Annotated in this window: 125 protein-coding genes, 1 pseudogene, 2 riboswitches and 1 other annotated feature (1 of these 129 running past the window's edge); of the genes and pseudogenes, 103 read left to right on the top strand and 23 right to left on the bottom strand. The window is 47.1% G+C overall.

Translation table 11 applies throughout. The features are described 5' to 3' along the window. The 20 genes from rocF to MTR82_RS14695 all read left to right on the top strand — a co-directional run. On the top strand, positions 1-306 hold the end of the coding sequence (rocF, locus tag MTR82_RS14790) for an arginase (protein ID WP_052654031.1). It extends 603 nt beyond the left edge of the window; the window shows 306 of its 909 coding nt (coding positions 604-909); its start codon lies off the left edge, out of view; its stop codon occupies positions 304-306. A gap of 221 nt (positions 307-527) precedes the next feature. Then, complete coding sequence (gene sigW, locus MTR82_RS14785; protein WP_052654028.1) at positions 528-1,091, top strand: RNA polymerase sigma factor SigW; 564 nt, start codon at positions 528-530, stop codon at positions 1,089-1,091. A 12-nt stretch (positions 1,092-1,103) separates the two neighbouring features. After that, positions 1,104-1,736, top strand: a complete 633-nt coding sequence (locus tag MTR82_RS14780; RefSeq protein WP_246809645.1) for an anti-sigma factor family protein — start codon at positions 1,104-1,106, stop codon at positions 1,734-1,736. A 272-nt stretch (positions 1,737-2,008) separates the two neighbouring features. Next, positions 2,009-2,845 carry a diadenylate cyclase CdaA gene (cdaA, locus tag MTR82_RS14775; protein WP_052654022.1) on the top strand — a complete coding sequence of 279 codons (837 nt, stop codon included), beginning with the start codon at positions 2,009-2,011 and terminating at the stop codon, positions 2,843-2,845. Continuing rightward, the gene (locus MTR82_RS14770; RefSeq protein ID WP_246809644.1) at positions 2,838-3,845 is read left to right on the top strand and encodes a CdaR family protein; all 1,008 of its coding nucleotides are present in this window, start codon (positions 2,838-2,840) and stop codon (positions 3,843-3,845) included. The genes cdaA and MTR82_RS14770 overlap by 8 nt, the downstream gene beginning before the upstream one ends. 72 nt (positions 3,846-3,917) lie before the next feature. Then, positions 3,918-5,267, top strand: a complete 1,350-nt coding sequence (glmM, locus tag MTR82_RS14765) for a phosphoglucosamine mutase (protein WP_052654016.1) — start codon at positions 3,918-3,920, stop codon at positions 5,265-5,267. A gap of 664 nt (positions 5,268-5,931) precedes the next feature. Beyond that, on the top strand, positions 5,932-7,734 hold the full coding sequence (gene glmS / locus MTR82_RS14760; protein ID WP_246809643.1) for a glutamine--fructose-6-phosphate transaminase (isomerizing): 1,803 nt from the start codon (positions 5,932-5,934) through the stop codon (positions 7,732-7,734). A 426-nt stretch (positions 7,735-8,160) separates the two neighbouring features. Beyond that, positions 8,161-8,655 carry an RNA polymerase sigma factor gene (locus MTR82_RS14755; protein ID WP_246809642.1) on the top strand — a complete coding sequence of 165 codons (495 nt, stop codon included), beginning with the start codon at positions 8,161-8,163 and terminating at the stop codon, positions 8,653-8,655. Further along, on the top strand, positions 8,656-9,492 hold the full coding sequence (gene rsiV / locus MTR82_RS14750; protein WP_052654007.1) for an anti-sigma-V factor RsiV: 837 nt from the start codon (positions 8,656-8,658) through the stop codon (positions 9,490-9,492). A gap of 194 nt (positions 9,493-9,686) precedes the next feature. Next, complete coding sequence (locus tag MTR82_RS14745) at positions 9,687-11,087, top strand: polysaccharide deacetylase family protein (RefSeq protein WP_246809641.1); 1,401 nt, start codon at positions 9,687-9,689, stop codon at positions 11,085-11,087. A 203-nt stretch (positions 11,088-11,290) separates the two neighbouring features. After that, positions 11,291-11,449: a hypothetical protein gene (locus MTR82_RS14740; RefSeq protein WP_246809640.1), complete on the top strand. Its 159-nt coding sequence runs from the start codon at positions 11,291-11,293 to the stop codon at positions 11,447-11,449. Between the two features lie 192 nt (positions 11,450-11,641). Then, a complete protein-coding gene (locus tag MTR82_RS14735; RefSeq protein WP_246809639.1) occupies positions 11,642-12,796 on the top strand; it encodes a GAF and HD-GYP domain-containing protein in 1,155 nt (384 codons plus the stop codon). Then, entirely contained in the window at positions 12,793-13,137 is a 345-nt protein-coding gene (locus tag MTR82_RS14730) for a DUF3307 domain-containing protein (protein ID WP_246809638.1), read from the top strand. Before MTR82_RS14735 ends, MTR82_RS14730 begins: the two co-directional genes overlap by 4 nt. A gap of 11 nt (positions 13,138-13,148) precedes the next feature. Then, a complete protein-coding gene (locus MTR82_RS14725; protein WP_246809637.1) occupies positions 13,149-14,990 on the top strand; it encodes an adenylate/guanylate cyclase domain-containing protein in 1,842 nt (613 codons plus the stop codon). A gap of 163 nt (positions 14,991-15,153) precedes the next feature. Continuing rightward, positions 15,154-16,209: an LLM class flavin-dependent oxidoreductase gene (locus tag MTR82_RS14720; protein ID WP_246809636.1), complete on the top strand. Its 1,056-nt coding sequence runs from the start codon at positions 15,154-15,156 to the stop codon at positions 16,207-16,209. 12 nt (positions 16,210-16,221) lie between these two features. After that, positions 16,222-16,788, top strand: coding sequence for an NADPH-dependent FMN reductase (locus MTR82_RS14715; protein ID WP_246809635.1), 567 nt, complete (start codon positions 16,222-16,224; stop codon positions 16,786-16,788). A gap of 274 nt (positions 16,789-17,062) precedes the next feature. Continuing rightward, a complete protein-coding gene (locus tag MTR82_RS14710; RefSeq protein WP_246809634.1) occupies positions 17,063-17,548 on the top strand; it encodes a hypothetical protein in 486 nt (161 codons plus the stop codon). Between the two features lie 128 nt (positions 17,549-17,676). After that, positions 17,677-18,132, top strand: coding sequence for a GNAT family N-acetyltransferase (locus MTR82_RS14705; protein WP_246809633.1), 456 nt, complete (start codon positions 17,677-17,679; stop codon positions 18,130-18,132). A gap of 11 nt (positions 18,133-18,143) precedes the next feature. Next, on the top strand, positions 18,144-18,941 hold the full coding sequence (locus tag MTR82_RS14700; RefSeq protein ID WP_246809632.1) for a DUF2785 domain-containing protein: 798 nt from the start codon (positions 18,144-18,146) through the stop codon (positions 18,939-18,941). A 21-nt stretch (positions 18,942-18,962) separates the two neighbouring features. Further along, the gene (locus MTR82_RS14695; protein WP_246809631.1) at positions 18,963-19,490 is read left to right on the top strand and encodes an SF0329 family protein; all 528 of its coding nucleotides are present in this window, start codon (positions 18,963-18,965) and stop codon (positions 19,488-19,490) included. Between the two features lie 47 nt (positions 19,491-19,537). Here the strand turns inward: MTR82_RS14695 and MTR82_RS14690 are convergent, their stop codons facing one another. Next, positions 19,538-21,961: a bifunctional diguanylate cyclase/phosphodiesterase gene (locus MTR82_RS14690; RefSeq protein ID WP_246809630.1), complete on the bottom strand. Its 2,424-nt coding sequence runs from the start codon at positions 21,959-21,961 to the stop codon at positions 19,538-19,540. Positions 21,962-22,269: 308 nt separating this feature from the next. Between MTR82_RS14690 and fliW the strand changes: the two genes are divergently transcribed. The 6 genes and pseudogenes from fliW (at position 22,270) to MTR82_RS14655 (ending at position 25,255) form a co-directional block, all read left to right on the top strand. Continuing rightward, positions 22,270-22,716, top strand: a complete 447-nt coding sequence (gene fliW, locus MTR82_RS14685) for a flagellar assembly protein FliW (protein ID WP_246809629.1) — start codon at positions 22,270-22,272, stop codon at positions 22,714-22,716. A 3-nt stretch (positions 22,717-22,719) separates the two neighbouring features. Beyond that, entirely contained in the window at positions 22,720-22,941 is a 222-nt protein-coding gene (gene csrA, locus MTR82_RS14680) for a carbon storage regulator CsrA (protein WP_246809628.1), read from the top strand. Positions 22,942-23,124: 183 nt separating this feature from the next. After that, positions 23,125-24,258: a flagellin N-terminal helical domain-containing protein gene (locus MTR82_RS17125; protein ID WP_279577091.1), complete on the top strand. Its 1,134-nt coding sequence runs from the start codon at positions 23,125-23,127 to the stop codon at positions 24,256-24,258. Positions 24,259-24,599: 341 nt separating this feature from the next. Further along, positions 24,600-24,713, top strand: a pseudogene (locus tag MTR82_RS14665) (flagellin); the annotation flags it as partial. Between the two features lie 58 nt (positions 24,714-24,771). Then, a complete protein-coding gene (locus tag MTR82_RS14660; protein WP_246809627.1) occupies positions 24,772-24,948 on the top strand; it encodes a YjfB family protein in 177 nt (58 codons plus the stop codon). Between the two features lie 79 nt (positions 24,949-25,027). Then, complete coding sequence (locus MTR82_RS14655) at positions 25,028-25,255, top strand: hypothetical protein (protein ID WP_246809626.1); 228 nt, start codon at positions 25,028-25,030, stop codon at positions 25,253-25,255. A 24-nt stretch (positions 25,256-25,279) separates the two neighbouring features. Here the strand turns inward: MTR82_RS14655 and MTR82_RS14650 are convergent, their stop codons facing one another. Further along, a complete protein-coding gene (locus MTR82_RS14650) occupies positions 25,280-26,158 on the bottom strand; it encodes an endonuclease (RefSeq protein ID WP_246809625.1) in 879 nt (292 codons plus the stop codon). 188 nt (positions 26,159-26,346) lie between these two features. On the opposite strand from MTR82_RS14650, the gene MTR82_RS14645 reads away from it, so the two are divergent. The 13 genes from MTR82_RS14645 to flgL all read left to right on the top strand — a co-directional run bounded on the left by MTR82_RS14645 (position 26,347) and on the right by flgL (position 35,452). Then, positions 26,347-27,090, top strand: coding sequence for a glucosaminidase domain-containing protein (locus tag MTR82_RS14645; RefSeq protein ID WP_246809624.1), 744 nt, complete (start codon positions 26,347-26,349; stop codon positions 27,088-27,090). 157 nt (positions 27,091-27,247) lie between these two features. Beyond that, positions 27,248-27,595 carry a flagellar protein FlaG gene (gene flaG, locus MTR82_RS14640; protein WP_246809623.1) on the top strand — a complete coding sequence of 116 codons (348 nt, stop codon included), beginning with the start codon at positions 27,248-27,250 and terminating at the stop codon, positions 27,593-27,595. A 12-nt stretch (positions 27,596-27,607) separates the two neighbouring features. Next, a complete protein-coding gene (fliD, locus tag MTR82_RS14635) occupies positions 27,608-29,113 on the top strand; it encodes a flagellar filament capping protein FliD (protein ID WP_246809622.1) in 1,506 nt (501 codons plus the stop codon). Further along, positions 29,114-29,503, top strand: a complete 390-nt coding sequence (gene fliT / locus MTR82_RS14630) for a flagellar protein FliT (protein WP_246809621.1) — start codon at positions 29,114-29,116, stop codon at positions 29,501-29,503. 14 nt (positions 29,504-29,517) lie between these two features. Further along, positions 29,518-29,895, top strand: a complete 378-nt coding sequence (gene fliS, locus MTR82_RS14625) for a flagellar export chaperone FliS (protein ID WP_246809620.1) — start codon at positions 29,518-29,520, stop codon at positions 29,893-29,895. Positions 29,896-30,070: 175 nt separating this feature from the next. Continuing rightward, on the top strand, positions 30,071-30,868 hold the full coding sequence (gene motA / locus MTR82_RS14620; protein ID WP_052653936.1) for a flagellar motor stator protein MotA: 798 nt from the start codon (positions 30,071-30,073) through the stop codon (positions 30,866-30,868). Next, a complete protein-coding gene (gene motB, locus MTR82_RS14615) occupies positions 30,858-31,631 on the top strand; it encodes a flagellar motor protein MotB (protein ID WP_246809619.1) in 774 nt (257 codons plus the stop codon). The genes motA and motB overlap by 11 nt, the downstream gene beginning before the upstream one ends. Positions 31,632-31,648: 17 nt before the next feature. Continuing rightward, entirely contained in the window at positions 31,649-32,074 is a 426-nt protein-coding gene (locus MTR82_RS14610) for a flagellar basal body-associated FliL family protein (protein WP_246809618.1), read from the top strand. Between the two features lie 63 nt (positions 32,075-32,137). After that, positions 32,138-32,569, top strand: a complete 432-nt coding sequence (locus tag MTR82_RS14605) for a TIGR03826 family flagellar region protein (RefSeq protein WP_246809617.1) — start codon at positions 32,138-32,140, stop codon at positions 32,567-32,569. A gap of 20 nt (positions 32,570-32,589) precedes the next feature. Next, positions 32,590-32,862, top strand: a complete 273-nt coding sequence (gene flgM / locus MTR82_RS14600) for a flagellar biosynthesis anti-sigma factor FlgM (protein ID WP_246809616.1) — start codon at positions 32,590-32,592, stop codon at positions 32,860-32,862. Positions 32,863-32,890: 28 nt separating this feature from the next. Continuing rightward, positions 32,891-33,376, top strand: a complete 486-nt coding sequence (locus MTR82_RS14595; RefSeq protein WP_246809615.1) for a flagellar protein FlgN — start codon at positions 32,891-32,893, stop codon at positions 33,374-33,376. Between the two features lie 24 nt (positions 33,377-33,400). Continuing rightward, entirely contained in the window at positions 33,401-34,606 is a 1,206-nt protein-coding gene (gene flgK / locus MTR82_RS14590) for a flagellar hook-associated protein FlgK (protein WP_246809614.1), read from the top strand. A 27-nt stretch (positions 34,607-34,633) separates the two neighbouring features. Further along, positions 34,634-35,452 (top strand): flagellar hook-associated protein FlgL, encoded by an 819-nt coding sequence (gene flgL, locus MTR82_RS14585; protein WP_246809613.1) that lies wholly within the window; start codon positions 34,634-34,636, stop codon positions 35,450-35,452. A 237-nt stretch (positions 35,453-35,689) separates the two neighbouring features. On the opposite strand, the gene MTR82_RS14580 is transcribed toward flgL, so the two are convergent. After that, a complete protein-coding gene (locus MTR82_RS14580; protein ID WP_246809612.1) occupies positions 35,690-36,532 on the bottom strand; it encodes a flagellar hook-basal body protein in 843 nt (280 codons plus the stop codon). A gap of 18 nt (positions 36,533-36,550) precedes the next feature. Further along, positions 36,551-37,405, bottom strand: a complete 855-nt coding sequence (locus MTR82_RS14575; protein WP_246809611.1) for a flagellar hook-basal body protein — start codon at positions 37,403-37,405, stop codon at positions 36,551-36,553. Positions 37,406-37,620: 215 nt separating this feature from the next. Next, positions 37,621-37,707, top strand: a riboswitch (cyclic di-GMP riboswitch). A gap of 83 nt (positions 37,708-37,790) precedes the next feature. On the opposite strand from MTR82_RS14575, the gene flgB reads away from it, so the two are divergent. The 32 genes from flgB (at position 37,791) to MTR82_RS14410 (ending at position 65,527) form a co-directional block, all read left to right on the top strand. Continuing rightward, the gene (flgB, locus tag MTR82_RS14570) at positions 37,791-38,180 is read left to right on the top strand and encodes a flagellar basal body rod protein FlgB (RefSeq protein WP_246809610.1); all 390 of its coding nucleotides are present in this window, start codon (positions 37,791-37,793) and stop codon (positions 38,178-38,180) included. Positions 38,181-38,185: 5 nt separating this feature from the next. Continuing rightward, positions 38,186-38,641 carry a flagellar basal body rod protein FlgC gene (gene flgC, locus MTR82_RS14565; protein WP_246809609.1) on the top strand — a complete coding sequence of 152 codons (456 nt, stop codon included), beginning with the start codon at positions 38,186-38,188 and terminating at the stop codon, positions 38,639-38,641. 385 nt (positions 38,642-39,026) lie between these two features. After that, a complete protein-coding gene (fliE, locus tag MTR82_RS14560) occupies positions 39,027-39,323 on the top strand; it encodes a flagellar hook-basal body complex protein FliE (RefSeq protein ID WP_052653897.1) in 297 nt (98 codons plus the stop codon). A 32-nt stretch (positions 39,324-39,355) separates the two neighbouring features. Then, positions 39,356-41,002: a flagellar basal-body MS-ring/collar protein FliF gene (gene fliF / locus MTR82_RS14555; RefSeq protein ID WP_246809608.1), complete on the top strand. Its 1,647-nt coding sequence runs from the start codon at positions 39,356-39,358 to the stop codon at positions 41,000-41,002. 11 nt (positions 41,003-41,013) lie between these two features. Further along, a complete protein-coding gene (gene fliG / locus MTR82_RS14550) occupies positions 41,014-42,027 on the top strand; it encodes a flagellar motor switch protein FliG (RefSeq protein ID WP_052653891.1) in 1,014 nt (337 codons plus the stop codon). Continuing rightward, a complete protein-coding gene (locus MTR82_RS14545; RefSeq protein ID WP_052653888.1) occupies positions 42,020-42,817 on the top strand; it encodes a FliH/SctL family protein in 798 nt (265 codons plus the stop codon). Before fliG ends, MTR82_RS14545 begins: the two co-directional genes overlap by 8 nt. Continuing rightward, positions 42,798-44,120: a flagellar protein export ATPase FliI gene (gene fliI / locus MTR82_RS14540; protein ID WP_052653885.1), complete on the top strand. Its 1,323-nt coding sequence runs from the start codon at positions 42,798-42,800 to the stop codon at positions 44,118-44,120. Before MTR82_RS14545 ends, fliI begins: the two co-directional genes overlap by 20 nt. Continuing rightward, positions 44,117-44,584 (top strand): flagellar export protein FliJ, encoded by a 468-nt coding sequence (gene fliJ, locus MTR82_RS14535; protein ID WP_052653882.1) that lies wholly within the window; start codon positions 44,117-44,119, stop codon positions 44,582-44,584. The genes fliI and fliJ overlap by 4 nt, the downstream gene beginning before the upstream one ends. Continuing rightward, entirely contained in the window at positions 44,581-45,909 is a 1,329-nt protein-coding gene (locus MTR82_RS17170; protein ID WP_246809607.1) for a flagellar hook-length control protein FliK, read from the top strand. Before fliJ ends, MTR82_RS17170 begins: the two co-directional genes overlap by 4 nt. A 20-nt stretch (positions 45,910-45,929) precedes the next feature. Further along, on the top strand, positions 45,930-46,397 hold the full coding sequence (gene flgD, locus MTR82_RS14525) for a flagellar hook assembly protein FlgD (RefSeq protein WP_246809606.1): 468 nt from the start codon (positions 45,930-45,932) through the stop codon (positions 46,395-46,397). Between the two features lie 30 nt (positions 46,398-46,427). Next, entirely contained in the window at positions 46,428-47,204 is a 777-nt protein-coding gene (locus MTR82_RS14520) for a flagellar hook-basal body complex protein (RefSeq protein WP_246809605.1), read from the top strand. 49 nt (positions 47,205-47,253) lie between these two features. Then, complete coding sequence (locus MTR82_RS14515; RefSeq protein WP_052653870.1) at positions 47,254-47,469, top strand: flagellar FlbD family protein; 216 nt, start codon at positions 47,254-47,256, stop codon at positions 47,467-47,469. A 14-nt stretch (positions 47,470-47,483) separates the two neighbouring features. Continuing rightward, positions 47,484-48,473 carry a flagellar motor switch protein FliM gene (gene fliM, locus MTR82_RS14510; RefSeq protein WP_052653867.1) on the top strand — a complete coding sequence of 330 codons (990 nt, stop codon included), beginning with the start codon at positions 47,484-47,486 and terminating at the stop codon, positions 48,471-48,473. Then, on the top strand, positions 48,463-49,527 hold the full coding sequence (gene fliY / locus MTR82_RS14505; RefSeq protein WP_246809604.1) for a flagellar motor switch phosphatase FliY: 1,065 nt from the start codon (positions 48,463-48,465) through the stop codon (positions 49,525-49,527). Before fliM ends, fliY begins: the two co-directional genes overlap by 11 nt. A 26-nt stretch (positions 49,528-49,553) precedes the next feature. After that, entirely contained in the window at positions 49,554-50,219 is a 666-nt protein-coding gene (locus tag MTR82_RS14500; protein ID WP_052653861.1) for a flagellar biosynthetic protein FliO, read from the top strand. Further along, positions 50,216-50,908 carry a flagellar type III secretion system pore protein FliP gene (gene fliP / locus MTR82_RS14495; RefSeq protein ID WP_052653858.1) on the top strand — a complete coding sequence of 231 codons (693 nt, stop codon included), beginning with the start codon at positions 50,216-50,218 and terminating at the stop codon, positions 50,906-50,908. The genes MTR82_RS14500 and fliP overlap by 4 nt, the downstream gene beginning before the upstream one ends. A 16-nt stretch (positions 50,909-50,924) precedes the next feature. After that, the gene (gene fliQ / locus MTR82_RS14490) at positions 50,925-51,194 is read left to right on the top strand and encodes a flagellar biosynthesis protein FliQ (protein ID WP_052653855.1); all 270 of its coding nucleotides are present in this window, start codon (positions 50,925-50,927) and stop codon (positions 51,192-51,194) included. 9 nt (positions 51,195-51,203) lie between these two features. Beyond that, the gene (gene fliR / locus MTR82_RS14485) at positions 51,204-51,983 is read left to right on the top strand and encodes a flagellar biosynthetic protein FliR (protein ID WP_246809603.1); all 780 of its coding nucleotides are present in this window, start codon (positions 51,204-51,206) and stop codon (positions 51,981-51,983) included. Continuing rightward, the gene (flhB, locus tag MTR82_RS14480; RefSeq protein WP_052653849.1) at positions 51,984-53,072 is read left to right on the top strand and encodes a flagellar biosynthesis protein FlhB; all 1,089 of its coding nucleotides are present in this window, start codon (positions 51,984-51,986) and stop codon (positions 53,070-53,072) included. Positions 53,073-53,195: 123 nt separating this feature from the next. Next, positions 53,196-55,256, top strand: a complete 2,061-nt coding sequence (gene flhA / locus MTR82_RS14475; RefSeq protein ID WP_246809602.1) for a flagellar biosynthesis protein FlhA — start codon at positions 53,196-53,198, stop codon at positions 55,254-55,256. Continuing rightward, on the top strand, positions 55,253-56,419 hold the full coding sequence (flhF, locus tag MTR82_RS14470) for a flagellar biosynthesis GTPase FlhF (RefSeq protein ID WP_246809601.1): 1,167 nt from the start codon (positions 55,253-55,255) through the stop codon (positions 56,417-56,419). Before flhA ends, flhF begins: the two co-directional genes overlap by 4 nt. Then, positions 56,412-57,269: a MinD/ParA family protein gene (locus MTR82_RS14465; protein WP_246809600.1), complete on the top strand. Its 858-nt coding sequence runs from the start codon at positions 56,412-56,414 to the stop codon at positions 57,267-57,269. Before flhF ends, MTR82_RS14465 begins: the two co-directional genes overlap by 8 nt. Positions 57,270-57,462: 193 nt before the next feature. After that, a complete protein-coding gene (locus MTR82_RS14460) occupies positions 57,463-58,254 on the top strand; it encodes a FliA/WhiG family RNA polymerase sigma factor (RefSeq protein WP_052653837.1) in 792 nt (263 codons plus the stop codon). A gap of 29 nt (positions 58,255-58,283) precedes the next feature. Next, positions 58,284-58,754, top strand: coding sequence for a DUF6115 domain-containing protein (locus MTR82_RS14455; RefSeq protein WP_246809599.1), 471 nt, complete (start codon positions 58,284-58,286; stop codon positions 58,752-58,754). 14 nt (positions 58,755-58,768) lie between these two features. After that, positions 58,769-59,206 carry a YaaR family protein gene (locus tag MTR82_RS14450; protein WP_246809598.1) on the top strand — a complete coding sequence of 146 codons (438 nt, stop codon included), beginning with the start codon at positions 58,769-58,771 and terminating at the stop codon, positions 59,204-59,206. 33 nt (positions 59,207-59,239) lie between these two features. Continuing rightward, entirely contained in the window at positions 59,240-59,596 is a 357-nt protein-coding gene (locus MTR82_RS14445; protein WP_246809597.1) for a PilZ domain-containing protein, read from the top strand. A gap of 285 nt (positions 59,597-59,881) precedes the next feature. Then, entirely contained in the window at positions 59,882-61,315 is a 1,434-nt protein-coding gene (locus MTR82_RS14440; protein WP_246809596.1) for a purine-cytosine permease family protein, read from the top strand. Positions 61,316-61,395: 80 nt separating this feature from the next. Further along, a complete protein-coding gene (locus MTR82_RS14435) occupies positions 61,396-61,890 on the top strand; it encodes an SRPBCC family protein (protein ID WP_052653825.1) in 495 nt (164 codons plus the stop codon). 111 nt (positions 61,891-62,001) lie between these two features. Beyond that, positions 62,002-62,775, top strand: coding sequence for a hypothetical protein (locus MTR82_RS14430; protein ID WP_052654703.1), 774 nt, complete (start codon positions 62,002-62,004; stop codon positions 62,773-62,775). Between the two features lies 1 nt (position 62,776). Beyond that, on the top strand, positions 62,777-63,829 hold the full coding sequence (locus tag MTR82_RS17165) for a GNAT family N-acetyltransferase (protein WP_341801989.1): 1,053 nt from the start codon (positions 62,777-62,779) through the stop codon (positions 63,827-63,829). 25 nt (positions 63,830-63,854) lie between these two features. Next, complete coding sequence (locus MTR82_RS14415) at positions 63,855-64,310, top strand: hypothetical protein (RefSeq protein ID WP_246809595.1); 456 nt, start codon at positions 63,855-63,857, stop codon at positions 64,308-64,310. Positions 64,311-64,408: 98 nt separating this feature from the next. Next, a complete protein-coding gene (locus MTR82_RS14410; protein WP_246809594.1) occupies positions 64,409-65,527 on the top strand; it encodes a GGDEF domain-containing protein in 1,119 nt (372 codons plus the stop codon). 282 nt (positions 65,528-65,809) lie between these two features. On the opposite strand, the gene MTR82_RS14405 is transcribed toward MTR82_RS14410, so the two are convergent. Beyond that, on the bottom strand, positions 65,810-66,184 hold the full coding sequence (locus tag MTR82_RS14405) for a DUF3899 domain-containing protein (RefSeq protein ID WP_246809593.1): 375 nt from the start codon (positions 66,182-66,184) through the stop codon (positions 65,810-65,812). A gap of 138 nt (positions 66,185-66,322) precedes the next feature. On the opposite strand from MTR82_RS14405, the gene MTR82_RS14400 reads away from it, so the two are divergent. From MTR82_RS14400 to MTR82_RS14375, 6 genes are all read left to right on the top strand, one after another. Next, positions 66,323-67,975 (top strand): peptide ABC transporter substrate-binding protein, encoded by a 1,653-nt coding sequence (locus MTR82_RS14400; protein ID WP_246809592.1) that lies wholly within the window; start codon positions 66,323-66,325, stop codon positions 67,973-67,975. Between the two features lie 105 nt (positions 67,976-68,080). Further along, positions 68,081-69,010: an ABC transporter permease gene (locus MTR82_RS14395; RefSeq protein WP_246809591.1), complete on the top strand. Its 930-nt coding sequence runs from the start codon at positions 68,081-68,083 to the stop codon at positions 69,008-69,010. Between the two features lie 26 nt (positions 69,011-69,036). Next, entirely contained in the window at positions 69,037-70,056 is a 1,020-nt protein-coding gene (gene opp3C, locus MTR82_RS14390) for an oligopeptide ABC transporter permease (protein ID WP_052654701.1), read from the top strand. Positions 70,057-70,071: 15 nt separating this feature from the next. Next, on the top strand, positions 70,072-71,106 hold the full coding sequence (locus MTR82_RS14385) for an ABC transporter ATP-binding protein (RefSeq protein ID WP_246809590.1): 1,035 nt from the start codon (positions 70,072-70,074) through the stop codon (positions 71,104-71,106). A 59-nt stretch (positions 71,107-71,165) separates the two neighbouring features. Further along, a complete protein-coding gene (locus tag MTR82_RS14380) occupies positions 71,166-71,819 on the top strand; it encodes an NUDIX hydrolase (protein WP_246809589.1) in 654 nt (217 codons plus the stop codon). Between the two features lie 23 nt (positions 71,820-71,842). Then, a complete protein-coding gene (locus MTR82_RS14375; protein WP_246809588.1) occupies positions 71,843-72,076 on the top strand; it encodes a hypothetical protein in 234 nt (77 codons plus the stop codon). Positions 72,077-72,117: 41 nt separating this feature from the next. On the opposite strand, the gene MTR82_RS14370 is transcribed toward MTR82_RS14375, so the two are convergent. The 5 genes from MTR82_RS14370 to MTR82_RS14350 all read right to left on the bottom strand — a co-directional run bounded on the left by MTR82_RS14370 (position 72,118) and on the right by MTR82_RS14350 (position 76,773). Further along, the gene (locus MTR82_RS14370) at positions 72,118-73,305 is read right to left on the bottom strand and encodes an NRAMP family divalent metal transporter (RefSeq protein ID WP_246809587.1); all 1,188 of its coding nucleotides are present in this window, start codon (positions 73,303-73,305) and stop codon (positions 72,118-72,120) included. 15 nt (positions 73,306-73,320) lie between these two features. Beyond that, positions 73,321-74,091, bottom strand: a complete 771-nt coding sequence (locus tag MTR82_RS14365; RefSeq protein ID WP_246809586.1) for a LamB/YcsF family protein — start codon at positions 74,089-74,091, stop codon at positions 73,321-73,323. A gap of 2 nt (positions 74,092-74,093) precedes the next feature. After that, complete coding sequence (locus MTR82_RS14360) at positions 74,094-75,068, bottom strand: 5-oxoprolinase subunit C family protein (RefSeq protein WP_279577090.1); 975 nt, start codon at positions 75,066-75,068, stop codon at positions 74,094-74,096. Continuing rightward, positions 75,052-75,750, bottom strand: a complete 699-nt coding sequence (gene pxpB / locus MTR82_RS14355) for a 5-oxoprolinase subunit PxpB (RefSeq protein ID WP_246809585.1) — start codon at positions 75,748-75,750, stop codon at positions 75,052-75,054. Before pxpB ends, MTR82_RS14360 begins: the two co-directional genes overlap by 17 nt. 177 nt (positions 75,751-75,927) lie before the next feature. Beyond that, positions 75,928-76,773, bottom strand: a complete 846-nt coding sequence (locus MTR82_RS14350) for a transporter substrate-binding domain-containing protein (protein ID WP_246809584.1) — start codon at positions 76,771-76,773, stop codon at positions 75,928-75,930. Positions 76,774-76,933: 160 nt separating this feature from the next. Here MTR82_RS14350 and MTR82_RS14345 point away from each other — a divergent pair, with 160 nt between their 5' ends. Genes MTR82_RS14345 through MTR82_RS14335 form a run of 3 tightly spaced genes read left to right on the top strand, consistent with a single transcriptional unit; the run spans position 76,934 to position 80,087 of the window. Then, complete coding sequence (locus MTR82_RS14345) at positions 76,934-77,554, top strand: TetR/AcrR family transcriptional regulator (protein ID WP_246809583.1); 621 nt, start codon at positions 76,934-76,936, stop codon at positions 77,552-77,554. Positions 77,555-77,566: 12 nt separating this feature from the next. Continuing rightward, complete coding sequence (locus tag MTR82_RS14340) at positions 77,567-78,490, top strand: ABC transporter ATP-binding protein (RefSeq protein ID WP_246809582.1); 924 nt, start codon at positions 77,567-77,569, stop codon at positions 78,488-78,490. Further along, on the top strand, positions 78,483-80,087 hold the full coding sequence (locus tag MTR82_RS14335) for an ABC transporter permease (RefSeq protein ID WP_246809581.1): 1,605 nt from the start codon (positions 78,483-78,485) through the stop codon (positions 80,085-80,087). Before MTR82_RS14340 ends, MTR82_RS14335 begins: the two co-directional genes overlap by 8 nt. A gap of 165 nt (positions 80,088-80,252) precedes the next feature. On the opposite strand, the gene MTR82_RS14330 is transcribed toward MTR82_RS14335, so the two are convergent. Both MTR82_RS14330 and MTR82_RS14325 read right to left on the bottom strand, forming a co-directional pair. Next, positions 80,253-80,942 (bottom strand): LrgB family protein, encoded by a 690-nt coding sequence (locus MTR82_RS14330; protein ID WP_246809580.1) that lies wholly within the window; start codon positions 80,940-80,942, stop codon positions 80,253-80,255. 2 nt (positions 80,943-80,944) lie between these two features. After that, the gene (locus tag MTR82_RS14325) at positions 80,945-81,316 is read right to left on the bottom strand and encodes a CidA/LrgA family protein (protein WP_246809579.1); all 372 of its coding nucleotides are present in this window, start codon (positions 81,314-81,316) and stop codon (positions 80,945-80,947) included. A gap of 220 nt (positions 81,317-81,536) precedes the next feature. Here MTR82_RS14325 and MTR82_RS14320 point away from each other — a divergent pair, with 220 nt between their 5' ends. From MTR82_RS14320 to brnQ, 4 genes are all read left to right on the top strand, one after another. Beyond that, entirely contained in the window at positions 81,537-82,151 is a 615-nt protein-coding gene (locus MTR82_RS14320; RefSeq protein WP_246809659.1) for a LysE family translocator, read from the top strand. Positions 82,152-82,208: 57 nt separating this feature from the next. Next, entirely contained in the window at positions 82,209-82,907 is a 699-nt protein-coding gene (locus MTR82_RS14315) for an AIM24 family protein (RefSeq protein WP_246809578.1), read from the top strand. An 84-nt stretch (positions 82,908-82,991) separates the two neighbouring features. Further along, the gene (locus tag MTR82_RS14310) at positions 82,992-83,909 is read left to right on the top strand and encodes a DUF2971 domain-containing protein (RefSeq protein WP_246809577.1); all 918 of its coding nucleotides are present in this window, start codon (positions 82,992-82,994) and stop codon (positions 83,907-83,909) included. Between the two features lie 275 nt (positions 83,910-84,184). Then, positions 84,185-85,564, top strand: coding sequence for a branched-chain amino acid transport system II carrier protein (gene brnQ, locus MTR82_RS14305; RefSeq protein WP_052653747.1), 1,380 nt, complete (start codon positions 84,185-84,187; stop codon positions 85,562-85,564). Positions 85,565-85,618: 54 nt separating this feature from the next. On the opposite strand, the gene MTR82_RS14300 is transcribed toward brnQ, so the two are convergent. Beyond that, on the bottom strand, positions 85,619-86,269 hold the full coding sequence (locus MTR82_RS14300) for a GntR family transcriptional regulator (protein WP_246809576.1): 651 nt from the start codon (positions 86,267-86,269) through the stop codon (positions 85,619-85,621). A gap of 196 nt (positions 86,270-86,465) precedes the next feature. Next, a complete protein-coding gene (locus MTR82_RS14295; RefSeq protein WP_246809575.1) occupies positions 86,466-86,669 on the bottom strand; it encodes a hypothetical protein in 204 nt (67 codons plus the stop codon). A 135-nt stretch (positions 86,670-86,804) separates the two neighbouring features. On the opposite strand from MTR82_RS14295, the gene MTR82_RS14290 reads away from it, so the two are divergent. From MTR82_RS14290 to MTR82_RS14260, 7 genes are all read left to right on the top strand, one after another. Beyond that, positions 86,805-87,998: a class I SAM-dependent rRNA methyltransferase gene (locus tag MTR82_RS14290; RefSeq protein ID WP_246809574.1), complete on the top strand. Its 1,194-nt coding sequence runs from the start codon at positions 86,805-86,807 to the stop codon at positions 87,996-87,998. A gap of 123 nt (positions 87,999-88,121) precedes the next feature. Further along, a complete protein-coding gene (locus tag MTR82_RS14285) occupies positions 88,122-88,439 on the top strand; it encodes a DUF3817 domain-containing protein (protein ID WP_246809573.1) in 318 nt (105 codons plus the stop codon). Positions 88,440-88,604: 165 nt separating this feature from the next. Then, positions 88,605-89,816, top strand: coding sequence for an MFS transporter (locus MTR82_RS14280; RefSeq protein ID WP_246809572.1), 1,212 nt, complete (start codon positions 88,605-88,607; stop codon positions 89,814-89,816). 24 nt (positions 89,817-89,840) lie between these two features. Further along, positions 89,841-90,401, top strand: a complete 561-nt coding sequence (locus MTR82_RS14275; protein WP_052653734.1) for a GNAT family N-acetyltransferase — start codon at positions 89,841-89,843, stop codon at positions 90,399-90,401. A 24-nt stretch (positions 90,402-90,425) separates the two neighbouring features. Then, positions 90,426-92,186 carry an ABC transporter ATP-binding protein gene (locus tag MTR82_RS14270; RefSeq protein ID WP_425024025.1) on the top strand — a complete coding sequence of 587 codons (1,761 nt, stop codon included), beginning with the start codon at positions 90,426-90,428 and terminating at the stop codon, positions 92,184-92,186. 47 nt (positions 92,187-92,233) lie between these two features. Continuing rightward, positions 92,234-92,998, top strand: coding sequence for a MerR family transcriptional regulator (locus MTR82_RS14265; RefSeq protein ID WP_246809571.1), 765 nt, complete (start codon positions 92,234-92,236; stop codon positions 92,996-92,998). A gap of 254 nt (positions 92,999-93,252) precedes the next feature. Continuing rightward, positions 93,253-94,083, top strand: a complete 831-nt coding sequence (locus MTR82_RS14260; protein WP_246809570.1) for an endonuclease/exonuclease/phosphatase family protein — start codon at positions 93,253-93,255, stop codon at positions 94,081-94,083. 39 nt (positions 94,084-94,122) lie between these two features. Here MTR82_RS14260 and MTR82_RS14255 read toward each other — a convergent pair whose 3' ends face one another. From MTR82_RS14255 to MTR82_RS14245, 3 genes are all read right to left on the bottom strand, one after another. Beyond that, positions 94,123-94,758, bottom strand: coding sequence for a queuosine precursor transporter (locus MTR82_RS14255; RefSeq protein WP_246809569.1), 636 nt, complete (start codon positions 94,756-94,758; stop codon positions 94,123-94,125). Positions 94,759-94,771: 13 nt separating this feature from the next. Further along, entirely contained in the window at positions 94,772-95,266 is a 495-nt protein-coding gene (gene queF / locus MTR82_RS14250; RefSeq protein WP_246809568.1) for a preQ(1) synthase, read from the bottom strand. Positions 95,267-95,361: 95 nt separating this feature from the next. Next, positions 95,362-95,409: riboswitch (PreQ1 riboswitch) on the bottom strand. Between the two features lie 56 nt (positions 95,410-95,465). After that, positions 95,466-96,791, bottom strand: coding sequence for a cytochrome P450 (locus MTR82_RS14245; protein WP_246809567.1), 1,326 nt, complete (start codon positions 96,789-96,791; stop codon positions 95,466-95,468). Between the two features lie 118 nt (positions 96,792-96,909). Between MTR82_RS14245 and MTR82_RS14240 the strand changes: the two genes are divergently transcribed. From MTR82_RS14240 to MTR82_RS14225, 4 genes are all read left to right on the top strand, one after another. Beyond that, entirely contained in the window at positions 96,910-97,836 is a 927-nt protein-coding gene (locus tag MTR82_RS14240) for a phosphotransferase family protein (protein WP_246809566.1), read from the top strand. Positions 97,837-97,930: 94 nt separating this feature from the next. Beyond that, a complete protein-coding gene (locus MTR82_RS14235; RefSeq protein ID WP_052653713.1) occupies positions 97,931-98,464 on the top strand; it encodes a TraR/DksA C4-type zinc finger protein in 534 nt (177 codons plus the stop codon). Positions 98,465-98,566: 102 nt separating this feature from the next. After that, on the top strand, positions 98,567-98,914 hold the full coding sequence (locus MTR82_RS14230; protein ID WP_246809565.1) for a nuclear transport factor 2 family protein: 348 nt from the start codon (positions 98,567-98,569) through the stop codon (positions 98,912-98,914). A 68-nt stretch (positions 98,915-98,982) separates the two neighbouring features. Next, positions 98,983-99,381, top strand: a complete 399-nt coding sequence (locus tag MTR82_RS14225; protein ID WP_246809564.1) for a thiol-disulfide oxidoreductase DCC family protein — start codon at positions 98,983-98,985, stop codon at positions 99,379-99,381. 325 nt (positions 99,382-99,706) lie between these two features. Here the strand turns inward: MTR82_RS14225 and MTR82_RS14220 are convergent, their stop codons facing one another. After that, positions 99,707-100,918: a DUF3238 domain-containing protein gene (locus MTR82_RS14220; RefSeq protein WP_246809563.1), complete on the bottom strand. Its 1,212-nt coding sequence runs from the start codon at positions 100,916-100,918 to the stop codon at positions 99,707-99,709. Positions 100,919-101,094: 176 nt separating this feature from the next. Here MTR82_RS14220 and MTR82_RS14215 point away from each other — a divergent pair, with 176 nt between their 5' ends. After that, a complete protein-coding gene (locus tag MTR82_RS14215; protein WP_246809562.1) occupies positions 101,095-101,946 on the top strand; it encodes a GAF domain-containing protein in 852 nt (283 codons plus the stop codon). Between the two features lie 40 nt (positions 101,947-101,986). Here the strand turns inward: MTR82_RS14215 and MTR82_RS14210 are convergent, their stop codons facing one another. After that, positions 101,987-102,487, bottom strand: coding sequence for a metallophosphoesterase family protein (locus tag MTR82_RS14210; RefSeq protein ID WP_052653698.1), 501 nt, complete (start codon positions 102,485-102,487; stop codon positions 101,987-101,989). Between the two features lie 155 nt (positions 102,488-102,642). On the opposite strand from MTR82_RS14210, the gene MTR82_RS14205 reads away from it, so the two are divergent. The 4 genes from MTR82_RS14205 to MTR82_RS14190 all read left to right on the top strand — a co-directional run bounded on the left by MTR82_RS14205 (position 102,643) and on the right by MTR82_RS14190 (position 105,017). After that, on the top strand, positions 102,643-102,918 hold the full coding sequence (locus tag MTR82_RS14205) for a hypothetical protein (RefSeq protein ID WP_246809561.1): 276 nt from the start codon (positions 102,643-102,645) through the stop codon (positions 102,916-102,918). 124 nt (positions 102,919-103,042) lie between these two features. Beyond that, on the top strand, positions 103,043-103,582 hold the full coding sequence (locus MTR82_RS14200; protein WP_246809560.1) for a dihydrofolate reductase family protein: 540 nt from the start codon (positions 103,043-103,045) through the stop codon (positions 103,580-103,582). Positions 103,583-103,855: 273 nt separating this feature from the next. Continuing rightward, positions 103,856-104,479, top strand: a complete 624-nt coding sequence (locus MTR82_RS14195) for a cell wall hydrolase (protein WP_246809559.1) — start codon at positions 103,856-103,858, stop codon at positions 104,477-104,479. A 103-nt stretch (positions 104,480-104,582) separates the two neighbouring features. Next, entirely contained in the window at positions 104,583-105,017 is a 435-nt protein-coding gene (locus MTR82_RS14190; RefSeq protein WP_246809558.1) for a DUF2269 family protein, read from the top strand. Positions 105,018-105,064: 47 nt separating this feature from the next. On the opposite strand, the gene MTR82_RS14185 is transcribed toward MTR82_RS14190, so the two are convergent. From MTR82_RS14185 to MTR82_RS14175, 3 genes are read right to left on the bottom strand one after another with little or no spacing between them, the layout of a single operon-like run. Then, on the bottom strand, positions 105,065-105,874 hold the full coding sequence (locus MTR82_RS14185) for a carbohydrate ABC transporter permease (RefSeq protein WP_052653684.1): 810 nt from the start codon (positions 105,872-105,874) through the stop codon (positions 105,065-105,067). A gap of 18 nt (positions 105,875-105,892) precedes the next feature. Then, positions 105,893-106,768 (bottom strand): carbohydrate ABC transporter permease, encoded by an 876-nt coding sequence (locus MTR82_RS14180; RefSeq protein WP_246809557.1) that lies wholly within the window; start codon positions 106,766-106,768, stop codon positions 105,893-105,895. A gap of 4 nt (positions 106,769-106,772) precedes the next feature. Then, entirely contained in the window at positions 106,773-108,032 is a 1,260-nt protein-coding gene (locus MTR82_RS14175; RefSeq protein WP_246809556.1) for an ABC transporter substrate-binding protein, read from the bottom strand. Positions 108,033-108,243: 211 nt separating this feature from the next. Continuing rightward, positions 108,244-108,454, top strand: a binding site (T-box leader). 75 nt (positions 108,455-108,529) lie between these two features. Here MTR82_RS14175 and trpE point away from each other — a divergent pair. Further along, entirely contained in the window at positions 108,530-109,870 is a 1,341-nt protein-coding gene (gene trpE, locus MTR82_RS14170) for an anthranilate synthase component I (RefSeq protein ID WP_246809555.1), read from the top strand. Then, positions 109,867-110,457 (top strand): anthranilate synthase component II, encoded by a 591-nt coding sequence (locus MTR82_RS14165; protein ID WP_246809554.1) that lies wholly within the window; start codon positions 109,867-109,869, stop codon positions 110,455-110,457. Before trpE ends, MTR82_RS14165 begins: the two co-directional genes overlap by 4 nt. Positions 110,458-110,516: 59 nt before the next feature. Here the strand turns inward: MTR82_RS14165 and MTR82_RS14160 are convergent, their stop codons facing one another. Further along, positions 110,517-111,371 (bottom strand): dimethylarginine dimethylaminohydrolase family protein, encoded by an 855-nt coding sequence (locus tag MTR82_RS14160; protein ID WP_246809553.1) that lies wholly within the window; start codon positions 111,369-111,371, stop codon positions 110,517-110,519. Positions 111,372-111,516: 145 nt separating this feature from the next. Between MTR82_RS14160 and MTR82_RS14155 the strand changes: the two genes are divergently transcribed. Further along, complete coding sequence (locus MTR82_RS14155) at positions 111,517-111,933, top strand: GNAT family N-acetyltransferase (RefSeq protein WP_246809552.1); 417 nt, start codon at positions 111,517-111,519, stop codon at positions 111,931-111,933. Positions 111,934-111,947 lie beyond the last annotated feature (14 nt).

The raw sequence follows: 111,947 nt of genomic DNA, 5'->3' as shown, positions 1-111,947 counted from the left end.
ATGGGCATGAATGCAGTCATTGCAGATGCCATTCAATATTTGAAAGAAGAGCGCCGGACAGATGCCGTGCATTTATCGCTGGACCTTGACGGCATTGATCCGCTTTACACGCCTGGTGTCGGTACGCCGGTTCCGGGCGGGATCACTTACCGCGAAAGCCATTTGGCAATGGAATTATTATTTGACGCCGGCATCATTACTTCTGCCGAGTTTGTAGAAGTGAATCCGATTTTGGATGAAAAGAACCGGACGGCGGATGTAGCGGTCGCATTGATTGGTTCGCTGTTTGGTGAAAAATTAGTATAAACGCACGAAAAGCAGGCGAAAGCCTGTTTTTTTATGGGCAAAACTTCGTCTTTTATTGGGAAAAGCTTTTATATCGGAAAGAGCTTCAGAATTTCATGGATTTAAATGGGTAAACTTTGATACGATAGAAAGAGATTTGTAAAAAGAAAATTTAATTTGAAACCTTTTGAAATCTAGTCCGTATATAAAAGACAGCCGCATAGGCGGAGGGAAATGAGATTATGGATGCGTTAGTCAATAAACGAATAAAAAAAGTGTTAAAAGGCGATCAGAACGCATTCGCCGAAATCGTTGAGCTGTATCAGCACCAGCTTTATCAAATCTGCTACCGCATGCTGAACAATAAGCATGAAGCGGAAGATATTGCGCAGGAAGCGTTTATGCGTGCTTACGTCAATCTTCATACGTTCGATCAGCAGCGTAAATTTTCGACATGGCTTTACCGCATTGCGACGAATTTATGCATTGACCGGATCCGCAAGAAAAAGCCGGATTACCATCTGGATGCGGAAGTGCGCGGAACGGAAGGCTTGGATATGTACTCCTCTATTGCCAATGATGATCAGCTCCCGGAAGAAGAGCTGATGCGGATGGAAGTCCAGGAACGCGTGCAATATGAGATCAGCCGCTTGCCAGATAAGTACCGTGCCGCTATTGTATTAAAGTACATTGAAGAATTGCCGCTGGCGGAAATCAGCGAAATTTTGGATTTGCCGCTTGGGACCGTGAAAACGCGGATACACCGGGGACGAGAAGCTCTTCGGAAGCAATTGAGCAATTTGTAGGAGGCGAGCACGATGAATACGTGTCCGGAGAACATCATTCAGTATATGGATGATTATTTAGATGGGGATATAAATGCTGCCGATGAAGCGGTTTTGAAGGCGCATTTAGAAAGCTGCATCGATTGTCGAAAGCAATACCACGAACTGACCAAAACGATTGCATTTGTGCAAAGTGCATCTCATATACAGGCACCTGCCGATTTTGTCCAAAAGACGATGCAGCGGCTGCCGAAACAAAGCCAGCGAGGCGGCGTCCAGCGCTGGCTCCGCAAAAATCCGATTCTGACAGCGGCCGCGCTGTTTTGCATCTTGATGAGTGCGGCTTTGTTCACGAACTTCAACAACGACCAGCAATTCGCCTTCACGAAACAGGAAAACCTGGTAGTGGAAGGCGAGACAGTGGTTGTGCCGGAAGGGGAAGTCGTGACGGGAGACATTACGGTCCGAAACGGCGACATCCGGGTAGAGGGTGAACTGCGCGGTGATGTCACTATCGTCAACGGAAAGTACATGGCATCAAGCGGTGTCATCACTGGAGAAATCGAAGAAATCGACCGGGCTTTCGAATGGCTCTGGTACCAGATTAAGTCAGGCGTAAAAGAAGCGGCTTCCATTTTTGGCGGCAGCGAAGATACGGAAGAATAACGAGGCAACTCTGTAAGCCAGCACCACCGGCTTATGGAGTTGTTTTTTTATAAAAAATTTTTTTGTGGGACAGGCCTAGGGAAGAAAGTTCGTCTGTTTGGCAATGGAACGGAAATCGCGTGGGCCAAATGAGTTGGAAATGGGTTCTATCGAACCCGTTGTAAAAATTTTGAAGAGAGTTTATGCCTTTTAGACCCCCTCCAGGCGAGGCAGGCGCGATTTGATTATGCTATACTGTTAGATATGCAGATGTTGAAAAGTGAGGGTTGCAGATGCCGTTTTTGGAGAATTTAACCGACCAAACACCACTCGAACTTTTAGTGAATGTCATTGATATTTTATTGGTATGGTTCGTTGTATATAAATTGATCACCATTATTAAAGGGACGAAAGCCGTCCAATTGTTAAAAGGAATCTTTTTTATCATTATTGCGTATCTGATTACCCAGGCACTCAATTTGGAAACGCTTGGATGGATTATGCAGCAAGTATTGAACTGGGGATTCTTGGCCATTATCATCATTTTCCAGCCCGAAATGCGCCGTGCTTTGGAGCAGTTGGGGCGAGGAAAGCTGTTTTCGAGCAGCCAATTGAATGAGGAATCGGAGCGGGGCCGCCTAATTGATGCGATGTCGAAATCGGTCAGTTATATGGCGAAACGCCGCATCGGTGCGCTTATTTCGATTGAACGCGAAACGGGATTGAGCGAGTATATTGAAACTGGCATCCCGATGAACTCAGACATTACGTCAGAGTTGCTCATTAACTTATTTATCCCGAATACGCCTTTGCATGACGGCGCCGTGATCATCCAGAAAAACCGGATCGCCGCCGCCGCTTGCTACTTGCCGTTGTCGGAAAGTCCGTTCATCTCAAAAGAACTGGGAACGCGGCACCGTGCAGCACTCGGAATCAGTGAAGTGACGGATGCGATTACGGTCATTGTGTCGGAGGAAACCGGCGCCATCAGTTTGACGGCAAACGGCGATTTGCACCGCAATCTGTCTTTGGAAGACTTTGAAGTGAAACTGCGCCGCATCTGGTTTGGTGCAGAACAGCAGACTGCCGACTCTTCCCGTTGGAATTGGAGGGGGAAAAAGAATGGATAAAATGATGGATAACCCTTGGTTTTTGCGGATTATGGCCCTTCTTTTAGCGTTTCTTCTGTTTTTCACTGTGAAATCGGGAGACGAGGCGGTCGATTCGGCTGGCAGCGGCACCGTGACAGAAGAGCTGAAAGACGTGGCACTCGAAGTATTCTATGATGATACAAACTTGATGGTCAGCGGGTTGCCGGAAACCGTCGATTTGACCATTTCAGGTCCTACGAGCATTGTGCAGACCACTCGGCAGCTGAAGGATTTCACGCTGTTTGTGGATTTGCGCAATTTGACGCTTGGCGAACACCAAGTGCCGATCCAAACGGAGAATTTATCGGAAGAGCTGCGCGTGCAGATCTCCCCGGCTTTTATTGATATTAAGATTGAAGAACGGGTTACGCAGGAATTCCGGATTGATCCGGAAATCAACGAGCGCTTGCTGGCAGAAGGATTTGTGCTGAAAGGCATAAGTGCGGAGCCGAAGACGGTGGCAGTTACCGGTCCAAAGAGCGTCATTGATGCCATCAGTTTTGTGAAAGCGACCGTTACGGGGGAAGCCGGACTGGACGATTCTTTTACAACGGAAGCGCGTGTCCGGGTTCTGGCGAATGATTTGACGAAGCTTGAAAACGTTACGATTGAACCGGAAGCGGTCGAAGTGGCCGTGGATATTGAAGAATACAGCAAAGAAATTCCTGTTTCGATTGAAGAAAACGGCGAGCCACCGACTGGCGTCACGATCGAGTCGCTGACGCCGTCCAGTGAAACCGTGAAGATTTCAGGTCCACCGACAGTGGTGGATGCCTTGACGGAATTTGTCGTCGAAGTCAACGCCGGAGTCATTACACCGACCGATACGACGGTGGAAGCGGAGCTGAAAAAACCGAAAGGCACGAGCGGCGTGTCGCCCGGTGAACTGAAGATTGAAGCGGAAATTACTGTGGACGAATCGGTCCAGTTGCCAAAAGACGTGGAAAACCCGGAATTGGCTAATGACAATCCGTCATAATGGTTTTAAAGGGCAACCTTGGCTGAAGCAGGATAAAACAATTCAAGCATAGGAATTGAAGGAGAGAAAATAATGGGAAAATATTTTGGAACTGATGGTGTGCGTGGTGTAGCAAATACCGAACTGACACCGGAATTGGCATTTAAATTAGGCCGCTTCGGCGGATACATCTTAACAAAAAGCTCGAAAGGCAAACCGAAAGTCTTGATCGGTCGCGATACGCGTATTTCCGGGGAAATGTTGGAAGGCGCACTGGCAGCCGGCCTATTATCCGTCGGTGCAGAAGTGATGCGCCTCGGCGTTATCAGCACACCAGGCGTTGCTTATTTGACTCGCGTCATGAGCGCAGAAGCCGGCGTCATGATTTCTGCTTCACACAATCCGGTGGCAGACAACGGCATCAAATTCTTCGGTTCGGATGGCTTTAAATTGTCAGATGACCAGGAATTTGAAATCGAAGCATTGCTTGATGCGGAAGAAGATACATTGCCGCGCCCGACTGGCGGAGATCTTGGAAGCATCACGGATTATTTTGAAGGCGGACAGAAATACATCCAGTATTTAAAACAGACCGTAGACGAAGAATTTGCCGGCATCCACGTGGCGCTTGATTGCGCACATGGTGCCACTTCTAGTTTGGCTACGCACGTATTTGCTGATTTGGATGCAGACATTTCAACGATGGGTGCTTCACCAAACGGCTTGAACATCAACGACCATGTGGGATCGACGCATCCTGAAAAATTGGCTGAGTTGGTCGTAGCGAAAAAAGCGGATATCGGCCTCGCGTTTGATGGCGACGGCGACCGGTTGATCGCAGTGGATGAAAAAGGAACCATTGTAGATGGCGACCAGATTATGTACATCATCGCGAAGCATCTGCATTCCGAAGGGCGATTGAAGAAAAACACGGTCGTTTCTACTGTGATGAGCAATATGGGTTTCTATAAAGCATTGGAAGCGCATGATATGGAAAGCAAGCAGACGGCTGTCGGCGACCGCTACGTTGTAGAAGAAATGAAGAACAACGATTATAACTTGGGCGGCGAACAATCCGGCCACATCATTTTCCTTGATTACAATACAACCGGCGATGGTTTATTGACAGGCTTGCAGTTGGTCAACATCATGAAAATCACCGGCAAGAAATTGTCTGAGCTGGCAGAGGAAATGACGATCTTCCCGCAGAAGCTCGTCAATATCCGCGTAACGGACAAACACGCCGTGACGGATAATGCGAAAGTGGCAGAGAAAATTGCCGAAGTGGAAAGCGAAATGAACGGCAACGGCCGCGTCCTTGTGCGCCCGTCCGGAACTGAACCGCTTGTCCGAGTGATGGTGGAAGCAGCTTCAGTGGAAGACTGTGAAAGCTACGTGGAGCGCATTGCTGAAGTAGTGCGAGCAGAAATGGGCATGAACTAAGTTTAATATAGGAGATGGACCGGAGGCGAATGCTTCCGGCCTTTTTTTATGGGGAGCGGATGGTGAGTGTGAAGGCGGCTAGCGTGCAAATTTGGTTGAACGCGCGCAAATCTCTGCGAGCGCGCGCATTTTTCGCTGAACGCGCACAAATTCTTTTGAACGCGCGTATTTCCCAATGAACGCACGCAAATTTAGCCCAACGCGCGCATTTTTTATTTCATATCCATCAGTCTTAAAAAATTTCCAATTATTCGTGTGAAGAATACCCGATTTTATATCCGAATTCTTTCCAGTCTTTCGCACCATCGGGTTCTCGCCTTAAGCCCTATTTCAATGGTGTATCGTTGACGCGGCGCAGGTTAGAGGTTATGATAAAGTTGCCTGTTTAGGGCCGCAGAAAAAGGGGGATAGTAATGCGTACGTGGAAAATAGTTAAAGCGCCTGTACTGGAAAAATTGGACGGACAAGTCAGTTTCCAGTAGACGAGGAGGAGGAGTATCGAGATTTCGGCGGATACCTCCCGGCCGCGAAGCCCGGTCGTCATATCCAATACTTAAAGCAGCGGAGCAATCGGCTGTACAACGGTATGGATGGGCTTACTAAGGTGTTTGCGAACGCATGCAAATGCTTATTTTAACTTGCAGAAAACTGGAGGAATTGGATTATGTGTGGAATTGTTGGATATATTGGGGAAAACGACTCGAAAGAAATTTTGTTAAAAGGGCTTGAGCGCCTGGAATACCGCGGCTACGATTCAGCGGGTATCGCTGTACGCAACGGAAAAGGCATCACAGTCTTTAAAGAAAAAGGACGCATCGCTGATTTGCGTGCTGTCGTAGAAGACGAAGTGGTTGGAACAACAGGGATCGGACATACGCGTTGGGCAACTCACGGGAAGCCGAACCGCGTCAATGCCCACCCTCACCAGAACGAAAATGACCGTTTCACATTGGTGCATAACGGCGTCATCGAAAACTACCACCACATTCAGCGCGATTACTTGGCTGGCGTGGAAATGGAGTCTGACACAGATACGGAAATCGTCGTGCAATTGATCGGCAAATTTGTCGAAGAAGGCATGACGACGCAAGAAGCGTTCAGCAAAACATTGACGCTATTAAAAGGTTCTTACGCAATCGCTTTGCTTGATGCAGAAGAAGAACAGACGATTTTTGTTGCGAAAAACAAGAGCCCATTGCTTGTCGGCCTTGGCGACGGCTTTAACGTTGTAGCAAGTGACGCAATGGCGATGCTTCAAATCACGGATCAATTCGTGGAATTGATGGATAAGGAAATCGTCATCGTTCGCAAAGACAGCGTAGAAATCCTAACATTGGACGGGGAAGCGGTAAGCCGCCAGCCATTCAAAGCGGAAATCGACATGAGCGACATCGAAAAAGGGACTTACCCTCATTATATGTTAAAAGAAATCGATGAGCAGCCAGCTGTAATGCGCAAAATCATCCAAGCTTACCAAGGCGCGGACGACAAATTGACAATCCAGCCTGAAATCATCGAAGCGGTGAAACAAGCGGACCGCATCCACATCATTGCTGCAGGTACAAGCTACCACGCAGGATTGATCGGAAAAGAGTATTTGGAGAAAATGGCTGGCATTCCAGTAGAAGTGCACGTAGCAAGTGAATTCGGCTACAACATGCCGCTTCTTTCTGAAAAACCGCTATTCGTCTTTATTTCACAATCAGGCGAAACAGCAGACAGCCGCCAAGTATTGGTGAAAATCAAGAAACTCGGCCATCCGTCACTAACGATCACAAACGTAGCGGGCTCAACGCTTTCACGTGAAGCTGACCATACGTTATTGTTGTATGCAGGACCTGAAATTGCTGTAGCTTCAACAAAAGCCTACACAGCGCAAATCGCTGTCCTTTCAATCTTGGCTGCTGTTACTGCGCAGTCTAAAGGAATCGACATCGGCTTTGATCTTGTGCAGGAACTTGGAATCGTTGCGAACGCGATCCAGTCGCAAGTCGACATGAAAGAAGAAATGGAACAAATCGCACGCGATTTCCTTTCAACAACACGCAATTGCTTCTTCATCGGCCGCGTGATGGATTACTTCGTAGGTTTAGAAGGCGCATTGAAATTGAAAGAGATTTCGTACATCCAAGCGGAAGGCTTTGCCGGCGGCGAATTGAAGCACGGTACGATTGCCTTGATCGAAGAAGGCACACCAGTAATCGCCCTTGCAACGCAAGAAGCGGTTAACTTGAGCATCCGCGGCAACGTGAAAGAAGTAGCGGCGCGCGGCGCACACCCTTGCATCATTTCAATGGAAGGCTTGCAGGAAGACGGCGACAGCCTTGTGCTTCCAAAAGTCCATGAATTGTTGTCACCATTAGTATCGGTCATCCCGATGCAATTGATTTCTTACTACGCAGCGCTTCACCGCGACTGCGACGTGGACAAGCCTCGCAACTTGGCGAAATCCGTAACGGTTGAATAAAATAATTCAAACTAATAATATAGTTTGTTAAGCAACAATAAAGCTGGGAAATTTGAACGGGTTGCCGTTCCATAAATGTATCCATAAATAAGAAGACGTTCGTAAAGTGGCTGCACACTTTTATGAACGTCTTTTTTATAGTTTCGGGTCTTTTTTGAAACGTTCATTGTTGTAATTATAAAGGGGCAGAATGTTTTAAAGGTAACTGCTTGAATAAGAATTATCCAATAAAAAGGTGCATTTTCAGCGGATGAATCTGCGTTTTCTATAGTTAGTGATTGCAAAAAAACATTTCTTTAAGTGACGGATTATTTTTAAGGATGAATCTATCCACTTTAAGCAAACTTTTTTGTTAAGCTACAACGTCTATATTATGTAACTAGTTATGAAATGTATTTTTTTTTAAAAAGGAGCTCTTGAAATGAAATGAAGACATATGATGTACATCAATTATTTATCGCCTGTATTACCGACCACAAGGAAGACTTTTATCGATTGGCCTACAGCTATGTAAAAAATCAGGAAGATGCATTAGACATTGTTCAGGAATCGATAAAAAAAGCATTGACTTCTTTGGACAAAATAAAAGACCCGAATGCAATGAAAAGCTGGTTTTATAAAATCGTAGTAAGGACTGCCATTGACCTTGTAAGAAAGCAAAAGAAAGTATCTCTGGCTGATGACGGCATGATAAATTTTTTAAGCGCTGGAAAGGAAGATACCTATAAAGACATGGATCTCCATAAGGCCTTAGATGAATTGCCGATACAGTATAAAACGGTCATTGCCCTTCGCTTCTTTGAGGATTTGAAACTGGAGGAAATCGCAGAAATTCTTGATGAAAATATTAATACAATAAAAACTCGGCTATACAAAGGATTAAAGATCTTACATATCACCATTGTTGAGGAGGATTATTAAATGGATAAAAAATTAAAAGACTTGAGGGAAGCGTATAAGAATGTACCCATTCCAAAGGAATTGGATGAAATCATCTTAAAGACGATACCGCAAAAGAAAAGGAAAAAACATTTGTTTATGTGGCCAGTAGCAGCCGCTTTATTGCTCACTGCAACCGTCAACTTCAGTCCGGATGTAGCAAATGCCATGTCGAAAGTGCCTATTATGAAAGGAATTGTGGAAGTACTAACTTTCAATGAACTCAATGAAGCAGCAAATAACACAAGTATTACTATAAAAACACCTGCCATCTCTGGCCTTGATAATAAGGCATTAGAAAACAGCGTAAACGAAAAGTACTTAGAAGAAAGTAAAAAGCTCTATAAAGAGTTTGCTGCGGCCGATAAAAATGAACATTTAGCAATTAATAGTGATTTTGAAATTATCACAGATACTCCAGAGCTGCTATCCATCAGCCGAAGTACCGAAATCACACAAGCTTCCGGATATGTGCAAAACCATTATGTGGTGATTGATAAAGAGAATGAGTTGTTAATTACTTTGAAAAGCTTATTTAAAAACGATCAATATATACCTGTGATTAGCGAAAACATCAAAGAACAAATGAGGCAACAGATGGAAGCAGATCCGAATAAGGTTTATTTTATTTCAGAAGACGAAATGGAGCCTTTTACACAAATTAATCCAGACCAGCAATTTTATATCAGCCCCGACCATAAGTTAACTATCGCATTCGACGAATATGAAGTCGCGCCTGGATATATGGGAGCAGTAGCGTTTGAAATTCCAACGGATATTATTTCCGATATCCTCGTCGGGGATAAATATCTTCATTAAGTTGAAAACATGGCAAGTGTCTTTCGCTTCTGTTGAAGAAGAAAAAGGTGCTTGCCTTTTTATTATTAAAAAATCAGGATGACCTTCGTTTCAGGAAGTTATTTCTATTAAAAATGTTTATTCTCGAAAACAAAATGGGCAGGTTCCTGCGTCTATTTAGTAAACAGAACGAAACTTCAAGAAGGAGAAATAGGATGAGGCCAACAAAGTTAACGAAGAATATTCTACTATTCTTTAGTATTACAGCTGTTCTTCTAGCAGTAAATTCTCTTGTAGAACAGGACAATGTTTACTCTTCACACAACAAAACCAGCAAGAAAACGGAACACTCCGCATACACCGGAATCGACATACATACTGCAGTAACCGAAGAAACAACATATAATATCTCCATCCATTATCCGGAATTTAAAGTTAGCTCTTTAAATGAGGATATTCATAAGTACATAAATAAGTCTATGCAGGAATTCCTCGCCGAGGTAAACAGAAACAAGGACGATCTTAAAGGCAATTCCGCGTCATTGCATATTTCTTTCGACCTCCATCCATTTGCTGAAAATATGTACGCCATTGTCTTTACTCAGGAAAGTTACGTTACAGGAGCAAACGGATTTCAAAATTCAAAAGTGTTTCTAGCTGATATTCAAAAGGAACGGTTTATCCAGCAAACGGAAATTTTAAATGATAATGAAGAGACCCGGGATACAATTCATCAGTTATTGCTTAGCCGCATCGAAAGTTCCGAGAAGTACAGCTCCTATGTATTGAATGAATTACTTGAGGAATGGATTGAAGATGAACGTAATATGTTTGCCAATATGTACCTGACGACTAACTCCGTTTTCTTTAAGTTCAATAAATACGAGATTGCGGCTGGGGCAGCAGGTTCGCCGGAGATCTCCATCCCACTTGATAAAATGAGCGATTTGTTGACAGATGAGTGGAGAAAAACAATGGATCTTGAGAATGAAGGCGAAGAAAAATCAAAATCAAGTAAGGAAAGCGAATGGGAGAAGATAGAGGACCGTACATTCGATACGAAGCAGGTTGCTCTTACGTTTGATGATGGCCCGCATCCCATTAATACGGCAGCGATTCTTCAGCTCTTGGATGAATATAATGCCAAAGCGACCTTTTTTATGCTAGGGAATAGAGTGGATTTCTATCCGGAAGCAGCTCAAGAAATTGCTGAAAAAGGCCACGAAATGGGAAATCATACCTGGTCCCATAAAGATCTAACTTCCCTTGGCGAAACAGAGACTATACAGGAAATTGAAATGACTAATGAAGTAATTCTCAATGCAACGGGCGAACAGCCTACAGTTTTCCGGCCTCCATATGGTGCTGTAAATGATCAAGTGCGAGAAATAATCGGGTTGCCGGCGGTATTATGGACAATTGATACATTGGATTGGAAATCACATAATCCAAATGAAGTGCTAAGCATAGTCAAGGAGAATATCTCAGACGGGTCTGTCATTCTGATGCATGATATTCATAAGTCTACTGTTGAAGCAGTCGAATTAGTATTAGCGTTCTTAAAAGAGGAAGGATATGAACTTGTTACTGTTTCTGAGTTGTATTCAGCCGATTGAGACTTGCGGATAAAGGCGGACTGCATCAAAAATTAAAAACGCTATTTTTAACGCTGAAAAATTTGCTTCTCCGGAGTTAGCCATCCGAAGAGGCATTTTTTATAAAGAAAAAGGAATAAAACTGGAAAAAATCTATTTTACTAATTTTTGAAATGGTATGATAAAGCAAAAAAGCGAGGGATTCGATGAAAGGGGTGCGCTGGATGCTGAGCTTTATCGACGATTTGGCTGGAGCTATTGATGATGTGATGAAGATGCTGCTGAAAGGCTTAGGCTATATTTTTGCCGGGATGCTGATTGTGGGAGTACCGCTTTATCTCTTGGCCATGATTTTTGAGTGGATTGGAAATATGATTGCATGATGAAACTTTTCAGCTGAGCTGGTGACAAAAGGTGCCAGCTTTTTTATTAAGAGCTTTTTTGAGGGAAACTCACCATCATTTGCGAGCAATTCATTCAGATAAGGAATTCATGGCAGAAAGTTCCCCGTTAAAAGAAAGGTGAAAATGGCCGATAGAGTAAATAAAGACGTTAATTAAAAATGGGGGAATCATGTGGAGCGGATAGCGGAGTTAGAAGGGAAAGTGCAGGAGCTTTTAACCTTATTAGATGCATCGAAGCAATTGAATGCTAATTTGGCGATCGAAGAGGTGTTTCAGAACATTCTTTTGCAGATGGTGGAAGTAGTCGGCGCGGAAGCGGGGACGCTTTGGGTAACGGATGATGATGAGAAAGAAGAAATCAAGGCGGTGGCGGCTTTCGGCCCCTCGTCTTCGACCATTTTAAATATCAAATTGAAAAAAGATGAAGGTATTGTGGGGAAAGTCATTACGGAAGGCCAGGCACAGCTGATTGAAAACGCAGCGACTGATCCGAACTGGACGAACCGGGTCGACCATTCAAGCGGCTTTGTAACGAAATCGATGATCACCGTGCCGTTGATCGTGAAAGATACGGTACTTGGAGCTTTGCAATTGCTGAATAAAAAACACACCGCTTTCTTCACGGAACAAGACATGAGACTTGCCCAAGCGCTCGCGAACCAATCCGCACTTGCGCTGCAGAACAGCCAAATGTACGATACCCTCTACAAAATGTTCGTCAGCATGATCAAAACGCTCGCGAAAGTTTTGGATGCACGGGATCCGTATACAGCGGGGCATTCGGAACGGGTAGCGAAATATTCCGTCTGGATCGGGGAACGCCTCGGCTTGGGATTGACGATGCGGGAAGAACTTTATAAAGCGGCGCTGCTCCACGACATCGGCAAAATCGGCATTACGGATGAAGTGCTCCGAAAGCCGGAGCGTTTGACGTTCGATGAATATGAATTGATCAAACAGCATACCATCATCGGAGCGGACATCTTATCGAATATGGAACCGAAGTCTTCGATGGTCTATGCGATTGAGACGGCACGTTCGCATCATGAACGGTTGGACGGCTCCGGCTATCCGGATGCTTTAAAAGAAGGGGACATTCCGCTATTTGCAAGAATCGTCGGCGTCGCGGATACCTTTGATGCGATGACGACAACCCGCTCTTATAGCGTTGGTTTATCGTACCGGGAAAGTGCAGCGGAACTTCTCCGCTGCCGCGGCACGCTGTTCGATGCGGAAATTGTCGATGCGTTCATCAGCATCCTCGAAGAATGCAATTATGACTTCGATGACTGCGATATTGAACATGAAGATGAGTATAAACTATGAGCCAGTTTGATTGGCTGTTAATCGGGCATTTAATTGGTGATTTTCTATTGCAGACTTCCTGGATGGCGAAATACAAGGCAACGAAATGGCTGCCTCTATTGACCCATGTTACGGTCTATACAATCGTAGTGGCAAGTGTCGGCTGGTTATCCGGCGGCTTATCGCTAGAAGGAATTGCCATCATCTTCATCGGACATGTCATTTTAGACCGCAAAACTTTTGTCGCTTTCTGGGTACGCCGTGTCCAAACAGCTAAAGGGCCTGAAAAGGTCTGGCTGTCCATCATGGCTGACCAGATCTTCCATGTGATTTTATTAGCTGTAGCGATTGCGATATCTTAGGAGCGAAGCAGATGAATTATGCAGTAAAGAATTATACGATGGAGCGGGAATTTCCGCTTCGTAAAGAAACGATCTGGAAATTGTTGAGCGACAACAATCGCTTGAATTTATACATCGGCCTTTTTCCGGTCGCCTTCAGTGAAGCGAAAAAAGAAGGCAACGGTGTTTTTTTCCGGGAAGGCCGGGCGAAAATCGCCAACACGGTTCCGCTGCACTGGCGGGAATATCCGTTCCAGTGGGAAGAGAACCGTGCGTATTCCGTGGAGCGCCGCTATATCGGCGGCCCGCTTCACTATTACCTGTGGGGGGTTGAACTATTCGAAGCAAAAGACGGTTCGCCGAATAAAACCGGCGTGCGCATCAAGGCTTCGTTCAAAGCGCGCAACGCTTTAGGTGCTGCCGCGATTCCACTCATCGGTTTGCAGTCGATGAAAAACAGCATGAAATACTTGGAAGAGTATTTGGCATCGGGAGCGGATGATCCGTTCAACGCTCCGCAGAAATCGTCCAGCCATAAAGTGCAGCTCGATGAACTCGAGCGGCTGGAAACGGCATTGCGGAAGCGGCCGGTGAAAGAGGAGTATGTGGCACTGCTTCATGATTATTTGATCGAAAAAAGCAGCCAAGACGTCGCCCATATCGAACCCGCGCTGCTTGCGAACTTATGGCATGCGGACTTGGACGAAGTGCTCCGACTCTTATTGTATGCAACGAAAGAAGGCATGCTGAACTTGAGCTGGAATCTGATCTGCCCGAATTGCCGCATATCGAAGTCGGAACAGAATTCGTTGTCGGACATCACCGAACAATTCCACTGCGACTTGTGCGGCATCAATTACGACGCGAATTTCGACCAATACGTTGAATTGCAGTTTTCGGTGCATCCGTCTGTACGAAAAGCGTATGCGGAAGTGTATTGCGTCGGCGGGCCGATGATTACGCCGCACGTAAAGATGCAGAAAATCGTTGGGATGGGGGAAACCGTTTTACTCAACATTCCCGAAAGCTTGGAATCGTTGCGGGTACGGGTAGTCCAGGCGAATGATCAAGTGCGGTTTGAGACAGGCGAGATGCAAAAAGGGCGCGATTCCTTGGTTTATTCCGATGGAGGGTGGTCGTTTGCATCGATTGGAAATCCGTCAGAAGTCGAAATCACGAATTCCAGTTCGAACGATATTGTCATCGTGCTGGAGCAGGATTCATGGAATGCCGAAAAAGTCACGGCGGCGAAAGTCACGGCGATGCAGGAATTCCATGATCTGTTTTCGTCGGAAGTGCTGTCGCCCGGCAAGAAAATCGGCATCGACCGGGTGACGATCCTGTTCACCGATTTGAAAGGCTCGACGTCGTTATACGAAACGGTCGGTGATGCCGCAGCTTACGGCCAGGTGCGACGGCATTTTGAATTCTTGACGCAGCACATCGCGAAAAACTCCGGCAGTGTCGTGAAAACCATCGGCGATGCGGTGATGGCGGTGTTCCATTTGCCGGAAGACGGCTTGAAAGCGGCACTTGAAATCCAACAGAATTTGGCTGCGTTCAATGACGGGACGAATGAAGACATCGTTTTGAAAATCGGTTTATACAGCGGACCGGCAATTGCCGTGAATTCAAATGACCGGCTCGATTATTTTGGCCGCACCGTCAATATTGCAGCACGCATTGAAGGGCAAGCGGAAGGCGGCGACATCGTCTTTAGCAGCGATTATATGGAACAGGCGAATTTGCGGAAACTACTGGATGCAGACGGCATGCAGCTCGAAGCCTTCACGGCGAACTTGAAAGGCATCGAAGGCAGTGTGGAATTGATGCGCTTGAAGACGGCTGCGCCAGCCATCAAAACAGTCGGATAAAAAATGGAGACAGTCCAGAGAGAGCTATCGAGATTCTTTCTGGACTGTTTTATTTTTTCCTTCAGACCTTTGGCTGAAATGCATTGAATTCGAGACATTCTTCTAGATAGTTGCGGGAAAGACTGTTTATACTAGTACTATAGATGGAAAGGCGGAGGAATAGATGGAGAAGTATCGCATTGATAAAAGCAAAGGGATGGAATTTGGAATTTATACATTGGGGGATCATTTGCCGAATCCGCTGACAGGTGAACGGATTTCCGCAAAAGAACGGGTCCATGAAATTATTGAATACGCGAAGCTCGCGGAACAGGCAGGCGTCGACTTTTTCAGCGTCGGCGAAAGCCATCAGGACTATTTCGCAACACAAGCACATACGGTCGTGCTGTCGGCGATTGCACAAGCGACAGAAAAGATTAAAATCGCGAGTTCATCGACAATCATCAGCACATCCGATCCGGTACGGGTCTACGAAGACTTTTCAACGATCGATTTGATTTCAGGCGGACGTGCAGAAATCGTTGCCGGGCGTGCGTCCCGTGTCGGTTTGTTTGATTTGCTGGGCTACGATGTCCGCAACTACGAGGAATTATTCGAAGAGAAATTCGAATTGCTGTTGAAGTTAAATGAAGAAGAAGTAGTCAATTGGAACGGCGAGTTCCGTGCCCCACTAAGAGATGCGCGCGTGCTGCCGCGCCCTGTGACCGGTTCGATGCCAATTTGGCGCGCAGTTGGCGGAACACCTGCCAGTGCGATGAAAGCAGGATACGCCGGTGTGCCGATGTTTATGGCGCATCTTGGCGGCTCCACAGCTGTTTTCAAACGCACGATTGATGCTTACCGGCAAGCGGCAAGAGCAGGCGGACACGACCCAGCCAAGCTGCCGGTCGCAACAGCAGGCTTTTTCTATGCAGCCGATTCGATGCAGCAGGCCTTGAAAGACCTGTACCCGCATATCAACGAAGGCATGAAGCTGACAAACGGGCAAGGCTTTCCGAAACAGCTATTCGCACAAGGCGCCGATCCGCAAAACATCATGAATGTCGGCAGCCCGCAGCAGATCATCGAAAAGATCCTGCACCAGCACGAAGTGTTCGGTCACCAGCGCTATATCGCACAAATCGATTTCGGCGGCATGCCATTTGACAATATCCGCAAAAACCTGGAATTGATCGGCACGGAAATCCTGCCGGCCATCAAAAAATACACGGCGAAATAGGAGGCCACGAATATGAAAATTGTCGGATTATCCGGCTCCAGAGTCGGCTCCAAAACCCGGACCGCAATGGATTACACGCTCGGCATTCTCGCCGCGAAATATCCGGAAGCAGAAACTGTCTTGCTCGACCTTGCGGATTACGACGTCCAGTTCAGCGACGGCCGCAACTACCTGGAATATGAAGGCGACACTGGCTATGTCACGCGCACCCTTATGGAAGCAGACGCCATCATCATCGGCACGCCGATTTTCCAGGCGTCGATTCCGGCGACGTTGAAGAATATTTTTGATTTGATTCCGGTGAATGCGTTCCGCGACAAAGTCGTCAGCCTGTTCATCACTGCAGGATCGTCGAAGCATTATCTGATTCCGGAACTGCAGCTGAAGCCGATTCTCGCTTATATGAAAGCGCAGCTCGTCCAGACCTTCGTCTTTATTGAAGAGCAGGATTTCTACCGGAAAGAAATCGTCAACGACGATGTCCGCCTTCGCCTCGAGCGGCTGGTGGAAGATACGGTAGTGCTGACGGAGACGTTTACACAGATCCGGGAAGCGAAAGAAGCGGAGTATGATTTTTAAGAAGTGATGAAATTTCAGAATAGATTGCCAATAAATGCCTTTTGAGATATGTTTATCTTAGAAGGTGTTTTTTATTTGGAAAAGAAAAGGGGATTGGGGGCAGAAAAGAGTGTTCGGGATTTTCCAGAAGAAATGTGAAATCTGTAAGAAGAAAGCCAAAGAGCCAAGAAAGTATTATAGTGACCAGAAAAAGCCGATTCTTATTTGCTATAACTGTGTACCATATGCGGAACGAAGAGCTTTCCGCAAACGAGTTTCTTAAGGAGAGGTCGATATGCTGCAAACTCCATTCGGCATCGTCAACGTGAAGGTAGAACCGAAAGATTTAGTGAAAGCAAACTTTCGGGTAGTGAAACTCAAAACAGATGGACGCTATTTGATTGAAGCTGAGGTCAGAACGGAATACGTGCAGGAGATTCACTTTAGTTGCAGTTTTGTTCCGGTAATCACGATTGTTGATACAGATGTTGAAACCGGTGAATGGCTAGAGTTGAAAAGTTGGATGAGCGGCGAGCTGAAAATGTGCATCGGAACAGTCGACGACAGCTGGCTGCAACAAAGCCGAAACGTAAAGATGTCAGCGGTGGAGTATTTGGAAAATGGGTTATCTTTGACCATTGAGGGAATTCGGCCAAACGAGCCGTTTACTTTGCCTTTCGGAGTGGCTTGGAAGCAGATTGTCGAAATAGAACAGGACAATTTTGATGTATGGGTGGAAGCCCAGCCGGTATCGATTTATGAGGATTTAAAGAATACATAAGAAAAATCATTAAAGGAGACGGTCATTATGTCAAATAATTACATGCACATTCATACGATCAACAAGGGGATTGCGAAGGACTAACGAACAGATCTACGTTTTCCCCGCAAATTGGAAGGGGAACCCAGATGAACGCAAGAAATGTCACGATTACAGAAATAAACGAAGAAAATTGGTATGCCTGCTGCGGGCTTGAAGTAGCTGAGCAGCAAGCAGCCCATATCGAACCGAATGCGGTGTCGATCGCGCAGCTGCATTTTGAGCCGACTTTAAAAGCCTATGCGATTTACGCAGATGAAATTTTAGCCGGTTTCCTCATGTTCAACTCGGTGCCGGAAGAACTGGACGGCTACTGGATTTACCGCATCATGATTGATAAGAGATTTCAAGGCTCAGGAATCGGAAAAGCGGCAACGCAGTTAATGATGAACGAAATGAAAACGAAATGGAATGCCGAGAAAATCGTTGTCGGCTACCGTCCGGAAAATACTGGGGCCCATCAGCTGTATAAAAGCTTAGGGTTTATTGATGAAGGCAATCGGTTCGACAAGGAAATGGCAGTTATCCATTATTTGAACAAGTGAGGAAATTAACTATGACAGAGGAAGAGTTAAAGCAAGAACTGCAAGGGGAACACGCGATAGAAGATGCACTCATCCAATCGATGGCCGACCATATCGGTTCTGTGGACAGTGAACTCCGGGACGGACTGATTTATGGCACCTTTTCGACGTGGATCATGGAAGACCGGCTGAAGGGCGATCAATTGGCCGAGCTGCTCGACATTTCATTGGAGCTGCTGTTTAAAGGGATCGGCGAAAACGAAACCGATACAGTGTTCACGCGTTCTTTTGCTTCGCTGCTGATCGCACTGATTTTATACAGCGACAACAAAAACGATTTTTTGCCGGAAGCGGCGATTCACCAGGTGAAGCATGGGCTGGTCACGTATTTGGCGACGGAGCGCGATATCCGCGGCTACGTCCCGGTGAAAGGCTGGGCGCATAGCGTCGCCCATGCAGCGGATGCGTTCGACGAGCTCGTGCAAAATCCGAAGCTGGATTCTGCGGCCTATCCCGAACTGGCGGAAACGCTATGGAATAAAATCTTTGTCTCTGACAGTGTCTACGTTCACGGAGAAGACGAGCGGCTGCTCGTTCCGCTGATGGAACTGCTGAACCGCGGAATGAGTGATGGCGTGATTGTGGAGTTGCTAAAGGAAATGCCGACACAATTGGAGCTGCACAAACAGCAGGTGGCGGAAGAGAACTATTGGTTTTTGGCAGCGAACTGCAAAGGGTTCTTGAAGAGCTTCTATATGAAGCTGGCGCCGTATCCGTCTTACCACCGGCTTCAAGAAACGATTGGAAAAAGTTTAAGTCAGGTCTATTAAGCTGGGATAAGGAGAGAACAAATGTACAGCCCAAAATGGAGCAAGGCAAAAAAGAAGTTGAAGAGCCTGACCTGTGAATCGCTCGCTGGACGAGTGGATTTCCAAGTCATCAACTACCGGAAAGCGCATGACGGGCTTGGGCGCGCCGTTATCACGGTGGACGGAAAAGAACTGCTCAGCATGTGCACCATCACGGCGGAGCGGGAAGAGTACGAAAAGGAATGGGCGCTGCGGCATTCGCAGGAATTCTATGAGTTTGATGATGTCGATGAGAATATCCGGATCCAGGACATCGCCCATCAATTGCTCAAACAAGAAAGGATTTACGGACAATACGATTTTTTTGATGCGCTGGAATCTTATTTCAACGCGCCAATTTCCGAATCGCTGGCGTCAAAAAATCATATCATTCAAACCCTTTGCTTAATGGACCGGCGCGTCGGCAAGCGGACGCTTTTGAAGATGGAAAAGAGAATTGTTCACGAACATGAATGGATCCGGAACGTTTACAAGCTCCGATGCGAAACGGAAGGAATTTTGACAGTATAAAACACAAAAGGCTCTCGAGACAATCGTCTCAAGAGCCTTTTCTCATGTTACACCCCGGCAGGCGCCGGGTCTCCGTACAATTTTAAAATGTCTTCTGCGGGCAACGGACGGTTGAAGTAATAGCCCTGTGCCTGGTCGCACTGGCGTTCTTTCAGGAAATCCAATTGCTCGTTCGTCTCAACGCCTTCCGCAATCACGTTCAACTCGAGGTTATGCGCCATGCGGATAATCGTATCGACAAGCGCCGCGTCTTTCACATCGACATGGATGTTGCGCGTGAAATACTGGTCGATCTTCAAAGTGTTGATCGGGAACAGCTTCAAATAGCTGAGTGACGAATAGCCGGTTCCGAAATCATCGATCGACAAATGGATGCCCATCGCTTTCAGTTCCATCATCGTCGCAACCGCGCTCGTCGATCCTTGAATGATGCTTTCGGTCAGTTCGAGTTCCAAATACTTCGGCTCAAGGCCGGAGTCGGTAAGGGCGCTGTGGACCAAATCGCTAAGATTCGTCTGCGAGAACTGGCGCGATGAAATGTTAATGGCCACCCGGAACTTCGGCAGCCCCGCATCTTGCCAGGCTTTATTCTGCAGGCAGGCGTTTCGCATGACGAATTCGCCGAGTTGGATAATCGTGCCGGTTTCTTCCGCAATCGGGATGAATTCGCCCGGGGAAATCGGCCCCATGTGCGGATGCACCCAGCGGACGAGCGCTTCCACGCCGATGATCTTACCGGTTTTGATGTCGATCTGCGGCTGGTAGTTGATCGTAAACTCGCCGCGATCCAAGCCTTTCCGGAGGCCGATGGCGATTTTCGAACGCCGTGACACTTCTTCGTTCATGTCTTTTGTGAAGAACTGGTAATTGTTCTTGCCTTCCTCTTTTACCCGGTACAAGGCAAGATCGGCGTTTTTGATCAAAGTTTCGGCGTCTTCCCCGTCTGTCGGGTAAAGGCTGATGCCGATTGACGGCGTGATGAACACTTCCTCCCCGTTAAACTGGAACGGCTCGTTAAAGCAGTCGAGGACTTGCTGGGCAAATTCCGCGGCTGTGCTGGAATCGGTCTGCGGCAATAAAAGAATGAATTCGTCGCCGCCAAGTCGGGAAATGGTATCCCGTTCCGCGGCGTGCTTTTGCAGGCGCTCCGTCACTTCGATCAACAATTGATCGCCGGTCGCGTGCCCAAACGTATCATTGACCAATTTGAAATGGTCGATATCCAAATACAACAAGGAAAACAGCTGCTGGTTTTCCGCAGCGCGCGACAAAGTGGAGGCGAGCCGGTCGTTGAATAGGCGGCGGTTCGGCAAGCCGGTCAACGGATCCAAGTAGACAAGGCTGCTGATTTTTTCATCGGCCAGTTTGCGTTCCGTGATGTCGCGGATGATGCTGCTGAAAAACACGCCGTCTTCCGTTTCCCATGTGCCAAGCGAAATCTCGATCGGGAACACGCTGCCGTCTTTTCGCAAGCCTTCGAGCTCCAGCGTTTTGCCGATGACGTGCGGCGTCCGGGACTGGTAGAAGCGGTCCATGCCGGCTTGATGCTTTTTGCGGTAATGCGGCGGGATGATCAGATCCAGCTTTTCGCCGATCACGTCTTTCGCCGCATGGCCGAAAATGCGCTCAGCGCCTTGATTCCATTGGCTGATGCTGCCGGTATGGTCGGCGACGATGATCGCATCATTGGCCGATTCGATGACGGACTGGAATTTCAGCTCCGATTCATCCGACTGCGCAGCGATGCGCCGGTCCATGCGGACGCTGTTATAAGCAAGACTTAAAATCAGCATCGCACCAAACCCGACCGCGTAGCCGAGCAGCGTGCCGTTCATCGAAGAAGCGCCGCCGTGCACATGGCCTTCTGTCGGCGTAAACGTTGCCGCTGCCATGCCGGTATAATGCATGCCGGCAACCGCAAAGCCCATGAGCACCGCACTGCCGAATTTGCCCCAGTGGAAATTCGGCAACTCACGCAAACGGAATAAAAGATAAAGCGCCGCAAGCGAAGTGGCGAATGCGATCACAGCGGACAAGGCGAAAAGAAACGGGTCGTACTGGATATCGGCGCCCATCTGCATCGCTTCCATGCCGATATAGTGCATTGAAATAATGCCGAGTCCGATAAAGAAGGCCCCGACCAACAGTCGCTTCCATGAATTCGCCGGACGGCTGATGATGCGGAACGCGACCCAGCACGAAGCAAGCGCCGGAAGAATCGATAAAATAACGATCGGCACGCTGTACGTCACTTCCATCGACATATGGAATGCGAGCATCGCGATAAAATGCATCGCCCAAATGCCGAGCCCCATGACGATGGCGCCTGACAAGACCCAGCGCCTCTTCAAGCCTTGCTTTGAAATCGCGAGGCGGCTGCTGATATCGAGTGCGACGAATGCCGCGAACATCGCGACGACTATGGAAAGAATAACAAGCGGCCAGTTATACGTGAATGAAATAGGGTCCATTAGTAAACAACTCTTTCTAGATGTAGGATAGAAAATGTAAAATAAAGGATTCATGATACAATTAAGAGAATAAACGGGATACTGTTCATTTAGGTAAAGCGAATTTCCTATCCTCTAGGTGCATCGTTTCCTTAAGATAGCACATGACTAGTCTTTTTTCACTAGTTTTGAGCAGAAAAATGTAAAGGTTTTATTAAGATGTAACAGTTTAGGTCTTAAGGTATGTCTTGAAGCTTCCAAAATATCGGTTAAGCTAATAAGAGAAACTTTTTATAGTAGAGAAGTGAACAGGCGGAAAGGGGCCCATCATGAAAATCCAGACAAGCCAATTCGGCGAAATTGAACTTCCGGACGACCGCGTCCTGACATTTGCAAAAGGAATTCCCGGCTTTGAAGAAATGAAAAAATACGTGTTGCTGCCGGCCGACGAAAGCAGCGAATCGCCATTCTTTTTCCTTCAGTCGATCGACTCGGCAGAACTCAGCTTTTTCCTCGTCGATCCGTTTTCGTTTTTCCCCGACTACGACATCAAGCTCGCGGAGCAATTGGTGGAGCGACTGGAACTGGAAGAACCGGCAGACGCCATCGTCCTTGCGACCGTTTCCGTTACTGGCGACATGAAAGACGCGACGACGAACTTGAAAGCGCCGATCGTCATCAACAATCGGAAAAAACTCGGCATGCAAATCGTCTTGGACAACAAAACCTACGAGATCAAACAGCGTTTATTCCAGACGGAACAAGGGCAGGTGTAGGCGATGCTCGTACTCGGCAGAAAAAAAGGCGAAACGATTGTCGTCGACGACAACATCGAAATCACGGTCACGGCCATTGAAGGGGACATGGTCCGGCTCGGCATTAACGCGCCGAAGCACATCACCATCCACCGGAAAGAAGTGTATTTGGAGATTCAGGAAGAAAACAAGCAAGCGGCATCGAAAGTGATCAACATCAGTGATTTTTTGAAGTTGAAGAAGTGAGAGAGAGCCTGCAGAGATGCAGGCTTTTTCTATGGAAGAAAAGAAATTGGAAAAACTTTATAAAAAACTTTTAAAAAACGCTAAACATTTCAAAACGCCCTCCGATATAAATACTGTAAGGCAGTCCAAACGGATTTGGACGCTTATAAAAAAACAAAAAACATTACACGGAGGTAATACAAAATGATTATTAATCACAATATCACAGCTTTAAACACGCACCGTCAAATGGGTGCAGCAAGTAATGCACAAGCAAGCAGCATGGAGAAACTATCTTCAGGCATGCGCATTAACCATGCGAGTGATGATGCTGGCGGTTTAGCAATCTCTGAAAAAATGCGTGCACAAATTCGTGGTCTGGACCAGGCATCACGGAATGCGCAAGACGGTATTTCATTAATTCAAACAGCTGAAGGTGCTTTGAACGAAACAACTGAAATTCTTCAAAGAATGAAAGAACTTGCAACTCAATCTGCCAATGGTACATTAGATGACAATGTTGACAGAAAAGCTATTCAAGCAGAAGTAGACAAATTAAATGAAGAATTAGATCGAATTTCTTCTACTACTAACTTCAATGGCAAAAAGCTTTTAGATGGTTCTATTGGTGCTGGAGCAACAAGCATTGTAGGATTTGATAAAACTTTAGACATTGCATCTACTGCGAAAGCTGCGGTCACTTCTATAACTGGAGTTGATGCGAAAGCTACGGATATAATTACATCAGCAGTTGTTAGTGGTTCTGAAATGAAATTTACATCAACGGATACAGATGGAAATGCAACAACTAAAGTTGTGGATATTTCAGATGTTTTAACAGATAAAGAAACTGGCGGAGCATTTACAGCTGCAACTGGTAAGCAAGGGGTTATTGATCTTACATCAGTTGGATTAGGAAGAATTGAATTTACAGCTACAGATGCTGATGCAACGGCAGCAAATCTAGCAACAGATCTCGGTAATTTCTTTGATGATACTACTGGAAAAACTGTTTCTGGAACAGGCGGAGCAGGTGGCTCATTACAATTACAAGTTGGTGATACAACTGATTCGCAGCAAAAGGTTTCTGTTGATATCTCGAGTATGAGTGCATCCTCTTTAGGCGTAGGCAGCCTTGATGTTTCAAGCCAAAGTGGTGCTACTGCTTCAATTGACAAGATTGCTGATGCTATCAACACTGTTTCTGCTCAAAGAGCAAAACTTGGAGCAACTCAAAACAGACTAGAACACACAATCAATAACTTAGCAACATCTAGTGAAAACCTAACAGCAGCGGAATCACGTATCCGCGACGTTGATTATGCCGAAGCCGCGTAAGCGAGCAGAGGTACAGTCGTCCTGGCCGGTAACAGCCAGAGATTACGACCGGGTGAATTGCTGGAAACCCCTTATAGCTTTTATTGCCACAACGCAGCTGGAAACGGCAAACGTGACGGTTCGAAAAAATAAAAGATTGGGCAATCAGCAGCCAAGCTCCTGTCTCGAAAGAGTGGAGAAGGTTCAACGACTAGGATAGACCATCTAAGGCGAGAGCTATGGTGATGAAATCCGTAGGTGACACAGTGTACATCAGCACTGGTAATCCGAAGTGCCCGGCCCCTACTAACTTAGAGGGTGAAGATATAGTCTAGTCATTTATGAAAGTAAATGTTCGCACGATGGCGAAAGAAATGATGAACCAAACGAAGAATTCGATTCTTGCACAAGCATCACAAGCAATGTTGGCTCAAGCCAACCAGGCTCCTCAGCAAGTATTGCAATTGCTACGTTAATTTCAAGAAAAATTGGGAGCCTAGAAATAGGCTCCTTTTTCTATAAGGAGGATTTCACATGGACATCTCAGCTCTATCAATGGCATTGAGCCAGATTAATGTAAGACAAGAAGCGAGTATTTCAGTTATGAAGAAATCAATGGACCAAGTAGAATCGAATGGCGAGAGTGTCATTAAGATGCTGGAGCAATCTGTTCAGCCACATCTTGGTGGATCGATTGATCTGAAAGGATAGATTTTAATAATATGAGCAGTTGTAGAGACTTTCATGACTGCTCATATTACTTAGATTTCACTGAAAGGAGATTTAAGTAATGAAAGAACAAAAAGAAATTTTGGAGCAGCAACTTCAATGGACAAAAGAGCAAATCAAGATTTTAGAAGAAATGGACGGAATTCTACAAGTGATGAAAAGCTTAGCGGAATATGCTGCTGGAAATGATCTTTCAATAGAAGAAGTAGAAAAGTTGAACGGCCAACTAAAAGATTTACAAATTGAATACAACGTTCTTGAAGCTCAGCGGAACATTAATTTTCATTAGGAGGGAGTATAATATCTTTTGAATTTATAAACGGAAGCAATATGCGGTTATTTGGCTAATAGTTAATCCGGTCTTACACTTTAATCTTACTAGAAAATCTTTATAATCTTCTTTAATTTTTATCTGATAGGACTTAGTAATAATTGTTTCATTTTGGACCGAAATATTCTCTTTGAAAAATTCGGTATGATTTTCAGAAAGCGCCATTAACAAGGGCAATTTTTTATACTGATTGTTTATTTCATCAGTAGGATTTTTAACAACGAAATCGGTAGGCAAGTAGATTGTGGAGCGTTCTGCAATTTCTTTAGATCCATTTAAATTTTGCCTTTTTCTGTTCATAGATTCGTGTATATAAGGACCGACTAACTTTAAGAAATAGAGAATTTGAAATTGGTCATACAAGATAAGCCGGTTTTGAGCATCGATTGAAAAGCTAAGATGATACTTCTTTTGAAGAAAGTCGATGAGAAATTGGTTCTCTAAAGATGTAAAGCTATCAGTTGAAAAGATAACTTTTTTCACAATGCCATTCTTTTGTTTTAAATGGCCGTCATCTTGATACCACCAAGCAAATGTTTTTTCATTGAAATGTTTCTCAATATAAGAGAAAGGCAGCACTTTTTTTCCGTGAGGGTACCAAATTTCGTATAACTTACTAAGTTCATCTGAAGTACGGGATTGGACAATATAACTTTCTGTGAATCCTGCCGTCATTCTTGTATCTATGATTTTTCTGTATTTAGGAAGGTTTAATGGAAGAGAGTCTGAAAGCTGTTCATAGCAATACTCGATCCAGCCTTTATCATTTTTACAATGAGTAAACTGGAATCTCGGTTTTCTTGTTCCTTGCTTTGTAAGGCAACCGTCACCAAGTAACTTTCCACAAAGTAAATCGTGCATTTCCGCCGCCTCCTAAAACACTCCGTTTTTTCTAGTATAAGAGGTTATCTTTCACTAAGTAAAATCTGGACAAGTTTAATTTCTCCTGACAATTTTTTATTATTGCCACAATTATCCTATTCTTTTTTCCTTCCATATCTGATACAATAAACCTGCATTCATTTAAGCAAAAGGTGGGAACCCTCGAAATGACCGGTCCAGTTTCTTCAAATTGGTTTTATTACATGACTATGGCTTCTATGGCGCAAGCAGCGCCTTCGATAAATCAAACAAATGCGGCAGCGCCGATGGGCGGCATGCCGAACGATAATTCGCTATTCATGATGATCTTGAATGCAGCGATGCAGAATATGCAGCCGGCTTCAGAGCAGACGATGCAAATGCCGACGAAATTGCTGTCTCAAACAACGGGCTCGTTCACGCCGATTCAGGTAACGATCAAACCACTCGAGACAGAAACCGCTCCGGCATCACAAGCAATCGACACACGAGCCGTCCCGACAAGCCCGCAGGATACGAGCGACTTTGGTTTCAAACCTGTGCAGTTCATCAAGCTCGAGAATACACTTGATGGAAAACTCAGCGGTGCGGCGAACCATTTCATTAATGCCGGGAAGAAATACGACATCAATCCAAACCTTCTTTCGGCAATTGCGATTCATGAAACCGGCAACGGATCTTCGAACGCTGTCAACCAGAAAAATAATGTTGCCGGCATGATGGGTAAGAACGGCCTTCGCAGCTACGACTCGATCGAAGACAGTATCTTCGACATGGCGCGCAACTTACGTAAGAATTACTTAAATCAAGGAAAAGACACCATCGCAGCCATTGGCGCAAAATACGCTCCAGTCGGTGCAGCAAACGATCCAACTGGACTCAACAACCACTGGACGCAAGGCGTCAGCAAGCAATTTAATAACTTAGCATGAGATAAGGCCGGTTCCTCCGTGAATCGGTTTTATTTTTTTGCGGAAATCCGTTAAAAAATGATTTCGTTTGCCGATAACTACTATAGATAGGTGACGGTTCGAGCTCGTATTTGGGACTCGACCAAACCGCTAATTGAACGGTAAGGGAGAGTTGACCATGGAAGTGAAGCAGCCGCCTGTAGTTTATATTCCGGTGAAGACGCCTGAAGCAGCAGTTGTACCCGCTGTTCATTCAAAAGAAAAAACAGTGGAATTTGAAGCCGAAAAAACGGCGAACGTTACAAAAGAAAAGCTCATCGAGAAAGTGGAAGGCATGAATGACTTCCTTGAGCCGACGAACACATCGGTTAAATTCCAATTTCATGACGAACTGGGCGAGTATTATATTCAAGTCATCGATACGATCACCGACGAAGTGATCAAAGAAATCCCGAATAAGAAATTCCTCGATATGTATGCCTCGATGGCCGAATTCGCAGGATTGCTAGTAGATGAAAAATTGTAAGGAGTGAGCCTCATGCGTATTGGCGGATTAGCATCGGGAATCGACACAGATTCCTTAGTAAAAGAAATGATGGCAGCACAAAAATTGCCGCAGGATAAATTAACGCAGCAAAAAACGTTTACGGAATGGCAGAAAGATGCTTACCGTGATGTAAACTTATCGCTATCGAATTTGCGGACGGTAGCGAGTGATATGCGCTTTCAAGGTTCATTCAATTCATATAGCTCGACAGTTTCAGGTAAAAGTGTGACTCCGGAAACTACTGCGATGTCTGTCAGCGGCTCTTATAAGGTGGATGTAGTTAGCCTTGCTGCTGGTGCAAAGATTAATTCAGCAGCGCCGATTAAAAGTTTCACAAACACAGCTGTTGCAGCAAAATCGACAGATGCTATCGGTGTTGCTGGAAGTATCACCATAAAAGGAAATGGAACGGGCGCAATTGATATTCCTATAGACATTGAAGCAACCGACACGTACGAACAAATAGCGAAAAAAGTTCAGGATGAAACGGCTGGAAAGATTCCAGAACTTCGAATGAGTTTTGATAATACAACTTCAAGCTTCTTCATCTCTACGAAAGGGATGGGAGCGAACCAGAATTTCACAATGGACTTTAGTACGCCGGAACTGGCGAGGCAAGTGATGAATGGGGACGCCAGCAGCTTTAATACAGCTGATGCAGCTCCTGATTCATTCATGAAAGCTGCAACGAACGCTTCGATTGAATTTGACGGGATAAAAGTTGAAAATCTGACATCCAATAAGACAACAATTAACGGTCTTACTCTGAATTTTACACAGACAGGTGAAACGACAATCACCGTCCAAGCAGATCCAACGAAAACCTTTGATAAAATCAAAGGCTTCATTGATAAGTACAATGAAACCATCAAAGAAATCGAGAAGCAGCTAGTCGAAAAACGCTATCCGGATTTTCAGCCGCTTTCTGCAGAACAGAAAAAAGGGATGACGGACAACGAAATCGAGTTATGGGAAGAGAAAGCGCGCAGCGGCTTGCTTCGGAATGATCCGATTTTGAGAAGTGCCATTCAGGAACTGCGGCAGTCCTTTACCAACCCGGTCGCTGGAATGCCTACAGGCGGAATCAATATGCTTTCGCAAATCGGTATTAGTACAGGTACTTGGTCTGAAGGCGGCAAGCTTTTCATCGATGAAGATAAATTGAAAAAAGTATTAACGGATAAGCCGGACCAAGTAATGGCATTATTCACAAATACCGTGAATGGTACGAATGTCGGTGTCGGCGGACGCGTTTACGAAAGCTTGAACAACGTCGTGAAAAAACTGAGCGATAAAGCGGGCAGCCCGACAAGCCTGGTGGACAACAGCCAAATTACGAAGTATATCAAGCAAATGGACGAAGAGATCAGCCGCTGGCAGACGCGCTTAGAGAAAATCGAAGACCGCTACTGGAAGCAGTTCACGGCGATGGAAAAAGCGATCAGCCAAGCGAATTCACAAAGCGCTTGGATTTCACAAAGTTTAGGATTGATGTAAATGGATAACCAGTATGAAAATTTGCAGGAGCTTCTGGAATTGACGGAAGCGATCCTCGCAAAAGCGAAAACGATCGGTTCGAAAATGGAAGATAACCAGACGGAAGACTTGGTGGAAGTCCAGATTTTATTCGACAGGCGGCAAGAAGTGATTGACCGCATGGAAGTTTCAAAAAACGGAGCGGAATTCAATTGGTCCGTTGAAGGCAAAGAAATGGTGAAGAGCTTACAGGAAGCGGAGCGCGAGTTGAATCCGCTCATGAACAGCCTGCACCAAGCATTCACAAACCAGATGAACCGCATCAACCAAACGAAACAGATGTCGAAGAAATACCGCGGCGCTTACCAAAGCACGCCAGCGGACGGGACGTTTTTAGATATACGGAAGTAAGAGGGGGAAATACGATGGCAACGATTAATCCTTATCAGGCGTATCAGCAAAACTCGGTGATGACGGCATCTCCGCAGGAATTGACCCTGATGCTTTACAACGGCAGTTTGAAGTTCATGAAGCTCGCAAAAAAGGCGATGGCGGAGAACAATTTTCAGGAAAAAAACACGAACATCATCAAAGCGCAGAACATCACGCAGGAACTGCGCGTAACCTTGGATCCGGACGCTGAGATATCGAAGAATATGGAACAATTATATGAATACATGTACACGCGCCTAATTGAAGCGAATACGAAAAACGATTTGGCGATTTTAGAAGAAGTCGAAGGCTTGATGGTGGAGCTTCGCGACACATGGAAACAAGTCATGGGGCTTGTGAAGAACGGCTAAAGTTCATGTGGAAATAGAAAAAATAGAACAACTCAAAAAGCGACGGCGCGTCCACGGGGTAACCGAAGCAATAAGACGGGTAAGCGAAGCGGCCTGGCTTATTGCGGGAGGCATCCCCAAAGCGCCGGAGCGAGTTAGAAAACAGATCCTGAAAGAGTGAAATGAGGTTTTTGGTGTGGATAAAACATCATGGATAGGCGTAATACTTGGGTTGGTCGTATTGGTCGGCGGGATGATCCTCAAAGGATCAGACCCGGTCGCTTTATATAATCCGGCAGCGCTGGTCATCATCTTCGGCGGAACGATTGCCGCGGTGATGGTCGCGTTCCCGATGGAAGAATTGAAAAACGTGCCAGGACTGTTCAAAGTACTGTTCGGCGGCCCGAAAATCATTCCGATCAAAGAAATGATTCCGACATTCACGGAATGGGCATTGCTTGCGCGAAAAGAAGGCTTGCTCGCTCTGGAAGAGCGCGCAGAAGAAGTGGAAGATCCGTTTTTGCAGCGCGGCTTGAAAATGGTCGTTGACGGCCAGCCGCAGGAATACATCCGAAGCCTGATGGAAGAGGAAATTGCGGCAATGGAAGAACGCCATGAAGTGGGCGCGAAGATTTTCTCGCAAGCCGGAACATATGCACCGACACTCGGGGTGTTGGGAGCGGTTATCGGACTGGTTTCGGCGCTAGGCCACTTGGATGATATCGCCCTTCTTGGGAAATCGATTTCAGCGGCATTTATTGCGACGCTGTTCGGGATTTTCACAGGCTACGTCTTATGGCATCCATTTGCGAATAAGCTGAAACGCAAATCCGAACAGGAAGCGAAGATGAAAATGATCATGCTGGAAGGCTTGCTTGCCGTGCAGGAAGGCTTACCGGTCCGCACCGTAGAAGAGAAATTATTGACGTACTTGCCGGCGAAAGACCGCGTGTTGAAAGAACCGGAAAAAGTGGGTGGCCAGGTTGAAGCGTAAGAAAAAGCATGAAGATCATGTCGATGAGTCGTGGTTGATCCCCTACGCCGATATTTTGACGCTGCTCCTCGCGCTGTTCATCGTGCTGTTCGCTGCGAGTGAAGTGAACTCGCAGAAGTTCCAGGAAATCTCGCAGTCATTCAATAAAGAATTGCAAGGCGGCACGGGCATCCTGGAAAACCAGGCGCCGGTGGAAACGCCGGATGCGACGTCGAAACTGGCGGATCTCGGGGAAGATGAACCGGGAGACGACGAATCGCCGAAAACGGCAGAAGAAATTTCGTTGGAACAGGATTTCAAAGAACTCGGAGAAGTGCGCGAAAAGATTGAAGCGTATATCAAAGAAAAAGGGCTGTCGAACCGGTTAGAAACGGAATTGACCGGGAAAGGCCTGCTTTTAACGATCAAAGAAGGCGTCTTATATCCTTCCGGAAGCGCTGAAATTACTGAAACCGCTGAGAAAATGGCGGCTGAAATCGCCGAACTGTTGATCACCGATTTGCCGCGGAATATTTATATTGAAGGCCATACCGACAACGTGCCGGTTCAAACGGACGATTATCCGTCCAACTGGGAGCTCAGTTCGGAACGCGCTATCAATTTCATGAAAGTTCTGCTGGAAAACGACAAGCTCGATCCGCGGACATTCAGTGCGACGGGCTACGGCGAATACCGGCCGATCACATCGAACGATACGCCGGAAGGCCGGGCAGAGAACCGCCGCGTGGAAGTATTGATTTCTCCGTACGGCGAAGAAATTTAACGAGATAGAGGTGCACCATGGGGAAGATGAAAGTGTTGGTTATTTTATTGATTGCGGTCGTGGTCCTTGGCGGAGGTGCGATGTATTATTTGAAGAGCCCGGCTGCTGAAGCAGAGAGCGAGAAAAAGCTATCGGCTGAAGAACTGGCGGAAATGAGCATCGATACGGACATCATCACAACGAACCTTGCGACTGGCGAGAACTATGCGGTAGTCCAGTTCAATATCCAGCTGAACAGCAAGAAAGCGAAAGAAGCGACGGAAAAGCGTACAGCTGAAGTGCGGGCAGCGATCATTTCAACTGTAGCCGGATTCACGAAAGAAGAATTGGTCGGCAAAGAAGGCATCGCGATGCTGGAAGAGCAATTGAAAACGAAGTTGAGCGAAACCATCACCGAAGGCAAAGTGGAGCGCGTGCTTGTGACTGAATTTAAATTGCAATAAAATTAAATTTGGACTAAACATTTTGGCAGTGATGCCGATATAAATAATAGAAAGCACCAGGTGATGGATGTGCACTCAAACCAATTGGAAAATTGTGTACTATGCGGCCGGCTTTATTTGAAATCCTACACGGATTTCTGCTTGGATTGCTATAAGGAAATCGAGGCGGATTTCAAGAAAGTCGATGCCTTTATAAAAGACGAAGCGAACCGCGAGGCGACACTCGAAGAGCTGAGCGAAGCAACGGAGGTCTCTGAAAAGCGCATTGCCGATTTTATTCGCGAAGGGCGCATTTACGGGGAGGATTTCCCGAACTTGGGTTACCCGTGTGCGCATTGTGGTACAGTGATTAAAAGGCAAGTGCTGTGTGACTCCTGCTACGACCAGTTTTCGGAGGAAGTCAATCGGACCTTGAAGCGGGACCAACTTGCAGATGAAATCCGCAAGCCGCAGCAACGGGCCGGGAAGTACTGGCAGGTCAAGCAGGACAAATAAACGAACAGGGCGGTGAAGGAATGAATATCGATAAAACAACTGGTTCTTCCTTTATTCAATCTTATCAAAAACAAATGCAGGTCTCGCCGGTGGAGCGGTCTAAGCCGATCCAGAAGGAAGACGAAGTGCAGATCTCAAACCGGGCGAAAGAAATGTTTGAGAAGAATGCAGGAGTAGACATGGACAGACAAGAAAAAATCAATGCGTTGAAACTCCAGATCCAATCAGGCGAATACGAGGTCAATAGTTCAAAAGTGGCCGAAAGCGTCTTTGATTTCTGGTATGACAAATAGAACGCTGCTTTAAAGAGGAGGGTGTCGAATGCTTACCACATTATCCGCGACGCTGGAAGAATTGATCGGCATCCAGAAGCAGCTCCTGGACTTTGCGGAACAGAAACGGGTTGTTTTGATCGAGCGCAAAGTCGATGAGCTGAATGGATTGGTAAAAGAGGAAGCGAAGCTCGTGAAACAGCTGAACCAGGCTGAAAATGAGCGGGAACAACTGGCGGCAGAACTCCGGCAAGAACATCCGGACCTGACGTTCAGCGAGTTCGTGGCACAGCTTCCCGACGAAATCATGAAAAAGCGATTGCAGACACAGATCGGCACGTTGCAGGAGTTGCTAGGCGAACTGCAAGCGAAGAATAAAATCAACGAACGATTATTGATTGATTCCATGAGCTTTGTGCAGCACATGATCGATCAAGTCACGAAAACGAAACAGCAAAACTTCAATTACCAATCGCCAATGGGCCAACCAACATCACAAACCGGCAACCGCGGCTTTTTCGATACAAAAGCGTAAACGTGCCAGAAAGCAGGGAATTACATGGTTTCAACATTTCATGGACTAGAGCTAGGAAAGCGCGGCTTAAATGTCGCCCAAACGAATATCACCACAACGGGCCACAATATCGCCAACGCCAACACAGAAGGCTATTCACGCCAAAAAGTGAACTCCAGCTCGACGCCGTCATTGGATATCTGGACAAATGGCCAAACCAGCCAGCTTGGAACCGGAGCTCAAGTTGACTCGATCATCCGTGTAAGAGACCGCTTTCTGGATGCGCAATACCGCGATCAATCATCAACGCTTGGCGAATGGACCGTGCGGCAAGAAACACTTGGCCGCCTAGAAGTCGCCATCAACGAACCGAGCACGACCGGCCTGAACGCCGCGATGGATGAGCTGAATGCCGCTTGGCAGAATGTACAGAACAACCCGAGCGACGCATCGGCTCAAGCCGTCTTGAAAGAACGTGCGGAAGCGTTTGTTGAAACGGCGCAGGCGATGAATAAATCGATCGGGAACATTACGGCGGATCTTGAATCCCAGCAAACCGCGGCTTTAGAAGAAGCGGGCAGCTTGATGAAGCAGATCGGCGAATTGAACGACAGCATCAAAAAGAACGGCAGCTTGTCGAACGACTTGCAGGACAAGCGGGATGTATTGATCGGCAAGCTTTCGGAGATTGTGCCGGTGACGGTGAAGGATCTGAAAGACGGGACCGCGGAAGTTGAGCTGCCGGATGTCTTTGATACAGACGCGGACGGCGGATTGACGCTGAAAGCGGGAGCAGATGTGCCTGGCGGGAAGTTAGCGGGGATTCAGAAATCGTTGGAGACGGTGAAAGAATACCAAACAGACCTGAACAGCACCGTGAAGAAATTTGCAGAAGGGAATGGGGATTTATTTGCATCCTCTGCAGCCGCTGATTTTATTTCCGGACTTGCGTTGAATAAGAATGCAGATTTGTCCATTACCCCAACAGCTAATTTGGGAGAAGCTCAAAAAGATTTCCGTGCCCTCGTCAGCAAGCTCGGCGCACAAAGCCAGACCGCGATGAACACGGTAGCGAACCACGAGTCGGCACTGCTCGCAACCGACAACCGCCGCCAATCGATCGTTGGCGTTTCCATCGACGAGGAAATGGCGAACTTGATCATGTTCCAGCACGCATACAGTGCAGCTGCCCGCTTTATCACAACGACGGATGAAATGCTCGACACCATCATTAACCGCATGGCGAATTAACGTTTTCAGCAACGGAGGTAGATTGTGATGAGAGTCACGCAACAAATGCTGCATCAAAATTCGGTCCGCAACATGAACCAGAATTTGAGCCGCTTCGAAAAAACGAATAGCCAAGTGGCATCCGGCAAAATGCTTGAGCGTCCATCGGACAACCCGAATGGCGTCAGCCAGGCAATGAGCCTGAAAAGCTCGCTTGCCGCAAACGGCCAATATGAAAAAAATATAAACGAAACCAACTTGTGGCTGGATGAAACCGACCAAACAATCGGCAAAATGACCGACGTGATGCAGCGTGTACGTGAATTGACGGTTAATGGCAACAACGGCACATTGGCGCCGGAAGACCGGGCCACGATTGCGGCGGAAATCAAAGAGCTGGCGAACCAGCTTGAAGAATTTTCCAAAGCGAAAGTGAACGGCCAGGATTTATTCGCGGCAGCTGCAGGTGGCGAGAGAGAATTCACCATCAGCAGCGGCATCACAATCAAAGGCAGTGTATCAAAAGAAGCGTTGTTTGGTCCTGATAATCAGCTGATCCAATCGGTGAAGGATTGGGCAGACAGCATCAGCAACGGCCAAGAAGTAAAGCTGGATGAGTTCGATGCAGGGTTCAATCAGTTATTGAGCGTCCAATCCGAAATCGGAGCCCGCGCAAACCGAGTGGAAGCATTTGAAAATCGCATGCTCGACAACAACTTGCAGCTGAAAAAAATGCTTTCGAGCATTGAAGATGTCGACTATGCAGAAGCGATGATCCGCTTGAAGAGCGAGGAAAGCGTCTACCAGGCAAGCCTTGCCTCTTCCGCTAAAATCATTCAGCCGACATTGATGGATTTCTTGAGATAATAAAAAAAGCTGGATCCCGTTCTGGGATCCAGCTTTTTTGTTTTGTAATTTTTTCGTTAAGTTTTTTATGGCATTCAGAGTTGGGTTTTCAGCGAAATCACCTGTTGGTGCTCCGAAATCACCCCTGGGCGAGCTGAAATCACCCCAATCCCGTTCGAAATCACCCCCAACACTCACGAAATCACCCCGACTTCCCATAAAAAAAGAAGCAGCTGCTGGAAACAGTTGCTTCAAAATTTATCCCCGAATCGTATTCACAAGCCCCATCATGTCATCAGCAAACGAAATTGCTTTGCCTTGCGACTGAATCAAGCGCTGTGTGGCAATGAGTTCAGTCATCTCTTCCGTCAAATCCACGTTCGACGTTTCAAGCGAGCCTTGGTTGATGCGGAAGTTTTTATTGTTCTGTTGGCGAAGGTCAACAATTTGCAACGTGCCATTCGCTAGCTGCTCCGCTTCTGTGCCCGGCAGCTGGTAGCGGTTGCCGCCGACTTTCTCCAGCAGGTTCGGGCGGTTGATGTCTGCGATGCTCAATTGGATTTGCGTCGGCTGTTTGCCAGCGTCTTTATAGGTTATTTGCAACGTACCGTTTTGATCCGCTTTGATCGATGCAAAATCGTTATCGAAGGAGATCGGGTTGTTGTTGCTGTCGAGTACGGCGTCGCCGTTTGACGTCACCAAGTTCACTTGGTTGGAGTTCAATACTGGCTGAACTTGGAAAGAGCCGTCTTTCGTGTAGAACGTTTTGCCTTCAGAAGCCACTCGGAAAAAAGCGGAATCGCCTTGGATGCTGAAATCGAGCGGGCGGTCCGTTTGCTGGATCGATCCTTGCTCATTGCGCAGGCTCGTTTGCGTCACGCGGACGCCAGAGCCGACACGCAAACCGTTCGGCGTTACCCGGCCGATTTCATTGTCAGCGCCTGCTTGCCGATTAATCGACTGGACAAGCGTATCCGAGAAATTCGCTTCTTGGCGTTTGTAGCCGTTCGTGTTGACGTTGGAAATATTATTCGCGATCACGTCGACTTTTTTCTGAAGTTCGCGCATGGAAGTAGCAGCGGAATTCATTTGAATGTTCATCGGTTAAGGACCTCCAGATTAAACGCGGCCAATTTCATTGACTGCTTTTTCCATGCTGCGGTCATAAGCCTGCAGCACTTTTTGATTTGTTTCGAAGCCGCGGTAGGTGGCCATCATCTCGGTCATCGTCTGGGTAAGGTCAACATTCGACTGCTCGATAAACCCTTGCTTGACGAACGATCCGGAATTATTCAGCAAAGCGACAGCTTCCACATTCTGCGGAGCGGCATTCGGAGCCCCTTCCCAGCGGAATAAATCATGGCCTTCTTTCACGAATTGCTTCGGATTTTCTGTGTAGCCAATCCATAAGCTGCTGGTCGCGTCTCCATTTGCCAAAGTAATCTGGCCATTGTCGGCTACGGTAAAATCTGTCGAGCCGACGGGAATCGGCTGCATGTTTTGACCAAGGACGTTATTGCCGTCTGCAGTTTTCAAGAACCCATCCGTACCAACGGAAAACTGGCCGTTTTTCGTATAGCGGACTTGTCCGTTATCGCTTTGAACCGCAAAAACGAGTGATCCTCTTTGTTGGGTTTCGGGATTCAAGGGAAGCAATTCATCCATGAGCGAAAAGTCCGTACTGTTGCCTGTATCTTTTAAAGCGCCTTGGACAAAAGAAGGGATTCCTTCTTGAGCATATACGCCTGTATTCATCTGGCCGATCGGAGTCAGGACGGATGGGCTTTTTACGCCATTCGCTGAAACTTTTCCGGCTTCCATCGCTTGGATCAACTGTTCCGGAAATGCACGTAAAACGGTTTGATCCTGTTTAAAACCCGGAGTATTGGCGTTCGCTAAATTATTTGTCAGGATTTGCTGCTGCCGATTATGGGCAAGCATCCCTGAGGTGGCTGTATACAAACCACGGAACATAAGCGATTCTTCCTTTCGCAAATAAATGATAGAATATTACCGCGTTAGCATACCACAAAAATAGGGCAAAAACATACACAAATATGGAAAAAATAGTACGAAAAAAATTTTGAGTGAAAAATATACAAAAATAAAAAAACATGATACTATAATTTGGTACAATTTTTTGAAAATGGTACTAATTATCGAGACAAAAAAGTAAAATAGTCGTATCATGTCGACAATGGCAAACTTTCTCGAAAGAAAAGGACGCAAAGCCACGGGCCTAAATATCCTCGATACAAGGTAGCCGGGTTGCCGAAAGATGGTAGGTTTTTTATAAATCCACCTTTTCTTAGAGGTGGATTTTTATATGAAAATTAATAAATAGAAAAGGAGCCGAACGATGAATATTTTTCCTCAATCGTTTCAATCACTCGAACAAGCCTTGTCTGTATCAGCTTTAAAACAAAAAGTTCATGCAGCGAATATCGCCAATGTCGATACCCCGAATTACAAAAGCAAACAAGTAGATTTTCAAGCGGCTTTGAATAACGCTGCAGCCAACCAAAAAATGATGGGCAACCGAATGAATAACCAGCCGTTTGGATTAGCCGGCATGCAGCCCATTATAAAGGAAAATAATGGCACTGCTTTTAATCCAAACGGCAATAACGTCGATATGGACTATGAAATGGCGGAATTAGCGAAAAACCAACTACACTATAATGCACTGACAGAGCGAATCAGTGGAAAACTTAGCACTTTAAGCACTGTTATTAACGGAGGTAGGTAAGTAAAATGAGCTTGTTTAACGGATTGAACATTAGTGCTTCAGGTTTAACGGCAAACCGTTTGCGGATGGATGTCGTGTCTTCGAATATTGCAAACGCAAATACGACGAGAGCGGAATTGGTGAACGGGGAATGGGTTCCTTACCGCCGCAAATCAGTTCAATTGTCCCAAAGCGGCATCTCGCCTTTTCAACAACAACTTCAATCGGCAATGAGCAAGGGGAACTCCCAAGTCTCCGGCGTCACCGTTTCCAAAATTGAAGAAGATCAAACCCCTTTTGTTCAGACTTACGATCCTACCAATGCAGATGCGGATGAAAATGGCTATGTCCAATCACCGAACGTTGACCCGATCAAAGAAATGGTCGACTTGATGTCTGCGACCCGCTCGTATGAAGCGAATGTTACGGCCATGAATGCTTCAAAAAGCATGTTCATGAAAGCATTGGAAATCGGTAAATAAACCCTTTATAAATTGAATTGAAGAATCAGCTTTTATACATCGCTTCGGTCGCTCTGGGCGGTGCAAAGATAATGCTCCTGCGCAAGCTCGTCGCAAAGGAGGCGCCAAAAGTTCTTGGCGCTCCTTAGCTCACGCAATAAGCCGAAAAGGACACTCGTCTTATTGCTCCGCTCAGCCCGGGGACGCGCCGGCGCTAAAAGACACTCTGATATGGAGCAAAACAGCGGAGACTCCTGCGGGACTAGCGAAGTGCGGAGATCCACTCGGGCTTCCAGCCCGAGTTAGCTTAGCGCGAGCCCGCGGAAAGCATAGCTGTTTGGCGGAATATCCGTTTAATATTGCTATTCAGTTCAACTTATATAATTACATCGTTATGGAGGCTATGATGGAAAAAATAAGTCAGATCCAAACCCCAATTATTCAAAACCAATCAATCGCAAAACCCCAAACTGAAAACAAAACAGAAGGCTTTAGCGAAATTTTTAAAAAGCAACTAGAAGAAGTGAATAAGCTTCAAAACACATCCGACAAATTGACGCAGCAGCTCGTAACCGGCGAAGTGGAGGATGTTTCGCAAGTCATGGTCGCTGCCCAGAAAGCCAGTCTTTCTTTGCAACTGACGGTACAGGTTCGCAACAAAGTAGTGGAAGCCTACCAAGAAGTGATGAGAATGCAATTATGATTCTTAGCGCAAAGAAGAGGGATGTATGATTCATGAAAGAAAAACTAACCGGTTATAAAAACAAGGCCCAGGAATCCTGGGGCAATTTATCTCCGACGATCAAGTGGACGGTGGCAGGATCGTTTTTTGCAACAATTGTGCTGATTTCCGTTTTTGTGTTCATGAATTCCAAGACCGACTACGCGGTGCTGTATTCGGACCTGTCGGCTTCAGAAGCAGGCGAAATCAAAGCCGCCATTGAAGGCCAGGGAATTCCCGTCGAAGTTTCGGCGGACAGCAAAACGATCAGCGTTCCGGCAGAACAAGTCGCTAACTTAAAAGTAAGTTTAGCGGCGGACGGCATTCCAGAGAGCGGAAACGTCAACTACAGTATTTTTAGTGAAAATATGGGGTTGGGAATGACGGACCGCCATTTTGACGTGGTCGAACGCGATGCCATGCAGAATGAGCTGGCGAATTTGATTAAGCAAATTGATGGTGTAACGGAAGCCAATGTCATGATTACACTGCCAAAAGAAAATATCTGGATTACGGAAGATGAGCAGGTGGCTACCGCCTCGGTTGTCATTCAAGGAGATCCGGGCTTCCAATTAGACCAGAGACAAGTCAACGGGCTGTACCATTTGATCAGCAAAAGTGTACCGAGCTTGCCGGCAGAAGAAGTAGTCATCATGAACCAGAACGGGCAAGTTTTTGAGGCCGTCGAAGAAGGCGAGATCAATACCACGTTATCGGTCTATCAGCAGCAAAGAGAAATTAAAAAAGATATTGAAAAAGACATTCAGCGTGAATTGCAGCAAATGCTTGGAATGACGCTAGGGCAGGATAAAGTGGTTGTATCAGTTATGGCGAGTGTCGATTTTACAAAAGAAAAGCGCGAAGAAAATTTGGTGGAGCCGGTCAATACCGAAACCGGTGAAGGCATCGATTTAAGCGTCGAACGAATTGTTGAATCGTATTCAAGCGAAGGTGCGGCGGTCGAAGCCACTACGGGGACCGGGGACACAGAAATTGCCAACTACCCGGCAGCGGGGGAAGGCAATACGAGCGAATCTGAAAAAACAGAGGAGCGCATCAACCGGGAAGTCAATCGCATCAACCGGCAGATCGAAGCAAGCCCTTATGTGATTGATGATTTGACCGTGAATGTGGGAGTTGAACCTCCCAATCCACAGAACGTAGCAAGTTTAACCCAGGAAAACATCGATGACATCAGCAATTTATTGAAAAACACAGTAGCGACAGCGCTTAGCATGAACGGCACGGAAGTCAGCGAAGAGGATCTGGATGACCGCATTTCCGTATTTGCTACAGAATTCCAAGGAAAGCCGGAACCGATTGTCGAAACACCGGTGGTCACTTCCTGGTGGAGCAAAATCCCGGATGGCGTTCTGTTAGGAATAGCCGGAGCGATGGGATTATTGATCATCGTCTTGATCGTCGTGTTAGTGAAACGCAGAAGAAAAGTGGATGACTATGAGGATGTGGATCTTGATTTCGATATGTTCGAACAGCCGATGAGTCTAGACGACGGTGGCGGCATCAACGAAATCGAAGAGATCGATTTGTCGGAACTGGGCTCAAAATCAAATCCGAAGCGTAAGACAATTGAGAAGCTGGCTAAAGAACGCCCGGAAGATTTCGCGAAATTGCTGCGCTCATGGATGGCAGATGAATAGGAGAATGGCGCATGTCTAAACGGACAAAAGGATTAAGCGGCGTCCAGAAAGTAGCCGTTTTACTGGTGGGATTAGGGCCGGAAGTATCTGTTGAGATATTCAAACAGTTGACGGAGGCGGAAATCGACCAATTGACGTTGGAAATTTCAAATGTGCGGCAGTTGAAAAACAGCCAGACGGAACAAGTGCTCAATGAATTTTACGGGATGATTCTAGGACAGGATTTCATGAATGAAGGCGGATTGGATTACGCGAGGGATATTCTGGAAAAAGCGCTGGGGAAAGATAAAGCGTTGGAGACCATCGGCCGTTTGACGAGCCGTTTGGAAGTGAAGCCGTTCAGCTTCGCCAGAAAAGCAGATCCGAATCAGATCTTGACGGTTTTGCAGCATGAACATGCACAGACAATCGCATTGGTCCTATCTTACTTGGATCCGAAACAGGCTTCGCAAATTCTTTCGCAATTGCCGCCTGCTAAGCAAGCAGAAGTGGCAAAACGAATTGCGATGATGGAAAGCACTTCTCCGGAAGTGATCCACCAAGTGGAGCAGATTTTAGAACGCAAGCTTTCAGCTACGGGTTCACAAGACTATACGTCGACTGGCGGCGTAGAAGCCATCGTCAAAGTATTGAGCAAAGTGGACCGTGGGACGGAAAAAGCGATTCTGACCGAACTCGAAATGGAATCTCCGGAATTGGTCGAAGAAATCAAGAAACGCATGTTTGTCTTTGAAGACATTGTGCTTCTCGATACACGCACCATTCAGCGCATTATCCGCGAAGTGCAGGATATCGATCTGGTGTATGCATTGAAAGTGGCGAACGAAGATGTCAAAGAAGGCATCTACCGCAACATCTCGACGCGCCGGGCAGACAGCATCAAAGAAGAAATCGACACGATGGGCCCGATCAAGCTGAAAGACGTAGAAAATGCCCAAACGAACATTGTTTCATTGGTTCGCAGCTTAGAAGAAAAAGGTGAAATTACAGTAGCCCGCGGAGAAGGGGAGGAAATGATTGTCTAATATCATTCGATCCTATCCGTCTTCCAAACTGGAAAAGAAAATTATCCAAACAAAAAAGATCGAAAACAAGGCATTTCAAATAGAGGTCCCAGAATTGGACCCCGTGCAACAAAAACAGAATTTATTGCAGGAAATTGAATCGCTGAAAGTGCAGCAGGAAAACTTGCGGAATCAACTCCATCTTGACCAGGAACAAGCACAGCTTGAAATGGCCAACTGGCGTGATTCGCAGCGCGAACAAGCTGAAATCGAAGCGAAACAGTTAGCTGAACAAGCGGCAGAGCAAGGTTTTCAATCGGGCTTTGATGCCGGCATGGCTCAAGCCGAAGAAGAATACCGGGAAAAACGGTTGTATATGCAGGAATTGATCGAACAAGCTTATGAAGAAAAAGCGAAAATCGTTAAGCAGGCTGAACCGTTCCTGTTATCAATGAGTGTCAGGATTGCTGAAAAAATTCTCAAAAAGGAACTTAAACAGCATGATGATCAATTGGTGAACATCGTCCAGCTTGCACTGAAGCATCTTGAAGAGTCGGAAGATGTCGTGATGCAAGTCGCTTTAGAAGACTACCCGGTACTATTACCCTTCTTCGACGAACTTAAAACCTATATTCGCGGAGATTCCGAATTAAAATTAATTCCGGTCGCCAATCTTTCAAAAGGCGGCTGCATGATCCATACAGCGAGCGGCTCTTATGACGTCACAGTCAGCGGGCAGCTCGAAGAAATCAAACGCCAATTACTCGCTTACAGTGAGGAGCAGACAAACCATGAACCAACGCACAGATGAGTACCTGGAGTTGTTAGAAGAAATCGAACCGGTGAAAAAGCACGGCAAAGTGATTCAAGTCATCGGACTTACGATTGAATCGAAAGGGCCCTATGCGAAAATCGGTGAACTTTGCCTTCTCTATCCAAACCATTACGAGCGGCCGATCGAAGCGGAAGTGGTCGGCTTTAAAGAGAATAAGATTTTATTGATGCCGCTTCAGGACCTTTCACAAGTGGGCCCGGGCTGTTTGGTCGTCGCAACGGGAGTTCCGCTGCAGATCAAAGTGGGCCCTTCCATTCTCGGGAAAATCCTGGACGGCACGGGAAAACCGCTCGATGAAAGCACATTGCCGGCAGGATTGACGAAATACTCGACGAACAATATGCCGCCGAATCCGCTAAAGCGGCCGCGCATCACAAAATCATTGGAAGTCGGTGTCCGGGCCATTGACGGTTTGCTCACAGTCGGACAAGGCCAGCGCATCGGCGTATTTGCCGGAAGCGGCGTCGGGAAAAGCACCTTGCTCGGAATGATCGCACGAAATACCGAAGCGGACATCAACGTCATTGCGTTGATCGGCGAGCGGGGACGCGAAGTCCGGGATTTTATTGAACGCGACCTCGGCCCTGAAGGCTTGAAGAAATCCGTTGTCGTCGCAGCGACGTCCGATCAGACACCGCTTCAGCGCATCAAAGGAGCGCTCACTGCGACGGCGATTGCAGAGTATTTCCGGGACCAAGGCAAAAACGTCATGCTGATGATGGACTCGGTCACGCGTTTTGCAATGGCGCAGCGCGAAGTCGGCCTTGCCGTAGGGGAGCCGCCAACGAGCAAAGGTTATACGCCTTCAGTATTTGCACTGCTGCCGAAGCTGCTGGAACGGTCCGGAACTTCAAGCAAAGGATCGATCACCGCTTTCTATACCGTCCTCGTTGACGGCGACGACATGAACGAACCGATTGCCGATGCCGTCCGCGGGATTCTCGACGGCCACATTGTGCTCGACCGGAAAATTGCACAAAAAGGGCAGTTCCCGGCGATCAATATCATGTCGAGCGTCAGCCGCGTCATGCATGAAGTGGCAACAAAAGAACACAACAAAGCTTCGGTGGAATTCAAGCGCCTGCTTGCCGCCTATGAATCTTCTGAAGACCTCATCAATATCGGCGCTTACAAAAGCGGCGCCAATAAAGAAATAGATGATGCCATCCGTTCCTATCCGCTGATCCGTGAATTCCTGCAGCAGGATATCTACGAAAAAGCCAAGCTGGAAGAAAGTGTTGAACGGTTAACCGAACAATTTGGAGGAGTTAAAACGTGACGCAATTCAACTTTCGATTTCAAAAGATCCTTGATTTAAAAGGAAATGAAAAAGGGTTTGCACAAATCCAAATGGCCGATGCCATCAAACAACAAGAAGCAGGATACGAACGCAATGCAATCATTTACCAAAAGCTTGCAGAAGCCGAGCATATGAAGAAAGAAAAGCAAGAAGACGGCGTCAACATTTCCGAACTTCGCATGCTCGTCAATTACATCCATCAGCTTCAAGAACAATTGCTTTCTTCCAACCGTGAACTGGAGCGGCTGCAGAATAATGTGTCCAGATCCCAGAATCATTTGCAGGAAAAAGCGCAAGAAGAAAAAACTTGGGACAATTTGAAACAGCATAAAGCTGATCAGTTCCATGAACAAAATAAAATCATCGAGCAGAATTTCTTCGATGAAATGGCCAGTACGCGTTTCTACCGCACATCCCAATCCAATATCGCTGAAAGAGGGTGAATCCGATCGACGCCTTGAAGGTATCTTTTCAACCACCGGTCAACCAGACCGCAAAAGCTTCTAAAACGAAAACCGAAGGAATGGCTGCAGAACTTGGCACTTTTTCTCAGCTTCTGGCTTCTGCTTCCGCCGAAACAACGGAAACAGGCTCTGAACTGACGACGGAAATCCAAGCGCAGCTGGAAGAAATCTTGAAGGTTCTTCAGGATTTGCCCGCAGAGGACTTGTCTCCTGAGCAGCAAGAAATGCTGGCTGCCATCATGCAGCTTCTATCCCTTCAAGTGAAACAGCTTGAAACCAACCTGGACGAACAGAATTTGATCCAAGCAAAACCGACAAGTCCAGAAGTTGTCTCCGCTGCACCAGCAGGAGCCCAACAAACCACATCGGTTTTGTTGCAGGAGATCCAACAAAAACTCCAGCAACTGATGAATAACGATATTACAGAGTTCGATATGCCTAGAGAATTTATGGGGGTTGAAGCTGAAAATCTATCAGCAGACCCTGAACAACTTGAACAAGCAATGAAACAGTTGACCCAAATGGTACAAGAACTCGAAGACGCAGAAGCGATGACGGGGAAAGCGACCGCTTCGCAGCAATCCGAAAAAATAGAGCAAGTGATGAAACAATTGTCTCAATTAAATCTGGAAGTTGAAGCGCGCGAAGCAGTGGCAGAAACAGCCAAGCCGCAGCTGGCTGAATCCGGGCGATCGGCTCAAACGGTCCCTATGCTCCAAGCGCTCGATGTCGAGAGCGTAGCAATGGAAGCGGCGCCGCAGCCAGAAGCCCCTGCAGCTCCAATAGAAAGTTCGAAAGCCCAGGCCGTTCAACCCGTACCGCGTGCTGAAGCGACTCCGGCAGTCCGCATGACGAATGTGGTTGAAGATTTAAGCGGACTTCTTCGCGGTTCGCTGCGTTTGAGCGGCACTGGTGAGAACGCGCAGATCAAAGTGAGCATTTTCCCGGAACATCTCGGACATTTGGATATCCGGCTGACGACTGTTGACGGCAAGGTGGCCGCCCAGATTTTCACGAGCAGTTTAGTGGCGAAAGAAGCGATTGAAATGCAGCTGAGCCAATTGCGCCATACAATGCTTCAGCAAGGCGTCAATCTCGACCGCATTGAAATCACGCAGCAAAGCTCAGAGCAATCATTCGGCCAGCAAACGGCACATCCGGAACAGCGATTCAACCAGCAGCAAAAGCAAGGAGCGCCGAACGGCAAAAACGGTTATCAGCGAATTGAAGAGGAAGTGGTAGCCGCAGCAAGCCGCAGCTTTACTCCGGACGGTTCAATGATGAAAGTCGACTACACAATCTAACCGGAGAAAGGAGCGTTTCCATGAATGTAGCTAATTCAACTTCAGTCAGCACCCAAACAACAGCGGCAACAAAAGCAAGCGAACCGAACAATGCGCTTGGCAAAGACGCCTTCCTGCGGATCCTGGTCACGCAGATGAAAAACCAGAACCCGCTGGAACCGTTGAAAGATACCGAATTTATTGGCCAGATGGCGCAGTTCAGCAGCCTCGAGCAATTGACGAACCTCAACACGACAATGACCAAATTCGTCGGGGGGCAAGGAAACTCGTCCTTAAGCGATTACGCCGACCTGATCGGCAAGAAAGTTTCTTATGAACAAACCGAAAACGGAGAAGTGAAATCAGGAGAAGGCATCATCAAAGCCGTATCGATGAAAAACGGCGAAGTGGTGTTTGAACTTCAAGATCTTGACGCCAAACTCCCAATCGGCTCCATCCAACGCATCGAACAAGCCACGGACCTAAAAAATGAAGAGGAGACCGTCTGATCCAGCCGGTACTCGAAAGGGGAAAATCACATGTTGCGTTCAATGTATTCAGGTGTTTCAGGTATGAAAGGCTTCCAGACAAAATTAGACGTGATCGGCAACAACATCGCTAACGTCAACACAATCGGCTACAAGAAAAGCACAATCAACTTCCAGGACTTGCTTAGCCAGAACTTATCAGGCAGCGGCGTGAACCCGATGCAAGTTGGGTTGGGGTCAATGACGGCTGCGATCAATACGATCCATACACCGGGCTCTTCCATGACAACGGGTGTTGGCACGGATTTATCGATTATGGGAGATGGATATTTTGTAGTTCAAGATCCAGATAATGCAGCGAACAGATTTTTGACACGTGCCGGCAACTTTGTGTTAAACAGCACGGGCCAACTTGTTAACCCGCAAGGCTATCAAGTAGTCGGAACGAACGGGCCGATTACTATCAACCCGCAAACTTACGATTCATTCACGATCAACGGCCAAGGTGAAGTGTATGCAAAAACCGCAGCTGGCGCTGAAACCTTGATCGCAAACATCGGGATTTCTAATCCGCCAAATCCTTCAGGATTGAGTAAAGTCGGCGGTTCGCTATATGAAATCACAAACGCTTCTGGCGGATCTACTGCTGTGCAGACAGTCGGAAATGCTAATACACAATTAGGCACCGGCATGCTTGAAATGTCAAACGTTGACCTTACGGAAGAGTTTACGGAAATGATCGTGGCGCAGCGCGGATTCCAGGCAAACTCACGGACCATCACCACTTCTGACGAGATTCTTCAAGAAGTCGTTAACTTGAAACGCTAATTTGGGAGGGACAGGCTGAGGGAGGGGATGCCCCTTCTCAGCTGCTGATATGATCAAATTGACAAAATTGAACCGGACGCCGTTTACGCTGAATGCGATTTACATCGAACGGGTCGAAACGATTCCGGATACCGTGGTGACGATGCTTTCGGGCAAGAAAATCCATGTGCTGGAATCCGTGGATGAAGTCATCGACAAAGTGACGGCTTACTATCAGAAGATCAACCTTCTGCCAAGTCTGCAAAATCCAAATTGGGATGAATGAAGGGAGGGACAACGGTGGAAAATCTATTGACGGATGAAAACATTGAAGCGCTGCTTGCGACCATTAAAGCAGAAGCGCCGCAGCCGAAAGTGGAGATGAAAAAACGGAAAGTGCAGACTTACGATTTCAAAAAAGCGCTGCGCTTCTCGCAAGACCAGATCCGGACATTGACGCGGATCCACGAAAACTATGCACGGCTCTTGACTTCGTATTTATCGACTTTATTGCGGAGCTACGTACAGATTTCTGTAACTTCGGTTGAACAATTCTCTTATGAGGAATTCATCCGCAATGTGCAGAAGAAATCGGTGCTGGGCGTTTTCAAAGCTGCGCCGCTCCAGGGCAGCATGCTGATGGAATTTTCTCCGGATGTCACTTATATCATGCTCGACAGAATGCTTGGCGGCCAAGGCGATATTGCCCCGGAGCCGAGTGATCTGACTGAAATTGAATTGAGCGTCATCGAACGGGTCTTCATCAATGCATTAAACAGCTTCCAGGAAGCCTGGTCTTCCGTCGTGAAATTAAATGCGGAACTGAAGGAAATTGAAGTGAATCCGCAATTTCTGACCACTTCCCCGCCAAATGAAACCGTAATTCTGGTTTCCTTGCATGCGAAAATCGGCGATGTCGACGGCATGCTCAATATTTGCCTGCCGCATGTCGTCTTGGAACAGGTCTTGCCGAAATTATCAGCGCGCCACTGGCTGGCCAATCAGAAAAAAGCAATCGAAAGCCATGAAGCAGTTGCGCTTGAAAAGAAAGTGCAGAACACCCAAATGGAAGTCCGGGCTGTTCTTGGGCAGTCGATGATTGAAGTCGGGGATTTCCTGAACTTGAAAGTCGGCGATGTGATTCGGCTGGACGAAGCTTACGACGATCCGGTTGTCGTAATGGTCGATGAAAAACAGAAATTCTTTGCGCAGCCCGGTGTTTCAAAAGGCCGGACAGCCGTACAAGTCACTGCGGTTTACGGAGAAGGAGAAGAAGTGAATGACAACTGAGAAATTGTCTCCAGATGAAATCAATGGCCTGCTTGGCCAAGGAGCGGAGGGAAAACCGATGTCCACAAATACATTAATGCAAGTTGAAAAAGAAGCCTTAACGGAACTGCTGACGGTTTCACTCGGCGGTTCATCCACAGTGCTTTCCACGCTGTTCAACGAACAAGCGAAAGTGAGCACGCCTACCATCTCCATTAAACGAAAAGACGATTTACTATCGGCGACTGCCGCTCCTTTCTTCGTTGTGCTTGGGGAATATACGGGAAGCGCTAAAGGCATCCAAATTCTTTCAGTCAATAAAAATGATGTCCACATGATGGCAAAAGCGATGGATGCAGAAACTGAATCTGTCGATATGGAAAAACAGTTTCAGATGCTCCAGGAAATGATCACAGCGATGTTTGCTTCAGTGACCCAGTCCATGGAAGCGGTGCTTGAACAGGAAATTTCCTATTCATTGTCCGGCATGGACGTTGTGGAGAAGCAAAAAGATTTTCCGGTGTCAAAATTCACCCAGGAAGAATGGTTCGTTGAAGCGGGCTTCCAAGTGAAAATCGGCACCACAGACCAAGCGGATTTCCATCTTTGCATCCCGGTGCCGCTGGCGAAGCAATTAGTGGGGATTTTAACGAACGAGGCAGAGGAAGCGTACGAAGAGGAGCCACAGCAGATGCAATATGAACCGAACAACCAAACACAGTCGACAAGCAAGCTAAGACGGACGAACGAAGAACTGACTATCCAATCGGTGCAGTTTTCAAGTTTTGACGAAACAGCCTCCGTTCAATCTGAACCGAATAATTTGAACATGCTGTTGGATATTCCGCTCCAAGTGACGGTGGAACTTGGGCGTACAAAACGGATGGTCAAAGAAATCCTGAGTGTTTCCCACGGTTCCATCATTGAACTGGATAAGCTGGCGGGAGAGCCGGTTGACATTTTGATCAATAATAAATTGATTGCGGTAGGAGAAGTGGTCGTCATCGATGAAAACTTCGGCGTCCGCGTCACTGACATTCTAAGTACAGCAGACCGCATTTCTAAATTGCGCTAATGCTTGAAGCAAGGAGAACATCGAGTTTGAACCAGAAAAAAATCTTTTATGTCTTAATGGCCGTCTTTTTCTTATCTCTTTTTGCCTGGTTTACGCCGTCGGCAGCTTATGCAGCGGCAGATACAAACGTCACGGACTGGTTGGAAGAAGATGGCGATGCAGAACAGCCGGCTGAAACTGTGGCGGCAGAACCGGTGGAAAAGCCAAGCTTTGCATCGATTATTGCCAAACTCTTTTTCTTTACGGCGTTGATCGTCGTGCTGATTTACGGATTGATTAAATTCCTGGCAGTCCGCCAGCAGAAACTGCAGCCGAACCAGGCTGTGAAATTGATGGGCGGGACACCGCTCGGAAATAACAAATCGCTGCAGCTTGTCAAAGTCGGCGGCAAAATCTACATGATCGGTGTCGGCGACGAAGTCACACTGATCAAAGAATTCACGGATGAAATGGAAGTCGGCTCGATCGAAAAAGATTTGGAGAAACAGCCGGCCCTCTTCTCGAATCCGAAATTTAAACTGTCCGGGAAACTCTTTGGCAAAACGGCGGAACCGGCCGAAATTGAAATGCAGTCCGACCGCGGCTTTGAAAACTTATTCAAACAAAGTTTGAACAAGCAAAAAGAGAAACAGCAGCAGTTCGCCCAAAGCTTTTCGGAGAGCGATGATGATAAAGAAGGTAATTCACGATGATGCTAGATATTCTTTCGTTCATAAATATTCCCGGCATTGACCTCGGCGGCAGTGATGCGCCGGAAGATGTCGGGACGACGCTCCAGCTTTTTGCGCTTTTGACAATTTTGTCGCTGGCGCCGGCAATCCTCATTTTGATGACCAGTTTTGCGCGCATCATCATCGTGTTGTCGTTTGTCCGAACAGGGCTCGGCACCCAGTCCATGCCGCCGAACCAAGTATTGGTCGGGCTCGCCTTGTTCCTAACTTTTTTCGTCATGGCTCCAGTCTTCACGGAAATAAACGAAACGGCGCTTCAGCCGTATTTATCCGGTGAAGTGAGCCAGGAAGAAGCATTAGATGGTGCATTGCTTCCGATTAAGACCTTCATGGCAGAGCATACGCGCGAGAAAGATCTTGCTTTGTTTTTTAAATATGCCAATCTTGAAAAACCCGACAGCATTTCAGAAATCCCGCTGACCTCTTTGGTTCCGGCGTTTGCCATCAGCGAATTGAAGACGGCGTTCCAAATCGGATTCGTTATTTTTATCCCATTTTTGATCATCGATATGGTCGTAGCCAGTACACTGATGGCGATGGGGATGATGATGCTTCCGCCGGTAATGATTTCATTGCCGTTTAAAATCTTATTATTTGTCTTAGTTGACGGCTGGTATTTGATCATCGAATCCTTGCTGGTCAGCTTCTAGCGAAGGGAAGAACACGATGACACCAGATGTAGTAATTAAACTTGCGGAACAATCGATTTATATGATCCTGATCATTTCTGCCCCGTTGCTTTTGATTGCGCTTGGCGTTGGCTTGCTGGTCAGCATTTTCCAGGCGATGACGCAAATCCAGGAACAGACGCTGGCATTTATTCCGAAAATTTTGGCCGTGTTCTTGTCGATCATCATCTTCGGGCCGTGGATGCTGACGCTGCTTTTGGATTTCACCAGAGATCTGTTCCAGCAGCTTCCGCAAATGATCGGGTAGGGGATGGGTATGGAAGAAATTCTTCAAGCATTGCCGTATTTCCTGTTAATTTTAGTCCGCATCAGCAGTTTCTTTATCGTAGCGCCGCTGTTTTCGCAGCGCGGCGTGCCGACGCAATTCAAATTAGGGATTGCCGCTTTTCTTTCTTTGCTGGCATTGTCTGCATTGCCGATTGAAGAGACGCTTGCGCTGGACGGCTATTATATCTTGATGGTCATCAAGGAATTCGGCATCGGCATCGCACTCGGATTTACCGCAGCACTGGTGCTGTATACCGTACAGATTGCCGGAGCTTTCATCGATTTTCAGATGGGTTTTGCGATGGCGAGCGTCATGGATCCGCAGACAGGGTCGCAAGTGCCGATTATCGGACGTTTTAAATACATTCTTGCCTTGCTGTTCCTGCTGACGGTCAACGGCCATCACTTGATGCTCGACGGCGTCATGCAAAGCCTGCAGACGGTTCCGGTTGAATCTTTGTCTTTCGATATCAAGTTCGAAGACGTTGCAAAGTTTATATCGGATCTTTTCGTCAAAATGTTTATGGTTGCCTTGCAAATTTCTTTGCCGATTGTCGGAGCCTTGTTTTTAGTGGATGTGGCACTCGGGATTTTAGCGAAAACCGTTCCGCAATTAAACATCTTTGCCGTCGGTTTTCCGGTGAAAATTTTAGTGGGCTTTGTGTTATTAATGTTTTCAATGCCCTTTTTCTTTTATTTGCTGCAGATGTTGTTTGGAGAGCTCGTGGAAAGCATGGCGGAGTTGACCCGCTTAATAGGGGGAGCATAGATGGCACGGAGATTGACCTTGGACCTGCAGTTTTTCTCAGGCGAAAAAACAGAAAAAGCAACGCCTCAGAAACGGCAGGAATCCAAGCGGAAAGGGCAGGTGGCCAAAAGCCAGGAATTGCCCGCAGCACTGATTATGATCGGCGGCATTCTGCTGCTGAGTTTTCTCGGGGGCTGGATGCTGGACCGGATCTTGGCGATCTATCGCGTCAACTTCACCCAATATATCGGCTGGGAATGGACGCCCAAAAATGTCCGCACCTTGTTTGAACAAATGACGTTTGATGCCATGCTTTTGATGGCGCCGATTATGGGAGTCGCGATCGTTTTCGGCATCCTGGGCAACTTTGTCCAAGTAGGCGCGATGTTTACGACCGAACCGCTAAAAGCCCAATTGAACCGGTTAAACCCGATCCAAGGCGCAAAAAAAATCTTTGCAGTCCGTGCGCTTGTCGAGCTGGCAAAATCGCTCGCCAAGATCGCGATTATCGGCTACGCCGCATTCAGCGTGCTGTGGGGGGAAAAAGATGAGCTGTTCCTGTTGTCGCAGAAAAGCCTCAGCTATTCGCTGAGTTTCGTCGGCAAATTAACGATTAAAATGGCGCTTGTAGCCGCCATTATTTTATTGATATTAGCTGTATTTGACTATATGTACCAAAAATACGAATTCGAAAAAGGCATCAAGATGTCGAAACAGGACATCAAAGACGAATACAAAAAATCCGATGGGGACCCTTTGATCAAACAAAAGATCAAAGAAAAGCAGCGTTCAATGAGCATGAACCGCATGATTCAGGATCTTCCATCTGCCGATGTGCTGATCGTCAACCCGACGCATTACGCCATCGCGATCAAGTACGACGCGGAAACAATGGCCGCGCCGACTGTCATTGCCATGGGGAAAGACCACTTGGCACTGAAACTCAAAGAAAAAGCGAAAGAATTTGGCGTTGTGATTATGGAAAACAAACCGCTCGCCCGCGCATTATATGCCCAAGTGGATGTAGGGGACCCGGTCCCGGAAGACTTGTTCCTCGCGGTCGCAGAAGTTTTAGCATATATATACCGGTTAAAAGGAAAGATTAGCTAAGTAGAACCAGCTTTTATATGCCGCTTCGGCGCAAGCCCATAGGAAAGCGTAGTTGTTTTGCGGTGTATCCGTGACAATAGCGAAAACAATCAATCCAATTATAAAGAGTGAGGAGGAGAACGCGTGAAAATTAAAGATTATGCCATCTTGGTTGCAGTCATCATGATTGTCGTCATGATGGTGATTCCTCTTCCGACTCTCCTGTTAGATGTATTGATCATGGTCAATATCAGTATTGCGTTGACCATCATTTTAGTAGCAATGAACACAAAGGAAGCGCTGGAATTCTCGATTTTCCCGACCTTGCTCCTGTTGACTACTTTATTCCGCCTTGGATTGAACGTATCCACAACCCGTTCGATTTTAACCAATCAAACAGGCGGAGAAATGATTGAGACATTCGGTTCATTCGTTGTTGGCGGCAGTGCCATTATCGGAATTCTGGTGTTCTTGATTCTTGTCATCATTCAGTTTTTGGTTATTACCAAAGGTTCGGAACGTGTTGCTGAAGTGGCAGCCCGTTTCACACTCGATTCGATGCCAGGGAAGCAGATGAGCATTGATGCCGATCTTGGCGCCGGAATGATTTCCGACCAGGAAGCGAAAAAGCGCCGGGAGAAAGTCAGCCAGGAAGCGGATTTCTACGGCGCCATGGACGGTGCCAGCAAATTCGTTAAAGGAGACGCCATTGCCGGCATTATCATTACGGTAATTAATATCGTGGGCGGCTTGGCGATCGGCGTAATGGTCCATGGCCTGCCGATTGGCGAAGCAGCTAATTTGTTTGCACTTCTATCCATTGGAGACGGGCTAGTCAGCCAAATTCCGGCGCTGCTGATTTCGACAGCTGCCGGTATTGTGGTCACTCGTGCCGTTTCTGATGGCAACTTGGGAACGGATATTACAAAGCAATTATTCGCGTATCCAAAATTGCTTTATATTGTAGCCGGAACTTTGACTTTGCTTGCTGTCTTCACGCCGATCAGCCCGATGCTGATCTTGCCGGTCGCAGCAGTCGTTGCTTTTGGTGCATTCCGCATGCAGAGCAATCTGAAAAAAGAAGAGAAAGTCGAGAAAGAAGCGAACATCGGCAGCCCGGAAGCGGAAGAACTGAAAAAACCGGAAAGTGTCATCGATTTATTGCATGTCGATGCCATCGAATTCGAATTCGGCTACGGCTTGATTCCGATTGCCGATAAAAATCAGGGTGGGGACTTGCTGGACCGGGTCATTATGATCCGCCGCCAATGTGCGATGGAACTTGGAATTGTCGTGCCGGTCATCCGCATTCGCGATAATATCCAGCTTCAGCCGAACGAATACGTCATTAAAATCAAAGGCAACCGCGTCGCTTCCGGGCAAATCATGCTTGACCATTATTTGGCGATGAGCCCAGGAGTAGACGATGACAGCATCATCGGCATCGAAACGGTGGAACCGGCATTCGGTATGCCGGCGCTATGGGTCAATGAAGAAATGAAAGAGGAAGCGGAAATGTCCGGTTATGCAATCGTCGATCCGCCTTCTGTCGTGTCGACCCATTTGACAGAAGTGATCAAGCGCCATGCCCACGAATTGGTCGGACGCCAGGAAGTGAAGGCGTTGATCGAAAACGTCCGTGAAAATTCACCGGCCGTGGTCGAAGAATTGATTCCGAATTTGATGGCGCTTGGCGAAGTGCAAAAAGTGCTCATGAAGCTCTTGAAAGAGAAAGTTTCGATCCGCAATATGTTAATGATTCTAGAAACTTTGGCGGACTATGCAGCCTATTCAAAAGATCCGGATGTCTTGACGGAATATGTGCGCCAAGCCTTATCGCGCCAGATTACACTGCAATACGCAACGCCAGGGCAGCCGCTGCAAGTGATTACAGCCGGCGCGAGCTTGGAGAAGAAATTTGCAGAGTCGGTGCACCGTTCAGATCAAGGGAATTATTTATCCATTGATCCGGAAACATCGCAGGTGATTTTCCAAAACATTTCTGAACAAGCGGGCCAGCTGCAGCAAACCGGCGTCCAGCCGATTCTGCTCACGTCGCCTGCAACCCGCATGTACATGCGTCAATTTATCGAGCGTTTTGCGCCGGACCTTCCCGTTCTCTCCTATAACGAACTGGAACCGGACATTGAAATTCAAAGTGTTGGAGCAGTGAATATTTCGAGTGGGGCGGTTAGTGGACTATGAGATTGAAAACATACATCGTCAATAGTGTGACGGAAGCGATTCCGATGATAAAGAAGGACCTTGGCACTGATGCCTTGATCTTGAATACGAAAAAAGTGAAAACCGGCGGCTTCCTCGGCTTTTTCAAAACCGAAAAGCTGGAAGTGATTGCGGCCGTGGAAACGAAAGCGCCGGAAAAGACGAAGGCAAAAGTTGAAGCGAAACCGAAGCAAAAACAGCCGGCAAAAACAGCAAAATCTCAGCAGGCAACGGTCATCCCTTTCCAACAGCGAGAAGCTGTCGAGAAGAATGATGTGATGGCCGAAGAGCTGATGAGCGAAATCAAAGGCATCAAACAATTCATGCTGCAGGTCATGGAAGAAGATCGGCTGCCTGTGGCCTTAAAAGGGTTGAATAAGCAATTGATGGAGCAAGGCATTTCCAAAGAGATTCAGTCTGAGCTCTATGCAAAGCTGATCACGGAACTCGAACAGGATCCGAAAATGTCCGAAAGGGAGATCCGCAGCTTCGCCCGGAAGGAAATCATTGAGTTGATCGCTTCTCATCAGCCGGCACCGGTTGATAAAAATCCGGAAATCATTTGTTTTATTGGACCGACAGGGGTTGGGAAGACGACGACGATTGCAAAAATCGCAGCCGATTTCATGCTGCGTGAAGATAAGAAAGTCGGCCTGATTACGTCGGATACTTACCGGATTGCCGCAGTGGAACAGCTGAAAACCTATGCCGGCATTTTAAATATCCCGATTGAAGTGGTGGAATCCGCTTCTGAGTTGACGCATGCGATGGAAGTGCTGAGCGACTGTGACATTGTGCTAATGGATACGGCGGGCAGAAACTATCAGCAGAAACAGTACATCGAAGAGCTGGAAGCTTTGCTGAGCGATAAAAACAAAGTCCAAATCAATCTGGTCCTGAGCCTGACTTCCAAATACGAAGATATGAAAAAGATCGTTGATAACTTCCAGACGATTGTCATGGATGAGCTGTTATTGACCAAAATGGATGAAACGAGTTCCTCCGGCGCCATTTTGAACTTGATCCATCATTATTCCATCCCGATACGCTACATTGCCAACGGACAGAGTGTTCCAGATGATATCTTCACAGTTACGCCCGAATTAATCGCAGACTTCGTATTAGGGGAAGATGAAAATGATTGATCAAGCTAAATTATTGAGAGAAAAAGTGACCCAGAAAAAAGCGAAGAAAGACAAGCGTCCAACACGTGTCATTGCCGTTACAAGCGGCAAAGGCGGAGTCGGGAAATCCAATTTCGCTTTGAATTTCGCACTCAGTCTCGTCCAGCAAAACAAAAAAGTGCTGATTTTCGATGTCGACCTTGGCTTCGCCAATATCGATGTCCTGCTCGGCCGTTCACCGCAAGAATCCATTGCGACGATGATTGAAAAAGATCTGTCCATCTGGGACATCATCGAAGAAGGGCCGAATGGCCTCCAATTCATCTCAGGCGGCACCGGCTTCGATGAAATGTTCCGGTTGGATGAAGCTAAAATGACGAAATTTTTTGATGAACTGAGCCAAATCCAAGGCCATGTGGATTACATCATTCTGGATACCGGTGCCGGGCTTTCATACGAGAACCTGCGCTTTATCTTAGCGGCCGATGACGTCATTTTGGTGACAACGCCAGAACCGACTTCAATCACCGACGCTTATTCGGTAGTGAAAATGGTCCATGCAAAAGACGAAAATGTCCATATTAAATTAGTCATCAACCAATGCACCAGCGATAAAGAAGGCACGCAAACAGCTGAAAATTTCAAAAAAGTCACAGAGCAATTCCTGAACAAACAAATTGGCACCCTTGGCTACATCCCAAGCGATGCGCAAGTGCCGAGTGCCGTCAAAAAGCAGGTCCCTTTTACGCTGGCTTATCCAAACGGCCAAGCATCAAAGGCGATGCAAACATTATCATTCAATTACCTAGAACTTCCCGTTCCTTATAAACTCGGACTCAAAGGCTTTTTACTGAAAATGCTTTTTAAATAAAATCTTTTTTAGATAAGTTGAATTAAAGATGTAGCATTAATACACCGCTTCGGCGCTGGAGAACTTTCTATAGATATGGAGCAAAACAGCGAAGACGCCTTGGGGACAAAGCTCAGCGCGAGCCTCCGGCAAGCGAGCGGTTTTGCGGAATATCGACTACAAAAACTAACAAAAACAAAACATGATCACATAGATGGTGGTGACACTCGTATTGACTACAAGATTATCAAAAAGCGAACGCAGTTACTGGGAAGGTTGGCAGCAGCATAAAGATCCGGAAGCCGGCAACTACTTAGTCGAACGCTATTTGCCGCTGGTCGATTACATTATTCAGCGCTTTGCGTTCAGTTTGCCGAAAACTGTAGATAAAGACGATATACGCAGCCTTGCATACGAAGGACTGCTGGATGCATTTGATAAGTTCAATATTGAGCGCGATTTGAAGTTTGAAACGTATGCCACTTGGCGGATCAAAGGCGCCGTGATCGATGGGCTTCGGACGCGCGACTGGCTCCCCCGGTCGATCCGCGACAAAGTCAAAAAAATCGAGAAAGCGTATATCGAACTCGAGCAGCAAAAGAATGCGTCCGTCACAGATGAAGACGTCAGCGCCTACCTCGGCATTACGAAAGCCGAGCTCAATAAAACCGTAGCGGAAGCTGCCTTGTCCTCGATGGTTTCAATCGACGAGCCGGATTACAATGAAAACGATCCGTCCGGCAAGTACAGTACACTTGAAGACAACCGTGCTGCTTCCCCTGAAAAACATTTAACGGAGCAAGCCATCAAAGAATCGTTGGCCCAGGCCATTGACCGGCTTCCGGAAAAAGAAAAATTGGTCGTTTCGCTTTGTTATTTTGAAGAGCTGAAACTGACAGAAATTGCGGAAGTGTTGAGCGTCAGCGTTTCACGCGTGTCACAATTGCATTCAAAAGCGATTTTGCGTTTGCGTGCAGCAACGCTTGCTGTGCACGATCATTATTAGAAATAGCTTAGAAGGTAAAGGTGATCCCGATGGAATGTTTATTGATTGAATTGATCGTCCTTGTGTTATTGCTAAACATCCGTGCCATAGTGGTATTGATCCAAAACAAGCAAAGACGCGAGGAATTGAGTGAAGATGCGGCCCTTATTCACCAAGGGATGGAAGAATTTGTAGAAAAAATAGAAAAAGAGAACGAAGAACTGTATCAAAAACTTGCGGATTATATTAAAGTAAAAGAAGACAAATTCGAAAAAAGAATCCGTTTGCTTGAAAAGCAGTTGGCTGCTGGAAGAACGGATGCACCAGAGCCGCCGGAAGTGTCTGAAAAACAGGAGACAGGTCCCTTATTTGCCGGAGCTGGATCGCATCAAGAACAAGTGTCGAAATTGCATAAGCAAGGCTTTGCGCCCAAACAGATTGCGAAAGTGTTGAAGATGGAGCATGGCGAAGTGGAATTGATCGTCAACATGCTAAAGAAAAAGAAAAGCTACCAAAAATGAAATGAGGGGTTCTTTTGCGGATTGAAGGTCAGGCAAAATTTCCAGGTGAATTGATGCGCAAAGGGGCTGTCGAAGGCAAGTCTGCGGATTCCTTTGCTGCAGTTATGCGGAATTCCCAGTCAAAATTAAAGTTGGATTCACTCAATCAGTTAATGGACCGCATCGATGTTCAAGGACAGCGTTTAGCAAAACAGCGCACTATTGAACATTTGATCGACTATAAGAATTCAGTCAAGCAATTTGTCAGCGAATCGTTGAGCTATGGTCTCGAATTGTCTGAGAAACAGAGTTTCCATCCGAATGGCGGCATGAAATCGCATCAGCTGGTGGAAGTGATCGATGAAAAACTGCTCGCGATCAATGATGAAGTGCTGGACAATGAAAAAGATGGCATCGAAGTGCTTCGCCTCGTCGGAGAAATGAAAGGCCTGTTGGTGAATCTCTATATGTAAGCAAAGATTTCTACAAGTAATGGGGGAGCAAAAATGAGCAAGAATCGACGTGAATTTTTTCGTGTGGATTTTGGTGGGTTGATTGATGGGGAAATCAGACGGGAAGGCTGGGAAGAGGCTTTACCGATTGAAATTGAGAATGTCAGTGCCGGCGGCCTTGTATTTTACTCACCGGAGGAATTTCCGATGGATGAAAAAGTGGAATGCAGCTTCAGTATTTTAGGGCGCCCTTTCCTGTTGGATGGATCAATTGTCCGCAAAACCAAGAAAATGGTCATGAATGAACACGGAGTCGCATTTACAGTCGACCAAGGCACGTCATCTGAATTATTCAAGCAATTGAACTATTATCAGATCCGTCAGCGAAAAGGTGGCTTGGATGAGGAATAAAGCAGATTTTAATATGCTAATATATTAAAAAGAAATGTGAAATTGGGATTTTTTATAGAGAAAAGGCGGATTTTAGCCAGTTAGAATAAAGGGATTTTCCATTCTATCACTAAAATGCGCAAAAATATGTTATAATCAAAAAACAAGTGGTTTTAACCGTTGATGCATCAAATGCTGACGGGAAAATCCGCCTGTTTTTTTTGTTTGAAGGGCGGCGTTTTTGCCCGGAAACTTTGCTGTTCCTAGACAAAAGAATATTCTAAGTATGGAAAGGAAGTCGATCAGATGAGATCTGAGATTACCGCAGATCAAGAATGGACGAAAAAAGAAATCGACCAAAAGAAAACAGCCCCGAGAAAAGAGGCGACAAACGATTATTCCTTTGACCGCGTGCCGCGCGAAGAAAGGAAAATGAGTTGGCTCAGCATTACGAATATCACATTCGGCATCGCCACCGCTATTTTTTATTTTCAGATGGGTTCGGTTATGGCCCTGCAGTTTGGAGCCGTCAATGCGCTCATTTCAGCAGGATATGCAATTGTAGTAGCCGGTATTTTAGGTTCGATCATTGTGTATCTATCCGCAAAATCAGGTATGAACGTTAACTTGCTTTCCCGCGGAGGATTCGGTTATATCGGAGCTTCTCTCACCTCATTAATCTATGCTTCGAACTTTATCATGTACTGCGCTTTTGAAGGAATGATCCTCGTTTCAGCAGTCCATGCTTATTTCCCCGCCATCCCCTTATGGCTATTAATCATATTCTTTGGCTCCATTGTCATTCCGCTCAACTGGTTTGGCATTAAACAATTGGATAAGCTCCAAAAATGGTCGCTGCCGCTTTTTGGCGCGTTTCTCATCGCAGCAATTTATATGGCTTTCAATGCCACTTCCGTGTATGAAGGCAATTTCTGGGCGTATATGCCAGAAGGCGTCCAAGTTGGAGGGACGGCTCTCTTGCTCTGCATCGGCATGCAGCATGGAATTATGGGCCTCACGGCATTAATCGCCTCGGATTACGCACGGTTCCTCAAACCGAAAGACATCAAAATCGGTTCCATCGCCATCGGTTTTATTCCGCAGATCTTCTGTTTTGGCGTAATGGGAGGCCTGGGGATCTGGTTCGGCGTCACATTAGGCGAATCGAATCCCGGCGTTTACATCGTCTTGCTTTTAGGCCTTGGCGGTGTCATCTTTACGATGCTGACGCAAGTGCGCATCAACATCACGAATATCTACAGCAGCTCGCTGTCTCTATCGAGTTTCTTTGAGAACATGTTCCGCTTTACGCCAGGAAGACGTTTCTGGATCGTCGTTTCAGGCGTCATCGCCATTATTTTGATGCTCGGCGGAATTGTCGACCATCTTGGGACGGCCATGACTTTCCAAGGCGTGGCGTTGATGACATGGGCTGCCGTTTTAGTGGCAGATGCTTTAATTGTGAAACGCCTCTTGAAAATCGGGCCGCGCTACTATGAAGCGCGCCAGGAAAAATTATATAAATGGAATCCGGTCGGCGTTATTTCACTTCTCGTGCCGAGCATTCTCGGCACGATTGCCGCGCTCGGCTATATGGGCCTCTTCCTGCAAAGCACGGCTGCGTTTTTCTCGGCGATTCTTGCTGCCATTATGACCGTGGCCTTGGCTGTTTTGACAAAAGGCCGCTACTACGGCGACCGAGAATCGGAGGATATTCCAAAAGAAGATTATGTTGCCTGAACTAGCAGCTTGAGCTAATATGGCATTAAAAGCTGGTGCTGCTTGGCACTCCATTACTGAACGCTGAAAGGATGGATCTGATGGCAACGTCAACCGTAACCTTAACCATGGCGCGAAGATTCCAAACCACGGAAGAGAAAGTGTTTGCTGCTTGGACAAAGCCGGAGCTTATGAAAAAATGGCTGTTTTCTTCAGAAGCGACCAATCAAAAAGCCGTTAACCAACCCGTGCAAGGCGGCAGTTGGGAAATCATCGACCGGCGCGGCGGCACCGATTACCGGGCAATCGGCCATTACATCGAAGTAAGCCCGCCGCATAAGCTGGTGTTCACATTTGAAATGCCGCAATTCAATAGCTTGGAAGATCGCATCACCGTTTGGATTTCTTCAGTAGAAAACAGCGTGGAAATGGCTTTTATCCAAGAGATTGTTGTGCCGCATGAAGAAGGCTGGACGGATGAAGACGTCAAACGAGCCGGTATGGAATTCACCGGCCAATCCGAAGAAGGTTGGGACCAGATGTTCCAGAACCTGCAGCAATTGGTAGAGCAGCCGGCCGGCAACGAAATGGAATAACCAATGGAAGCCCAGCGAATGCTGGGCTTTTTGTTTGCCTTTATTAAAGGAATCAATGAGTTTTGGACCGAAATACATACGTATCGACAGTTCTCGAAAGAGGTGGAGAAAATGAAGGCACCTGAAGAAATCGTGAAAGTCTGGAGGAAGTTTGATGGATTTCCAATGGAAACATTGACGAAAGCCTGGTATTACGAGAAAGCGGGGGCCAAAAAGCAGCGTTCTATTGAATTAATGAAAGCCCATCGCGAAAAATACGGGATTACCGGGAATTGCTTTGATTTGGCGCTTTGGTTATTAGAAGAATTTAAAGAAGCCGGCATAAGGGCATATCCGATTGGCAGCCATTTGGGTACAATGGAAGCACATGCGGCCCTTGCTGCTGAGGATAAGGAAGGCAATCGGTATTTATGCGATTTGGGCGACCAATGGCTGGAACCGATACTGATCGAGGCGAGCAGCAGCAAGTTTCAAAGCGGCAAGCTAGCGGGCTTTTTTCCAGGTGCTGAAGTGGAAGTATTGCCCGGGAAATGCGAAGTGGAGATTCTTTATCACCGTCCGAACGGCAAAATTTCCCGCCAAAAGTATGGACTGGAACCGGTAAGCGAAGAAGCTTTTTGGGAGGCAGCGGAGTTTTCACAGAACCATATCTATCCGAAAGTGCTTTTTGAAATGCGCCTGCCGTACAAAGGTGAAACGGCCCACTGGGAATTTGAAGACTGGCAAAGTTGTCTAAGCACCTCCCAAGGACTCATTGAAGATCCGCCGCTCGCCACTTTAGATGAATGGGTGGAGCGGCTGCATCAAAAAAGCGGATTTGACCGGAACTTTTTAAAAGAGTCGCTCGAAATCTATAAAGAAATGAATAGCGGAAAGAGTGGATAAAATGCAGACGCATTTATATTTAGTGAGGCATGCGCATTCGGTTTATTCAACAGATGAACGGAATCGGCCCTTGTCGGAACAAGGATTTTCGGATGCACAGAAAGTGGCGGAAGCATTAAAGGGAGAAGAAATCGACCATGTGCTGTCCAGTCCTTACAAGCGCGCGATCCAGACGGTCGAAGTTTTAGCAGCGGAAATTGGACAGGAAGTCAAAGTCTGCGAAGACTTCAAAGAGCGCCTATTAAGTGAGAGTGCCTTAACGGACTTTGACAGCGCGATTGCCCGTGTTTGGGAAGATGAGCAATTCGCTTTTCCAGGCGGTGAATCCAACTCTGTTGCCCAAAAACGCGGAGCAGCGCAAGTAATGGAGGTATTGAAGGGCTACGCCGGAAAGCGCGTCGCAATTGGCATGCATGGCAATCTGATGGTGCTAATTATGAATTATTTCGATGCGGGCTATCATGTGGATTTCTGGCGAAAACTTCAAATGCCGGATATCTACTGTTTGAGTTTTGAAGGGACAGAGCTTGTCGCTGTAAAACAGATTCCCTTATTGCTTAGTTCTGCTGATAGAACGAATCTTCAAGTACGTCGATATTGCTCAGAACACACAGCGAAACTGGTCGACCTGTTCTACGAAACGGTTCACTCCGTCAACGCCGCTCACTACACAGCTGAGCAGCTACATGCATGGGCGCCAATGGATGAAAAAGAAGAACGGATCAAAAAATGGCGAGTTTCACTTGCCCAAAATTTTTCTTTTGTCGCAGAACAAAAGGGAAAGGTTGTAGGGTTTAGCGACTTGCAACAAGACGGCTATTTGAACCGGCTTTATGTCCATAAAGACCATCAGCGGCAAGGGGTTGCAGCCGCTTTGTTAAATGTGGCCGAAAAAGAAGCCGGGAAACTAGGACTTTCTGAAATCACTCTAGATGCCAGTTTGACGGCCAAGCCTTTCTTTGAAAAGCGCGGCTATGAAACGATTCGGCAGCAAACGGTCGTGCGAAAAGGAATCGCTTTAACCAATTTTAAAATGAGGAAGACGATGGATTAAGAGCGATCCAGGAAGGGAGCCGTACATGAAAGAAAATCTTCATTTTGAATTAAGTGTTTTTATGGATGTTGAATTTAGCATGCGGGTGCCGGAAAATGCGGATTACGGGTACTGGCTAAAGCTGGCAGAACGTTTCTTGAAATTAGGCCAGCAGATTGAGATCCATTGCTGGAACGAAGAGCAGGAGGCGATGAGGGGGTTGGAAGATCTTTTGCAAAAGCAGCAGGAAAGCCAGTACGCCGTTTTTTCAGGAGAAGTGACTCCTGAACTAATGCATTTGCTAATGAAAGACTATTTGAATAGCGACGGCGGATTTAAGTGGTTTTCGATTTTTCTGTCTTCAGATGAAACGACGATCTCCACCTTCGAGCATTGGGCAACTGAATTCTTTGTCCCGGATATTTCCAAAGAAACCGAACTTTATATCAGAAAAATAATGCCTGCAGAAACTAACTTTCATTTATATGAAGACGAATTTTGATGCTGCCAATAAACGCCTATTAAAATGGACTTTAGACCAAATTTTGTTAAACTTAGGTCATAGTTTAATTGTAGGGAAGTGGATTGGGAGTGGGCGCAATGAATGATTTACTGTTTTTCTTCCTGGAAAATATGGCATTGATCATCGCTTTGATGTATCTCGCTTTAAAACTGAAAGAAACGCTATTGGTCGAATGGAAGAGTTCTACTCAATTCCTTTGGCTTTCTTCGGCTTTTTTTAGTTTTTTATCTTTTTCCGTGATGCATAATCCTTTTATCCACGAAGGCATGCGCCTCGACCTTCGGGAAGTGCCCATTTTTTTTATCTCCTATATCGGTGGCTGGCCATTCGGTATCCTATCCGCCATTGTTCCGGGAATTTTCCGAGCATCGTTGGGCGGGCCGACCGTCGTAGAAGGCATCCTTCAATCGCTTATCTTGCCCATCATTATTGGTGCTTTATTCCGTGAAAAAGTGCCATTTAACCATCTGTTCATTATCATTAATATCAAACGGATGCTTACGGGATTTGTGGTGTTTGAATTTATCAAATCGATCTGGATGATTGCGACGACGCCTGCCACGCTGTTTATCGTTGCAGCCATGTTCTTTTTTGCCGGAATTGCCGTTTTGGCTATGTCCCTTATTTTAAATGGAGAAAACCGAAATTTGATTTTGCGGCGGGAGCTGGAGTTTTATTCAAACCAAGATCCGATGACGCATTTGCCGAATATCCGATTCTTTAAAAATAAAGTCGGTGCTTTCGTTGACGATAAGCAGCCGCTTTCGATTGCCATGGTGGATGTGGATTATTTCAAGGTTTACAACGACACCCACGGGCATCAAAAAGGGGATCAGGTGCTGCGGACGATCGGCCAATTGCTCATCGACAGCACTTCAGACAGCGATGTGGTCGCGCGCTACGGCGGAGAAGAATTCATCATCTGCTTTACGGGCGAAGCGGATCCGGAAAAGATTTTTGCCATGGCGGATAAAGTCCGGCAGAATATTGAAAGCCACCGTTTTGAAGGGGAAGAGCTTCAGCCGGGAGGCATCGTTTCCGTGTCGGTCGGCCTAAGTTTTTCCGATGGCACGAGATCGCTCGATCAGCTGACGAAAGAAGCGGACAAAGCACTTTACCAATCCAAAAACAAAGGACGCAACTGCGTCACTCTTTATGAACAGAAAAACGAAAACCTTCAGCCGTTAAATGGCTGAAGGTTTTTCCGATTGTCGAGAAGCTAGTTGGATTCGAGCATCTGCTTCTGGAATCCGCACTGCGGCGCTATGGACTTGCTTCCCGCAATAAGCCGAGAAAACCACTCGTCTTATTGCTTCAGCCCGTCCGGAACCGCGCCGGTGCTGGAACAATTTCCAAAGACATAGAGCAAAACAGCGAAGATGAGGTTCTTGTAAAAGCATCATTTTAAACCACTTGCTCCTGCGCAAACTCGGAATATAGTGATCTTAAACGAAATTTTTCCGCTCCTATCTTTCAGATCAGGAAAGAAAATAGTATAGCGCTGACGACAGGATCAGGCTGCTTAAGCTTAATGCGATGCCGACCAGCAGCAGGTCTTTCCGGATCGGGAATATTTTTTGGTAAGCCACTGCGTCGCTTGTCCGCCTTTCGCTTTCGCGTATGTATTTTTCTTTTTGATTAACCCGTGAGAAAAAGTTTTTGAAGCTTTTGATGAACGCATTGAAAAATTCGGCTTCGATCAAAATCATGACGGATGCAGCCATGATCAAAAGCAAACCGATAAGAAATACTGCGTCCAGCCACTTGGCTAAATTCCATGGCCCACCCAGCAAAAAAGAAAAGGCAACAGAAATAAAAAGAGATCCCAGCAGAATGATGAGTTTATTAGTCATGAGGCACGGTCCTTTCAGTGGATAATTAAAGATTACCATGCTTCCATTATTTTTGAAAATTAAAATATCTTATTGCGTAATAGTAGAATAACAATTATGATTAAAAAGAATTATTAGAAAAATTAGGGGGTAGGGGAAATGGAGAGAAAGATTAGAGCACAAGCATTATTGTTATTGATGGCCTTTGTGTTGATTCTGTCCGGCTGTAATTTTAGTTCTTCTGAGAGCGGCAATTCAGAAGGCGCCAAGGCAGACGGGGGAGAAGGCGAAGCGAGCCAGGTTTTGAATATCTCGGCAACAGCGGACATTCCTACTCTGGATTCCACAAAAGCGCATGATGGTGTTGCCTTTACGGTATTGAACAACGTCAATGAAGGGCTTTACCGCCAAGATGAAAACCATCAGCCAATTGAAGCTTTAGTTACTGACCATACGGAAAATGAAGATCAAACCGTCCACACGTTCACGTTGCGCGACTCTAAATGGAGCAACGGCGAGCCTGTGACAGCACAAGATTTTGAATATGCTTGGAAACGCGTCATGAAAGATGCAAGCCCGTACAACTTCATGTTTGTTACAGCAAGCATCAAAAATGCCGAAGCGATCATGAACGGCGAAGCAGACGCTGACGAATTAGGCGTCAAAGCTATTGATGAAAAAACATTGGAAGTAACGCTGGAAAGCGCCAACCCATTATTGGAATCGTTGTTGACATTCCCGACATTCTTGCCGCAAAACCAGAAGTTTGTTGAAGAACAAGGCGATCAATACGCACTAGAAGCTGAAAACATCCTGTTCAACGGGCCGTTCACGCTAACGGACTGGACGCATGAGCAAGGCTGGAACTATGCGAAAAACGAAGACTACTGGGATGCCGAATCCGTTAAATTGGATAAAATCAACGCATTCGTCGTAAAAGATCCAACAACTGGCGTGAACTTATACGAAACAAACAAAGTAGACCGCATCGATTTGAGTTCAGAATCGGTTGACCAATACAAAGAAGATCCAAACTTTGACACGATCCTTGAGCCAAGTATGATTTTCCTTCGCTTTAACCATACGCACCCGGTTCTAGGCAATAAAAACATCCGCCAGGCGATCAATATGGCAATCGACAAAGAAAGTTTGACAGACGTGATTTTGAAAGATGGCTCCACTGCACTAAACGGCGTTGTGCCGAAAGGCTTCTTCCAGTCACCAGAAGGCGAAGACTACCGTGACTTGAACGGCGACTTCAACACAGGATCGGTCGAAGATGCTCAAAAACTTTGGGAAACTGGATTGAAAGAAGCTGGCGTTTCCGACTTGACGGTTTCCATCAACATTTCAGATTCTGACGACCATAAGAAAGTGGCAGAATATCTTCAAGCGCAATTGGAAGATAATCTTCCAGGCTTTAAATTAGAAATCAAAGCAGTTCCTTTCGCTCAACGCCTTGAAATCGAAAAAGCGATCGAATACGATTTGTCCTTGTCTTCATGGGGGCCTGACTACAGTGACCCGATGACTTACCTGGATATGTGGGTAGAAGGTGGATCTGCTAACCGCATGAAATACCACAACCCGAAATTGGATGAGTTGGTTGCACAGGCACGTGTAGAAACGGATCTATCGAAACGTTTTGAAATGCTATTAGATATCGAGAAGATCCTATTGGAAGAAGACGCAGCCATCGTGCCGCTTTACCAAGACGGAACATCGATCTTGATGAGAGACAAAATCAAAGGTTTAATTGTACACCCTACTGGTGCTTCACATACGTATAAGTGGGCATCAATCGAAGAATAATCTACAGTTAGGCAAGCTTTAGATACGAGGGTGCGGCCGGAAATCCGGCCCCCTCGTATTTTTTCATCCAGAAGATTACTCAACTCATAGAATAGAGGTGTTTCCATGAAGGGATATTTACTTAAGCGGATTGGATATATGCTGATTACGCTGTTTATCATTGTCACGGCCACGTTTTTCCTCATGCAGCTTTTGCCAGGGACACCGTTTACCAATCCCGAGAAATTAAGTGCCCAGCAATTGGCCGTACTGAATGCGAAATATGGATTGGATCAGCCGGTAGCGATGCAGTACCTTCACTACCTGGGGAACTTGGTGCAAGGCGACTTGGGCTATTCTTTCCAGCATGAAGGCAGAACTGTCACCAGCATGATCAGTACCCGCATCGGGCCGTCCGCTTTCATCGGCTTGCAGGCCTTGGTCATTGGCGCCATTCTGGGACTTGTACTCGGCATCATTTCCGCTTTGAAGCATAATTCGATATTTGATTATGGTTCAGTGGCGCTCGCAGTTATCGGCATGTCGATCCCTTCTTTCGTCTTTGCAGCTTTGCTGCAGTATTATATCGGCGTAAAGCTTGAGTGGCTGCCAGTGGCGCTATGGGAAGGCTATTCCAGCACCTTGCTGCCTTCCATCGCCTTATCGGTAACCGTTACGGCAACCGTTGCCCGGTTTATCCGCAGTGAAATGCTCGAAGTGCTCGGCCAGGATTACGTCATCACGGCCCGTGCAAAAGGTATGCGGGAAAATCAAGTCATTGTGAAGCACGTCATCCGTAATGCCTTGATCCCGGTTGTGACGATGCTTGGGCCGCTCGCTGTTTCGATTATGACGGGGACGCTCGTCATCGAGAAAATTTTCTCGGTTCCAGGGCTAGGAGAGCAATTCACCTTGTCGATCCTGGTATTGGATTACAGCGTCATCATGGGAATCACGATTTTCTATAGTGCGTTGTTTATCTTCGTCGTGTTTGTCGTCGATATCATTTACGGATTCTTAGATCCCCGCATCAACTTTAAGGGGGAAGCAGCATGAAAGAATTCGATGCAAAATTACCAACTATGTCTACGCAAAACGATTACAGCATAGACAATATTCCGGATGATTTATTTGTCCGCGCACCGATGGACCAAAAGAAGAGCGAAGAAATCTCGACGCCTTCCGTTTCCTTTTGGAAAGAAGCGTTTCAGCGATTAGCGAAAAATAGAGGCGCCATGATCTCATTGGTGTTATTGATTCTTTTGATTATCATGGCGCTGATCGGACCGAGCATGAATGAATTTACGTACCGCGAACAGAATTTGGCGCATTCGAATATGCCGCCTAAAGTCGCTGGCCTGGAATGGCTCGGCTTTGACGGGTTGAATGCACAAGGAACGGACGTTTACGCGGAACGCGAAGTCGCCACCAATTACTGGTTCGGCACCGATGAATTCGGCCGCGACTTATGGACGCGTGTCTGGAAAGGGACGCAAATTTCCCTCTTCATTGCACTCGTCGCGGCATTTCTCGATTTGGCGATCGGCGTTATCTACGGCGGCATCTCGTCATTCTATGGCGGCCGGGTCGATAATGTCATGCAGCGGATCATTGAAATCCTGATGGGAATTCCGAACTTGATTGTCATCATTCTCTTTATCCTGGTTCTTCAGCCCGGTATTACCTCCATCATTTTGGCGATGATTGTCACCGGCTGGGTCGGTATGGCCCGGGTTGTCCGGGGACAGATCCTTCAGCTGAAAGGACAGGAGTTTATCTTGGCTTCCCGCACATTGGGAGCTTCGAACAAGCGGTTGATCTGGAAACATTTGATGCCAAATATCATGGGGCCTGTCATCGTCACTGTCATGTTCACGATTCCGACAGCGATTTTCTTCGAAGCATTCCTGAGCTTTATCGGCTTAGGGCTGCAAGCGCCGCAAGCGTCGCTTGGTGTATTGATTGAAGATGGCTATAAGTCGATGCGGTATTTCCCATACAAATTGATTTATCCGGCACTCGTCATCAGTGCCATCATGATTTGCTTTAACTTACTGGCAGACGGACTGCGCGATGCGCTAGATCCGAAGATGAAAAAATAGGGGAGGGTCTGAACAATGAAAAATACTGTCTTAAAAGTGGAAGATCTGCATGTTTCATTCAAGACCCAAACCGGAAACGTCACGGCAGTGCGAGGCGTCAATTTCGAGTTGAAAAAAGGCGAGACTTTGGCGATTGTCGGAGAATCCGGTTCTGGAAAGTCCGTAACGGCCAAGTCGATCATGCAGCTGTTGCCAAAAAGTACAACTGAAATTTCAAAAGGCGACATTGTCTATGACGGCAAGAGTTTGCTGGGGCTTTCAAGCAAGCAAATTACCGATATCCGCGGATCCGAAATTTCGATGGTGTTCCAAGATCCCATGACTTCGCTGAACCCGACAATGAAAGTCGGAAAACAGATCATGGAAGGCCTTCAGCGCCATCAAAAAATGACGAAGCAGCAAGCGCGGGAACGGGCATTGGAAATGCTGAAACTGGTGGGCATTCCGAAAGCGGAAATGCGGCTGGACAATTATCCACATCAATTTTCAGGCGGAATGCGCCAGCGGGTCGTGATTGCTTTGGCGCTCGCGTGCAATCCGAAAGTACTGATTGCGGATGAGCCGACGACGGCGCTGGATGTAACAATTCAGGCGCAGATTCTGGATTTGATGAAAGATCTTCAGCAAAAAACCGAAACCGCGATTATTTTGATTACGCACGACTTAGGCGTCGTAGCGAATATGGCGGACCGGGTAGCGGTCATGTACGGCGGGAAAATTGTCGAACAAGGGACGCTGGATGAGATTTTCTACAATCCGCAGCATCCGTATACACTGGGCTTGATGCAATCCATGCCGAAAATGAACGAAGACCGTTCAAAGCCGTTAATGCCGATCGGCGGATCTCCACCGAACTTGGCAACGCTTGGAGAAGGCTGTGCCTTTGCTGCACGCTGCCCTCATACAATGAAAGTGTGCCACAGCTTTACGCCGCGTGATACAGTAGTAGGAGAAGACAACCACACAGCCGCTTGCTGGCTGCAGGACCCGCGTGTGCAGAAGCCAAAAGCGGAACCGCAGGAAACAGCGGAAGTGGTTGGCGTCACTTGAAAATACAAAAGCTTGCCTGTGTTCTCGGGCAAGCTTTTTTGATTGGGAGAGACAGCAAAATGGAAACCGAAAAGCTGCGTGTGTTCGATGAATTTGGCCAGCAGATAGGCGAAGCGAGCCGAAAAGAAGTGCACCAAAGGGGCTATTGGCATGAAACATTTCACTGCTGGGTAGTTAGCCGAATCAATGGGAAAGATTATATTCATCTCCAGCTTCGAAGTCCGTTGAAAAAGGATTTCGCTAATCTTTTTGATATCACAGCAGCGGGCCATTTAACCGCAGAAGAAACGGTGGAAGACGGGATTCGTGAAGTCGAAGAAGAACTGGGGCTAGCGGTTGAATTTGACGATTTGATTCCATTGGGCACCATCAAGGACCAAATTCACTCCGAAGGCTTCCTGGACAACGAGCGATGCCATAACTTTCTGTATTTCGCAACCGAAAACCTTGACGCAATGTTGGAGTTGCAAAAGGAAGAAGTGGCAGGCATGGCTGCTGTAGAATTCAAGGCGTTTGCGGAACTTTGTTTTGGAGAAAGAACCGAAATTGAAGCCAAAGGATTTAAAGTAGCAGACGATGGCAGCAAGAAACCGATTGCCCTTACCATTCATGTACAAGATATCGTTCCGCATAGCTCAAGCTATTTAGAAGAAGTGGCAAAGGGGATAACGCATGTGCTCGAACAACGCCAAAATTCATTTCCTGGGAAATAACCTTTCAATGAAAGAGGTGTGCCATGAATATGGATAAGCGGAACCGCTTAGAGGAAAATCCATTCACTTATCGCATCAGCAAGAGCCAGGCCGTTTTTATTTCATACAGAGGCAAGGAAATAAAAACTGTTAAAGGGAAAGAAGCGGAAAAGCTGATTGCGAGGATCCAGCAAGCCGAAACCGACAAAGACGTGCAGTTGATTTTGGCAAAGGCGACAGGGAATTTCAAACACGGCAATGAGAAGCTGGGGAAATAAAAACGGCGTCCAGAGGGATTTCCACCGGACGCCTTTTGCGTTTATTCGAATAGTTGAGGAATGCCGTTCGATAAGGTGTAGATGCCCATCCAAGCCATGGCAATCACGATAATGATGCCGAAAATGGTCATCCAAAGCGGATGCTTGTAATCGCCGACAATTTTCGCTTTATGGGCTGCTATCAGCATCACGCCGAGCGCAATCGGCAAAATCAAGCCATTCAATGAGCCGACAAGCACCAGGATCAATACCGGCTGGCCGATAAAGACAAAAACGGAAGTTGAAATGACGATGAAAGAAATGACTAAGAGCCGGTTGTATTTATCGAGAAAAGAGCTAAACGTCCGGATAAAAGATACGGAGGTGTAAGCGGCTCCGACAACCGAAGTGATGGCTGCCGCCCACATGACGACTCCGAAGATCTTGTAGCCGATATTTCCTGCTGCCAACCGGAACACGGAAGCCGGCGGATTGTCCGGATCCAAGGAAAGGCCTTGGGAGACGACGCCAAGTACGGCCAAGAATAAAATGATGCGCATGATTGATGCAATCCCGATCGCATAGATGGAACTGCGGGTCACTTCCGGAACGGCTGCTTTCCCGGTTAAACCGGCATCAATCAAGCGATGGCCTCCGGCAAAAGTAATATAGCCCCCGACTGTGCCCCCAACCAGTGTCACGATTGCAAAAATATCGATTGTATCTGGCACAAAAGTTTTGGCTGCGGCTTCGCCGATCGGAGGCTGTGCAGTGAACATGACGTAAAGCGTCAAGCCGATCATCACAAATCCGAGGATTTGGGCAAAGCGGTCCATCGCTTGGCCTGCCTCCTTTACGACAAAGATGCCGACCGCAAGCAAGCCGCTTAAGATGGCCCCGGTTTTCGCATCAATGCCAAAAAGCACATTCATCCCAAGGCCAGCGCCGCCGACGTTTCCGATGTTAAACGCCAGGCCGCCCATGACCACCAGTAAGGCCAGGAAATAACCGACGCCTGGAAAGACTTCGTTGGCAATATCTTGAGCCCGTTTTCCAGACACGGCAATGATCCGCCAAATGTTGGTCTGTGCACCAATGTCGATGATGATGGAAATCAAAATGACGAAACCGAATGAGGCCAACAGCTGCTCAGTAAAGACCGTGGTTTGGGTTAAAAATCCGGGACCGATGGCAGAAGTGGCCATCAGAAATGCGGCACCTAATAGAATACTGCGGTTTGACGTCTTCATCCAATCCCTCCTTGGTTAAATGAATTCCTCGGCTTTTTGAATCGTGATTCCAGCACCGCTTAGCGACTTCGATAAGTTTTCCGCAAATGCCAACGCTGCCACGCCGTCGCCATGAATGCAAATGGTCTCGGCTTTTAATTCGACGTCTTGCTGCTGCAGCGTTTTTACTTTGTTTTCCTTCACCATGCGAATCACCTGCTCAAGCGACGAATCCGTATCGGTAATGAGTGCGTTTGGTTCTGTGCGCGGCGTCAAAGTGCCGTCAAGTTGATACGTGCGGTCAGAAAACACTTCGCTCGCTGTCCGCAAGCCGATCTTTTCACCGGCCTTCACCAATTCGCTGCCCGACAAGCCGAATAAAATCAACTCAGGGTCGATCTTATAAACCGCTTCTGCAATCGCTTCGGAAAGCGCTGCATTTTTAGCCGCCATATTGTACAAGGCGCCGTGCGCTTTCACATGCTGCAGGCGGCCGCCTTCCGCTTGGACAAATCCCGACAAAGCGCCGATTTGGTAGACCGTTAAGTCGTATGCTTCCTGCGGCGAAATCGCCATGTTCCGGCGCCCGAAGCCGACGAGATCCTGCAAGCCGGGGTGGGCGCCAATGCCGACATTCTTATCCAGTGCCATCTTTACCGTTTTTCGCATCGTTGCCGGGTCGCCGGCGTGAAAGCCGCAGGCGATATTAGCAGAAGTCACAAAATTTAAGATTTCTGCATCATTTCCCATAGAGTAGGCACCGAAACTTTCACCCATGTCGCAGTTTAAGTCCACTTTGTAGCTCATGTTCATTCCTCCATTTTTAGTCGGATGCCAACTTTCAATTGGCGGATCTGCTGTTCCTGTTCAATAAAAAGAGTTTGTGCTTCTTCAAGCGTAATTTCTTTGAAGCGGATCCGGTCACCGGGCTTAAGCTGCGTAGCAAGCGGCAAGTCGACGGAAGCAATTTGGCCAATTTTGGGGTAGCCGCCTGTCGTCTGCCGGTCTGCAAGCAAGATAATCGGGTTGCCATCGGCGGGTACTTGAATGGATCCGAAAGCGACAGCCTCCGAAATCAATTCCTTTGGTTCGGTTAGCGACAATTGCGGGCCCTCTAAGCGATAGCCCATCCGGTCAGAGTCGGTTGATACGGAAAAAGCTTCAGTAAAAAGCCGCTGTTGGCTTGTGCTGTTGAATAAGTCGAATTGGCGGCCACGCATCAACCGGACTATAGGTTCAGCGGAATAGCGGGGAGCAGGGATTTGCCAGTCCACTTCTTGATCGGATGCTTTCCTCAGTGCCTCTATTGCTTCGTCCGCTATCCTTCCGATCGGCAGTTCATCGCCGGCATCTAGCGCGCGCCCGTGGAATCCGCCGATGCCTGCCCGCAAATACGTCGATTTGCTGTTCATGATCGGCGCAACGGAAATTCCGCCAGCGATGGCTATGTATGCGCGGCAGCCCGTGCGAGGAGCGCCGAATTTCAGGACGCTTCCTTTATTCACTGAAAGGGTGCGCCATCGTTTTACGGATACGCCATCGATTGTAGGCGAAAGGTCGGCTCCGCATATCGCAATGAAAGCAGGCTCTTGAAATTCAATGGCAGGGCCCGCCAAAGCGATTTCGAGCGTGGCTTCTTGTTCCGCATTGCCGACAAGGAGATTCGCCGTCCGGTGGGCAAAAGGATCCATCGCACCGCTCGCGATAACGCCGTATTTCTGAAAACCGGTACGGCCAAGGTCTTGGACGGTCGTTTGAAGTCCGCCTTTAATGATCTTCAGCATGGCCGTCCTCCTTCCAAGAAGCGTATTCGCTTTTGGTGATCTGTGTAAAAACGATTTTATCGCCAGCGCGCAATAAACTTGGAATTTCCTCTTCCGGACGGAAAAGGCGCAGCGGTGTGCGACCGATCAATTGCCAGCCGCCTGGAGTTTCGATGGGATAGACGCCCGTTTGCATCCCGGCAATGCCGACGGTGCGCTCCGGAATCCGAAGCCGTGGGGAATCCCGCCTTGGTGCCGCGATTTTTTCCGACATGCCGCCGATAAAAGGGAAGCCTGGTGCAAAGCCGATCATGTAAACGGAATACTCGCCGCCTGTATGGATGTCGATGACCTGCTGTGGAGTCAGTCCGTTATGCTCTGCAACAAATTCCAAGTCGGGGCCGAACTCGCCTCCGTAGCACACCGGGATCTCAATGGTTCTTGCAGCTGCCGTCAATTCTACCGAAGTTTGGCGGAGCAACTCTTCCAGTTCCTGCTTAACCGTTCCATACAATGCCTTTGCGGGATCATAGAAAACAGCGACGGTTGTAAAAGCTGGAATGGTTTCGATCAGCCAAGGAGGAGGAGAAGCTTCAAGCAAAGCCGAAATGGTGCGTACATCTTTTTGTGCCGTATCTTTAATCTCGCTTCCGACTTCGACGACAATGGCTTGGTCGCCCAGTGGGGAAAAAGAAAAACCCATATCGCCACCCCTTCTTCTGATTATTTTAATTATTTAGTTTAGTATAAGACTTAACTGGAGAACGGGAAAGGATCGTACGGTAATTGAATGAAGATTTATTGGAAGAAGCGGAAATGGCATAAAAAAGGACAGGGAAATAAAAAAAGAGGAGCCGCTGCGCGCGGCTCCTCTTAGCTTTTATTCTTCAATTTCCACTTTTTGTGTAACGTCTGCTCCGTTGAAGAATTCAGCGGAAATTTCAGCGATGGTGCCGTCTTCCAGCATTTCTTCTATCGCAGTATTAATGTTTTCAGCCAATTCCGCATTGTCTTTGTTCATTACCACGCCGACTTCGGAAGGGCTGTATTTCAAGTTTGGATGAATCGTGATGTCCAGTTCCGGGAATGCAGCGAGTGCCAAAGTCTGCAGGTAGTAATCGTTCAAAATGACATCCGTGCGCCCGATGGCTACGTCGCGAAGGTAGACTTCGTTCGTAGCATTGTCATAGACGACTTCTTCAGCGCCATATTCACGGGCAGTATCCATGTAGACGGAAGTGGAAGCGCCAGCTGCTTTCTTGCCTTTTAAATCTTCCAAAGTTTCGATCCCCGACAAATCGTCTTTACGGACGATGGCTGTTCCGTAGGAATACTTGAATGGCGTCGAGAACGCAAACTTCTCTTCGCGGTCTTCCGTAATCTCAATGTCGTTAGAAGCAAGATCGACTTGCCCGGTCTGGACGGAAGTCAGCATCTCGTCGAAGCCAAGTTCGGTGAATTCAATTTCCAGATCCAAACGCTCACCCAGCTCCCGGACCACTTCCACTTCAAAGCCTGTCAGTTTATCCGTGCCTTCTTCGCGGTAAGACGTCGGGAATAAGGTGCCGGAAGTTGCCACAGTCAACACGCCTTCTTCCTGGATTTCATCCCACGCTGTCGCCTCTTCAGTCGCTGGTTCTTCCTCGCTGCTGCAAGCGCCCAATAATGACAAGGAAAGCGTTCCTACTATCAATGCCAACCCTTTGTTTGTAAATAACCCCTTCATTTCACTCTTCCTTTCTTTTATAAATACTCTATTCAAAACATATCATTTAATTGCGCAAATCAAACCTGTTTCAAAATTCTTTTTATTCTATTGACCACTGTGGTCAAAAGGTGTATTCTGGAGTCGACCAAGGTGGTCCAAAGAGGGCGGGGAAAGAAATATGGAGAAATTCAAAAGTTTAGATGTGTTGAAACAACAAGCCATTCTAGAAGCGGCATTGGAAGAGTTTGCAGAACATGGATACGACATGGCTTCTACAAACCGTATTGTGAAAAAAGCTGGAATTGGAAAAGGCATGCTGTTTTATTATTTCAATAGCAAAAAAGAATTGTTCCACCATTTAGTGAGCTATAGTTTTGACCTGGTTGTAAAAGAATATTTCAATCTGGTCGATTTATCGGAAAAGGATTTTATCGAACGGTTTAAACAGGCCTCAAAAGTAAAGTTGAAAGCACAGACGGAAAACCGGCATGTATTCAATTTTATCGGGATGGTGATGCTTGAAAAAGGGCTGGAGCTGCCGGAAGACCTACAAAAACAATTTAAGGAATTGCAGCGCCAGGGCTATGCGCTGGTCTATGAAGGCATTGATACTTCACTGTTTAAGCAAGACGTGGATGTCGAGAAAACTTTCAATTTGATCCGCTGGGCTATTGAAGGCTATCAAAATGAACTGCTCCGAAAGCTGGAAGGGCAGAAAATGGCTGCGATCGATTTTGATCCGTATTGGCAGGAGTTTTATGAATACCTGGACATTCTAAAACGAAGCTTTTATAAGTAAGGGGTGAAAGTGATGAGCGTATTGAAAACCAGTGGGCTGACGAAAAAATTCGGTGATTTAATAGCGCTTGATGGCGTAGATATTGAAGTGGGCGAAGGCGAAGTATACGGCTTTATCGGTCCGAACGGTGCCGGCAAATCAACGGCGATCCGGGTTCTGCTAGGAATTTTGAAACCAAGTGCCGGTAAAGCGGAAATCTTTGGGATGGATGCCTGGAATGAGTCGGTGGACATCCACAAAAGAGTGGCTTATGTACCCGGAGACGTGAATTTGTGGCCGAATTTAACAGGCGGCGAAGTGATTGATCTGTTCATGAAGTTGAATGGAAACGGTGATAAGGGCAGAAAAGACGAGTTGATCCGCCGGTTCGATTTGGATCCGACCAAAAAATGCCGGACCTATTCGAAAGGGAACCGGCAGAAAGTCGCGCTGGTGGCCGCTTTTTCGTCAAACGCCGACTTGTATATCCTGGATGAACCGACTTCCGGCTTGGATCCGTTGATGGAGCGCATCTTCCAGGAATGTGTCATGGAAGCGAAAGTGCAAGGAAAAAGTATTTTATTGTCGAGCCACATTTTATCGGAAGTCGAAAAATTATGCGATAAAGTGGCGATCATCCGGCAAGGAAAAATTATCGAAACCGGCAGCTTGCAGGATCTCCGGCATTTGACGGGTACGGTCATGCTTGTGGAAACGAAACGGCCGATGCCTTTCTTGCACGAAGTCAAAGGAGTTCGAGGCATCAAGGAACAAGGGGATGCCCTTTCTTTCCAAGTAGATGCGGAGGAATTGGACCGTGTGATCCGCTATGTCAGTGAATACGGCATCGTCCGGATGGAAAGTGCTCCGCCGACGTTGGAAGAATTGTTCATGCGCCATTACGAAGAAAGCGGCAAGGTCGACCGACAAGGGGAGGAGGCGGTACACCGTGGCTAATCACCTTTTTGAGGGAACCGGTGAACTGATTCGGTTAGTCGTGCGGCGCGACCGCATCCGGATTGCCGCCTGGCTCTTCGGCTTTGCGCTGATGACGCTCGCAACAGCCGCCGCTTTTACCGATTTGTATCAAAATGCGGCAGAGCGGCAAGCGCTCGCGGAAACGATGAAGAACCCGGCGATGACCGCGATGGTAGGACCAGGCTATGGCCTAGCGAACTACACGAACGGAGCCATGATGGCGCATCAAATGCTCTTGATGACGGCCGTCGTTGTCGGATTGATGAGTGTGCTGCTTGTGACGCGGAATACCCGTGCAGAGGAAGAAGACGGGCGAACAGAAATGATCCGTTCGCTTCCAGTCGGCCGGTTGTCCGGATTGCAGTCGACTTTATGGGTCATGCTGGCAGTGAATCTCCTGCTTGCTTTGATTGTGAGCATCGGTTTGTATGCGCTTGGAATCGAAGGAATGGATTTGGAAGGCTCCCTTTTATATGGCGCCGCTTTAGGATCCAGCGGTTTGATTTTTTCGGCTATTACAGCCGTATTCGCCCAGCTGTCGCAAAGTTCGCGGGGAGCGCTTGGGTGGTCGGTAACGGTGCTGGTGCTTGCCTATCTCATCCGGGGAATTGGAGATGTCGGCAATGAAGCCGTGTCCTGGTTCTCGCCGCTCGGCTGGGTGGTCCGGTCGGAAGTTTACGTCAATAACTACTGGTGGCCGGTTTTATTGACCATTGGTGTGGCTTTGGCGATTGCAGGCTTTGCCCTTTACTTGAATTCGATCCGTGATCTCGGTTCAGGGTTCTTGCCGTCGCGGGCCGGGCGCAGCAAAGCATCCCCGGCATTATTGAGTCCGTTCGGTTTGGCGTTCCGTTTGCAGCGCACCGGCATCATTGCCTGGGCGATCGGGATGTTCGTGCTCGGCGCTTCCTACGGCTCGGTGCTTGGAGACTTAGAAGCCTTTTTCGCCGATGTGGATTTGATGCAGGAGCTGCTGGTCGTTCAGGAAGGCTTTACTCTAGTGGAACAATTTCTGCCGATTTTGATGTCTGTGCTCGCGATTATCGGTGCCATTCCGTCTCTCCTGGCCTTTTTGAAATTAAAGAGTGAAGAAAAAAATGGCCGTATCGAACATCTCCTGGGAAGAGCGGTATCGAGAACCCGTTTGACGGGAAGTTATTTGGTGCTCGCTTTTCTTATCAGCATTGTGATGACTTCCATGGCGGGTCTCGGAATGGGGATCGTCGGCAATTCGTTGATGGACGAGACACTGCCACTTTCCACTTTCTATTATGCAGCCATCGTCTATTTGCCTGCTATTTGGGCGATGCTTGGCCTGTCGGCATTATTACTGGGGTGGTTCAAATCGTTGACCGGTTTTGTCTGGCTCTATTTGGCGTTTTCGTTTGTGGTGGTTTATATGGGCAGCCTGTTTCAATTTCCGGAATGGGTCGTCCAAGTCTCGCCGTTCGGCCATATTCCGCAGTGGCCGATTGAAGAGATGGACATCGGAGCGGCCGCTGTTTTGGCCGGGATTGCGATTTTATTGGCGATTGCGGGTGTAGTCGGCTATAACAAAAGAGATATCGGCTTGTAAACCAACAGACGGAAAATGAATGATTTCATTTTCCGTCTGTTTTTGCGTTGAATCTTTGTGAACGCACGCATTTTTGTTTGAGCGCGCGCAAATCTTTTTGAACGCGCGCATTTCAAAACGAACGCGCGCAAATACAAATTCACCAAAACAAAAAGCTGTTCTTCGTTAAAAGAACAGCCAAACAATAGCGGGGCCGAGAAACGAGCCAATCACTGCGCTTAATGTCATTGCAACAGAGCTCATGGAAGCTTCGTCTGGTCCATATTCAAATGCTTTGGATGTGCCAAGGCCGTGCGCTGAGGAGCCGAGGCCGATGCCGCGCCCGATTGGCGAATCGATGCGCAGCACTTTCAACAGCCAAGGACCGGCTAAGATGCCGGTGAATCCGGCCACCATAACGAACACGGCTGCAAGCGAAGGAATGCCGCCAAAGCCTTCAGCCAACTGCATGGCGACAGGAGTCGTGATGGATTTTGGCAAGATGGTCAGCACCACTTCTTCGGAAAAATGAAAAGCCCGGGCAAGCAGCATGCCGCTGAACATGCCGACGACTGTACCGCCTGAAACGCCGATGACAATCGGCAGTAGACTTTGTAACAGCAAATCGCGCTGCTTGTATAGCGGAACCGCCAAAGCGACAACCGCGGGCCCAAGCAGTGAGCCGATCCATTGGCCGCCGAGCATGTAGCGGTCATAAGGGATGTCGAAAACAAGCAAAATGGCGATTAATGCCACCGTCGTCGTTAACACCGGCGTCAGAACCGTCCACCGGTATTTGACGTACAAACTGTTTAACACGAGGTAAAGAATAATGGTCAAACCCGCAAACAGCATAGACAAAAGAAAAATAGCCATCGTCACTCCACCTCTCTTTCGCGAGGGGACTGTACGGTCCGCTGGCTAAGATAGCCGGAGACGGCCATGGTCAAAAGCGTACTGAATACGCCAATCGCAATGAGCCAAATGCCTTTTCCTGTAAAGACATCTCCGTAGTTCATGACGCCGACCGTGGCGGGAATGAAATACAGAGACAAGAACATGAGCAGGAACTGGGCCCCTGATTCAATCCAGCGAAGCGGATAAATTTTCAAAGCCAAAGCGGCGAACAACAGCAAGAAGCCGATAACGCTGCCAGGCAGCGGCAAATTTAAAAATTCGCTCATCCATTCGCCGGCCAGATAAAACCCGTACAAGACGAGAAATTGAATAAAAATAACAAGAAATTTCATAAGCGATCGCGCCTTCCAATTAAATTGCGAAATGGAGCGGTTAAGCTTCATAGTAAATAATTCTACATCATTTCGAATGAAAAGCGAGAAGCTGCGCCTTAAGAAAGAAATTTCAGCCACTTTGAGGCGCGGCGATGTTTAGTTTTGGCGGCAAGGGTTAAAGGGGAACAAAATGCCAAGAGAGCGATGGAGGTTCGATGATGGCTAAAGATTTGCTGGAATTATAGTTCTCGGATTCTCACTTTCGATTCCGGTCGGGGCAATTACGATTGAAATCGTGAAAAGAGGGATGCGTGGAGGGTTTCTATCTGCCTGGTTTGTAGGGGTTGGCGGAATGGCAGCAGATATTCTGCTGATGCTTTTGATTTATTTTGGCATAGCTGCTTTTTTGACGACGGCTGCTGCACAAACCATCATGTGGGGCATCGGCTTTATCGTCCTGGTCTATTTAGGGGCCGACAGCATTCGTGCAGCATACCAGCCGCTCCGCTTGGATCAAGGAAAGAAACAGCAGAAGGATTCGTATCTGTCCTGTTTTTTCTCCGATTTCGCCATTGCGATTTCAAATCCCTTAAACATTCTCTTCTGGGTGGGCATATACGGATCCGTTTTGTCCTCAACGCTTCAAAATCACAGTGGAGGAGCCGTTCTTTTCTACAGCAGCGCCATTTTCGTCGGCATCGCAATCTGGGATTTGATCATTGCGTCTTCAGTCCGTTTCGGCAAGGAATTTGTTGGCCGAAGGTCCATGAAAATCTTTTCTATCGCTGCCGGAATCGTCCTCATCGGATTCGGTCTGTCTTTCGGTTGGCAAGCTCTTCAGAACATAATTTGAAACTTAAAAGCCGCCAATCCGTAAATGGAGACAAGTGAATTGAAGGGGGAAATGATGATGGAGAACTACACGATTGAGGAATTTATTCGCAAGACCCAGCAAGATGAACAGGAAAATGATTATTTTGAGCTGGAGACAGAGCGGATTTTGGAAGTGAATTTGACCGATACGGTATGGGCCAAAGCCGGCTCCATGATTTCCTATACCGGCCAGATCAAATTCGAGCGGGAGCGCATGCTGGAGCATGGCGTCAGCAAGATGTTCAAAAAGGCATTGACCGGCGAAGGCACTTCGTTGATGAAAGCGACGGGGCAAGGCCGCCTCTACCTTGCAGATCAAGGAAAGAAAGTAACCATTTTCGAATTAAACAACGAATCCATCACTGTCAACGGCAATGACCTTTTGGCTTTTGAACCGAGCATCGATTGGGAGATCAAGCTCATGAGAAAAGTCGCAGGCATGATGGCTGGCGGATTATTTAACGTCCAGTTAAGCGGGAAAGGTCGGGTGGCAATTACTTCCCATTACGAACCGTTGACGCTTCTTGTCCGTCCGGGTGAGCCGGTCATTACGGATCCGAATGCCACTGTCGCCTGGTCAGGGAATTTGACGCCTGAATTTCGGACGGATGTCAGCTTCCGCACTCTTATCGGCCGGGGAAGCGGAGAATCGATTCAAATGGAATTTAAAGGAGAGGGCTTTGTGATCGTTCAGCCGTTCGAAGAAGTTTACAGTGCCGGACCTACAAGTTCATGATTTCAGTTAATCTGCATAATGCCGTTTCAAGCAAGTGGAATCGGGAATAGTGGGACCATCAAGTTCATGGAAAGGGGCGGTGTCATGGCCGCACAGCTGAAATTGGAGGATGAACTGGAATGGCAATTCCAGAACGAACTCGACAAGCAGTTCCGGAAAACTTATGAATCGGGTCAGACTCTCTACCATTACACGAGTCTCCAAAGTTTGATTGGCATGATGGAAACCGATAATTTGTGGATGAGCAAAGGAAACTTTCTTAATGATTCAAGTGAATTGATTTATTTCGCGAATGTCTTGAAAACGGTCATCGGCAAAATGCAGAGGCAAAAGGAAACCGAATTGTGGAAGTTGTTTGTGGATGAATTGGAAGCGGCGATGGGACATTTCTTGGAGCAAATCGAGGAAAGCGGATTTGAAGTCTATATTTTTTCCATGTCCCATACGCAGGACTCTTTAGCTCTTTGGTACAACTACGCAAAAGGCGAAGGCTATAATCTGGGATTTTATGCAGAGAATCTTTTGGGGAAATTGACGGGCTTGCAGGAAGGGCGCCGGGCAATTCATGGGTTTGTGGAGTATGACCGCAAGGAACAGGAATTGCTGTTGATGAATTTTCTGATAGGGACTTTCAAAGTGGCGAAGAACCACGATATCCAGAAAGTTAAGGCGGCTCTGTCGGAGCATTTTTTTACGATCATTTCTAGCTGCGCGATTTTTTTCAAAGATCCTGCTTTTAAAAGTGAGGAAGAATACCGAATCGCTTTGATGGATAAAAGCGGTGAATTGCAGCCGGCCGTGCGTTTCAGAGCACAAAATGGCGTCATTATTCCATACATTGCCCTGGATTTTAACGGCCAGCTCCCCCTCAGCCACATAACCATTGGGCCTAAGAATAATATTGATATTGCCAAAAGAGGCATGGAGCATTATTTGAAAAGCAAAGGATATGACATCGAACAACTCACAATCAGCAAATCGGTAGCGGCCCTTCGCTACTGAAAGTTAGCGAAACGGCTTCGCAATTGGCGTGGCCGTTTTTATTTTGACCCGATATTATTTCAAGAAAATAGTCTTTAATACCTGAAAATATTAAATTGACAGATTTTTTAAAAAATCTTCATAAAATTCCTTGCATTTTGGCTTAAATATTGTATTATTGTTTTAAGCGATATATTGCATACGGTATTTGGAGTCACGAAGTATTATTTTGAAATCATTAAATGTTGAAATACAGCCTTTTAGGCCGGCGTTTCAGTCATCAAGGAGGAAAAAGGATGGACCGTAAATTATCATTTGGCCAATATTCAATCGTAGGTATGATGTTGTTTGCTTTATTTTTTGGAGCAGGAAATCTAATCTTTCCAGCACAGCTTGGCCAATATGCAGGATCAGAAGTATGGATTGCCATTGCAGGGTTCTTGATTACAGGAGTGGGTCTGCCGCTTCTTGGGATTTTGGCAATCGGTTATTCGAAAAGCAGCGACTTGCAGGATCTTTCAAGCCGCGTACATCCTGTTTTCGGGCTCGTTTTCACGGCATTATTGTATCTGACCATCGGACCGTTCTTCGCTTTGCCGAGAACCGGGGCCGTTTCGTATGAAGTAGGGATTGCACCATTTATCGGAGAAGGCAATATGGCAATCGGCTTGATCGTCTTTTCGGTCATCTTTTTCGGCATTTCGCTTTGGCTTTCATTGAATCCATCGAAAATGGTCGATAACATCGGGAAATATTTATCTCCAGGAATCTTGATCACATTGGCGGCTCTTTTGATCATGTCTATCGTGCGTCCGATGGGGTCTCCTGAAGCGCCGCAAGAAGCGTATGCAAGCGGAGCGTTTTTAAAAGGATTTACAGAAGGCTATAATACGATGGACGCTTTGGCATCCTTGGTGTTCGGAATTATTGTTATTGCCACTGTACGCAAACTTGGCGTGAATTCGCCAAAAGGCATTTTAAAAGCAACTCTGAAAAGTGGTGCAGTCGCTTCCGCTCTTCTAGCTATCGTCTATACGGGAATTGCCTATTTAGGTGCAACGAGCACCAATACTTTAGGCCTTATGGATACAGGCGGCCCTGTACTAAGCGGTGCTTCTGCCCATTACTTCGGAACCTTCGGTGCATCCTTGCTAGCCGTTATCATTACGCTGGCGTGTTTAACAACCGCTATCGGCTTGACAGTAGCCAATGCGGAATACTTCCATAAATTGACGCCGAAAATCAGCTATAAAACGTACGTCGTTATTTTCTCCGTCTTCTCATTGGTCGTTACGAATGCGGGACTAGCAAACATCATTACGTATTCGATTCCCGTATTGATGTTCTTATATCCGCTTGCGATTGTTTTGATCATCTTGGCATTCTTGTCGCCTCTGTTCAAACACGACCGCCTTGTCTATGTTTCAGCAATTACGGTCACGTTCTTCATCGCGATTATTGATGGCTTAAAGACTTTGACAAGTTCACTTGAAGTGGCGAATCCGGGGTGGCTGCAAGCCATCATCGATTTCTATGCTTCATCGCTGCCGCTCTATGCGGATGGGCTGGGTTGGCTATTGCCGGCACTCATCGTCATTGCCATTACCGGGATCATTGCCCGCAGCAAAAAAAGCGTCAATGTTCGAGGAGTTCAGAGCGAAGCTTACAACAAATAAAAAGAAAAAAGCTGCTTCAGAAGCATAATCGCTTCTGAAGCAGCTTTTTTTATATCAATGGGTCAATTCGTCGGTGGTACGGATCCAATTCGACTTCATGAGTTGAGCCGCTTTTTCGCCGTCTTTGGCTTTCAATGCTTCAATGATCTGCACATGCTCATCATGAGAATGCATCGTCAATACGAGGGAATGATGAAAAAACTGGCGTCTTACATGTGCTTGCAGGCGATTTATAATGGTTGTGATGTACGTGTTATTCGCTACATCAACCATGTATTGGTGAAACTCTTCGTCAATTCGAAGCGACAAAGAATGGTCGCCGGATTTAATCGCTTCTGCGAAGCGGCGGTTTGTATCTTCCAATAGCTCAATCAGCTCATCGTCCAAATTCGGGATGGCGAGTTCAGCTGCTAAGGCCTGCAATGCGGCAAGCGGCGGCAATAATTCTTTAATGTCTTCTTTGTCGACTTTTGTCACGCGCGTCGCTTTTCCTGGGAACATTTCAACGAAGCCTTGTGCTTCTAAAAGTTGAAGGGCTTCCCTTATCGGTGTTCGGCTTAAATTTAAGGCAGTTGCAAGTTCAGTATCGGTCAATTTTTCTTCAGGCTGCAAAGTACCATCGATGATCCACTGCTGCAGTTGAAGATATGCGCTTTCTTTCGCAGTGACCCGAACAGGTTTTGCGTGGTTTACTGGAATCGGCATAACGTACTCTCCCTTTCTGATGCATGAATTAAGTATAATTATACACCAGTTTGTGGAAAATAGATATATGCATTATGCAATATATTACTTCATCGCCGACGTTGCTTTGAAAAACTTGTTGTTATCAGTGAGAAAAATTGGACTCGACCGAACAGAGGAAAAGCGCGATGCCCGATAGCATGGCGCTTTTCGGCTTTTAAAATTCTTCCACCCGTATCAACTCGGCTTTGACAATGTGATACATATTCAGGGCAACGGGTTTTCCCTGTTCAGTCTCTACTTGGATAAAACTGACGGCCACTCCTGGGAAATTGTCTTCCAACGCCCCTTCCATGCGGATATTTCTCAGCCACTCACCGGTGGTCAAGAGAATATCGTAGGTGTAAAATACTTTCTTCATGCAAATTCCTCCTTCAGGAAAAATGGATGAATCAGAATCTCTCGAAGCGTTTCGAATGCGAAGGTATGAATGCGCCAGGCTTTGTATTACACTTATTATAAAACAAATGGGCTTTGACAGATAGGATGAGAAACGATGAAACAGGAAATGACGGTAAAAGTGAATGATAAATTCAAGGCAGCCTATGCGGCAGGCTATCCGTTGATCGAAAAAGAGGCTTTAATGGATACGCAAATGCTGAAAGAAGAAGGGGCGCTTCTTCGATTGACAGATGCGCAAGGGCGCTTTTTGGCACGAGGCTATTACGGCAAGCAAAACAAAGGGCTTGGCTGGATATGGACGCGCAATGAAGAGGAAAGCATCGACCAGGCTTTCATGGAACGCAAGTTGGCTAAATCCATTAACAGGCGGCAGCCTTATTTCGATGATCCTGCAACGACAGCTTTTCGCGTCGTAAACGGGGAAGGCGACGGGTTCGGAGGATTGACCATCGATTATTACGCTGGCTATTACTTATTGAGCTGGTACAGTGAAGGCATCTATACGTTTAAAGCTGACATCATTGCAGCGCTGCAAAATGTCGTGGAGTTCAAAGGGATCTATGAGAAGAAAAGGTTCGATACGAAAGGCCAGTACATTGAAGATGATGATTTTGTAGCCGGAGAGCGCGGCGAGTTTCCGTTGATTGTTAAAGAAAATGGCATGAATTACGCCATTTACTTAAATGATGGAGCGATGACCGGCATTTTCTTGGATCAGCGCGATGTGCGCCGGACGATCCGGGACACATACGCCAAAGGGAAAACCGTTTTGAATACGTTCTCTTACACGGGGGCTTTTTCGGTAGCGGCAGCACTGGGCGGAGCGGCAAAGACCACGAGCGTAGATTTGGCAAAACGCAGCTCGAGTAAAACCATCGAGCAGTTCAGTGTGAATGGAATTGACTACGAACAGCAAGACATCCTGGTCATGGACGTTTTCAATTATTTTAAATATGCCAAGCGCAAAGAATTGAAATTTGATATGGTCATTTTGGATCCGCCGAGTTTTGCCCGATCAAAAAAGTATACGTTCAGTACGTCAAAAGACTATACAAACTTAATGCGTGAAGCCATAGCCATCACAGAAAAAAATGGAATCATTGTCGCTTCGACCAATAGCGCTTCATTTGGAATGAAAAAATTCAAAGGCTTTATCGATAAGGCCTTTAAAGAAGAAGGAAAGAAATACAGCATTGTGGAAGAATTCACGCTGCCTGCAGATTTCCGCGTCCAAAAAGAGTTCAAAGAAGGCGACTACCTAAAAGTATTGTTCATTAAATTGAAATGAGCCTGAAACGATGGCGGAATTATGAAGAGATGCACGATACATTTTAAAAACTAAGCGGCTCGCCCTTGTGCATAGAAGCGCTCTCTCCCTATAATGAAAAGCAGAGAACCAAGGAGGAGAACGATGAAAAATTCTTTGAAAAACTTTCGGGTCATGGGCTTGATCGAGGGAAGCTCGTTATTGATCCTTCTATTTATTGCGATGCCATTGAAATATTTTGTTGATTTGCCGGAAGCGGTCAGCTTTGTCGGGCCGATCCACGGTGCGCTGTTTACGTTATATATTCTCTTTATCGCTTATATGACGTTCATTGCCAGATGGCCGTTCCGTTTTTCAATCGGTGCATTCGCTGCTGCTTTTATTCCATTCGGCAACATTGTGTTGGACAAGCGGCTTGAAAAGTGGAAGCAAAATCATCCAACAGAAAATAGTTTAGCGTAATCGACCGGCTGCGGAGCCAATTCCGCAGCCGGATTTTTTTGCGCCGGAATCTGTCGGATGGTTCGGAACTAGACTATAATAGAGGCACAAAGAAGACTTTGTTTTCGAATTCTTCTGACTCGCCAGATTCGATGGGGAGGCACATACATAATTGGAGGCGGGTTGATGGCAAAATCAATAAGTTCGTCCATGGCTGGAAATCCGGTTTATCCGGTCATGTTTGCAATTGGCGCCTGCCATTTGCTGAATGATTCATTGCAGGCGGTGATTCCTGCCATGTTTCCGATACTTGAGAAGGATTTGGGGCTGACGTTCACGCAATTGGGCTTGATCGCCTTTGCGCTAAATATCGTGGCGTCGCTGCTGCAGCCGGTGATTGGCTTTATAAGCGACAAGAAGCCGATGCCGTTTGCGCTGCCATTCGGCATGGCCAGTTCGTTTCTCGGGATGGCAGGGCTCGCTTTTGCGCCGGAATATTGGATGATTCTTCTGTCAGTCGTATTTCTGGGCTTCGGTTCTGCCGTATTCCATCCCGAAGGTTCACGGGTCTCGTATATGGCGGCAGGCACAAAGCGCGGATTGTCCCAATCGATCTTCCAGGTCGGCGGCAATTCAGGGCAGGCGCTTGCACCGTTGATCAGTGCATTTATCTTGGTGCCGCTCGGGCAAAGAGGGGCAGCGCTGTTTTTATTTGTTGCTGCACTCGGGATTTTCATCTTATCGAAAATTTCGGTCTGGTATAAAGAAGAGTTGGCGCAGCAAAAGCTGCAAAAAGGGAAGAAAGTACGCTTGTCGTCACTGCCGGCACTGACGAAAAAACAAGTGGGTGCGGCTTTGGCGCTTTTGCTTATCATTATTTTTGCGCGCTCGTTCTACGTCACGAACATGACGAGCTTTTACATCTTTCATTTGATGGAAGCGTACGGATTGACCATTCAAACAGGGCAGCTCTATATCTTCCTGTTCTTGGCGGTCGGTGCTGCCGGAACGTTTTTCGGCGGGCCGCTCGCAGACCGGATCGGCAGAAAAAATGTCATTGTGCTGTCGCTTTTGGTGCCGATTCCACTGGCGATGGCCCTTCCATATGTTCCGCTATTCGCGGTGCTGATCCTGCTCGCGTTGATTGGATTTTTCATCATGCTGAGCTTTTCCGTGACCGTCGTTTATGCGCAGGAGCTGGTTCCAAGCAAAATCGGGACGATGTCCGGGCTGACGGTCGGATTAGCGTTTGGAATGGGGGCTATCGGCGGCGTGGTCATTGGAATCTTGATGGATTCCATCGGCGTATACGAAACGATGGTCGTGGTGTCGTTCTTGCCGATCATCGGCTTGGTCGGGCTCGGTTTGCCGCGCGACCGGAAAATTACTGCTAGTTAATTAATCGAAAAGGGTGATGGAAAAATGGCTGTAGCAATTCCGGAAATTCCAATGAAAATCGAAACAGAGCGTTTAGTGCTGCGGATGCCAAAACCGGGAGACGGGGCTGTCATCAATTCGGCGATCCGCGCGTCCATTAATGAGCTGAAGCCTTGGCTGCCGTTTGCGCAAACAACGCCGACGGTCGAAGAAACAGAAATCAACACTTTGGAAGCGCATCTGTTGTTTTTGAAAAAAGAAAATCTCCGCTACGTAATTTTCAGCAAAGAGACCGGTGAATTTATTGGAAGCACCGGTTTTCATAGCATCGAATGGGACATTCCAAAAATGGAGATCGGCTACTGGATCAACACAGAGGCGAGCGGATTCGGCTATATGTCTGAAGCCATTTCAGCATTGACGGATCTGGCGCTGAACGGCTTTGGCTGCAAACGGCTGGAAATCAGGTGCGACGCAGAAAATTACAAGAGCCGGGCCATTCCTGAAAAGCTGGGCTTCGTCTTGGAAGGCGTTTTGCATAACGATGAATTGTCAGTGGATGGCAAAAACCTGACCGACACGTGCATTTATGCGAAATTCAGCTGAGTGGATGAACGAGGAGTCTATTCAATGGAAACGGAGCTTTTATCTATGAAGAAACAGCAAGAAACGAACGGCCTCAAACCCTTTATTTCGTTGATCCTTTCGTTGAAGATCCCAAAATGGGCGCTTGCTTTTGGGCTTGCGGCAAGCGTCGTGACGACGATCGTAGGTCTTGCAGTGCCATTATTGACGCGGGACCTGGTCGACGGCTTTTCGGTGGAAACCATCAGTCCCTGGCTTGTCGGGGCACTCGTTGCCGCGTTCATTCTGCAAGCTGTCATTAATGGAGTATCCCTTTATTTATTGAGCATGGTCGGGCAGAAAATCGTTGCCGAACTCCGTGAACGGATGTGGGTGCATTTGATCCGGCTGCGCGTCCCTTACTTCGACCAGCAGGCCAGCGGCGAAACGGTGAGCCGGGTAGTCAATGATACGGGAATTGTCCGGAATTTGATCACCGATCATTTTCCGCAGTTTATTACAGGCATCATTTCCATCATCGGGGCGGTCATCATTTTGCTGCTGCTCGATTGGAAAATGACGCTGATTATGCTCGTTTCCGTGCCGTTGACGATTGCGATCATGATTCCGCTTGGGCGCCGGATGGCGAAAATTTCGAGAAGTTTGCAGGATGAAACCGCAACTTTCACGGGCCATGTCCAGCAAACGTTGAGTGAGATCCGTTTGATGAAATCTTCGACCGCTGAAATGATCGAAGAAAAAAGGGGCCTATCCGGTATCCGCAAATTGTTTCAAATCGGGCTGAAAGAGGCAAGAATCTATGCCTTGATTGCGCCGCTCATGTATACGGTTGTGATGGCCGTGATTGTGATGATCATCGGATACGGCGGGATCCGTGTTGCTGAAGGGACAATGTCGACAGGCTCTCTCGTAGCGTTCCTTCTGTATTTGTTCCAAATTATTATGCCGATGACCGGATTTGCTTTATTTTTCACAGAACTTCAAAAAGCAAAAGGAGCGACGGAGCGGATTATTGAGATATTGAATCTGCCGCTTGAAGAAGGGCAGGAAGGGCTAGAAATCGATATCGCGAATAAAACCTTGCGGGTTTCGAACGTCAGCTTTTCCTATGAAAAAGGCGAGCCTGTATTAAAAAATCTTTCCTTTGAAGCGAAGCCGGGCGAAATGATTGCGTTTGCCGGTCCGAGCGGCGGAGGCAAAACGACGGTTTTCGGGTTGATTGAACGCTTTTATGAACCGGAAGCCGGAACCATCACGATAGGTGAGACCTCAATCAACGAATTGTCTATGCTGGCTTGGCGCAGCCAAATCGGCTATGTTTCCCAGGAAAGTGCGATGATGGGCGGAACCATCCGAGAGAATTTGGTGTATGGACTCCCGGATGCTGGGGCTATTTCAGACGAGGTATTATGGAACGTTACAGAAATGGCCTACGCCAAAGAATTCATTCAAGAATTTCCAGAAGGGCTGGATACGCAAGTCGGAGAGCGTGGGGTGAAATTATCGGGCGGCCAGCGCCAGCGAATCGCCATTGCGCGGGCATTCTTAAGGGATCCGAAGGTCTTGATGATGGACGAGGCGACCGCGAGCCTGGATAGCCAATCGGAAGGCATTGTCCAGCAGGCACTCAGCCGATTAATGGAAGGGCGCACGACTTTGGTCATCGCCCATCGCCTGTCGACCATTGTCGATGCCGATCAGATTGTCTTCATTGAAAAAGGCGAAGTGACCGGCATCGGCACCCACGAAGAACTCAGCCGGATGCACGGACTGTACCGGGAATTTGCGGAGCAGCAATTGGCTTGACCTTCACGCTGCGTCAAGGTGTAGAGTGGATTTGAGGAGGTGAGCGGATGGAATATACAGTCCAGAAGTTGGGCAGGCTGGCAGGCGTCAGCACGCGGACATTGCGGTACTACGATGAAATCGGGCTCCTTGAACCGGCAAGGAAGAATTCATCAGGCTACCGGATTTACGGACAAGCCGAAGTGGATAAGCTGCAGCAAATCCTCTTTTACCGGGAGCTTGGCGTCGATCTGGAGAAGATCAAGCACATTGTCAACGACCCGTCGTTTGACGGCCCGCTGGCTTTAAAAGAACATCGGCAGCAGCTCCTTGAAAAACGCAGGCAATTGGATCTTTTGATCACGAATGTGGAAAAGACCATTTCTGCAGCGGAAGGGACGGTCAAAATGAAAGACACCGAAAAGTTCAAAGGCTTTAAACAGCAACTGATTGAAGACAATGAAAAGCAGTACGGGGAAGAAATACGCGGGAAGTACGGCGATGCCACAGTCGACCAATCGAATGCGAAAATGCTGAACATGAGCGAAGCAAAGTACGCGGAGTTCAAGCGCTTGGAGCAGGAAGTGTTCGATACCTTGGCGTCGGCTGTTGAAACAGGTGACCCCGCGGGCGTTCTTGCACAAAAAGCAGCGGAGCTTCATAGGGAATGGCTGTCTTATACATGGCCGACGTATAGCAAAGAAGCCCATGCCGGACTTGCGCAAATGTATGTAGACGATGAGCGCTTTGCAGCTTATTATGACAAAGCCCGCCCGGGGGCAGCTGGATTTTTGCGCGACGCGATTTACGTTTACACGGGAATGAAGGAATAAAGAGCGGTATCAGTGCTTGTTGAAAAACAGGCGCTGGCCGCTTTTTTTTTGGCTTAATGCAGAAAAATCCGAAAACTCAAATTTTGTGAGACCAACTGTTTTTTTATTTTCTACTATTTTGCTCAAAATGCTTTACAAACTTTTAACAATAATTCACATTTTATTTACAGTATTTGCGTCAAAAATTTGTTAAACTGGACCCAACTTAGTCACTTAGCCAAGGCCATGCGTTACTATTCAGGAGGAGAGTTTTCATGGAAGAAAATAGGACGGTGTCCACTATTCCACTTAAGGTTATGTCATTCAATATCGCTCATGGGATGGGAATGGACAATCGAGTGGATCTGGAGAGAATCGCCTATATCATTGAACAGTCAGAGACAGAAGTGATCGGCTTGCAGGAACTTGACCGTTATTTTGATGAACGCAGTTCGTTTATTGATCAGGTAGAATGGCTGAGCAAACGGCTCGGCATGTATGCAGCTTTTGGGGCGAATCTCGATTTTGAACCCCTTGAAGCGGAAAGGCCTCGAAGACAATACGGAAACGCTGTGTTCAGCAAATATCCCATCAAGTATGTAGAAAATCATTTATTGACTGAAGTGGAGTCGCCGTTTGCGCCAAGTGAACAACGCGGCATCTTGGAAGCGGTGATTGAAGTGGACGGCACCTACCTAAGCTTTTATAACACGCATTTATCCTTGAAAGAAGAACAGCTCCAACTAAATGTGGATGAAATTTTATCCATTATGGACAAAAGCCAATTTCCTAAAGTGTTGACCGGAGATTTTAATGCGAATCCGGAACAACCGCAACTCAACCGATTCAGAAATGCATTGAATGATGTGTTCGCGGATGTGGAAGAAGGAAAATCTTTCACTTATCCGGCTCCTCATCAAGACGGAAGTGACGGCGTGATGTTAAAGCCGATCACCCGCATTGACTATATTTGGACAGATTCAGCAATGCCGCCAAAACAAGCGTCGGTTATTGAAACTTCAGCTTCCGACCATTTGCCGATTGTAGCAGAGCTTGTGCTCTCTCACGCAGGCAAAAAAGAAGCAGCTGCAAGTATGGGAAATTGATAAACCAAAAGCCGGAAGCAATTTATGCTTCCGGCTTTTTTATGCCTTTGAATAAATATGATCGGCGGTTACCCGCTCGCGCCGGCAAATCTTCACCAGCAGGTAGACAAGCGGAGTGTCGAGCGCTGCAGCGCACCACTTGAAGGCGTATTGCGTGAGAATCATCGCAATCAACGCAGACAACGGCATCGTGCCGTAAAAAGCGATGGCGATGAAAATTGTTGTATCCACCAATTGGCTGACCATGGTGGAAGCATTATTGCGCAGCCATAATTTGGAGTCGCCATGGCGGTCTTTTAATTTGTGGAAGATGGTCACGTCTAAATTTTGGCTGATGAAATAAGAGACAAGGCTAGCTAACGTCACCCGGAAGCCCGCTGAAAAGATGGTTTCAAAAGATGCCTGGTCTCCGAAAAACGGAGCAGAAGGCAGCTGGATGGCAAAATAGATAAAAGCCAACGCACATAATTGCGTGATGAAACCGGCAAACACCGTTTTTCGCGCAGCTTCTTTTCCATACACTTCCGCAATGGTATCGGTGATCGGAAAAGTGAATACATAGACAATGACGGCAGCAGGGAGAACGAGCCACTCGCCGATGCTGAAAAGTTTTACCGCTAAAATGTTTGAGAGAATCAATAGGCCGACAAAAGCGCCATTCAAGTAAAGCAGCATTTAAACGGCCTCCTTAGCGGTTGGTAATCGTTTCCGGATACATGTCGTGGTTCATCATCCGGTACGATGCCATTTCTTCGTATTTTGTTCCTGGCTTGCCGTAATTCGTATAAGGGTCGATGGAAAGGCCTCCGCGCGGCGTGAATTTCCCCCATACTTCAATGTAGCGGGGCTCCATTAACTTGATCAAATCGTTCATGATGATGTTGACCACATCTTCATGGAAATCGCCGTGGTTGCGGAAGCTGAATAAATACAGCTTCAGGGATTTGCTTTCCACCAATTTTTTATCGGGGATAAAGCTGATGTACATTGTCGCAAAATCGGGCTGTCCCGTCTGCGGGCAAAGCGAAGTGAATTCCGGGCAATTGAATTTCACGAAATAATCCCGTGTGTGGAGATTGTCGATCGGTTCCAAAATATCGGGATCGTATTCGAATTTGTATTTGGTGTTCTGATTGCCGAGCAACGATAAGTGATCCAGTGTGTCTTCGTTTCTTCCTGCCATGAAAATAGGCCTCCTTCAAGTATCCGGCTTGAGAGAGGCCTATAAAAAACGGAAAAAGAAAAGCCGAATCGCATGTGGATTCGGCTGAGTTTCGTCAATCCATAGTTTTTTATAGAGGGTGAAATGCTATGAACCTCTCCCGTTGCCGGGTTATAAAATTCGTCTAACTCATTCATAGTAAAAGACTTTCCAGGCTCTGTCAATGGCTATAGGAAGCGCGGACAATGCTTTGCCCATGTTCGCGGTAGAGAATATTGTGCGGATTCTCTTTCAGCTTTTGGACGTTGCTGATAATGAAACCGCTCTTCGGCATGCTTGGCATGCGCGTCATGTCATAGGATAAATCCTGCGGCGGCACGGTGTAGCTGATGTTCTCCGTGAAGTATTTAAAGAATGCCTGCATCACCATAACCGTCATCCATTCGCCGGCACAGCGATGCCCCACGTAGTGGTCGCCCCCGCCTTGCTGAACGAACGAAAACGGGCTGCCTTTCCAATTTTCAAAGCGCTCCGGAATGAATTCGTCCGGTCTGTCCCAGCTGTCGGGATAGCGGTTCGTCCCGAAAATGTCCAAGACGACCATCATATTTTTTTTGAAGTGATAGCCATGCCACACAAAATCCTTTTTCACTTTGGCTGCCATCGCTGGCGTGAAAGGGTAGTAGCGGCGGACTTCCTGTGCAAACATATGGCTGTAATTGTTCTCATCCTTCTGCAATTTCATTTTCGTCTCCGGATATTCATGAATCGCAAGCGCCCCGAAGGCAATAAGGAACGAAGTCGCAAGCATGGGTCGGTAGGAATTATTTAAGTCGACGGCAGCGGTATGGAGATCCAGGAACTTGCCGTCAGTTCCCCGGTGGTTCGCGACGATATAGGCGGCAGTATACGGCGGCGGGTTGTAGACGCCGGAACGGATGTCCCGGATGATGCCTTCAAGCCATGCTTCCTGGCTTTGCCGGGCAGCTGCCGCTCGTTTAAACCGCGCAATGGAGCCGTTGAATGAGTCGACCATCGCGACCAATTCTTCGGTGCGCTGCTTGACCTCGCTTTCTTTTAAAGGGAGGCCGGCCCAGTGGCAAATAGCGCGCGTCAAGATTTCCTGGACTTCCTCCATCAACCCCACCGTATCCATCGTTTCCCACTGGCTCGCTTTGGCGTCGAGTTCTTCGATGGCCATTCGTTTAATATCTTCCAAACGCTCAGGCGTCATCATTGAAAGAAACATGCGCTTCAAGTGATGATGCTCTTCGCCGTCTCGGCCGTGGATGCCGCCTTCGCCAAGCAAAGTTTTCTTTAACGGTTTCGGCATCGCGCCTTTTCGTTTAAAGTATTGATTATCATAGAAAAGGGAAGCGGCTTCCTCACCGGAAATGCACACCGCTTTTTGGCCCATCAGGCGGGTTTCAAAAATATCGGATCCAAGTTCTTGGCGCCGGCTCGACATAAAATTAAATCCTTCATTGATTAGCGATAAGGTGCTATCTAATTCCTTTGCACGGGGAATTGGCGTTTTTACTTTCATCGGTTTCAGCTCCTCAATATTTTTGCTTTATCTGCAATCAGGCTATAGCTTAAAATATACCCTTTGCCATTTTGGATAAACGCTGAATGGGCGTTGCATAAAAAGGAGGCAGACGATCATGGATCAACCATACGAAGTGACATCCGACATACAGGCCTGGCTTCAAAAGTCGCTGGGCGCTAAAAGCGAAATAAAAGAGCTTATCCCGTTGAAAGGCGGGACTTCCTCCCATCTTTTCGAATTTACCGCTGTACGCGATGGCCGGTTTGAACCGTTTGTTTTGCGCTTATTTACGTTAGAAGAATGGCTTGCAATGGAGCCGGATCTCGCAAAGCATGAAGCGGCTAGTTTACGGGAAGCCGGAAAGACCGGGCTAACCGTCCCGGAGATCGTGGCTTTTGATGAAACGGGCGAACTTTGCGGAGTGCCGGCCGTACTGATGACCAAAATCAGCGGAGAAGTTGTGTTGCAGCCGGACGATGAAAAGCACTGGCTGAAAGAAATGGCAGCTGCTCTGTCGAAAATCCACCGCCACAAAGCGGAAGGTTTCGGATGGGAGTATTTCGCTTATAACAATGCTTTGAAGATGGAGCGGCCGGTCTGGTCGAGTTGCCCGGACGAATGGATGCGGGCATTCCGTATTGTCGCCGGCATTCGGCCGCATGCAGAATTTTGTTTGATTCACCGGGATTACCATCCTACGAATGTTTTATGGGAAGGTGCCCAGATCAGCGGGATTGTGGATTGGGTCAATGCTTGCCGAGGGCCAGCCGGAATTGACGTCGGACATTGCCGCCTTAATCTCGCATTGCTGTACGGAATTCCTGCAGCGGACGGATTTTTAGCCGCTTACGAGCAGGCAGCAGGAGAAAAGTTTACCTATCATCCTTATTGGGATTTATCGGCGTTGGTGGACTTTGCAGAAGGTACGCCAACAGTTTATCCCGGATGGACTGCCTTTGGAGTAGCCGGTTTGACAGATGAGTTGATGCGGCACCGGTTCGATGGATATCTTCTGAATCTGCTAAAGCGATTTGATAGATAAAATAGCGGAGTTCGGGTTTCGGCAATGCTTGCAGGTTTGATTTCTCCTAAAACGGAAATATACAAACCAAGCAAGCTTTTGAGGAGGAACCGAGATGACAGATCAACAATTACAGGGATTAAAAGAACAATTGATCGAACAAAAGAGTTCTCTAGAAGACCGTGTTGAACATACAGAAGAATTTGATACGACGGAGCTGTCGAATTACGATAATCACCCGGCAGACAATGCGACCGACTTGTTCGACCAGGAACGGGGCATGGCGCTCAACCAATTCAAAGAAGATGAATTGGACGATGTCAACGCGGCATTAGCGGCCATGGAAGAAGGCACTTATGGAAAATGCACCGTTTGCGGAAAGGATATTCCGTATGAACGGCTAGAGGCATTGCCAACCGCTTTGACCTGCATCGACCATGCTGACCAAAATCCGGATTTGACGACTCGTCCGCCGGAAGAAGATGTGCTCCAAGGCGCTACTGGCCAGCCGGTCGAGAAAGAAGACGGACGCCTGCGCGACTATACGGATTCCTTTGAAGATGTAGAAGACTATGGCTCTTCCGATGGCCCGCAGGATCAGCCTGGAAAAGACGAAGATATGAAAGAATTTTACGAAGACGAAAAATAAGAATCGGCCTCTGCTACTGGCAGAGGCTTTTTTGCGGAGAAATGGTTGACGCTCTTTCGTTTATTTCCTACAGTAGTAAGAAATACAGGAGGGGGAAACGAAATGAAAGGGTTGGAACAGGAGATTTATGAGCTGGAGTGCAGCCACATCCATCCGGAAGTGCGCATTTCCAAACAAAAACTGGGCGAAGTGCTCGATGATGAATTTTACGAAATCGGCAGTTCGGGGCGGATTTGGAGAAGGGCGGATTACGATGAAGATCATGCGCTCACGCCTGACGAGATGGAGATTTCCGATTTTCTTCTGCATCCACTTGGCGAAGAAGCGGTATTGACCACTTACCAGATTTGGAATAAAACAAGCGGCAAAAAATCGCTGCGCAGTTCGGTATGGAAAAAGCGGACATCTGGCTGGAAGCTCTTCTTCCACCAAGGCACGCCTTCCAAGTGAGCCGTGTTTGAGCAGCAGGAAAAGAGGTTATTTAAGGAGTAACACGTTTTTGCAAAGGAGAGATTTAGATGGATCATGCCGTAGTGTTATTTGACGGGGATTGTAATTTCTGTGACTCAAGTGTTCAATTCATCATACAGCACGACCCGGCCGGCTATTACCAGTTTGCGTCCCTGCAAAGCGACGTCGGAATGGAAATGCGCCAAAAATACGGTGTGCCGGACGATGTCGACAGCTTAGTGCTGATCAAAGATGGACAGGCCTATGTTAAATCGGAAGGGGCCTTAATGATTTCCCGCCATTTAACCGGTTTGTGGAAATTGGCTTATTATTTAAAACCGTTTCCTCGCGCTGTGCGTGACGGCGCTTACGATGTATTTGCGAAAAACCGCTATAAAGTTTTCGGAAAGCTCAACAGCTGTATGCTTCCGCCGCCGCATATCCGCAACCGCTTTTTGGACAAATAAAACAAGCTGGATGCCATGTGCATCCAGCTTTTTATTTTGTGTGAGGCGGCTAACCGGCCGCTTCCGCGGCAACAGCCTCCTCGCGGTCCGTCTAAAACATATATTGCTCCTGCATCACTTCGTGCTTCGTCGCAAAGAGATGGACTGCACTTCGTTTAGACCATCTCTTAGCTGCCGAAGCTAACCGGCTCTTTCCGCTTTTCTTTGTCCAGTTCCGTCGCCTAGCCGCTCGAGGTCGCTTCAGCCTTATCCGCAATGGCAAAGAGCGCCATTGCCGCTAAGGCTTCCAGCGCTTGTCGCGGCTACATAGGCGACTGCACTTTTCTCACTCAAAATTCGATATTCTCCAATACTGGCTGGCGATGGATCTGGACATCCAGGCGAGGCCTTTGCTTTCGGCTTCGTGGATTTGGAACCAGTCGTTCATTTTGTCATTTTTCAAGTAGACTTCGTGGTTGGGCGCTTGGTCGTGCAGGCCGACGATGTCGTATTGGCCATTGCGGTAAAACGTTGCCGATACGTCATAGTCGATATTCGGCGACGTCGTCAACGGATTGCCGACGCTATGCGTTAAGGAGATGTTGACATTCCGGTCGTCTTCTTTCACTTTCTCCACCTGTACGTCTTTTGAAGAAGCGACGTCAGCTTTCCGGAATTTTTTCCGCCAGTCGTAGGCAATGCTGACACCGACGTCTTTCTTGAATTCAATGCGGGAGTCTTCGTCCCTCAGCTCGAGTGTGAAATTCACTTGGGTCCGGTAATCTTTTGCCTCTGCATCAAATCCGCGGCCGTCCCCGCCAAAATAGCGGTTGGGTGACAGCATGTTCGGGTTCTGCAGAAGATCATCGGGCAGGAACGTCGTGTAGCGGAAATCCCATATGCGGTTTTGGTCGGAAACATCCGTTTTTGGTGGATCTCCTAAAAGCTGATCAATTGATGCAAGCTTTTTGGTAACCCAAAATTCCTCCATCGCTGCTTTATCTTGAGAAGATTTGATGTTAAAAAAACCGAAGATGTTGGCCAGGAATGATTTCTCTTCGCTGAAATCGGTTTCGGATCTTTCAAGCGGACGTTTGGCGCGAATCCAATACGTGTAAGCTTGATCTTTCTCGATATCCCGATCTGTGTATTGTCTTTTCTTGGTCGTATCCATCAATTCGCCATCACGGTATACCTCGTATTCTTCTACGCCCTCGATGCCTCCCCAGGCAAGTGCAATTTTTGAAGGGGTGATGATGGTGGTAAAAGCTCTTTGCTGGAGGAGATTGACGATGTCTTCCGAATGATTTTCCGTACTGGTCTGCATTTTGATTCGCTCAGATGTATGGCCCGAATGGTCGAGTCGGTCAATCGTATACGTATACACTTCGCCCGGCTCTAAGTTTTCATCTGTAAAGCTATAACCTGTTCCTTCATAAATGACGGTTGCGTCCCTTTTGACTTTGCAGGCATCGCCTGTGTCGGTCCATTCAAAATAGATGCTTGTATCGGTTTGCTTCAATAGGTCAATTTCCAACTGCGTAGTTGCCTGATTCATTCGTCTGCCTCCTTCAAATGGGTTTGTTAGGCTATACCCGAATCTCGAACTTCCTGAACATTCCAGTGAGGGCAAAAGCCGCCAACCCATTCATTTGCAAAGCCATTGAACAAATAGTATGTTAAAGAAACAGTGTGCAGTGAGCTGCACGAGAAAAAGTACAAGAAGGGGGAAGAATGACTTTGAACGAAACGCAAGCACCCAGAAGCTTCAAAAGTTTTGAGGAGGCAGCAGACCATATCTTGGCGTTATTGAGCACGCAATTGAATATCAATACGTTATTCATTGCCAAAAACGACGGGCAAAGAAACGAAATCGTCCGGGCAGTCAATGCGAAAGAAACATTGGTCGAAGAAGGCCATTCGTCTCCCCTGAATCAAACTTTCTGCAGTTTAAGCATCAACTATGGAAAAGATGCACTAATTATTGAAGACATTTCTACCGACCCCCTTTCCAATAAACTCGAAATTGCTTCGCGTTTCGGAAACGGTTCATTTGTAGGGATTCCGATTTATTATGAAAATGGGGAAGTGTACGGCACCATCTGCGGCCTTGACACAGAGTCCTTCGAATTCACTGAAGAAAATCAGCGGCTATTCGAAATGATGTCATCGCTCCTGACGTATGTGCTTGAACTGGAAAAAGCGAATGAGCAGATTCAGTTTCTTTCATCTCCTCTTGTTCCGGTTACGAAAGGCGTAGCGATTTTGCCGATTATCGGTGATATTACAGCTAAACGTGCTCAGTTTATCCTGAATGATGTATTGGTTAAAAGCAGCGACCAAAATCTGGATTACTTGGTGATTGATGTTTCCGGAGTTTCGCAAATCAATTCAGTCGTCGGAGAATACTTGCTCAAGCTTGTCAGCATGCTGAAACTGATTGGCATTGCTCCTGTGTTGACAGGCGTCCAACCATATATGGCGCTAAAAGTTCCGCATTTTGCTGAGAGCTTGAAAGGCATCCTGATTGAAGCAAATCTTGAAACGGCTCTGAAGCAGCTTGGATTTGTCCTTATAAAAGAATGAAAAACAAACGGACCCGCGCAGTAAGCGCAGGTCCGTTTTCTTATTCTTCCTTATCAAAAAATACGTGTTTGAGTTCCCAAGTGTCGCCAATTTCAAGGAGGCCAAAAGAATATTGGGATTCGCGCCGTTTGTCCGTGGGAGAACCGGGGTTGAAGAGTGTAATGCCTTCAACTTCGCGTCTGATGGGTGTATGGGAATGGCCGAAAACAATGATATCGACATGTTCCCCTTCAAAAGCGTCAAACGCCCGCTGCTCGGTCGTTTTTCGAATGCCGTCTCCGTGCACGACTCCGATTTTTAAATCGCCGAACGTGAGGATTTTCTTCTTGCCAAAGCGGTCCAGGATTTCCCAGGGATCGACATTCCCGGTAACACCATCTGTTTCGGCATAGGCAGCCAATTCATAATAGACGTCCAGCGTTTGCCAATCGCCTGCATGGATGATGAAATCTGCCGTCTGGCATTCAGCAACCAACTTCTGCGGCAATTTTTTTGAGCGGTTTGGAATATGCGTATCGGAAACAATGACAATCTTTTGCACGTGCATCCCTCCGTCATTTCAAGATACTTAAACTGTATCAGAGAAATGGGGAGCCGTCTAAGCTAATCCTATTTGTCACTAAACTGAAATGATTAATTTTTTCAGGAAAAGGGAACATAGTTTTATAAGCAAATACGGTTTTTGGAGGAATAGCAATGGATAATAAAACATTTATCTACACAGGAATGGCGGTAGCCAGCGGAATTCTGTTGCTCACCGCCTACAACAAAAACAAGAAAAAGAAAATTTGGGTTTTTGAAGACAACGATATGCGGAACAGTTTGGAAATCGACCGTGAAGAAAGCGTAAATGCTCCTTATGATGAGGCGGAAATCGGGCTGACGAAACTGGATTCGGCTTTGCGGTCGGAATGGCAGGCAAACGGTTTCCCGCAAACACATAAAGGAATGGAAGAACTCGAAAATTCTTGATGGGAACGCGGCGCTGGGATGAAAAGACTCGGCGCTATTTTTTATGTTTCCTTAACTTCCGGACAGATAGCCACGTGATATAGTAAATGCAATCAGCAAGTGATAAAAAGGAAGAGGTGGAAAAATGGAAGAGCAGCGAAAGCTTGTCTGTTATATAGCGGCCAGTCTGGATGGCTATATAGCGACGGAAGATGATTCATTGGATTGGCTTTTCAAAGTCGAAATGGATGGGGACGCGGGCTATGCTGAATTCATGGAAACGATCGATACGGTCGTAATGGGAAGGCGCACTTACGAGTGGGTGATGGAAATGGAAAAAGGAAAGTTTCCATATGAAGACAAAGAATGCTATGTATTTTCAAGCAGACCGAATGAAAATAGCGAGCATGCTATTTTCACAAACGAAGACATCCCGAGTTTCGTCAAACGGCTCCGAAAACGCCAAGGAAAGAATATTTGGGTAGTCGGAGGCAGCTTGCTGCTCCAAGCTTTTCTGCACGAAGATTTGATGGATGAATTCATCATTTCAATCGCACCCACTTTAATTGGCAGAGGCATCCCGCTTTTCCAGGAGCTTGAGAATGAAATTGAATACGAACTGAAATCCGTTGAACAGTCCGGCCAATTTGCACAGCTGCATCTGGTTCGGAAACCGGTTACTTAAAAGGGCTTGCGAAAGTCCTTTTTTATTGCAGAATTCTTGAACGAGCAGCTTGGCCGGCATGTGAATCCTTTTTCCTTCCAAGCCGTGAGCAGAACTTCATAGGCTTTCACTGAAAAAACTTGCTTTATTCAAAAAATAGGATGTGGACATGACTATTGAACTTTTCTTTTCAATAAAGAAAGTAGGTCTGATGGATATTATCCACTTTCCTCGCCCCCTATACTAAAAGGAAGGAACGCATACGATCGTTCCGGAATAGAAGGGAGAGAAAGCATGAAAATCATTAAAACATTTACGTTTGTATTGTTTACTGTATTCTTTCTAAGTTTTTCTCAAACAGAAGCAGAAGCTCATTCTGGAGATCTTCACCTGGGCTCTACGGGGCAGCAAGTCACTGAATTGCAGACCTTATTGAAGAAACTCGATTATTTCCATGTAGATCCGACAGGCTATTACGGCCCGATAACCGAAAAAGCAGTGGCTCGTTTCCAGCGCGATTTCAACATTCCTTCAACGGGCTATACAGGTCCTTTGACGCAAAACAAAATCGATCAAGTGAAAATGATGGCGCGTACAGTGCATGGAGAAGCGCGCGGTGAAAGCTACAAAGGACAGGTAGCCGTCGCAGCCGTTATTTTAAACCGCATCGATTCCGCCCATTTTCCAAACAGTACATATAATGTCATTTTCCAGCGCAACGCTTTTACGGCTGTAAATGATGGCCAGTATTGGCTGAACCCGAACCGTTCCGCTTACCAGGCGGTAAGAGATGCCATGCAAGGCGCTGATCCGACAGGCGGGGCGACATATTACTATAACCCTGCTGGTGTAACGGACACCTGGATTTTCACCCGCGACGTCGTCACGAAAATCGGCAAACACTATTTTGCCAATTAACGAAATGGAAAAGGAGAGGTGCAGATGATCTGCAGCCCCTCCTTTTTTCATGTTTCCCCTGTATAATAAAGCAAGAATGATAAAAAGGGCGTTGAAATGATTTATGGTCTACACATTGATTTTATTCGCGCATATCATGAGCGCTATTTTGTCCATCGGCCCGTTCTTTGTCCTGATTCCTTTGCTGAAGCGAATGGAAGGCGTGGCGGAAAACGTGCTGGACGCACAAATTCAAACGTTCAAGTCGGCTATTCGGCTTGTGAAGCACGCAGGGCATGTGCTGGTGGCTTCAGGTGTGCTCATGATTTGGCTGGGCTACTGGCCGTGGTCCACTTCGTGGATCATTATGACTTTAGCTATCATGTTCGCTTCTGTATTCTTTCTGGCGCGGGCATTCAAGCCGACGTTGAAAAAGTTTGAGTCGCGGGATCATGACCGCAGCCATTTGATCAAAAAATTGAACCGGTCTGTCTGGATCTACATTCTTCTCTTGCTTGTGATGCTTTGGCTGATGGTCGCAAAACCGCAGCTTTGGTAATAAAAAAGGAGTTGCCCCGAAATAGGGCAACTCCTTTTTTGATTCGCTTAGCCTTTTACTGCACCGGCGGTCATGCCAGCGACGAAATAGCGCTGCAAGAAAACATAGGCGACGACCATCGGAGCCGAGGCAATGACGACGCCGGTGAACAGCATTGGATAGTTCGTGGCATATTGCCCCCTAAATTCCAATAAAGCAAGCGGCAAAGTCTTATAAGCGTTGTCCGTGATGAACAGCAACGGATAGAGCAAGTCGTTCCAATGCATCACGAACAGGAAAATAGCGGTTGCCGAGAGAGAAGGCAAAGATAAGGGAATGGCGACTTTCGTGAACATTTTCCAGTTGCCGGCCCCGTCGATTGTCGATGCTTCAAACAATTCTTTCGGCAAGGTTTTCATAAAGCCGGTCAAGATAAAGACCGCGATAGGCAATGTGGAAGAGATGTTGACCAAAATCAATCCAACTAAACTATTGGTGAGGCCGATATTCAGCACGAGCGAATAGAGCGGCACCATAATCACTTGGGCCGGCACCATCATGCCAAGCGTGAACAAGGCGAAAAGAATATTGCCAAGCCAATTGCTGAGCCGGGTGATGCCAAAAGCGATCATGGCAGCGAACAGCAAGGTGAACGAAACCGAGAACAGCGTGACCACAGTGCTGTTCATGAAATACCCGGCCATGGTCTGTTCTTGGAAAATGGCAACGTAATTATCGAATTTGATGCCGCCTTCCGGAAACCCGAGCGGATTTGCAAACGTTTCCTGAAGGGTCTTTACCGAAGTCAGCAGGACGATAATTAGCGGCACCAGGATCAGCAACGCATAAACGAATAGGGAAAACCTTTTAAAAAGCAACCCGTTCTCCTCCTTTCATCAATAGGAAACCCGGTCCGACCGCAATGCTTTGAATTGCAGGAACGTGATAAAAGCGATAATGATCATGAATATCACGGAAATCGAACTTGCGTAGCCGAATTGATAGCTTCTAAAAGCGACTTCGTAAATATAAGTGGCGATGATTTCAGTCGAGTTATTCGGCCCGCCGCCAGTCATGGCAAAGACAAGGTCGAATGCTTTAAACGATTGGATGGTCGTATAAGCGACAACGATCGTAGCGGAAGGGGCAAGGAGCGGCCACGTGACGCTCCGGAAAGTTTGCCATTTGCTTGCGCCTTCGATTTTTGCCACTTCATACATTTCCTGCGGGATGGCTTGCAGTCCGGCGACAAAAACGATGAGCATTTGGCCGGCATGAAACCAGATCTGAGTGATGGCCAATGAATAAATCGCGATATTGGCATTGCCCAGCCAGTTTTGTGCAAGGAAGTCGAGTCCCGCTAATTCGAGAAGCTGATTTAAAATCCCAAGTGACGGATCATAGATGAACGACCAGATGAACGCCACGGAAACGGATGAAAGAATCGTCGGGAAAAAATACAAAGCTCTAAGAAAAACGGTGGTTTTGGTGTTTTTCAGGACAATCATCGCAAAAGCGAGTGCCACAATCGTCTGCAAAATGACGACAACTAACATAAACTTCAAGTTATTGCCGACGGTTTTCCAGAAAATCGAATCTCCGGTAAGCGCTCTTTCAAAGTTATGGAATCCGACAAATTGAAACGCTTCACTGAAGCCGTCCCAATCCGTGAACGAATAGAAAAGGGCACTGGCCGTCGGGTAAAGAAAGAAGATGCTGTAAAGAATCAATCCTGGAAGAAAGAATAAATAAATGGTTTTTGAAGTTTTCATGACATCATTCCCTGTTTTCGTCTACGATTTTCTGTGCAGCTTCTGCAGCTGCCATCGGATCTTCACCGCCGAGTACATTTTCAATCGAACTCAAGACCGCATCTTCAATTTGGGCGTTGGTGATCAAAAAGCGCGGCTGGAACCGTGTTTTCTTTTCATCGATCCAATAAGCCGTATTTTTCAAAGCTTCTGACTCATAATTCACGTCGGTCACCGTTAAATGCTGGCCCGTGCCGTTTGCATATTTTGAGGCAATTTCAGGCTCGCTAAGGAAGTCGATGAATTTTTTTGCCTGTTCTTGTTTTTCGGATTTGCTGTTTACTGCGAGCATAAACGTAGCAGTATTGATGCCTTCATAAACCGCTTCGCTTTCTTCTACCGTAATGGGTGCCAGTAAATCCAATTGAAGATCTGGATTCAACCCTAAAATAGAAGCCATATGGTAAGAACCGCTCGCAATCATGGCAGCTTCTTCATTTGCCACCATTGCCATGGCGGAATCCGCATTTGTTCCTAACGCATTTTTTTGGATATAGCCTTTTTGTTCAAGCAATTGGAAGTCTTCCAACGTCTTGACCCACCATTCATTTGTCAAAGACTCTTCTCCGCTTTGCAATTTTGCGAAGACATCTTCATCCAGTGCGTTGTTCATCATCATGCTGTTCATAAATTGGTTTGGTCCGATATCTGCACCTGGAAAAGCGATGGGAGTAATCCCGTTTTCAAGAAGCGTATCGGCCATCTCTTGGAATTCAGTCCAACTCTTTGGTACCTCTAATCCTAATTCTTCAAACATTCCTTTGTTGTAGACCGGGATGTTGAATACGAGCTGATAGGGAAGCGCCAATTGCTTGCCGTCTTTCTGCCCGACGGAAATTAAATTTTCATCGAACTTCGAAACAAACTCTTCATCTGTCAAATCTGCGAAAATACCCGCTTTTTGAAGAGATTCAAATTGCGCGCCCGGGAAAGAAGTGAAGACGTCTCCCGTAGAGCCTTCTTGCAGCATGCGCTGCGCGGTCGCTTGGTATTGATCGGAAGGATAAATGTTCATTTCAACAGCGATGTCGGGGTTAGCATCTTCAAACTCAGCGATGATCTCATCGAATACAGCTTTGTCTTCATTGCGCCAATGCATAAAGCTGATGGTCGTTTTGTCTCCGGAATCTTCTCCGCTGCTTCCTCCGCTTTCGCCTGCACAGCCAGTCAGGACCAGTAGCAAGACCAGCATACTTGCCCATAAAGAAAAAGATGTTCTCTTCATTTGTATAGCCTCCCTTTTTATAGGTTATCGTGCTTATTAATAGTTATACCGTACTCTTATTGATTAATACAGAATTATCCGATAGAAAGAACGGTGGATGGTTGACATTGAAGAAAGAATTGCATACGATAGGAACAACCTTTTTGTACGGAAAATGGCAGAAGGTGCCGGGAGCGGCATCGCCTTAGTACAGTTGAGCTGAGAATAGCAGAGCAAATCGATGAATAAGAAGAGTAGCGCGTGATCTCCACTCAAAGAGAGCCAGTGGCAGGTGTAAACTGGTGTGGAACAGGTGTGAATGGACTTATGAGTGATTCCTTGAAATCGGAGTAAAGGGATCCGTCGCCCCGCGTTATAGGGGATCAAGTGAAAGCTGGATCAGCTTTAACATGAGGTGGCACCGCGGTTGAACCGTCCTCTGCAGGGAGTTTATTTCCTGCAGGGGTTTTTTTATGGTTTAAACGCACTGTCTTTTAACTTAGAGGAGATGAGCAGAGATGAAAACCAAGAAAATGGACGCCGATTCGCTGACGCCGATCATGGTGTTCAACCGGCTGAAAGGGCCAAGAAAATGCCTGCTTGAAAGTTCTTTGAAAACGAGCCTTACGGGCCGCTATTCGTTTATCGGGGCAGACCCTTCCAAAACGTTTATCGGACATGGAGAACAATTGATAGAGCGGGATTTCAGAACAGGGAAAACCATTCACCGAGCCGGGAAGCCGCTGGAATTATTAAAAGAACTTTTGCCTGTCCGCAAAGCGGAATTGGAAGGCATCCCATTTACCGGCGGAGCGCTCGGCTATATTGGCTACGATGCCATACAAGCTTATGAACCAATAGAAGCAGCCAAGGAAAACAGTTTGGAGATGCCGGATATCCATCTGCATTTATATGAAACCATTATCGTCTTTGACCACGTGAAAAATGATGTCACCATTATTTCGTTTGAAAACAAAATCGAAGAAGTGGAACAGCAATTGCTCGCGCCAAAAACCGAAGAGGCAAGAGACACCCAAGCGCCCTTAGCTTTCGCCTCAAAAACGGACGCGGCTGCATTCCGCGCGCAAGTGGCGAAAGCGAAAGAACATATCCGCCGCGGCGATGTTTTTCAATTGGTCTTATCGCAGAGGTTATCGGCTGCGTATGAAGGCAGCGCCTTCGACTTGTACCGCAAATTGCGGAAGCAAAATCCGTCGCCGTACCAATTCTATATCGACTTTGAGGATTACGGGGTAGTAGGAGCTTCTCCTGAAAGTCTGCTGACCATTCGCGGCGGCCAGATGGTGACCAATCCGATCGCCGGCACAAGGAGGCGCGGCCGGACAGAAGAGGAAGATCAGCTGCTCGCTGAAGAACTGGCAAACGACGAAAAAGAGCGCGCAGAGCATCAGATGCTCGTCGACCTTAGCCGCAACGATGTCGGCCGGGTCGCAGCCATCGGTTCAGTGAAGATTCCAAAATACATGGCGATTGAAAAATACCAGCACGTGATGCACCTCGTTTCAGAAGTGACCGGCAACTCGAACGAAGCGATGCACCCGCTGGATGCCCTGGTGTCTTGCCTGCCTGCTGGGACGGTTTCCGGAGCTCCGAAAGTGCGTGCCATGCAATTGATCCAGCAGTACGAAGAAGAGCGCCGGGGCGTTTACGGAGGGGCTATCGGCTATATCGGTTTTAATGGCAATTTGGATGTAGCGCTTGCCATCCGGACGTTTGTCGTCAAAGACCGGTTCGTCCATGTACAGGCAGGGGCCGGCATCGTCTATGATTCGGATCCGCAAGCCGAGTATGAAGAGACGCTTCATAAAGCACGTTCGCTTACGGAGGTGTTCGGATGATTTTATTGATCGATCATTATGATTCCTTCACGTACAATATTTATCAGGCGGCAGCAGAGCTGGGAAAAGAAATCCAAGTGGTCCGCTACGGTGTGCTGACGGTGGATGAAATCGTCGCGCTTCAGCCGGAAGCCATCATTTTATCTCCTGGTCCGGGGCATCCGGAAGAGTTGCCGGAATCGCTTCAGTTGATTGAAGCGGTCCATGCATCCATTCCACTGCTTGGAATTTGCCTGGGCCATCAATTGATCGGCACAGCGTTTGGCGGAAAAGTCGTTCAAGCACCGGAAATCCGGCATGGAAAAGTTTCGATGGTCACTCACCGGCAGCAAGGCGCTTTTGCCGGGCTCCCGACACCGCTGCCGGTTATGCGCTATCATTCACTTGCCATTGAAGAGAGTTCGCTGCCGGATTGTTTTGACGTTCAGGCCATTGCCGAAGATGACGGCACGATCATGGCGGTGAAGCACCGGGATTATCCGGTATATGGTTTTCAGTTTCATCCGGAATCCATCGGGACGCCGGAAGGAAAGCAATTGCTAGAAGGATTTTTGGTGGCTGCAAAAAAACAGGCAGCCCTGAAATAAAAAAGGAAATCCCCGGTTTTGGCCGGGGATTTCCTTTTTGGATGGAAGGGTTCGCAAGTTTATTTTCTCGTGATGGGCATCGTGCAGCAGCGGAACGCGCCGCCGGATTTGATGATTTCCGAAAAGTCGATTTCGATCACTTCAAAGCCATGAGCTTTTAGCTGTCGATTGACGTCTTTATTTTGAGGCTGGCTGAATACGCGTCTGTTGCCGATGGATAGCACATTTGTCCCGAGAGCAAATTGTTCCTTGGCATTGACGGAAAGAAGCGTGTAGCGTTTTGCCAGCATTTCAACCGTTTCCGGGTCCAATGCTTCCTCGAAGATCAGGGCTTCGGTTGGCGAAAGGATGTTGAACACACAGTCCAAGTGCAAGTATTTGTCATTGAACGAAATCGGAATGACGTTGAAGTTTGGAAGCTTCTCTTGCAGTTCGCGGACTGCATTTTTTGACGTGCGGCTGCTGATGCCGATGTAGAGGGTGTCGCCGTCGATAATGACATCGCCTCCTTCTACCCGGTTGCTGCCAAGCGTTGTCGAACGGATCTGCTCAGTCTCAAGCCAGTCTTGCAGGACACATTCTTCTCCTTGGCGGATGGAAGAAGCCATTTCCCCGATAAATACAGTATCGCCTACCGTGAACCCGATATCGCGGGTGAAGACTTGTTCCGGATATTCCTTGGAAGGGTCAAGCAATGCTGTTTCCACGCCTTGCTCCTTTAAGGCTTTGACGAATTGCCGGTGCTGCTCCATCGCAATCGCTGCATCAATATTTTCTTCTTGATATCGCTTTTGGACATCGTTGATGACTTCTTTTATTTCCATGTAATTAGGCGGGCAAAGCAAGACGTAGCGCAGCGGATCGTATTCGCTTCGGCACCAGACTGATGGAATTTCTTTTGCATATGATGACATAAAAGTTCCTCCAAAAAACGTAGTTAGTAATTCACTATTCCCTGGATCAAATGAGGTTGAAACCTGGAGAAAAGGTGCAAGAAGGAAAGGCAGATGGGATAATGAGGAAGAAAATGCATAAAAATAAATGCGAGGGAGATGCGACATGAGGATTGTTCAGCAGAAAATAAAAGAAGACCGCGAATTTATTCGGCAGAAAGTCATTGAACACAACATGGCGAGTGTGCCGGATGAAGTCAAATCGCCAATAGACGAAGTGAGCTTTATCGCGCGCAGCGATAACGGAGAGATCATCGGCGGAATTACCGGAACCGGCTTTTGGCAGCATATGCATATCGATTTTTTATGGGTCGACGAAAGTGTGCGCGGACAGCGGATAGCAGAACAATTAATGAAGCAAATGGAGGAATATGCACGCCAGGCAGGCTGCCGGTTAATGGTGGTGGATACGTTCAGTTTTCAAGCTCCGGGCTTTTATAAAAAACAAGGTTTTACCCAATTTGGCGTACTCGAGGATCATCCGGCGGGGCACAGCCACCATTATTTTGAAAAGCGGCTGTAAGGTGGAGAGGGCGG

The sequence above is a fragment of the Planococcus ruber genome (assembly GCF_022819085.1).
Taxonomy (GTDB): Bacteria; Bacillota; Bacilli; order Bacillales_A; family Planococcaceae; genus Planococcus; species Planococcus ruber.
The sequence above is the reverse complement of the archived record's forward strand: the minus strand, read 5'-3'. Positions and strand labels throughout refer to the sequence as shown.

Excerpts from the sequence above, each read along its gene's own strand:
- fliD (WP_246809622.1), top strand. The coding sequence starts at position 27,608 with ATGCGTATTGGCGGATTAGCATCGGGAATCGACACAGATTCCTTAGTA.
- MTR82_RS14330 (WP_246809580.1), bottom strand. The coding sequence starts at position 80,942 with ATGGCTATTTTTCTTTTGTCTATGCTGTTTGCGGGTTTGACCATTATT.
- fliE (WP_052653897.1), top strand. The coding sequence starts at position 39,027 with ATGGAAAAAATAAGTCAGATCCAAACCCCAATTATTCAAAACCAATCA.
- MTR82_RS14440 (WP_246809596.1), top strand. The coding sequence starts at position 59,882 with ATGAGATCTGAGATTACCGCAGATCAAGAATGGACGAAAAAAGAAATC.
- MTR82_RS14245 (WP_246809567.1), bottom strand. The coding sequence starts at position 96,791 with ATGAAAGTAAAAACGCCAATTCCCCGTGCAAAGGAATTAGATAGCACC.
- pxpB (WP_246809585.1), bottom strand. The coding sequence starts at position 75,750 with ATGGGTTTTTCTTTTTCCCCACTGGGCGACCAAGCCATTGTCGTCGAA.
- flgC (WP_246809609.1), top strand. The coding sequence starts at position 38,186 with ATGAGCTTGTTTAACGGATTGAACATTAGTGCTTCAGGTTTAACGGCA.
- MTR82_RS14225 (WP_246809564.1), top strand. The coding sequence starts at position 98,983 with ATGGATCATGCCGTAGTGTTATTTGACGGGGATTGTAATTTCTGTGAC.
- MTR82_RS14445 (WP_246809597.1), top strand. The coding sequence starts at position 59,240 with ATGAGCAAGAATCGACGTGAATTTTTTCGTGTGGATTTTGGTGGGTTG.
- MTR82_RS14660 (WP_246809627.1), top strand. The coding sequence starts at position 24,772 with ATGGACATCTCAGCTCTATCAATGGCATTGAGCCAGATTAATGTAAGA.
- MTR82_RS14325 (WP_246809579.1), bottom strand. The coding sequence starts at position 81,316 with ATGAAATTTCTTGTTATTTTTATTCAATTTCTCGTCTTGTACGGGTTT.
- MTR82_RS14175 (WP_246809556.1), bottom strand. The coding sequence starts at position 108,032 with ATGAAGAGAACATCTTTTTCTTTATGGGCAAGTATGCTGGTCTTGCTA.
- MTR82_RS14360 (WP_279577090.1), bottom strand. The coding sequence starts at position 75,068 with ATGCTGAAGATCATTAAAGGCGGACTTCAAACGACCGTCCAAGACCTT.
- MTR82_RS14610 (WP_246809618.1), top strand. The coding sequence starts at position 31,649 with ATGGGGAAGATGAAAGTGTTGGTTATTTTATTGATTGCGGTCGTGGTC.
- csrA (WP_246809628.1), top strand. The coding sequence starts at position 22,720 with ATGCTCGTACTCGGCAGAAAAAAAGGCGAAACGATTGTCGTCGACGAC.
- flaG (WP_246809623.1), top strand. The coding sequence starts at position 27,248 with ATGGAAGTGAAGCAGCCGCCTGTAGTTTATATTCCGGTGAAGACGCCT.
- MTR82_RS14435 (WP_052653825.1), top strand. The coding sequence starts at position 61,396 with ATGGCAACGTCAACCGTAACCTTAACCATGGCGCGAAGATTCCAAACC.
- MTR82_RS14290 (WP_246809574.1), top strand. The coding sequence starts at position 86,805 with ATGAAACAGGAAATGACGGTAAAAGTGAATGATAAATTCAAGGCAGCC.
- MTR82_RS14455 (WP_246809599.1), top strand. The coding sequence starts at position 58,284 with ATGGAATGTTTATTGATTGAATTGATCGTCCTTGTGTTATTGCTAAAC.
- MTR82_RS14575 (WP_246809611.1), bottom strand. The coding sequence starts at position 37,405 with ATGTTCCGTGGTTTGTATACAGCCACCTCAGGGATGCTTGCCCATAAT.
- MTR82_RS14375 (WP_246809588.1), top strand. The coding sequence starts at position 71,843 with ATGAATATGGATAAGCGGAACCGCTTAGAGGAAAATCCATTCACTTAT.
- MTR82_RS17125 (WP_279577091.1), top strand. The coding sequence starts at position 23,125 with ATGATTATTAATCACAATATCACAGCTTTAAACACGCACCGTCAAATG.
- MTR82_RS14460 (WP_052653837.1), top strand. The coding sequence starts at position 57,463 with ATGGTGGTGACACTCGTATTGACTACAAGATTATCAAAAAGCGAACGC.
- opp3C (WP_052654701.1), top strand. The coding sequence starts at position 69,037 with ATGTCTACGCAAAACGATTACAGCATAGACAATATTCCGGATGATTTA.
- fliW (WP_246809629.1), top strand. The coding sequence starts at position 22,270 with ATGAAAATCCAGACAAGCCAATTCGGCGAAATTGAACTTCCGGACGAC.
- MTR82_RS14310 (WP_246809577.1), top strand. The coding sequence starts at position 82,992 with ATGGCCGCACAGCTGAAATTGGAGGATGAACTGGAATGGCAATTCCAG.
- MTR82_RS14275 (WP_052653734.1), top strand. The coding sequence starts at position 89,841 with ATGGCTGTAGCAATTCCGGAAATTCCAATGAAAATCGAAACAGAGCGT.
- MTR82_RS14725 (WP_246809637.1), top strand. The coding sequence starts at position 13,149 with ATGAATTATGCAGTAAAGAATTATACGATGGAGCGGGAATTTCCGCTT.
- MTR82_RS14200 (WP_246809560.1), top strand. The coding sequence starts at position 103,043 with ATGGAAGAGCAGCGAAAGCTTGTCTGTTATATAGCGGCCAGTCTGGAT.
- glmM (WP_052654016.1), top strand. The coding sequence starts at position 3,918 with ATGGGAAAATATTTTGGAACTGATGGTGTGCGTGGTGTAGCAAATACC.
- MTR82_RS14705 (WP_246809633.1), top strand. The coding sequence starts at position 17,677 with ATGAACGCAAGAAATGTCACGATTACAGAAATAAACGAAGAAAATTGG.
- MTR82_RS14650 (WP_246809625.1), bottom strand. The coding sequence starts at position 26,158 with ATGCACGATTTACTTTGTGGAAAGTTACTTGGTGACGGTTGCCTTACA.
- fliS (WP_246809620.1), top strand. The coding sequence starts at position 29,518 with ATGGCAACGATTAATCCTTATCAGGCGTATCAGCAAAACTCGGTGATG.
- MTR82_RS17165 (WP_341801989.1), top strand. The coding sequence starts at position 62,777 with ATGCAGACGCATTTATATTTAGTGAGGCATGCGCATTCGGTTTATTCA.
- flgL (WP_246809613.1), top strand. The coding sequence starts at position 34,634 with ATGAGAGTCACGCAACAAATGCTGCATCAAAATTCGGTCCGCAACATG.
- flgM (WP_246809616.1), top strand. The coding sequence starts at position 32,590 with ATGAATATCGATAAAACAACTGGTTCTTCCTTTATTCAATCTTATCAA.
- MTR82_RS14280 (WP_246809572.1), top strand. The coding sequence starts at position 88,605 with ATGGCAAAATCAATAAGTTCGTCCATGGCTGGAAATCCGGTTTATCCG.
- MTR82_RS14415 (WP_246809595.1), top strand. The coding sequence starts at position 63,855 with ATGAAAGAAAATCTTCATTTTGAATTAAGTGTTTTTATGGATGTTGAA.
- fliQ (WP_052653855.1), top strand. The coding sequence starts at position 50,925 with ATGACACCAGATGTAGTAATTAAACTTGCGGAACAATCGATTTATATG.
- MTR82_RS14405 (WP_246809593.1), bottom strand. The coding sequence starts at position 66,184 with ATGACTAATAAACTCATCATTCTGCTGGGATCTCTTTTTATTTCTGTT.
- MTR82_RS14205 (WP_246809561.1), top strand. The coding sequence starts at position 102,643 with ATGGATAATAAAACATTTATCTACACAGGAATGGCGGTAGCCAGCGGA.
- flhB (WP_052653849.1), top strand. The coding sequence starts at position 51,984 with ATGGCACGGAGATTGACCTTGGACCTGCAGTTTTTCTCAGGCGAAAAA.
- MTR82_RS14700 (WP_246809632.1), top strand. The coding sequence starts at position 18,144 with ATGACAGAGGAAGAGTTAAAGCAAGAACTGCAAGGGGAACACGCGATA.
- MTR82_RS14385 (WP_246809590.1), top strand. The coding sequence starts at position 70,072 with ATGAAAAATACTGTCTTAAAAGTGGAAGATCTGCATGTTTCATTCAAG.
- MTR82_RS14235 (WP_052653713.1), top strand. The coding sequence starts at position 97,931 with ATGACAGATCAACAATTACAGGGATTAAAAGAACAATTGATCGAACAA.
- MTR82_RS14730 (WP_246809638.1), top strand. The coding sequence starts at position 12,793 with ATGAGCCAGTTTGATTGGCTGTTAATCGGGCATTTAATTGGTGATTTT.
- MTR82_RS14465 (WP_246809600.1), top strand. The coding sequence starts at position 56,412 with ATGATTGATCAAGCTAAATTATTGAGAGAAAAAGTGACCCAGAAAAAA.
- MTR82_RS14400 (WP_246809592.1), top strand. The coding sequence starts at position 66,323 with ATGGAGAGAAAGATTAGAGCACAAGCATTATTGTTATTGATGGCCTTT.
- fliY (WP_246809604.1), top strand. The coding sequence starts at position 48,463 with ATGACAACTGAGAAATTGTCTCCAGATGAAATCAATGGCCTGCTTGGC.
- MTR82_RS14645 (WP_246809624.1), top strand. The coding sequence starts at position 26,347 with ATGACCGGTCCAGTTTCTTCAAATTGGTTTTATTACATGACTATGGCT.
- MTR82_RS14695 (WP_246809631.1), top strand. The coding sequence starts at position 18,963 with ATGTACAGCCCAAAATGGAGCAAGGCAAAAAAGAAGTTGAAGAGCCTG.
- MTR82_RS14165 (WP_246809554.1), top strand. The coding sequence starts at position 109,867 with ATGATTTTATTGATCGATCATTATGATTCCTTCACGTACAATATTTAT.
- MTR82_RS14255 (WP_246809569.1), bottom strand. The coding sequence starts at position 94,758 with ATGCTGCTTTACTTGAATGGCGCTTTTGTCGGCCTATTGATTCTCTCA.
- MTR82_RS14710 (WP_246809634.1), top strand. The coding sequence starts at position 17,063 with ATGCTGCAAACTCCATTCGGCATCGTCAACGTGAAGGTAGAACCGAAA.
- fliP (WP_052653858.1), top strand. The coding sequence starts at position 50,216 with ATGATGCTAGATATTCTTTCGTTCATAAATATTCCCGGCATTGACCTC.
- MTR82_RS14265 (WP_246809571.1), top strand. The coding sequence starts at position 92,234 with ATGGAATATACAGTCCAGAAGTTGGGCAGGCTGGCAGGCGTCAGCACG.
- MTR82_RS14370 (WP_246809587.1), bottom strand. The coding sequence starts at position 73,305 with ATGAAGACGTCAAACCGCAGTATTCTATTAGGTGCCGCATTTCTGATG.
- flgB (WP_246809610.1), top strand. The coding sequence starts at position 37,791 with ATGAATATTTTTCCTCAATCGTTTCAATCACTCGAACAAGCCTTGTCT.
- MTR82_RS14215 (WP_246809562.1), top strand. The coding sequence starts at position 101,095 with ATGACTTTGAACGAAACGCAAGCACCCAGAAGCTTCAAAAGTTTTGAG.
- MTR82_RS14720 (WP_246809636.1), top strand. The coding sequence starts at position 15,154 with ATGGAGAAGTATCGCATTGATAAAAGCAAAGGGATGGAATTTGGAATT.
- MTR82_RS14380 (WP_246809589.1), top strand. The coding sequence starts at position 71,166 with ATGGAAACCGAAAAGCTGCGTGTGTTCGATGAATTTGGCCAGCAGATA.
- MTR82_RS14410 (WP_246809594.1), top strand. The coding sequence starts at position 64,409 with ATGAATGATTTACTGTTTTTCTTCCTGGAAAATATGGCATTGATCATC.
- flhF (WP_246809601.1), top strand. The coding sequence starts at position 55,253 with ATGAGATTGAAAACATACATCGTCAATAGTGTGACGGAAGCGATTCCG.
- MTR82_RS14780 (WP_246809645.1), top strand. The coding sequence starts at position 1,104 with ATGAATACGTGTCCGGAGAACATCATTCAGTATATGGATGATTATTTA.
- MTR82_RS14340 (WP_246809582.1), top strand. The coding sequence starts at position 77,567 with ATGAGCGTATTGAAAACCAGTGGGCTGACGAAAAAATTCGGTGATTTA.
- MTR82_RS14580 (WP_246809612.1), bottom strand. The coding sequence starts at position 36,532 with ATGAACATTCAAATGAATTCCGCTGCTACTTCCATGCGCGAACTTCAG.
- brnQ (WP_052653747.1), top strand. The coding sequence starts at position 84,185 with ATGGACCGTAAATTATCATTTGGCCAATATTCAATCGTAGGTATGATG.
- fliF (WP_246809608.1), top strand. The coding sequence starts at position 39,356 with ATGAAAGAAAAACTAACCGGTTATAAAAACAAGGCCCAGGAATCCTGG.
- MTR82_RS14430 (WP_052654703.1), top strand. The coding sequence starts at position 62,002 with ATGAAGGCACCTGAAGAAATCGTGAAAGTCTGGAGGAAGTTTGATGGA.
- MTR82_RS14690 (WP_246809630.1), bottom strand. The coding sequence starts at position 21,961 with ATGGACCCTATTTCATTCACGTATAACTGGCCGCTTGTTATTCTTTCC.
- trpE (WP_246809555.1), top strand. The coding sequence starts at position 108,530 with ATGAAAACCAAGAAAATGGACGCCGATTCGCTGACGCCGATCATGGTG.
- fliT (WP_246809621.1), top strand. The coding sequence starts at position 29,114 with ATGGATAACCAGTATGAAAATTTGCAGGAGCTTCTGGAATTGACGGAA.
- MTR82_RS14160 (WP_246809553.1), bottom strand. The coding sequence starts at position 111,371 with ATGTCATCATATGCAAAAGAAATTCCATCAGTCTGGTGCCGAAGCGAA.
- MTR82_RS14345 (WP_246809583.1), top strand. The coding sequence starts at position 76,934 with ATGGAGAAATTCAAAAGTTTAGATGTGTTGAAACAACAAGCCATTCTA.
- MTR82_RS14520 (WP_246809605.1), top strand. The coding sequence starts at position 46,428 with ATGTTGCGTTCAATGTATTCAGGTGTTTCAGGTATGAAAGGCTTCCAG.
- MTR82_RS14745 (WP_246809641.1), top strand. The coding sequence starts at position 9,687 with ATGAGGCCAACAAAGTTAACGAAGAATATTCTACTATTCTTTAGTATT.
- MTR82_RS14740 (WP_246809640.1), top strand. The coding sequence starts at position 11,291 with ATGCTGAGCTTTATCGACGATTTGGCTGGAGCTATTGATGATGTGATG.
- flgK (WP_246809614.1), top strand. The coding sequence starts at position 33,401 with ATGGTTTCAACATTTCATGGACTAGAGCTAGGAAAGCGCGGCTTAAAT.
- MTR82_RS14240 (WP_246809566.1), top strand. The coding sequence starts at position 96,910 with ATGGATCAACCATACGAAGTGACATCCGACATACAGGCCTGGCTTCAA.
- MTR82_RS14190 (WP_246809558.1), top strand. The coding sequence starts at position 104,583 with ATGGTCTACACATTGATTTTATTCGCGCATATCATGAGCGCTATTTTG.
- MTR82_RS14365 (WP_246809586.1), bottom strand. The coding sequence starts at position 74,091 with ATGAGCTACAAAGTGGACTTAAACTGCGACATGGGTGAAAGTTTCGGT.
- sigW (WP_052654028.1), top strand. The coding sequence starts at position 528 with ATGGATGCGTTAGTCAATAAACGAATAAAAAAAGTGTTAAAAGGCGAT.
- MTR82_RS14260 (WP_246809570.1), top strand. The coding sequence starts at position 93,253 with ATGGAAGAAAATAGGACGGTGTCCACTATTCCACTTAAGGTTATGTCA.
- MTR82_RS14285 (WP_246809573.1), top strand. The coding sequence starts at position 88,122 with ATGAAAAATTCTTTGAAAAACTTTCGGGTCATGGGCTTGATCGAGGGA.
- queF (WP_246809568.1), bottom strand. The coding sequence starts at position 95,266 with ATGGCAGGAAGAAACGAAGACACACTGGATCACTTATCGTTGCTCGGC.
- MTR82_RS14515 (WP_052653870.1), top strand. The coding sequence starts at position 47,254 with ATGATCAAATTGACAAAATTGAACCGGACGCCGTTTACGCTGAATGCG.
- MTR82_RS14605 (WP_246809617.1), top strand. The coding sequence starts at position 32,138 with ATGGATGTGCACTCAAACCAATTGGAAAATTGTGTACTATGCGGCCGG.
- MTR82_RS14395 (WP_246809591.1), top strand. The coding sequence starts at position 68,081 with ATGAAGGGATATTTACTTAAGCGGATTGGATATATGCTGATTACGCTG.
- fliI (WP_052653885.1), top strand. The coding sequence starts at position 42,798 with ATGAACCAACGCACAGATGAGTACCTGGAGTTGTTAGAAGAAATCGAA.
- MTR82_RS14295 (WP_246809575.1), bottom strand. The coding sequence starts at position 86,669 with ATGAAGAAAGTATTTTACACCTACGATATTCTCTTGACCACCGGTGAG.
- MTR82_RS14155 (WP_246809552.1), top strand. The coding sequence starts at position 111,517 with ATGAGGATTGTTCAGCAGAAAATAAAAGAAGACCGCGAATTTATTCGG.
- MTR82_RS14655 (WP_246809626.1), top strand. The coding sequence starts at position 25,028 with ATGAAAGAACAAAAAGAAATTTTGGAGCAGCAACTTCAATGGACAAAA.
- MTR82_RS14755 (WP_246809642.1), top strand. The coding sequence starts at position 8,161 with ATGAAGACATATGATGTACATCAATTATTTATCGCCTGTATTACCGAC.
- MTR82_RS14595 (WP_246809615.1), top strand. The coding sequence starts at position 32,891 with ATGCTTACCACATTATCCGCGACGCTGGAAGAATTGATCGGCATCCAG.
- MTR82_RS14220 (WP_246809563.1), bottom strand. The coding sequence starts at position 100,918 with ATGAATCAGGCAACTACGCAGTTGGAAATTGACCTATTGAAGCAAACC.
- MTR82_RS14770 (WP_246809644.1), top strand. The coding sequence starts at position 2,838 with ATGGATAAAATGATGGATAACCCTTGGTTTTTGCGGATTATGGCCCTT.
- fliR (WP_246809603.1), top strand. The coding sequence starts at position 51,204 with ATGGAAGAAATTCTTCAAGCATTGCCGTATTTCCTGTTAATTTTAGTC.
- rsiV (WP_052654007.1), top strand. The coding sequence starts at position 8,656 with ATGGATAAAAAATTAAAAGACTTGAGGGAAGCGTATAAGAATGTACCC.
- glmS (WP_246809643.1), top strand. The coding sequence starts at position 5,932 with ATGTGTGGAATTGTTGGATATATTGGGGAAAACGACTCGAAAGAAATT.
- MTR82_RS14350 (WP_246809584.1), bottom strand. The coding sequence starts at position 76,773 with ATGAAGGGGTTATTTACAAACAAAGGGTTGGCATTGATAGTAGGAACG.
- MTR82_RS14180 (WP_246809557.1), bottom strand. The coding sequence starts at position 106,768 with ATGAAAACTTCAAAAACCATTTATTTATTCTTTCTTCCAGGATTGATT.
- cdaA (WP_052654022.1), top strand. The coding sequence starts at position 2,009 with ATGCCGTTTTTGGAGAATTTAACCGACCAAACACCACTCGAACTTTTA.
- MTR82_RS14270 (WP_425024025.1), top strand. The coding sequence starts at position 90,426 with ATGGAAACGGAGCTTTTATCTATGAAGAAACAGCAAGAAACGAACGGC.
- MTR82_RS14715 (WP_246809635.1), top strand. The coding sequence starts at position 16,222 with ATGAAAATTGTCGGATTATCCGGCTCCAGAGTCGGCTCCAAAACCCGG.
- flgD (WP_246809606.1), top strand. The coding sequence starts at position 45,930 with ATGAATGTAGCTAATTCAACTTCAGTCAGCACCCAAACAACAGCGGCA.
- fliG (WP_052653891.1), top strand. The coding sequence starts at position 41,014 with ATGTCTAAACGGACAAAAGGATTAAGCGGCGTCCAGAAAGTAGCCGTT.
- MTR82_RS14195 (WP_246809559.1), top strand. The coding sequence starts at position 103,856 with ATGAAAATCATTAAAACATTTACGTTTGTATTGTTTACTGTATTCTTT.
- MTR82_RS14315 (WP_246809578.1), top strand. The coding sequence starts at position 82,209 with ATGGAGAACTACACGATTGAGGAATTTATTCGCAAGACCCAGCAAGAT.
- MTR82_RS14300 (WP_246809576.1), bottom strand. The coding sequence starts at position 86,269 with ATGCCGATTCCAGTAAACCACGCAAAACCTGTTCGGGTCACTGCGAAA.
- MTR82_RS14230 (WP_246809565.1), top strand. The coding sequence starts at position 98,567 with ATGAAAGGGTTGGAACAGGAGATTTATGAGCTGGAGTGCAGCCACATC.